General features: G+C 33.5%; 74 protein-coding genes, 1 tRNA gene, 1 other RNA gene and 1 pseudogene. 41 read left to right on the plus strand and 36 right to left on the minus strand.

Translation table 11 applies throughout. The features are described 5' to 3' along the window. The first annotated feature begins 58 nt into the window (after positions 1 to 58). Complete coding sequence (locus ISP73_04430) at positions 59 to 1246, plus strand: glycosyltransferase family 4 protein (protein MBL6657834.1); 1188 nt, start codon at positions 59 to 61, stop codon at positions 1244 to 1246. A 95-nt stretch (positions 1247 to 1341) separates the two neighbouring features. Here ISP73_04430 and ISP73_04435 read toward each other — a convergent pair whose 3' ends face one another. From ISP73_04435 to lpxK, 9 genes are all read right to left on the minus strand, one after another. Beyond that, entirely contained in the window at positions 1342 to 2811 is a 1470-nt protein-coding gene (locus ISP73_04435; GenBank protein ID MBL6657835.1) for a polysaccharide biosynthesis C-terminal domain-containing protein, read from the minus strand. 57 nt (positions 2812 to 2868) lie between these two features. Next, positions 2869 to 4158, minus strand: a complete 1290-nt coding sequence (locus ISP73_04440; GenBank protein MBL6657836.1) for a glycosyltransferase — start codon at positions 4156 to 4158, stop codon at positions 2869 to 2871. Further along, positions 4158 to 6545: a YfhO family protein gene (locus ISP73_04445; protein ID MBL6657837.1), complete on the minus strand. Its 2388-nt coding sequence runs from the start codon at positions 6543 to 6545 to the stop codon at positions 4158 to 4160. The genes ISP73_04440 and ISP73_04445 overlap by 1 nt, the downstream gene beginning before the upstream one ends. Before the next feature lie 12 nt (positions 6546 to 6557). Then, the gene (locus ISP73_04450) at positions 6558 to 6800 is read right to left on the minus strand and encodes a DUF4834 domain-containing protein (GenBank protein ID MBL6657838.1); all 243 of its coding nucleotides are present in this window, start codon (positions 6798 to 6800) and stop codon (positions 6558 to 6560) included. Between the two features lie 3 nt (positions 6801 to 6803). Then, positions 6804 to 9653, minus strand: coding sequence for a carbamoyl-phosphate synthase large subunit (gene carB / locus ISP73_04455; GenBank protein ID MBL6657839.1), 2850 nt, complete (start codon positions 9651 to 9653; stop codon positions 6804 to 6806). A gap of 153 nt (positions 9654 to 9806) precedes the next feature. After that, positions 9807 to 9965 carry a 50S ribosomal protein L34 gene (gene rpmH / locus ISP73_04460; protein ID MBL6657840.1) on the minus strand — a complete coding sequence of 53 codons (159 nt, stop codon included), beginning with the start codon at positions 9963 to 9965 and terminating at the stop codon, positions 9807 to 9809. Between the two features lie 71 nt (positions 9966 to 10036). Then, positions 10037 to 11371, minus strand: a complete 1335-nt coding sequence (locus ISP73_04465; protein ID MBL6657841.1) for a choice-of-anchor B family protein — start codon at positions 11369 to 11371, stop codon at positions 10037 to 10039. 1 nt (position 11372) lies between these two features. Next, positions 11373 to 12185 (minus strand): purine-nucleoside phosphorylase, encoded by an 813-nt coding sequence (locus tag ISP73_04470; protein MBL6657842.1) that lies wholly within the window; start codon positions 12183 to 12185, stop codon positions 11373 to 11375. After that, positions 12142 to 13167: a tetraacyldisaccharide 4'-kinase gene (gene lpxK, locus ISP73_04475; protein ID MBL6657843.1), complete on the minus strand. Its 1026-nt coding sequence runs from the start codon at positions 13165 to 13167 to the stop codon at positions 12142 to 12144. The genes ISP73_04470 and lpxK overlap by 44 nt, the downstream gene beginning before the upstream one ends. 99 nt (positions 13168 to 13266) lie before the next feature. On the opposite strand from lpxK, the gene ISP73_04480 reads away from it, so the two are divergent. Genes ISP73_04480 through ISP73_04490 form a run of 3 tightly spaced genes read left to right on the plus strand, consistent with a single transcriptional unit; the run spans position 13267 to position 16659 of the window. Beyond that, positions 13267 to 14364 (plus strand): Nif3-like dinuclear metal center hexameric protein, encoded by a 1098-nt coding sequence (locus ISP73_04480; GenBank protein MBL6657844.1) that lies wholly within the window; start codon positions 13267 to 13269, stop codon positions 14362 to 14364. After that, entirely contained in the window at positions 14364 to 15128 is a 765-nt protein-coding gene (locus tag ISP73_04485) for a hypothetical protein (GenBank protein ID MBL6657845.1), read from the plus strand. The genes ISP73_04480 and ISP73_04485 overlap by 1 nt, the downstream gene beginning before the upstream one ends. Before the next feature lie 55 nt (positions 15129 to 15183). Then, positions 15184 to 16659 (plus strand): tetratricopeptide repeat protein, encoded by a 1476-nt coding sequence (locus ISP73_04490; protein MBL6657846.1) that lies wholly within the window; start codon positions 15184 to 15186, stop codon positions 16657 to 16659. Here the strand turns inward: ISP73_04490 and ISP73_04495 are convergent. Both ISP73_04495 and ISP73_04500 read right to left on the minus strand, forming a co-directional pair. After that, entirely contained in the window at positions 16656 to 18131 is a 1476-nt protein-coding gene (locus ISP73_04495; GenBank protein MBL6657847.1) for an outer membrane protein transport protein, read from the minus strand. The two genes, ISP73_04490 and ISP73_04495, sit on opposite strands and share 4 nt — an antisense overlap. A 7-nt stretch (positions 18132 to 18138) precedes the next feature. Beyond that, positions 18139 to 19179, minus strand: coding sequence for a hypothetical protein (locus ISP73_04500; GenBank protein ID MBL6657848.1), 1041 nt, complete (start codon positions 19177 to 19179; stop codon positions 18139 to 18141). 118 nt (positions 19180 to 19297) lie between these two features. On the opposite strand from ISP73_04500, the gene ISP73_04505 reads away from it, so the two are divergent. From ISP73_04505 to ISP73_04520, 4 genes are all read left to right on the plus strand, one after another. Further along, positions 19298 to 20773, plus strand: a complete 1476-nt coding sequence (locus ISP73_04505) for a proline--tRNA ligase (GenBank protein ID MBL6657849.1) — start codon at positions 19298 to 19300, stop codon at positions 20771 to 20773. Next, entirely contained in the window at positions 20774 to 21445 is a 672-nt protein-coding gene (locus ISP73_04510) for a hypothetical protein (GenBank protein MBL6657850.1), read from the plus strand. A gap of 81 nt (positions 21446 to 21526) precedes the next feature. Further along, positions 21527 to 21598: transfer RNA gene (locus tag ISP73_04515), tRNA-Glu, on the plus strand. Between the two features lie 84 nt (positions 21599 to 21682). Continuing rightward, the gene (locus ISP73_04520; GenBank protein ID MBL6657851.1) at positions 21683 to 22492 is read left to right on the plus strand and encodes a hypothetical protein; all 810 of its coding nucleotides are present in this window, start codon (positions 21683 to 21685) and stop codon (positions 22490 to 22492) included. A gap of 2 nt (positions 22493 to 22494) precedes the next feature. Here ISP73_04520 and ISP73_04525 read toward each other — a convergent pair whose 3' ends face one another. Together ISP73_04525 and ISP73_04530 are read right to left on the minus strand one after the other, a co-directional pair. Beyond that, complete coding sequence (locus ISP73_04525) at positions 22495 to 25263, minus strand: PD-(D/E)XK nuclease family protein (GenBank protein ID MBL6657852.1); 2769 nt, start codon at positions 25261 to 25263, stop codon at positions 22495 to 22497. After that, complete coding sequence (locus ISP73_04530; protein ID MBL6657853.1) at positions 25257 to 28403, minus strand: UvrD-helicase domain-containing protein; 3147 nt, start codon at positions 28401 to 28403, stop codon at positions 25257 to 25259. Before ISP73_04530 ends, ISP73_04525 begins: the two co-directional genes overlap by 7 nt. Positions 28404 to 28544: 141 nt before the next feature. On the opposite strand from ISP73_04530, the gene ISP73_04535 reads away from it, so the two are divergent. The 5 genes from ISP73_04535 to mqnE are packed head-to-tail and all read left to right on the plus strand — an operon-like array spanning position 28545 to position 35271. Beyond that, entirely contained in the window at positions 28545 to 29321 is a 777-nt protein-coding gene (locus ISP73_04535) for a hypothetical protein (GenBank protein ID MBL6657854.1), read from the plus strand. Continuing rightward, a complete protein-coding gene (locus ISP73_04540) occupies positions 29302 to 30354 on the plus strand; it encodes a c-type cytochrome (GenBank protein MBL6657855.1) in 1053 nt (350 codons plus the stop codon). Before ISP73_04535 ends, ISP73_04540 begins: the two co-directional genes overlap by 20 nt. A 7-nt stretch (positions 30355 to 30361) precedes the next feature. Further along, the gene (locus ISP73_04545; protein ID MBL6657856.1) at positions 30362 to 32197 is read left to right on the plus strand and encodes a T9SS type A sorting domain-containing protein; all 1836 of its coding nucleotides are present in this window, start codon (positions 30362 to 30364) and stop codon (positions 32195 to 32197) included. Continuing rightward, complete coding sequence (locus tag ISP73_04550) at positions 32194 to 34110, plus strand: T9SS type A sorting domain-containing protein (protein MBL6657857.1); 1917 nt, start codon at positions 32194 to 32196, stop codon at positions 34108 to 34110. Before ISP73_04545 ends, ISP73_04550 begins: the two co-directional genes overlap by 4 nt. Next, on the plus strand, positions 34111 to 35271 hold the full coding sequence (gene mqnE, locus ISP73_04555) for an aminofutalosine synthase MqnE (GenBank protein MBL6657858.1): 1161 nt from the start codon (positions 34111 to 34113) through the stop codon (positions 35269 to 35271). On the opposite strand, the gene ISP73_04560 is transcribed toward mqnE, so the two are convergent. The 3 genes from ISP73_04560 to ISP73_04570 are packed head-to-tail and all read right to left on the minus strand — an operon-like array spanning position 35268 to position 38786. Continuing rightward, entirely contained in the window at positions 35268 to 36284 is a 1017-nt protein-coding gene (locus ISP73_04560; protein MBL6657859.1) for an RluA family pseudouridine synthase, read from the minus strand. The two genes, mqnE and ISP73_04560, sit on opposite strands and share 4 nt — an antisense overlap. Continuing rightward, a complete protein-coding gene (locus tag ISP73_04565) occupies positions 36281 to 38113 on the minus strand; it encodes a T9SS type A sorting domain-containing protein (protein MBL6657860.1) in 1833 nt (610 codons plus the stop codon). Before ISP73_04565 ends, ISP73_04560 begins: the two co-directional genes overlap by 4 nt. Further along, a complete protein-coding gene (locus tag ISP73_04570) occupies positions 38094 to 38786 on the minus strand; it encodes a PASTA domain-containing protein (protein MBL6657861.1) in 693 nt (230 codons plus the stop codon). Before ISP73_04570 ends, ISP73_04565 begins: the two co-directional genes overlap by 20 nt. Positions 38787 to 38971: 185 nt before the next feature. Between ISP73_04570 and ISP73_04575 the strand changes: the two genes are divergently transcribed. Further along, positions 38972 to 39949: a D-alanine--D-alanine ligase gene (locus ISP73_04575; protein ID MBL6657862.1), complete on the plus strand. Its 978-nt coding sequence runs from the start codon at positions 38972 to 38974 to the stop codon at positions 39947 to 39949. On the opposite strand, the gene aroQ is transcribed toward ISP73_04575, so the two are convergent. Beyond that, on the minus strand, positions 39943 to 40359 hold the full coding sequence (aroQ, locus tag ISP73_04580) for a type II 3-dehydroquinate dehydratase (protein MBL6657863.1): 417 nt from the start codon (positions 40357 to 40359) through the stop codon (positions 39943 to 39945). The two genes, ISP73_04575 and aroQ, sit on opposite strands and share 7 nt — an antisense overlap. A gap of 16 nt (positions 40360 to 40375) precedes the next feature. Here aroQ and xerD point away from each other — a divergent pair, with 16 nt between their 5' ends. Together xerD and ISP73_04590 are read left to right on the plus strand one after the other, a co-directional pair. Then, on the plus strand, positions 40376 to 41275 hold the full coding sequence (xerD, locus tag ISP73_04585; protein MBL6657864.1) for a site-specific tyrosine recombinase XerD: 900 nt from the start codon (positions 40376 to 40378) through the stop codon (positions 41273 to 41275). Between the two features lie 62 nt (positions 41276 to 41337). Beyond that, a complete protein-coding gene (locus tag ISP73_04590) occupies positions 41338 to 42444 on the plus strand; it encodes an MFS transporter (protein ID MBL6657865.1) in 1107 nt (368 codons plus the stop codon). On the opposite strand, the gene ISP73_04595 is transcribed toward ISP73_04590, so the two are convergent. Next, positions 42430 to 43872, minus strand: coding sequence for a T9SS type A sorting domain-containing protein (locus ISP73_04595; protein ID MBL6657866.1), 1443 nt, complete (start codon positions 43870 to 43872; stop codon positions 42430 to 42432). The two genes, ISP73_04590 and ISP73_04595, sit on opposite strands and share 15 nt — an antisense overlap. A 119-nt stretch (positions 43873 to 43991) precedes the next feature. Between ISP73_04595 and ISP73_04600 the strand changes: the two genes are divergently transcribed. Together ISP73_04600 and ISP73_04605 are read left to right on the plus strand one after the other, a co-directional pair. Continuing rightward, entirely contained in the window at positions 43992 to 45185 is a 1194-nt protein-coding gene (locus ISP73_04600; protein MBL6657867.1) for a pyridoxal phosphate-dependent aminotransferase, read from the plus strand. A gap of 72 nt (positions 45186 to 45257) precedes the next feature. Next, positions 45258 to 46157, plus strand: a complete 900-nt coding sequence (locus tag ISP73_04605) for a D-glycero-beta-D-manno-heptose-7-phosphate kinase (GenBank protein ID MBL6657868.1) — start codon at positions 45258 to 45260, stop codon at positions 46155 to 46157. Here the strand turns inward: ISP73_04605 and ISP73_04610 are convergent. Continuing rightward, positions 46141 to 46944, minus strand: coding sequence for an ion transporter (locus ISP73_04610; GenBank protein ID MBL6657869.1), 804 nt, complete (start codon positions 46942 to 46944; stop codon positions 46141 to 46143). The genes ISP73_04605 and ISP73_04610 overlap by 17 nt on opposite strands. Positions 46945 to 47029: 85 nt before the next feature. On the opposite strand from ISP73_04610, the gene ISP73_04615 reads away from it, so the two are divergent. Genes ISP73_04615 through ISP73_04630 form a run of 4 tightly spaced genes read left to right on the plus strand, consistent with a single transcriptional unit; the run spans position 47030 to position 52300 of the window. After that, positions 47030 to 49261 carry an amino acid permease gene (locus tag ISP73_04615; protein MBL6657870.1) on the plus strand — a complete coding sequence of 744 codons (2232 nt, stop codon included), beginning with the start codon at positions 47030 to 47032 and terminating at the stop codon, positions 49259 to 49261. Positions 49262 to 49300: 39 nt separating this feature from the next. Then, positions 49301 to 50029, plus strand: coding sequence for a bifunctional demethylmenaquinone methyltransferase/2-methoxy-6-polyprenyl-1,4-benzoquinol methylase UbiE (gene ubiE / locus ISP73_04620; GenBank protein MBL6657871.1), 729 nt, complete (start codon positions 49301 to 49303; stop codon positions 50027 to 50029). 26 nt (positions 50030 to 50055) lie between these two features. Beyond that, positions 50056 to 50751, plus strand: a complete 696-nt coding sequence (locus ISP73_04625) for a PorT family protein (GenBank protein MBL6657872.1) — start codon at positions 50056 to 50058, stop codon at positions 50749 to 50751. A 10-nt stretch (positions 50752 to 50761) separates the two neighbouring features. Beyond that, a complete protein-coding gene (locus ISP73_04630; protein ID MBL6657873.1) occupies positions 50762 to 52300 on the plus strand; it encodes an NAD(P)/FAD-dependent oxidoreductase in 1539 nt (512 codons plus the stop codon). Positions 52301 to 52615: 315 nt separating this feature from the next. On the opposite strand, the gene ISP73_04635 is transcribed toward ISP73_04630, so the two are convergent. After that, complete coding sequence (locus tag ISP73_04635) at positions 52616 to 53323, minus strand: RNA methyltransferase (protein MBL6657874.1); 708 nt, start codon at positions 53321 to 53323, stop codon at positions 52616 to 52618. A 103-nt stretch (positions 53324 to 53426) separates the two neighbouring features. Between ISP73_04635 and fbaA the strand changes: the two genes are divergently transcribed. The 6 genes from fbaA (at position 53427) to ISP73_04665 (ending at position 59531) form a co-directional block, all read left to right on the plus strand. After that, positions 53427 to 54488, plus strand: a complete 1062-nt coding sequence (fbaA, locus tag ISP73_04640) for a class II fructose-bisphosphate aldolase (GenBank protein ID MBL6657875.1) — start codon at positions 53427 to 53429, stop codon at positions 54486 to 54488. Between the two features lie 2 nt (positions 54489 to 54490). Further along, positions 54491 to 55348, plus strand: coding sequence for an acetyl-CoA carboxylase carboxyltransferase subunit beta (locus tag ISP73_04645; GenBank protein MBL6657876.1), 858 nt, complete (start codon positions 54491 to 54493; stop codon positions 55346 to 55348). Between the two features lie 70 nt (positions 55349 to 55418). After that, positions 55419 to 55688 carry a 30S ribosomal protein S15 gene (rpsO, locus tag ISP73_04650; protein ID MBL6657877.1) on the plus strand — a complete coding sequence of 90 codons (270 nt, stop codon included), beginning with the start codon at positions 55419 to 55421 and terminating at the stop codon, positions 55686 to 55688. 86 nt (positions 55689 to 55774) lie between these two features. After that, on the plus strand, positions 55775 to 57892 hold the full coding sequence (locus ISP73_04655; GenBank protein ID MBL6657878.1) for a polyribonucleotide nucleotidyltransferase: 2118 nt from the start codon (positions 55775 to 55777) through the stop codon (positions 57890 to 57892). 66 nt (positions 57893 to 57958) lie between these two features. Next, positions 57959 to 58822, plus strand: a complete 864-nt coding sequence (locus ISP73_04660) for a sigma-70 family RNA polymerase sigma factor (protein MBL6657879.1) — start codon at positions 57959 to 57961, stop codon at positions 58820 to 58822. A 58-nt stretch (positions 58823 to 58880) separates the two neighbouring features. Continuing rightward, a complete protein-coding gene (locus ISP73_04665; GenBank protein ID MBL6657880.1) occupies positions 58881 to 59531 on the plus strand; it encodes a ribulose-phosphate 3-epimerase in 651 nt (216 codons plus the stop codon). Here the strand turns inward: ISP73_04665 and ISP73_04670 are convergent. The 3 genes from ISP73_04670 to ISP73_04680 form a co-directional block, all read right to left on the minus strand. Then, complete coding sequence (locus ISP73_04670) at positions 59528 to 60739, minus strand: alanine dehydrogenase (protein MBL6657881.1); 1212 nt, start codon at positions 60737 to 60739, stop codon at positions 59528 to 59530. The genes ISP73_04665 and ISP73_04670 overlap by 4 nt on opposite strands. A 54-nt stretch (positions 60740 to 60793) precedes the next feature. After that, on the minus strand, positions 60794 to 61747 hold the full coding sequence (locus ISP73_04675; GenBank protein MBL6657882.1) for a Fic family protein: 954 nt from the start codon (positions 61745 to 61747) through the stop codon (positions 60794 to 60796). 133 nt (positions 61748 to 61880) lie between these two features. After that, positions 61881 to 65642, minus strand: a complete 3762-nt coding sequence (locus ISP73_04680; GenBank protein MBL6657883.1) for a tail fiber domain-containing protein — start codon at positions 65640 to 65642, stop codon at positions 61881 to 61883. Positions 65643 to 65898: 256 nt separating this feature from the next. On the opposite strand from ISP73_04680, the gene ssrA reads away from it, so the two are divergent. Both ssrA and ISP73_04690 read left to right on the plus strand, forming a co-directional pair. Beyond that, positions 65899 to 66270, plus strand: a transfer-messenger RNA (tmRNA) gene (ssrA, locus tag ISP73_04685). A 29-nt stretch (positions 66271 to 66299) separates the two neighbouring features. Beyond that, a pseudogene (locus tag ISP73_04690) lies at positions 66300 to 66440 on the plus strand (DUF2256 domain-containing protein). A gap of 8 nt (positions 66441 to 66448) precedes the next feature. Here ISP73_04690 and ISP73_04695 read toward each other — a convergent pair. The 3 genes from ISP73_04695 to ISP73_04705 are packed head-to-tail and all read right to left on the minus strand — an operon-like array spanning position 66449 to position 69545. Continuing rightward, complete coding sequence (locus ISP73_04695; protein ID MBL6657884.1) at positions 66449 to 67165, minus strand: thioredoxin fold domain-containing protein; 717 nt, start codon at positions 67163 to 67165, stop codon at positions 66449 to 66451. Further along, positions 67162 to 67926, minus strand: a complete 765-nt coding sequence (locus ISP73_04700) for an alpha/beta hydrolase (GenBank protein ID MBL6657885.1) — start codon at positions 67924 to 67926, stop codon at positions 67162 to 67164. Before ISP73_04700 ends, ISP73_04695 begins: the two co-directional genes overlap by 4 nt. Before the next feature lie 8 nt (positions 67927 to 67934). Further along, positions 67935 to 69545, minus strand: a complete 1611-nt coding sequence (locus tag ISP73_04705) for a hypothetical protein (GenBank protein ID MBL6657886.1) — start codon at positions 69543 to 69545, stop codon at positions 67935 to 67937. Positions 69546 to 69586: 41 nt separating this feature from the next. Between ISP73_04705 and ISP73_04710 the strand changes: the two genes are divergently transcribed. From ISP73_04710 to ISP73_04725, 4 genes are all read left to right on the plus strand, one after another. Beyond that, the gene (locus ISP73_04710) at positions 69587 to 69955 is read left to right on the plus strand and encodes a hypothetical protein (GenBank protein MBL6657887.1); all 369 of its coding nucleotides are present in this window, start codon (positions 69587 to 69589) and stop codon (positions 69953 to 69955) included. Between the two features lie 84 nt (positions 69956 to 70039). Further along, positions 70040 to 71131, plus strand: a complete 1092-nt coding sequence (locus tag ISP73_04715; GenBank protein MBL6657888.1) for a deoxyribodipyrimidine photolyase — start codon at positions 70040 to 70042, stop codon at positions 71129 to 71131. A gap of 3 nt (positions 71132 to 71134) precedes the next feature. Continuing rightward, the gene (locus tag ISP73_04720; protein ID MBL6657889.1) at positions 71135 to 72616 is read left to right on the plus strand and encodes a cryptochrome/photolyase family protein; all 1482 of its coding nucleotides are present in this window, start codon (positions 71135 to 71137) and stop codon (positions 72614 to 72616) included. Positions 72617 to 72684: 68 nt separating this feature from the next. After that, positions 72685 to 73185, plus strand: a complete 501-nt coding sequence (locus ISP73_04725) for a DUF2179 domain-containing protein (GenBank protein MBL6657890.1) — start codon at positions 72685 to 72687, stop codon at positions 73183 to 73185. Between the two features lie 4 nt (positions 73186 to 73189). On the opposite strand, the gene ISP73_04730 is transcribed toward ISP73_04725, so the two are convergent. Then, positions 73190 to 74758: a hypothetical protein gene (locus ISP73_04730; GenBank protein ID MBL6657891.1), complete on the minus strand. Its 1569-nt coding sequence runs from the start codon at positions 74756 to 74758 to the stop codon at positions 73190 to 73192. A 90-nt stretch (positions 74759 to 74848) separates the two neighbouring features. Here ISP73_04730 and ISP73_04735 point away from each other — a divergent pair, with 90 nt between their 5' ends. Next, positions 74849 to 75592, plus strand: a complete 744-nt coding sequence (locus ISP73_04735; protein ID MBL6657892.1) for a 1-acyl-sn-glycerol-3-phosphate acyltransferase — start codon at positions 74849 to 74851, stop codon at positions 75590 to 75592. A 16-nt stretch (positions 75593 to 75608) separates the two neighbouring features. Here ISP73_04735 and ISP73_04740 read toward each other — a convergent pair whose 3' ends face one another. From ISP73_04740 to ISP73_04750, 3 genes are all read right to left on the minus strand, one after another. Continuing rightward, positions 75609 to 76190 (minus strand): short-chain dehydrogenase, encoded by a 582-nt coding sequence (locus ISP73_04740; protein ID MBL6657893.1) that lies wholly within the window; start codon positions 76188 to 76190, stop codon positions 75609 to 75611. Positions 76191 to 76373: 183 nt separating this feature from the next. Beyond that, a complete protein-coding gene (locus ISP73_04745; GenBank protein MBL6657894.1) occupies positions 76374 to 76847 on the minus strand; it encodes a hypothetical protein in 474 nt (157 codons plus the stop codon). Further along, a complete protein-coding gene (locus tag ISP73_04750; GenBank protein MBL6657895.1) occupies positions 76808 to 77590 on the minus strand; it encodes a hypothetical protein in 783 nt (260 codons plus the stop codon). The genes ISP73_04745 and ISP73_04750 overlap by 40 nt, the downstream gene beginning before the upstream one ends. A 261-nt stretch (positions 77591 to 77851) precedes the next feature. Between ISP73_04750 and ISP73_04755 the strand changes: the two genes are divergently transcribed. The 3 genes from ISP73_04755 to ISP73_04765 all read left to right on the plus strand — a co-directional run bounded on the left by ISP73_04755 (position 77852) and on the right by ISP73_04765 (position 82053). Continuing rightward, complete coding sequence (locus ISP73_04755; GenBank protein MBL6657896.1) at positions 77852 to 80119, plus strand: fasciclin domain-containing protein; 2268 nt, start codon at positions 77852 to 77854, stop codon at positions 80117 to 80119. A 35-nt stretch (positions 80120 to 80154) separates the two neighbouring features. Beyond that, positions 80155 to 81036: a hypothetical protein gene (locus ISP73_04760; GenBank protein ID MBL6657897.1), complete on the plus strand. Its 882-nt coding sequence runs from the start codon at positions 80155 to 80157 to the stop codon at positions 81034 to 81036. Between the two features lie 309 nt (positions 81037 to 81345). Continuing rightward, a complete protein-coding gene (locus tag ISP73_04765; GenBank protein ID MBL6657898.1) occupies positions 81346 to 82053 on the plus strand; it encodes a nitroreductase family protein in 708 nt (235 codons plus the stop codon). 4 nt (positions 82054 to 82057) lie between these two features. On the opposite strand, the gene ISP73_04770 is transcribed toward ISP73_04765, so the two are convergent. Next, the gene (locus ISP73_04770) at positions 82058 to 82372 is read right to left on the minus strand and encodes a helix-turn-helix transcriptional regulator (GenBank protein ID MBL6657899.1); all 315 of its coding nucleotides are present in this window, start codon (positions 82370 to 82372) and stop codon (positions 82058 to 82060) included. 234 nt (positions 82373 to 82606) lie between these two features. Between ISP73_04770 and ISP73_04775 the strand changes: the two genes are divergently transcribed. After that, on the plus strand, positions 82607 to 83155 hold the full coding sequence (locus ISP73_04775) for a YceI family protein (GenBank protein MBL6657900.1): 549 nt from the start codon (positions 82607 to 82609) through the stop codon (positions 83153 to 83155). Between the two features lie 162 nt (positions 83156 to 83317). After that, positions 83318 to 84190 (plus strand): pirin family protein, encoded by an 873-nt coding sequence (locus tag ISP73_04780; protein ID MBL6657901.1) that lies wholly within the window; start codon positions 83318 to 83320, stop codon positions 84188 to 84190. A gap of 314 nt (positions 84191 to 84504) precedes the next feature. Here the strand turns inward: ISP73_04780 and ISP73_04785 are convergent, their stop codons facing one another. The 5 genes from ISP73_04785 to ISP73_04805 all read right to left on the minus strand — a co-directional run bounded on the left by ISP73_04785 (position 84505) and on the right by ISP73_04805 (position 91833). Beyond that, positions 84505 to 84939 carry a DUF3299 domain-containing protein gene (locus tag ISP73_04785; protein ID MBL6657902.1) on the minus strand — a complete coding sequence of 145 codons (435 nt, stop codon included), beginning with the start codon at positions 84937 to 84939 and terminating at the stop codon, positions 84505 to 84507. Continuing rightward, on the minus strand, positions 84932 to 86230 hold the full coding sequence (locus ISP73_04790) for an ABC transporter permease (GenBank protein ID MBL6657903.1): 1299 nt from the start codon (positions 86228 to 86230) through the stop codon (positions 84932 to 84934). Before ISP73_04790 ends, ISP73_04785 begins: the two co-directional genes overlap by 8 nt. After that, entirely contained in the window at positions 86227 to 86853 is a 627-nt protein-coding gene (locus ISP73_04795; GenBank protein ID MBL6657904.1) for an ATP-binding cassette domain-containing protein, read from the minus strand. Before ISP73_04795 ends, ISP73_04790 begins: the two co-directional genes overlap by 4 nt. 443 nt (positions 86854 to 87296) lie before the next feature. Further along, complete coding sequence (locus ISP73_04800; protein ID MBL6657905.1) at positions 87297 to 91235, minus strand: T9SS type A sorting domain-containing protein; 3939 nt, start codon at positions 91233 to 91235, stop codon at positions 87297 to 87299. Between the two features lie 28 nt (positions 91236 to 91263). Beyond that, a complete protein-coding gene (locus ISP73_04805; GenBank protein MBL6657906.1) occupies positions 91264 to 91833 on the minus strand; it encodes a histidine phosphatase family protein in 570 nt (189 codons plus the stop codon). A gap of 175 nt (positions 91834 to 92008) precedes the next feature. Between ISP73_04805 and msrA the strand changes: the two genes are divergently transcribed. Then, entirely contained in the window at positions 92009 to 92590 is a 582-nt protein-coding gene (msrA, locus tag ISP73_04810) for a peptide-methionine (S)-S-oxide reductase MsrA (protein MBL6657907.1), read from the plus strand. Positions 92591 to 92681: the final 91 nt, after the last annotated feature.

Here is a 92681-nt window from a genome sequence, read left to right on the forward strand (position 1 = left end):
ACTAGAAAACGCCATGAAAAGCGCATGGAAATGGGAACTTAAAAAGAGTTATTAAAATATGACAAATAAAAATGTCGGCATTATTTTAGATAAAGATTTTTATTCAGATATCAGAGTAAAAAAAGAAGCAGATATATTGATCAATAATGGTTTTAATGTATTTATACTATGCTATAATTTTACTGACTACGACTATAGTTCGTCTAAGCATATTAAAGTAACAGTCTTTAAACTGAGTAAAAAAATTAGAAATATTTTATTTTTTCTTTTTCAAAGACTACCTATTTACGAATATATTTGGACTAAGAAAATTCATAAATTTATACTGAAAAATTCGATAGATACTATTCATGCTCATGATTTGTATATGTCAAAATGTGCTCGAAAAGCAATTCAATCTTCAAATAAAAAAATTGATCTGATCCTTGATTTACATGAAAATTATCCAGTAGCTATTAACTCCTATAATTGGACAAAAGGTAGTATTAGAGCTTTTTTAGCAAAAACTACTAATTGGTATAAAAAAGAAAAAGAATATTTATCATATGCAGATAAAATTATAGTTTTATCAGACTTTTTTAAACAATCACTTGTAAGTAGATATCCAAGCATAAATCCGAAAACTATTTACTCATTCGATAATTCTATTGATTTAAAAAAATTTGAGTCCTTTACAATTAAAAAACTACCATCTAAAAAAAGAACTACACTCTTTTATTTTGGTGTTATTGGTCAAAGAAGAGGAGTTTTTACTTTATTATCAGTTTTTAAAAAAGCTATAGAGAAAGGTTTAATGGTTAATCTTCTGTTTATTGGCCCTGTAGATAAATCAGATAAAAAGAAATTCGAAGAATTGACATCAAACCCATCTATAAAAGAATTCATTGATTATATTCCTTGGATTGAATTATCTGAACTCCCATCATATCTAAATATAATTGATATTTGCGTATGTCCATTAATTAAAAATGCTCAACATGAATCAGGAATAGCCAATAAAATTTTTCAATATCTTTTTGGAGGTAAGGCTATAATAGCATCTAATTGTCTACCACAACAACAACTAATTCAGAGTTATAATTGTGGTCTAATTTTCTCTAATGAAAATGAATTTTTAACAAGTATAGAAAAGCTTGAAAATGATAAATCATTAAGGTATAAAATGGGGTCAAACGGAAAAAAAATGCTATATCATAATTACAATAATCAAAAACAAGAAGAAATTTTGATTGAAATTTTTAAATAACTTTTTAAAATAAATTCAAAAATTTTAAAATAATATATGCCTAAGTGAATGTTGAGTAATCATCACATTAAATAAAAACACTTTAAAAAAATATATTAACGAAATAGTTTATAAATTTTCAATATTAGATTCTTATAAAAATCATTAATATCATTAGAAATTTTCATGCTAATGACAAGCGGAATAAATATTGATAATACTAGTATAGTTTTAAGAATTACTGATAAAATACTATTGTCAATCATAGGCGTAAGCTGGATTATAAAATAAACTAAAACTGAAATTAAAAAGAGCTTAATTGACTGAAAATCAAAGGGCTGAATTTTTATTTTAACATAAATATAGATAAGCTTTATAATATTATGAATAATTATTGAAAGTAAACTAGCTAAGGCTGCTCCATCAATTCCCATCTTTGGTATAAGTAAGATATTGGTAATTACAACAAAAGTTAACAAAACAACATTAAATAGAAGATCTGCCTTAAAATATTTAGAATTTATAATTATTAATCCATTTAAACCGCAAGCGAGATTTACAACCTGAGAAAGCCCTATAAATAATACTACATATTTACCAGATTGAAATTTCTCAGGAAGAATATGTAAAATGTCATCAATATTTAACCATATAAGTAAAAACATAAGACTGCTAATTATCAATAGATTGATTGATGTTTTCTTATAGATTTCTAAAACCTTATCCAATCTATTTTCTTTGAATGCTGATGCAATCAAAGGTGAAGATATGGATGTAACTGACCTGGCAGGAACTTTTATCACACTGCCTATAAAAAAAGCTAGTCCATAAAAAGCAACATATTCTAAGTTTAGATAATACTCTATCATTATTATATCGACTCTTGAAACTAAGATTGCCGCTCCAGATCCTAAAATTACATATAGACCATATCTTAATAATTCTCTTACCTCATGCCAATTCCAGCTTATTAGAACAGGAATACGCTTTTCAACAATTTGTATAAAAAATAATATAATAAGCTTTAAACAGTAAGAAGCAACATATAGATAAATAAAAAGTTTGAAGTCAATTAGTTTAAAATGATAAACCAATAGTAGTAGAAAGGTAATTAGTCGAATCAAAACATCATTTAGAAAAATTGGAGTAGATGAATCCAAATGAGATCTTGAAATACTATTAAGTAAATCAAAAAATATTGTGCTAAAAACAAGAACAACTACTAGAAAAAAATATTCCAATAATAATGGATTATCACTTATATAGTCAATATATAAAGGTTTAAAACTAAAAAAGACTATTAAAAACAATAAAAAACCTATAAGTGTAAGAGTAAAAGAAAAAGAAATAAGCTTTGCTTTATCTTTAAAAATAGGAAAGTAACGAATTAAAATATGTGGGGTTCCTATATGAGAAAAAGATGATATAATAATAGAATAGGAAACTAATAATTGAAGTAAACCCCAATATTGAGGATTTTCAACAAACACAAAAGGAAAGACAAGAATAGTATTTATAGCTCCAATGATTATCCCAATGTAGAGATTTATTGAATTTTTAATACTTTGAGTTCTTATAATTCCCATTAAAGCAAATGTAAAAGATTTAATTTAGTCGAATAGAACAAAATTAAGGATAAGTGGTTAATCAGAAATACTATTTAATTGTTCTACTAATAATCCAGTGAGTGTCTTTCTACTAAAGGCGTTTATTTTATCATTTACTGAAACACTAGAGGTATTATCTTTCCAATGTGTATATGCACAAAGGATTTGGCGTTTCATTTCATCATAATCGCCATAATCAATCATTTTATTGTTTCCAGATTCTGAAATAACATCAGATGCATTACCAATTGGACCAATAGATAAGATAGGCTTAGATGTTGCCAAATATTCAAATAGTTTACCTGTAATTATAAGGTGATTTCTTACCGAATTAGGAATTATGAGTAAAAGTAAAGAGGAGTTTAATATTCTATCAATAGCATTATTGTGTGGAAGAAAAGCTTCAATTTTAAGTGAATTGGATAAACCGTATTCATTAAGACTACTTATAATTTGTTTATCAATATTTCCAACAAAATTTAGGATAAGGTGTTCTTTAAAACTTGAGTCTTCAGCACTTAAATCTTTTAAGCATTTCCATAGTGTTTCAGTGTTTTGACTTGGAAAAAAATTACCGGTATATGTAATGGTAAATTTGGAAGAACGACTTGACTCTTTGGTTTTAAAATCATCTTCATCAAAGCCATTGTAAATAGTACAAATATTATTGGCTCTATCTTTAAACTCATCATTCATTCCCTTACTTACTACAGTGATTAAATCGGCAGATTTTAGAACTAAATCTTCAAGGTACTTATCCTTTTTTTGTGTAGATTTTGTTCTAGGAAAAAACGTATTATAAAAAACAGTAGTCCATGGATCACGCATATCCGCTAGCCATGGTAAATGTGTTTTTTCTTTTAGGTACTGACCTATTAAATGAGTACTATGTGGTGGCCCTGTAGTTATAATAGTATCAATAGATTCCTTTTTAATTATTTCTTCTGCTTTTTTACAAGCAAATCTATACCACCCTTTTCTGGCATCTGGAATAAAGAAATTAGCTCGTATATATATCAATAATTTTTGTAGAAATGTATCTTCTTTTTGATGCCCTATTGAAGATGTTGGTATATCACCTTTTTTGCTAGAAAACATTGAATAAAACCTAAAAGGTTCAAATGTTTTAGTTTTAAAGACTTTGACCCCATTAGGTATATCATTTAATAATGATTCATCATATGCGGAATATGTTCCATTTTCTACTGTTAAAATAACAGGCTCCCAACCAAAATCTCTCAAATACTTACTAAACTTAAGAAAACGCTGAACACCAGAACCTGATGCTGGTGGCCAATAGTAAGTTATGATGAGAACTTTTTTCATTAAACTTTAAGTTCTCTGTAGAATACTCCAATTAAAAATAATAACAAAATTAGAGAAGATGCTAATGAAATATTCTCACCCAAATAATGAGTCTTAGGCTCAAATTTGAAATCAATAGTGTGCTTTCCTGCTGGAATTGTCATTGCTCTTAAAACATAATTTGCTCTTACATGAGAAACTATTTTACCATCAATATAAGCATTCCACCCTTTATCGTAAAAGATTTCAGAGAAAACAGCAAATTGCTCTTTTGTTGAAGAAGATTCGTAGCTTAGGTGGTTTGCTTTATAGCTAGTTAGATTAATACTTGCAGTACTGTCTATACTAATGTTTTGAGGTGTATCAAATCTATCGTCAACTATTACTTGATTAGCGGTATTAATCTGACCTAATGTTTCAATTTCTTTATCAGCATTTTCAACCTTAATGATGTCGTTTACAAACCATACATTTCCAAGCGCTCCAGAATTTAATTGAGCTACGGGTCCGTTTTGACCTTTAACGATAAAATACTTGGTGTTCAACATATTAAGCACCTGCATATTACCTTTTGAAATATGATTATCAATTAGCTCTTGATAACGTCTTAATTTTGCACCATGATAACCACCAATAGATTTATGAAAGTATGAAGTAGAAGCGTCGTTAAAAGGGCTAACAGTCGTATTATACACTCTAAAATTCGGATCAGTGTCTCTCAAAATTTGATTATCAGCGGTTGTTGGTGTATAAGGCTGAACGACCTTTCTTTTGGCTTTAAAATTATCATTGTTCAAGTAGCGTTTATTCACTACCCACATATCACCTAAAATCAAAATACCAATTATCAAAATTGTTGGTAATTTTTTGAGGGTATTTGACAAATAAAGCCATATAGACGTTCCAGCTAAAAGTATTAATATCAAAGAACGAAAAGCATCAGATTGAAATATTGATGCTCTATCCAATTGCAATGCATTACTTAAAGCATCTCCATATTGTTGATCATTTGGACCTGTGAAGTCAAAAAACATAGTTGGAGCAAGAGCAAATAATAAACATAAGCCTCCAGTGATAGCTAAAGAATATTTAAGTCCTTTTAAAACCTTCTTTGTTTTTCCCTCTTCAAGAATTTTATTCAATGCAAGGATTCCAAGGAAAGGCATTAAAAACTCAACAATCACTAATGTAGTTGAAACCGTTCTAAATTTATTGTAAGCTGGTATATAATCTAGAAAAAAGTCGGTTAGGGGCATAAAGTTCTTTCCCCAACCTAAGGTAAGCATCAGTAAAAATGAAATTACAATCCACCACCTTAAATAGCCATTAAATAGAAACAGACCCAAAACAAAAAGGAAACAAATTATCGCCCCAGCGTAAACAGGTCCAGAAGTAAAGGGTTGAGTTCCCCAATACAAGGGTAATTGCTTAATAATATTTTTAGCCTGACTTGATTGAGCACTATTCTTAAACAACTTATATGTTTCAGAGTCAGTGCCTAATTCACCTCCAGAAGCCCCACCATGAAAATTAGGAATTAAAAGCGTAAACGATTCCGCTTTACCATAACTCCATGCCATAGCGTAGTCTTTATCCAAACCTGAGGTTTTATTGTTTTGATTAGCAGTCAATTCAGATTTACCACGTATACTTTCTGCTCCATATTCCATTGTAGTCATCAACTTAGAAGAGCTCGTCAAAGCACCAATACCACCAGCTAATAGTAAAAAAGCAACTTGCTTAATAAATACAGGCATTGTTTTCTCCTTGAAAGCTTCTACGAGTTTTACTATACCAATTACAAATAAAAGCATAATAAGGTAGTATGTAATCTGAAAATGGTTTGCATTAACCATCAAAGCCGTAAAAAAGGCTGTTAATGCAGAACCCAATAGTAATCTTCCTCTAAATACCATTAGAACTGACGCAACAATGGGTGCCAAATAGCCAATTGCATGAGCCTTTGTGTTGTGACCTGCTTCAATAATGATAAAGAAATAGGAAGAAAAAGCAAATGCTATTGCTCCTAAAATTGCCAAACGATAATCAATTGATAATGTGACTAGAAGAAAATAAAAACCCAATAGATATAAAAAGACTATTCCAGCTGGTGCTGGAAGATATAACTTGAAAACATTTGAAAAATAACTTATTAAATTACTTTTGTGTAGTACAGAAATTTGATAAGCAGGCATTCCAGAAAACATTGAATTTGTCCATAATGGTTCCTCATCATATTCAGCTCTGTGCTGTACAATTTCTTCAGACATCCCTTTAAATTGTCGGATATCTTGTTGTTCAAGTTTTTTACCCTCTAGTACTGGAGAAAAATAGACTAAGGATATTAAGACAAAAACTGCAATAGCTGTAAAGTGTGGCAACAACTTTTTCCAATTCAATGCTTTCATAATAATAAGGATTTACTGATTGTCGTCAATTTCTTCAAAATCTACGTATTCACCAACTGATGAAGAAGATTTTTTACTTTTTGACTTTTTATCTTTCTTGATTGACACCTCACCTTCCTGTCGAGGTGGCTGATTAGGGTTCATATTTCGTTGAGCCCTATTAATCATGCTTTTCAAAAAAAGTGGTGCTAAAATTCGAGTCAGAAATCTAACTGAATAAAAGATAATTAGAATTAAAAAAATGGTTTTTAACATTTTTTATCGGCTTAAATAAAGACTTCTTTCAGAATATACTTTCTTGAAAAATGGGTCTTTCAAATCATCAATGAAATGTATCGCTTCTCCGGTAGACTTCATTTCAGGCCCCAACTCTTTATTCACATTAGGGAACTTATTGAACGAAAAGACTGGCACTTTAATTGCATACCCTTGCTTGAAAGGATTAAAATCAAAATCATTAACCTTTTTGTTACCTAGCATGACTTTTGTTGCGTAATTAACATATGGCTCTTTGTAGGCTTTAGCTATAAATGGAACCGTTCTTGATGCTCTAGGGTTGGCTTCGATAACGTAAACAACTTCATCTTTAATAGCAAATTGAATGTTAATCAGTCCAACTGTTTTCAGAGCAACTGCAATTTTGTTAGTGATATCAATCATTTGCTGACGTACATTATCACTTAAATCAAATGTAGGTAATACAGCATTGGAGTCGCCTGAATGTATACCACAAGGCTCAATATGCTCCATTATACCGATGATATAAACGTTTTCTCCATCACAGATGGCATCTGCCTCTGCTTCTATGGCATTATCTAAATAATGGTCTAAGAGTACTCTATTACCTGGAATATCTTTGAGTAAGTTTACGACATGGTGCTCTAATTCAGACTCATTAATGACAATCTTCATTCCTTGACCGCCTAGAACGTATGATGGTCTAACTAAGATTGGAAAGTTTAAATCTTTAGCTAATTCTAAAGCTTCTTCAGCAGTTTCTATAACTCCAAAATCTGGGAATGGAACATCATTATCTCTCAATAAGTTAGAGAATCGACCTCTGTCCTCAGCTAAATCGAGAGCCTCATAGCTAGTTCCCATTATTTTGATTCCATATCTTTCTAGTTTTTCAGCTAGTTTTAAAGCTGTCTGACCACCTAGCTGAACAATGACACCCTCGGGTTTTTCATGTTTGATGATATCATAAATGTGTTCCCAAAAAACAGGCTCAAAATAGAGCTTATCTGAAGTGTCAAAATCTGTTGAAACAGTCTCTGGATTACAGTTAATCATTATGGTTTCATAATCGCATTCTTTGGCTGCTAAAACACCATGAACACAACAATAATCAAACTCTATCCCCTGCCCTATCCTATTTGGACCAGAGCCCAGAACAATTATCTTTTTTCTGTCTGATGAAACACTTTCATTTTCGGAAAATGGCTTACCGCCTGCTAACTGCTTTTGGGATTCAAAAGTAGAGTAATAATAAGGGGTTTTAGCCTCAAACTCTGCAGCACAGGTATCAACCAGTTTATAGACTCTATTAATTCCAAAATCTGTACGCTTTTTGTAAACCTCACTTTCAAGACATCTTAGCAAATGTGCAATTTGTCTGTCAGCATAACCTTTCATTTTAGCTTGAAGCAGCAACTCTTCAGAAATGTTGTCAATGTGGTATTTCTCAATTTCCAACTCAAGCATTACAAGTTCTTCTAATTGTCTTAAGAACCAATAATCCATTTTGGTAATTTCATGAACAGTTTTTAAAGGAATACCTAGACGAATGGCGTCATATATTCTAAAAACCCTATCGCTACTTGCATGCTTCATAGCATGAAGGATATCGTCCTGATTAGTCCAGCTTTTACCGTCAGCGCCTAAACCATTTCGTTTAATTTCTAATGATTGACATGCTTTTTGTAGTGCTTCTTGAAATGAACGACCAATAGCCATTACCTCTCCAACAGATTTCATTTGTAAACCTAGCTCAGTATTAGCACCGTCAAATTTTTCGAAATTCCATCTTGGAATTTTAACTATAACATAATCCAAGGTTGGCTCAAAATAAGCTGATGTAGACTTAGTAATTTGATTATCTAATTCGTCGAGAGTATAACCAATTGCTAGTTTAGAAGCAATTTTTGCAATAGGATAACCTGTAGCTTTTGAAGCTAATGCTGATGAACGGGATACTCTTGGGTTAATTTCAATTGAAATAATATCTTCCTTTTCATCGGGTGATACAGCAAACTGAACGTTACAACCACCAGCAAAATCTCCAATAGCACGCATCATCTTGATGGCCATATCTCTCATCTTTTGATAAGTGGTATCAGATAAAGTCATTGCTGGAGCAACAGTAATCGAATCTCCAGTATGGATTCCCATTGGATCCATATTTTCTATTGAACAGATAATAATTACATTATCATTTTTATCTCTCAATAATTCAAGCTCATATTCTTTCCAGCCCAAAAGAGCTTTATCAATCATTACTTCATGAATTGGCGATGCAGCCATTCCTCTTTTTAGAAGATTATCGAAGTCTTTTGCCTCATGAACAAATGACGCTCCACTACCACCTAAGGTAAATGATGGCCTAATACATAGTGGGAAACCAAATTTTTGAGCAATTTCTTTTCCTTCTAGGTAAGAGGTAGCCGTTTGAGAAGGTGCACATGAAATCCCTATTGTTTCCATCAATTGCTTAAACTCTTCTCTGTCTTCGGTAATATTAATGGCATCAATGTCTACACCAATAATTCTAACTCCGTGTTTTTCCCAAATCCCTTTCTCATCAGCCTCAATACATAAATTCAGTGCCGTCTGACCACCCATTGTGGGAAGAACAGCGTCAATATCTCGCTCAGCGAGAATTTCTTCAATAGATTCAACTGTAAGTGGTTTTAAATACACATTGTCAGCAACTACTGGGTCTGTCATAATTGTTGCTGGATTGGAGTTTATAAGAGATACTTCTATTCCCTCCTCTTTTAAAGATCTGGCTGCCTGAGAGCCAGAATAATCAAATTCACAAGCTTGACCAATAACGATTGGACCACTTCCGATAATTAAAATGGATTTAATTGAATTGTCTTTGGGCATAATTTACAGTGTTTGTGCGAATGTAACCGATTTAAAAATAATGCTACAATTTTTGATTTCTAAACTATTAACAAAACTCTATGATTTTTTAACAGTAGGTTTAAAAAAAAGGTGTTGCAAATGCAACACCTTTAAACGTATCTTTATAAACGACTAGCGTTTATGTCTAGTTTCATCCGAAACTGTTAATTTTTTTCTTCCTTTTAATCTTCTACTAGCTAAAACTTTACGGCCATTAGCAGATTCCATTCTATCACGAAAACCGTGCTTGTTTCTTCTTTTTCTGTTAGAAGGCTGAAATGTTCTTTTCATTGTTAACTGTTTTTGAAATGGTCTGCAAATCTACAATCTTTTTTCTTTATTCAAAGAGAATTTTTAGAAGATTATTGGACTTGTATTTTATAAGTGGAGTATTTATTTTTGTTAGAAATCTTTAAAAGGTAAATTCCATTTGGTAATTCACTAGTGTTCAATATGAATTCATTTGACGAAAAACGTTCTGAAATAAGAATTTTACCAGTGTAATCTATTACTTCAAGATTTGCATCCATAGTATTATTAGACTGAATTCTAAGCATATCAGTACATGGGTTTGGAAAAACGGAGAACACTGAATCATTAAATTCAAAAGTATTAAGTGGGTTATCGTAATTTATATCAAAAATATATAAGCCCGTTTGCATATCAGAAATTAAAATTTTTCCTGAAGGCAAAAATGGATATACTCCCCAGGCACCCATATAGCTATCGTGATGGTCAGGCAAGAATGTATCGTAATACCCAATCAATATTGGATTAGAAGGATTTGAAATATCATGCACATACAAGCCGTCATGATAGTAAGCTGTATACAGATAATTACCATTGATTATCTGATTATGTGGAATGGAGTTTTCATCAACTTCAGAACCAAATAATGCTATGACTTCAATGTTCGAGAAATCAGTAATATCTAATATTTTCATTCTCATTCCCCATGTTTCATCTGCCATAGCGTAATACTTACCATCAGGGGTTAACCATCCAGAATGGTTATAACCTTGATCAGGATATGTTGGTAAACTTGCTAGCACTTCATGTTCTTGATTATCAATTGTAGTTTGTGAAAAATCGACTATTATAAATCCGCTATTTCCTCCATTAATGTATGCCGTATCGTTTAGCACATAGATATCATGACAACTTAAAAGTGAGGTATTGTACAAAAATTTAGGGTCTAAAGGGTCATCAAGGGTATAAATATCTCCATTAGTAGTATAAAGTTTTGCAGTAGCAGTATCAATGAAAATATTATGAGACCTTTCAAATAAATCTGAAGAGTCATAAACTAATGTAACTGAATCTGGCAAAGTGCTTAAATCGATAATCTGCAGAGAACTTGCCCCTTCGTCCGAAACAGCATAAAGAAAGTTATGAAAATCGTGATAATCTCTGTGTATAATTTCAGGTCCTTGAACTTTACCAGCTACAAAAGCAACTTCTGAAATAGTTTCAGTGGATGTTACATCAAAAATGTGCGTCCCAGCTGTAGAACCTATTATAGCATACTCTCTACTGTCTACTACTACACCCCATACTTCATTGTAAGTATTATCAAAAATTTCAGAGCCTACTAAAGAATCCACGTCCCAATGAAATAGGAGTTCAACATTTTCAGAAAGCTGTGAAAAAGAAAAACAAGGTATTAACACAAAAAATATTCTTAAAAGTAATTTCATTTTAGGAGATTGTTTTGATTAATTCTTCAATAATTAAAGTCAATTTTGGCTCAGCTACCTCTGCTACTTTTTGAATTTCTTCGTGGCTTACTTTTTTAATTTTACCTTCGATTCCTAGATCTGTAATTACGGATATTGCAAAGCAAGGAATCTGCATATGCCTTGCAACAATTACCTCAGGAACTGTAGACATACCTACGGTATCAGAGCCAATAATTCTAAGGTATTTATATTCGGCAGGCGTTTCAAGACATGGACCTGTTACTGCAGCATATACCCCTTCAAAAACTCTAATTCCGTTATCCTCACCAATTGATAAAGCTGTTTTTATCATTGTTTTATCATATGTATCGCTCATATCAGGAAAACGAACACCAAATTCATCAAGGTTTGGACCAATGAGTGGACTTGGAATTAAGTTAATATGATCATTAAGAATCATTAAATCTCCGACTTCATAATCTGGATTAACACCACCACTTGCATTAGAAATAATGAGATGTTCTATGCCAAGTTTTTTCATTACCCTAACTGGCATTGTTACTTCTTGAATGGAATAGCCTTCATAAAAATGAAAACGCCCTTGCATAGCTATAACATTAGTACCTGAAAGTTTTCCTAAAATTAATTTTCCTTTATGTCCTTCTACCGTTGAAAGGGGGAATTGTGGAATTTCATCATAAGGTATGGTCTGTTCTATGTCTATTTTCTTTACAAGACCTCCAAGTCCTGTACCTAAAATAATACCAACTTTTGGAGTAAAAGGAATTTTATTTTCTAGAAACTGTGTTATCGAGTCGATTCTGTTCAACATATTTTAAGATTAAGTCATCAAAATTAGTCTTTCCTTGAAATTTCACCTCAATTGGTAAAAAAGCAATGGGAAGACCTTCAAAGTAATTTTCAAAAATACCCAATCTAGCGGCATCTTTTTCTGTTGTCAAAATTAACTTTTCTTCTGATTCAATCTTTTTAAAACAGTCAATAATTTTTAAAATGTCTCTTTTTTTGTAATGATAATGGTCTCTATACTCAAAGTGTTCACACAGTTCGGCCTTTGAATTCACATAATCTAAAATCTTTTTCGATGATGCTATCCCCGTGAATAAAACAATTTTTTTGTTGTCAATCATTAATTCACCTTCTCCAAAGAGACGCTTTGGGGTTAAATACTCAATGTATGAGTAACATAATTTTTGATGAAAAAATGGTGCTATTTGTTCATTCAAACGGTATTCATCTAAAGGTAATAGTGGAAAAGGTGATTTTGTAACTACAATTATATCCGCCCTACTTGCACGTTTACTTGACTCTCTAAGATTTCCAAATGGAATTAAATGATCATTTATGAATAGGTTATCATAAGTAGTAAGTAATATATTTAGCCCTGGTTTTACCCATCGGTGTTGATACGCATCATCTAGAACTATTAACTCGCACTCTTCATGAATAATATTTTGAATACCAACATTTCTACTTTCAGAAACAGCTACTTTTACTTCAGGGAATTTTTTAAGCATTTGTAATGGCTCATCTCCTACATCTTTCACAAAAGAATCACTTTCCACCCATTTGAAGCCAGTAGTATCTCTTCCGTAACCTCTGCTTAATACGGCAACTTTTTTTCTGTTTTCCAATAACTTAATTATGTATTCAACATGTGGTGATTTACCACTTCCTCCCGTACACAAATTACCAACTGAAATAATTGGAACAGAATATTCTCTAGAAGAAAACAAGCCTAAATCAAAAAACAAATTTCGGAAGTATACAAAGATTCCATAAAAAAGAGTCATAGGAAGAAGGAACAATCTTAGAAATGGCATATTTATATAAGGAAATAAATTTTCAGTTTGAACAAATATATAAATTAATTATATGTTATTTTTGGTTTTATGAAAATATATGAGATTATCAATCATCTGGAATCAATTGCACCGCTCAGTATACAAGAAAATTACGATAATTCTGGCTTGATTGTTGGAGATAAAAGTAAGAATGTAAATACAGCTTTGATAAGTTTAGATTGTACCGAAAAAGTTGTTGAAGAAGCCATAAATAAAAATTGCGAACTTATAATTGCTCATCACCCTATTGTTTTTGAAGGCTTAAAAAAAATAACTGGCTCGAATTATATCGAACGTACTTTACTAAAAGCCATAAAAAACAATATTGCTATTTATGCTATCCACACCAATTTAGACAACATTAAGGACGGGGTTAATGGAGCTATAGCTAATAAATTAGGATTAGTTAACACAAAAATACTTAGGACTAAATCATCCTTCATAAAAAAACTTTCTGTCTATTGCCCAACAGAATCAGAACAAAGACTAAAGGAAAAATTGTGGGAATCTGGAGCTGGAAATATTGGAAATTATAGCCAATGTAGTTTCAGAAGTGAAGGGACTGGAACGTTTAAAGGAAATGATGACAGTAATCCATCAATTGGCACTAAAAATGCTCTGCACAAAGAGAACGAAGTTAAAATTGAAATGATTCTGCCTTCATATTTGGAACATAAAATCCTTTCAGCAATGTTCGAAAATCATCCTTATGAAGAAGTGTCATATGAAATTTTCACTCTAGAAAATAAAAATCAAAACATTGGTTCAGGCATATATGGTTCTCTACCAAAATCTATGAAAAGTGAAGCATTTTTGAAGTTTATAAAAAAAGTAATGAATACCGATTGCATCAGACACACTGAAGTGTGCAAAGAAAACATTCAAACAATAGCAATTTGTGGTGGTTCTGGCTCATTTTTACTAGAGGATGCAAAAAGAATTAGCGCAGATATTTTCATCAGTTCAGATTTTAAATATCATCAATTTTTTGATGCCGATAATGAAATAATTATAGCCGATATTGGACATTATGAAAGTGAACAATTCACCAAAGAGCTTATTAGTGATATTCTTAAGAAAAAATTTACTAAGTTTGCCACCCGTTTATCAAGTGTAAATACGAACCCTATCAATTATTTGAAATAATGGCAAAAAAGAAAGCTGTAACAACAGAATTTTCAGTTGAAGACAAACTACAAGCATTACATAAATTACAATCCATCGATTCAGAGATTGACAAGATAAGAACTGTCAGAGGTGAGTTGCCTCTTGAAGTTCAAGATTTAGAAGATGATTTAAAAGGTCTGGAGACAAGAATCGAAAAGATTGACGCAGACATAGCCGATAAAGAAAGCTTTATTTCTAAAAGAAAATTAGCTATCAAAGAAGCTGAAGAGCTTGTAAAAAAGTACAATAAGCAACTTGAAAGCATAAAAAATAATCGTGAGTACGATTCTTTAAGTAAGGAAATCGAATTTCAAAACTTAGAAATTGAACTTGCTAACAAAAAAATAAAAGATAATCTTTCTAAAATTGAGTTCTTAAACGAAACGAAAGCCAGTTCAACTGAGCAATACAACGAAAGAAAAGACATCTTTGAAGAAAAGAAGAAAGAGTTAGATACTATCGTTTCTGAAACAGAAAAAGACGAAAAAAGCTTATTGAAGCAATCTGATGCTGCCGAAAAAGTAGTAGACGAACGTTTATTATCAGCTTACAAAAGAATTAGAACTAATTCCAGAAATGGTTTGGCAGTAGTATCTGTTGATAGAGACGCTTGTGGTGGTTGTTTTAGTAAAATCCCTCCACAGAGACAGTTAGATATCAAAGCACATAAAAAAGTGATTGTGTGTGAACATTGTGGAAGAATCTTAATCGATTCTCAAATGTTTGAATCAGAAAAGGCATAATTTATTTTTTAAACTAAATTTGTAGGGATTCTAATTATAGAATCCCTTTTTTTTTATGCGATTTACTTTAATTACCATATTTCATATTCTAATATTCCAATCGGCTTACGCTAGTTTTGACTGGAATTCAAACTGTAAAGAAGCATACACCAACACTATTCAGCTAAAGTTTGATAAAGCACAGCGTATTTTAGATAACGAGCGAAAACTTAACACTAGTAATTCTTTAGTCTATCTTATTGAAAACTATGCTGACTATCTTAAAATTCAGATCAGTGAAGAAAAAAATGAATTTGATAAATTAAAATCTCTGAAAGACAGCCGTTTATCAAAAATTGAAGAGGACAAATCAGAATCTCCTTGGAAATTATATTCTGAAGCAGAAATTCATTTACAATGGGCAGCAAATCGACTCAAGTTTGCAGAATACTTTACGGCAGCTTATGAAATCAACAAAGCCTACCGAATTCTAATAGAAAATGACAAAAAATACCCTGACTTTTTACCCAATAAAAAAAGTCTAAGCATGTTGTATTCTCTCATAGGAAGTGTACCTAAGCATTACAATTGGATTTTGTCCATTATTGGTATGGAAGGGAATTTAGACAACGGTTTAAATCTTATGAGAAATACTATTAATGAAATGAAAAATGATCCATCATTTTCATCTATGGTTGAAGAAACATACTTTTTATACGCTTTTCTAAAAATGAATTTAGACAACAACCAAAATGATTTGAAAAGCCTTTTGAAAGAAATTGAAAACAGCGACTATATTCTTCTAAATTTCGCAGCTAGTCGAATTGCCACAAAGTTAGGTCAGAATGATTTATCCATCAGTATTCTTGAAAACAGAATAAAAGGATCAGACTACTATCCTTTTCATTATTTAGACTATTTAATCGCTGTTGGAAAACAAAATAAACTTGACTCAGACTGTATTAAATTCTTTGAAGACTACATTCAAAATTTTAGTGGTATGAATTATAAAAAATCTGCCTTGATGAAAATAAGTTGGCAGTATTTAATTGAGGGGGATGAAGTCAATTTCAAGAAATATAGAAATAAAATCAATGATGTTGGAGGACTGTATGTTGGGGCTGATAAAGAAGCACAAGATTTTTACAATAAAGAACTGATTCCTTATAAAGAACTGCTTAAAGCAAGGTTGTATTTTGATGGTGGATATTATGAAAACTCATTACAAGAGATGGGTGCCATTAACAAACAGCTATTACAACAAGATTTACAAAACACTTTAGAATTTCACTACCGAAAAGCTAGAGTTTACGAAAAGTTAGAAAATACTTTTGAAGCTATTCATTTTTATAAACAAACAATTGAAAAAGATAAAGGTGAAAACTTCTATTTCTCTGCTAAATCTGCTTTACAGTTGGGTTTAATCTATGAGAAAAAAGGAGATAAACAACTAGCTTCGAAATACTTTCAACGTTGTATTGAAATGAAAAATCATTTGTACGAACAAAGTCTAAATCAAAAAGCAAAAGCTGGACTTGAACGCCTCAACTAAAACTTCCAACCCATAGTAAAAATCAAACTGTAAGATGTGTTTGTGGTTTTATGAGCAGGTTCAAATACAGTACTATATAGTGATTGACCTTCTGAATATTCCGAAAATACATAGGCTAAATCTATATATCTGTACTTCCCACGCTTGCCAATACCAATGGTGTAAGATGTCTTTTCATTTCGAAATTCATCAATAGAGCCTACCATTTCATCACTGACTAGAGGATTTTGATAATATGAATACCCTCCTCTTATTAAAATAGGCGAAAGATTTAACTCTGCACCTAGTCTAGTATTTACCACATCTGTATAGTGATTTGAAATAATGTTTTCTTGATTGCTAAAATAGTCATAGGCATCGCCATTTAACTGCATTGTAGAATAATCAACAAACTCAACATCGGCACTCAATAAAAGCTTATCAAGAATCAATGCTGCACTACCTATGACTTTCATTGGTGTAACTATTTCATAATCGTAAATCCCATAAGGCGATGTATAAGAATAAGCATAATCACTGTCATTTAGACTGTGTTGAGTCCTCATAGTCATTTCCCACTCATCGTGCATATCATTAAGTGTTGGAGAATGCCAAGCTAATCCTATTCTGAAATTATCATTGGCTCTATATATTGCCCCTAGCTTTAAATTAATACCACTTCCAGTAGTCATTTGATTTTCATAAACATCAAAAGATTGGACAGTAGAGTTAGTATCGGCAAAATTACGCTCGTTGTATCTTGTCTTTTTTTGGTAATTAATATTTGTAAGTCCTATTGTACCTCCCAAATAAATCTTCTCTTGATATGAGCCAGCATAACTAATAGCAAACTCACCCATCGAGCCAGAAATACTTGTTTGATTGAACTGATCTTGACCCTTTTCAACCTCTCTAAAATAGTTTCCATCATCAATCCAACCATTAGAGTCCGTTTGCAAGTCGATTAAGTCTGTATCAAAAGCACCTAACTCAAAAAATGGATCTAAATCATCAAGCATGTAACCCATAGCTGAAGCTAAATACACATCTACTAAAGATGAATTTGAGTTGTAAGCACTTTGAATAGTATTAGAGCGAAATACCTTTGTAGTATTGTAAGCAAAGCCAAGATTTGTTCTTCTCCAATCTGAATCCTTATTGGCAGTAAGTGGAGCAACAAAACCAACAGACGGTAAATTAAAGTTGCCACTACTATTTATAATTTTATTACCCTTGTAATAAGATGTCATATCCCGACCAGAAAGGTTTAATGAATAAGCAAAATCATAGGATTGATAGACGCCTAAACCTGCTGGGTTAGTGCTCAAAACAGAAATATCTGCACCCAAAGCACCAAAGGCATTTGCCATTGCTGCAGTTCGAGCAGTTCCAATAACATCTGATTCAGAGAAAAACAAAGCATCTTGATGCGTTTGTGCGTTCACAGTTAAAGCTGCACTTATCAAAAATATACTGAGAATGTTTTTAGTCATAACTTAATTATCTTGGTCTTCTACCACTACTCCCACTTCTTGGTGAAGAGCTTCTAGGAGATGAATTAAAAGAGGGTTTTGAGTATGTTTTATTACTAGATGGTGTTTTTATTGAATTATCTTCAAAGGGTTTTTTAGTTTTTGAAGGTATGTTGTAAGCAGGTTTATTGTAAGAGGGCTTACTGTATGACGGCTTGGAATAGGTTGGCTTGTTATTTTGAGGTTGCTTGTTTGTATTTACAGATTGGTTAATAACAGGCTTAGAAAACGAATTGTTAACATTTGTATTGGTATTCACAGAATTGTTAATTTTATTTGACGTTGGTCTTCTATTTCCAAATTCTGTAGTTTGCTGGACGTTATAATTAGGTTTTTTATTCTCTTCAAAATTTTCTTTAGAAATCGTTTGAGGTTTTCTATTTTTAACTTCCTCCCTATATAGTGAAGCAAATCTCTCAGGCGTTTTATTTTTATTATTCTCTCTAGGACCATAATAAATACTATTATTATCATAAGAGTTATAATATGTTGGAGCATAAGCTAACAAACCACCATGATGTCCGTGATAACCGTGGTATCCATAATGAGCATAATGATGATGATGATAAAAAGGGTGGTAATAAAATGGACTGTAAGAATAACTGTGGTAAAATGGATCATAATAGAATGGATCCCAAAAGTTATAACCGTAGTAAATACTTACACCACAGTGCAATGGATTACTTGAGTACCAAAAAGAATTAGTGTAGTAATTGTTGTAATAGCTAAAACCAAAGCTTGGACCATGAAAACGTCTAATACGTGAGGAGTACTGATAATCGTAATAATCATCAGAAGCATACTCATCAACATAGTTCTCCTCTGAAAATTCTTCCTCAGCTACTTCTTCTTCAAGTCTAATTTCAGTAGTTTCTTGCTCGGCAACTTCAGCATAATTATCAGATGTATAATAAATTTCATCTTTAAAACCTGATGAAGTTGTTTCAATAGTAATGCAGGATGAAAAAATTAAGATGAGTGAAAATAAAATAAGGAATGGACTTTTCATAATGTATTTATTTAATGATAGCGAGTCTTTGAATGCTTATTCGCTAAAAAGTTTAATTTTGTCATACTTATAACGCACAATCAACTGTAAAATTACAAACAAACTTTCAATATAAAAAATGGCAAAAAATTTCACTAGTCGAGCTGAGGATTACTCGAAATGGTACAATGAGTTAGTAGTTAAAGCAGATTTGGCTGAAAATTCAGGTGTGAGAGGATGTATGGTTATCAAGCCTTATGGCTTCGCCATTTGGGAAAAAATGCAAAGTGAATTGGATAGAATGTTTAAAGAAACTGGACACTCCAATGCCTATTTCCCTTTATTCATTCCAAAGTCCTATTTAAGTAAAGAAGCCGAACACGTAGAAGGATTTGCTAAGGAATGTGCTGTTGTAACGCATTATAGATTAAAGAATAGTGAAGATGGTAAATCCGTTGTTGTAGACCCAGATGCAAAGCTGGATGAGGAGTTAATCGTTCGACCAACATCAGAAACAATCATTTGGGATACGTATAGAAAGTGGATACAATCTTACAGAGACCTCCCTATTTTGGTAAATCAATGGGCCAATGTAGTTCGTTGGGAAATGAGAACTCGCTTATTCTTAAGAACAGCTGAATTCTTATGGCAAGAAGGGCACACAGCACACGCTACAAAGCAAGAGGCTATTGAAGAAACAGAGCAAATGATTGAAGTCTATGCACGTTTTGCAGAAGACTTTATGTCAATGCCTGTTATTAAAGGCTTAAAAAGTGCTAATGAACGCTTTGCAGGTGCTTTGGAAACCTATTGTATAGAATCACTAATGCAAGATGGTAAAGCTCTACAAGCTGGAACATCACACTTCTTAGGGCAAAATTTTGCTAAAGCCTTCGAGGTAAAGTTTACGAGCAAGGAAGGAAAACAAGAATACGTTTGGGCAACCTCTTGGGGAGTTTCGACTCGATTAATGGGAGCACTTGTTATGACGCATTCTGATGACCATGGTCTGGTACTTCCTCCTAAACTCGCTCCTTTTCAAGTCGTTATTGTACCAATATACAAAGGAGAAGAGCAGTTAAGTACTATAAGCGAAAAAGCTAAAGCTATAAAAAAGGAATTAGAAAAAGTAGGTGTTAGCGTAAAATATGATGATAGAGACACTCACAAGCCAGGCTGGAAATTTTCTGAATATGAATTTAAAGGAGTACCACTACGAATTGCGATTGGACCTAGAGATTTAGAAAACAATACCGTTGAATTGGCAAGAAGAGATACTCTTGAAAAAGAGGTCGTTAGCATGGATGATTTAACTAACAAGGTAGAACATTTATTAGAAAAAATTCAAGAAACATTACTGTTGAAAGCTCAACAGTTTAGAGATGATAATACACATCATGCTCAAGATTGGGAACATTTTAAAGAATTGATGTCGAAAGATTCAGGCTTTGTATATGCCCATTGGGATGGTACTCCAGAAACCGAACAAAAAATTAAAGAGGAAACCAAAGCAACCATTCGTTGTATTCCATTAAATAATACTAAAGAGGAAGGAGAATGTATATATAGTAAAAACCCATCCTCTCAAAAGGTAATTTTTGCTAAAGCTTACTAAATGGATAGTTCAAAAAAAATTATCGATAAACTGAGTAAAAAAGCGGCTACTAAGCAGGAGGTGTATAGAGTAAGTAAGTCTGCTTTTAACTCATTGAAAGAAGTGGCAAAAGAACTTTCTGATGATTTGGAGAGTCAAATCTCTACTATTGACAAAAACGTTGAAGTCAAATATACAGACAAAGGCGAGTTTGAAATTGAAATAAAATTCTCTGGGGACACTCTCATTTTTCACATGCACACCAATACATTTTCCTTTGACAAAACCCATCAAATATGGAATTCAAATTATGTAAAAGAAGACAAATACCGTGCATATTGTGGGGTTATAAACGTTTATAATTTCTTAAGTGATAGTTTCAAATACCATAGAGAAAATGATTTAGGCTTTTTGCTAGGGCGTATTTTCATCAACAAAGAACAACACTTCTTTACGGATGGTACTAATAAAATGGGCTTCCTTTACAATGATTTTGAACATTCTGTCTTAAATAAAGACATCCTAAAAACCATAATTGAAGAATTAATGCTAACTTCTATGGATTTTGAGCTCCTCACTCCTCCTTTTAAAGATGTTCAGGTAGTAAGTGTTCATCAAGTAATAGAAATGAGCAAGAAAATGAAGCTAAAAACCTCCAAAAAATTAGGTTACAGGTTCAACAGTGAAAAATAATTTCATTTTTTTTCTTAACCTCTTTGTGAAATTGTAAAAGATATTATATTTGCACTCGCCTTTTTTAAGGACTAACACACTGGCCCCTTCGTCTAGTGGTTAGGACGCCAGGTTTTCATCCTGGAAACAGGAGTTCGATTCTCCTAGGGGCTGCAAAACCCACTCTGCATTAAGAGTGGGTTTTTTTTTGCCTAATAATGAGATTGATGTAACTTGCATTTTCCTTAACACGTTCAAATGAAGTTTGTTTATAAAAGCATTCTGTTGTTTTTTTGCTTGTCTTTGTTCTTCTTTTTACCTCAAAATAAAGAGCAAAGTATGCCCTCTCCTATTGATAATACTTTCTTTGCACACAGAGGACTACCGCATTTGGCAGAAAACAGTCAGGAAGGATTTGAACAATCCAAATCGTTTGGATTTACTGCACTAGAAATAGACATTAACTATACCAAAGACCATAAATTAGTATTGATATATGACAATAACCTTAAGAGGTTGTTGGGCATTAACAAAGAAATTAGTGACGTAAATTGGCAAGATATAGAAAGTCTAAATATTATTCACAAAGGAAGGATAAGCACAAATAATGTGTTAACATTGGAGGGCTTTGTTCGAAAAGACTACGATTTTCAAACGGTTTACCTTGATTTTAAAACCACTTCAAAAAGCATTGCAGACAGCCTATTGTATCTCATGGAAAAGCACAATACTTACGACCGTTTTTTAGTGGCAGACGCAAATATTCTATTTTTAAGTTATTTAAAGTTTAAGAATCCTAATGTTCAAACTGTTTTGGAAGGTTTTAATAAGGGAAAAGAATGGACCTACTCACTTATTCCACAAGCCGTTGAACCTAACTATATAGCAAGTTTCTATTCTGAAGTTGACGAATCGCATATTGATTTCCTAAAAAAAGAGAACTTATTAGAAAGAAAAATCGTTTATGGTATTGATAAGGGTAATTTCAAAGAAGCTATTGAAATGGGGTTACAACACCTTATTATTGATTTTGATGAAAGTATATCACCTTATATGTTTAAAAATTAAACCTACCACCTACCACACACTGTTTTAAAGTCACACCAAGTACAAGCAGACTCATCATCGGTAGGGTAAAAATCGCTTTTCTCATCTAATATAGAAGAAAGTAAGTCTTTTAAAACATCTTCGAATTCATCCAAGACCGAAGTATCCATTTTTAGAGGTGTTTTATCCATTTTAACATAAATCAAACCATCTTCTAAATTCCTAAAGGAATAGTTACCTGCTCTAAAAGGCGTATCGTCTTTCAACACACTTTTGGAGTAGAGGTAAGCATAGGTCATAAGCTGAAAGGCTTTAGACTTTTTAGGATTGGCAGTAAGCTCAGAAAATTCTTTGAATTTCAGTTCACTTTGATTCACTTTACCCGATTTATAATCGACTATTCGAATGGAATCTCCTACTTGATCTACCCTATCAACATTTCCAAATAGTTTGAAATTCACACCCTTAACGGTCAATTCATAGGGTAAAGAACGTTCGGTATCGGTTACCTTTAAAGGTGCTATACTATCATTTATAAATTGTTTTTCAATCTCAAAATAATTCTTAGTAAGTCGTTGTGCTACTTTCCAAATAAGGTGATTTTTACCCTGATACATGGCTTGACCTACTTCTTTTTTAAAACCCTCATCAATCAAAGTAAGGGTTAAATCTTTTATTTGATCTAAATTTTCAACGGTCAATGTAGCTTCTAAGTGAGTCTGATAAGCGTGGTGTAATGCTTCATGAATAATAGTGCCAAAAGAATGCGCTTCCATGAACTCTACCAAATCATCTTCAACATATATTTTAGCAATATATTTGAAGTAAAATTGCAGCTTACAGTTTATAAATGTATTAAGGGATGTTGGGGACACTTTGTGATTTGCCCACTCTAAAATACGTTCCTTCACAGCATCTGTTTTTCTAATACAAATGGGTTGAAATTCAGTAGAATGTGAAGCATTGGATTGTAAGACTTTTTCTTTAATGTTCAAATGTGAAAGCTCATTGCTTATCTGAGTGATGAAACGGCTTTTTTCGCCACTTCCAAAATCGTCGCTTTGGGTATTGTAGAGTAAAAAGACGTTTTCTGCACGTTGAAGCAATCGGTAAAAGTGATAAGCAAAAATAGCATCTCTCTCCTCATGCGTTGGCATTTTAAAATACTTCTTCAACACAAAAGGAATAAAGGAATTAACCGACTTACCAGCAGGTAATTTTTCTTCGTTTACACTAAGAACAATGAGGTTTTTGAAGTCCAATGTTCGCGTTTCTAAAACTCCCATCATCTGTAAACCATTGAGAGGTTCTCCCATAAATGAAATGGTCTCTTTACTTATGATTTGAAAAAAGATAGCTCTAAGCGTCTTTAAATCCATCTCAGACTCAAAGTCTTGCAGGTGATTCTCTAAAACTTGTAAAGATTTAAAGAATGAAAATAATACCTCTGATTCTACACTTGCTTTTTCAGAAATCAGTTGATTCTTCAGTGTATCCAATAACGTTTTAACACTGTGCAGACACATATCAGTTTCGCTCCAATCACCTAAAAGCAAAGACAGTACACCCCACTGACTATGTTGCTTAAATCGTTTTCTCAATGTTGAAGCACTAACAAAAAGAATCTTTTCTTTACTCAAATACTGATTTATATCCTTAAATAATGAAGGTTCAAATAGACGACTCATGTAGGGGTGTCTAAAGATTTTCTGTAAATCTTTGGTAAAAAATTTCTGTTGTTGATTGTTAGCTTTTTTAAGTTGAGATTTAAAGAGTAAATCAATCAAACTGTACAATGGAGTGGTACCAATAGGAGCACCCATGGTAATATTTACCGCTTGTATGCTTTCTGGTAAATTGTTTAAGACAGGAAACAGAAGGTTTTCATCGGCAAGAACTAAAGCGGTTTGACTGTTTTTTAAATCATCAGACGCTAAATCGTTCAAAAGGTTACCAGCTACTCTAGACTGTCCTACATTTTTAGCACAACCAATAATATTTATACTTTTATCCTGTTCAAAATAATTTGTCAGTTTACGACTGCCCCATTTCTGAAAATGTTGCCTCAGAAATAGACCGGCTTCATGTTTATCGTTTTCTACATAATGAGCATCCGCATCCCAAAATAAACGGGCATTATTATGGGTTACAAAATGATTTACAATCTGATTTTCTGCTGTAGTTAGGGCGTTAAGGCCGACAAACCACACCTCATCGAAATGATGTTTTATCGTTTGTATATTATCTGCTGCCTTTCTGTATGCCAATCCCTGATAGGCTAAATTTTCCTCAAGTAAGGAAGTTGTAAATGCTGTATACCATTGGAATAAATAGGCGAAAAACTGTACGTATTTCTCCTGAAAGGATGTGAGCTCAGCACTGTTTAGACTCCACTGCTCCAATTCTTTAATATCTCTTAGGTTGGTCAGTAAAGCCTTAGCGTCAACCAAATAGCGATCCATTTCATTAAAATCATACAATATGGTTTGACTCCATTTTAAGAATTGCTCAAAATTATCCTCATTTTCAGCTGGTCTGTTATTATTAAACACCTCATAGAGTTTAAACTGCAAACTCAAATTATCAAGTGTATTTAAGCCTGAGAGTTCAGTAATAAAATCTTCAATGGAATAGATGTTTGGTAACCAAATTGGCTCGTCTATTTTTTGAGATAAATGGTGTTTTAGAAAGACAATAGAACGCTTTGACGGCAAGACTATAGTCAATGCATCCATTCGCTTTCTGTTTGAAAGTATTTCTTGGGCAATATATTCTAAAAATGAGCCTACCACGATACTACTTTTTCCATGTTTTCAGTATAAATAATGTATTTAGATATTTTCTCAAAACCCATCATTTTCAATAAGTTAGAATAATTATCTACTTGGGATTTATGACTTTCCATTCTTGAGTCAGAACCTGTTTTATAATCAATGACTTTTACCTCATCGCCTTTTATTAAAAGACGGTCAGGGATGTAAGTGTCGCCACTATCTAACAGAATTTCTTGTTCTGTTTTTACCTCCCATTTATCCGAAAAGAATGGCTTTATTTCATCATCATTTAATAATTCATCAAGGCGATTTCTTAACTTAGCTTTATGGTCAGAAGTCAATAAACCGTTTCTCTCCAAATCATTTAGTACTTTGTCTTTATCTTCTAGATAATGAATTTTTGATAAAGCATCGTGCAATAGACTCCCCCATTGTTGACGGTCTAAATTCACATCCCACAATTGATTAGAATTGTTTTTTAACTGTATGACCTTTCTCCAATTTTTTATAGATTCATATGATAAGTGATAACCTTTGTCATTTTCTTCTTCATCTGCACTTTGTTTTGGCACCAATTGTCCTATTCGAACTGGAAAATCAACGGCATCATCTTTAAAGTAATGACCTATTAACTGACTCAGAGAATTAAATTTATCGCTTTTACCAAAGGATTCGGTGAAAATGTAAAGCTGTTCTTTGGGTCGCGTCATTGCCACATACAAAACATTTAAATCATCCATCAATGACTTATCGTTTTCTCCCTTGTGAAGCTGAGCATAATCAGATTTTTCCAACTCCTTAGTGTTATCCAATAAGGCCACTTTCATTTTCTTAATCTTTCCCTTAGCATCTACCCATAATTCCTCTGCTGGTTTTCCTATTTTCCAATTGAAAGGTATAAAGACAATGGGAAACTCTAAACCTTTAGATTTATGTACCGTCATGACCTTAACTGCTTCAGTATCTTCTGGAACAACGATAGCTTCTTTTTCATTGTTCTTTTCCCACCATTCTAAGAAAGCCGAAACATCATTACTATTCTTGATGGAGAATTTATGCACTGCGTCAAGAAAATACTGGAGATAAACATTAGTGGATGGCATAGCAAACAACTGAATCAGACGTTCAACCAAATCGTAAATAGGTAATTCCCATAGCGATTGTGGTACTAAATCAATACCTAAAGACTTTAAATAGGAATAAAACGGCTTTAAATCGCCCTCGCCAACGGATTGCAATAAAGAGTGTAAAGGCTGATTTTTATCCTCAGCTCGTTGATGAAGGTATGTCAGTATAAATGTTTGTGCTACTTTATTAGATTGGAGATGCAAAAAACTCAACAGAGATAATATAAAATGCACCTCTTTTGAAGCGTTTAAAAGAAGTGCCTCATCTGACAATACATTGATGCCAGCAGTATTTAGGCTTGAAGCTGCTTCAAAAGTTTCTTTTTTCGTGCGGCATAAAATAGCCATGTCTTTTAGGCTGTAATTCAAAGACCTCAACTCATGAATTTGTTGAATTATTTTCTGCATAACCTGAGCCTTAAAAAACTCCTTAGACTTAGGAGTTACATCGATATGTACATAGCCCCCATCTTTACCCATAGGGTTTTGCTCATTGGAGGTATATATCTTTTGCAGCTCAGGACTAATGACTGTTTTTAGTTTTGTGAAAAATGCATTATTGAAGTTAACGACTTCTTTATGGCTTCGCCAATTATCTGACAACACTTTTTCTTCAGTATTATTGAATAAGCTTTGCTTAAGTTCATCTGGGTTTGGTAACATTTCTGACTGAAGAATATCATTGGGAAGCAGAACAAATTGTTCCACCTCTCCACCTCTCCATCTGTAAATAGATTGCTTGGCATCACCTACAATGAGGTTTTGGTAACCTTCTGATAAGGAATTATGAACTAATGGCAATAGATTGTGCCATTGCATCACCGAAGTATCTTGAAATTCATCAATCAAAAAATGATGATAGCGTTCGCCTAACCTTTCATAAATAAATGGAGCAGGTTCTTTTCTTATAATTTCAGCAATGGCATTGTTAAACTCTGAAATATGCTTAACATTATTTTCTTCTTTGAATTGGTCTAACTCTTTGGACAGCTCATTAAGTACTGCTATTGAATAAATATTTTTAGAAAGCAATTTATTAAAGACATAGTTCTTGTATTCTTTATTAATGTGATTCTGGACTTGGTTAAACAATTCAATTAAGTAAACTGAATTGGCTTCTATTATCGACTTTTTATCTTCATCTACCGCTTTTGAACACCAGTGGTTATTTTCCACATTTTTTTTGACAGACGGATTTGGAAAAAATATAGAGGATGAACGTTTTTTAAAATTATCAAAATAGTTGTAAAAATAACTACTGGTAAAATCACTTGCTACTAAATTATGCCTTTTACAGAATCCCATAAATTCTGATCGTTTCTCTAATAGCACTTCTTCAAAAGCAAACATTTCAGCATTGAGTTCATCCTTCACTTCTAAGCAATCCGTAATACTCACATGTGAAAGAGTATCAATAAATTTTTCCGATTTTTCAGAAAATAAATGCTTTGAAAAGTCTTCCAAAGATTGTTCGAGGTTGTAGCTTTTACCTTCATCAGCCTTTGAAATTGCAAAAGAGATTAAGGCTTTAGAAAGTTCCTTATTGGTTCCTATTCTACTTATTAGAAACGATACGGTAGGTTGAATCAATTGATCTTGATCCATCTCAACCTCAAAGGATTGTGCCATTTGTAAATCGTGAGCAAATGTTCTTACAATTCTAAATACAAACTTATCTATGGTAGAAATTGACAAATCTGTATAGTTATGGAGTATAGCACTTAGAATTTTTTGAGAACGTTCTATTATATCTTCCTCTGAAAGTGAGGTGTCTTCCTGAATATTAGTAAAAAATGAGTTTTGCTTTCCTTTACCAACACCTTTTGATAAATCAGCAATAAAGGACAAGACCCTTTCTTTCATTTCAGAAGCGGCTTTGTTTGTAAATGTAATAGCTAGAATGTGTCTGAAATATCTTGGAAAAAAACTCTTTCCATCACCAATTAGAGCAATTCGAATATAGTTTCTTACCAAAGTGTACGTTTTTCCTGAGCCGGCTGAAGAGCGATATATCTGAAGATTTTTTTGCATGTATTACTTCGCAAAATAGGTAATTATGTATGATTTTTTATAAAATGATAGGCATACTTTATTCACAATTTTAAAGTTACAATTTATACAAATAGTAGCCGTTATTATTTTATCTTTTTATATAACCTTATATTTGTACCTATGAATTTAACAAAGTTATTTTTTACGTTTTTAGTAGTTTTTGCAATAGCCTTAACTTCCTGTAAAGAGCCAGGTTGTACTGACCCTACCGCATCCAATTATAATGCTGAAGCTGATAAAGAAGACAATTCGTGTATATACGGTAATCTTAACCTTAAATTCAACCTAAAAAATAACGATCAAGCATTTTCAAGGTATGATACCTTAAATTTCGATGTAGGTTCTTTTAGAGTAGAAAACATTACGTTTTACATGTGTAATATTACATTAAACAATGCATCAACTAGCGAAAAAATAAAAGATGTTCATCTTGTTCGTTTAGACGAACCAAACACCATGAATCTAGAAGTTACAGCTCCCAACGGCAACTATGAAAGTGTTTCCTTTGGACTGGGTTTAACTCCTGAAATTAATAGCACAGTGCCTTCTGACTACCCTACTGATCATCCATTAGGTCTTAATCAGAACACTTACTGGCCTATGTTATCAGCTTCTTATATTTTTGTGAAAATTGAAGGGAAAATGGATACTTCACAAACATCTAGCTTCTACCCATTAACCTACCATTTAGCTCATGAGGATTTATTCAGAGCGGTGGATTTTGAAAAAAGCATATCGCTGAATGAGAATAGTTCGTCTACTTTACAATTTAATATTAACCTTTCTGAATTGTTCACAAATGTTGACCTTTCGCAAGAATTAGCTCATGAACTTACATCAAGTCCTTTAGCGACTCAAATAATCACAAATTTCGCGAATGCAATTGAACTGGAGTAAAATAGTACTGTTTTTATGCTGTTTTGGTTTACTTTCTTGCGAAAGAGATATCCCTATTGTAGAAGCTATTGACTACAATCCAGCCTTTATACCCTTTGAAGTTCCTAGAAGATTTCCATCACCAAATTTACCGCCTGATAATCCTCTTTCCGAGGAAGGAATTGAATTAGGAAAAAAACTATTTTACGACCCAATACTTTCAGGAAACAATACCTTATCTTGTGCTGACTGTCATTTTCAATCGAAAGGATTTAGTGACCCTGCAACATTTAGCGTAGGTATTGAAGGTGTTTTAGGCACAAAAAATGCTTCCGCAATTATTAATGCTGCATGGAATACCTCTAATTTTTGGGATGGAAGAACTATTTCATTGGAAGAACAAGCCCTTGGACCAGTTACAAGTTTTATTGAACTCCACTCACCATCATGGGAACAAGTTTCTCAGGAACTAATGGATAACTTGGAATACAAAGTTTTGTTCAAACAAGCCTTCAATGCAGATATTATTGACTCTTCACATGTAGTTAAAGCCATTGCCCAATTTGAAAGAATATTAGTTTCGTCTGAATCTAAATTTGATAAGTTTTTAGATTACAGAGCTAGCTTAACTCCTTCTGAATTAAGAGGTAAAGAAATTTTTAACACTGAAAAAGGAGATTGTTTTCATTGCCACTCTTATCCTTTATTTACGAGTAATCTGTTTCATAACAACGGATTAGATCCTGAAGGCATAATGGATAATGGTAGATTTAATGTAACTAATGACCCTAATGATAAAGGTAAATTCAAAAGTCCAACACTTCGAAATGTAGAGTTAACAGCACCTTACATGCATGATGGAAGGTTCGCTACACTTGAAGAAGTAATTGAACACTACAACTTCGGAGGGCATAATTCCTCTACAATCGACCCACTAATGAAAAAGGTTGATGTTGGATTAGGTTTGACTCAACAAGATAAAACTGATCTTATTAACTTTTTGAAAACATTAACTGACACCGCTTTCATAAACAATCCTGATTTCCGACCTTAGCAATTCAATGTATTACTATCAAAACCGTACGTTACACTTAGTGCTTAGCCTATTTTTGCTAAGCCTTTCTTTTGTTTCTGAAGCTCAAGATTTAAGGTGTGGAACTATGGAGCGTCTTGAGTATGAATGCAAAGACAATCATAATTTATTACAAAAAAGAAACACCATTAATAAGGCTATCAAAGAATGGAAAAAAAATAGCTCAACACCAAATTCATACACTATACCAGTCGTCTTTCACGTGATTTATAAAAACCAAGATGAATACGTTTCGTTTGAACAGATTATGAGCCAATTAGATGTATTAAATCAAGATTTCAATAGGACCAATTCGGATGCTAATCAAACACCTAGTGAGTTTCTTGATGTTGCTGCTGATTGTAACATTAGCTTTTGTTTAGCACAGCGTACTGAAAATAACGACACAACTTCTGGCATCACATACACGCAAACAAGTGTAAGCTCATTTTCATTGTATGACAATCGTATTTTTCAAGATTCTTTGGGTGGAAAAACCATTTGGAATAGCTCAGACTATCTCAATATTTACGTCTGTGATTTAACTAATGCTTTAGGTTTTTCTTCATTTCCTGGGGGAAACCCAAACAGAGATGCCGTAGTTGTTGATTTCTCAAACTTTGGTACAATTGATATAGCTCCACCGTTTAATAAAGGCAGAACTGCTACGCACGAACTGGGCCATTGGCTAGACCTTTATCACATTTGGGGACCAGGAAATTGCGGCTCTGATGAAGTAGACGACACGCCTAGTCAAGAGACTGAAAATTACGGTTGCCCTTCACATCCTAGCCCTACATGTGATAATAATGGTGATATGTTTCAAAACTACATGGATTACACCAATGATGCTTGTATGAATTTGTTTACAAATGGACAAAAAGAACGCATGCATGCTACTCTCAATACGGAAAGATTAGGTATTGGTAATGCTGACTTCTGTCAACTTCCTTATGAGGATATTGGCATTAACAATAATGTTCAACCATCTGAAAATGAAATTTATTGCGGTGAAAACCTTGAACTTATTACTTCATTATTTAATTATTCTGAGAATACTATAACTAAGGCAAGCATTTTTTATCAAATTGATGATGATAATCCAATTGAATATGAATGGTCAGGAAATTTAAATCCTAATACCTCTCAAGAAATAAATTTAGGAAACATTACCTTTAGTACTGGTGAACATACTTTAAAGATTTATAGCTCCTCTCCTAATTCCTTTAGAGATATTAACCCAACAAATGACACAACCTTCCTTACTTTTACAATCACACAAGGAACTAATATAGATTTTGTCATTCAAACAGATAATTATGCTGAGGAAAATTATTGGGCAATTTTAAATAACCAAAACGATACGATTCTTTCTGAGAATGAATTAGTGAGTAATGAAATTAATTCATTTAACTACTGCCAAGATTTAGACAGTTGTTACACTCTAGTAATATACGATATTTACGAAGATGGAATGTGTTGTGATTTTGGTAATGGATATGTTTCAGTTAATGGTCAGAATTTTAGCGGTAATTTTGGCTCAGAACTTCAAATAGACTTATGCAATACCATTGATATTAATGAAGTAAAAGAAATAAATTCTGTACTGGTTTACCCTAATCCAACGAATGATTACATCACTGTTGAATCAAAAACATCCATTGAATTAATAAGAATTTATGATTTATATGGTAAAAATCTAGTTCAAAAAAATTGCCATAGCAATAAAGAACTCGTAAATTTGTATCCACTCAGTTCGGGCGCATACTTTTTGCAGCTAATTACTAACAAACAAACACACTCTGTTAAGATAATCAAAAAATGAAAAAATACTTTATTTTACTATCTATATCTCTAGTATCCCTTTTATCCATTGCTCAAATAAGCATAAATAAAACACCTATAAGTTCAACGGAAACTCTTTCAAGAGATGTACCTACTTTAGAAATTGCATCTCCTGATATGCTAATAATTGAAAATGAAGACCAAGATGCATCTTTAAAAGGTAAACCCTACCGTTACGCTAAACTTATTGATTGTGATATTGACCCTAGTACAAATGGATTGTGGGAAGAATTAGATAATGGTGTTCGTGTTTGGAGACTAAATATTCAATCAGAAAATGCAAAGGCACTTTCCCTTTATTTTGACGCATTTTGGATACCTTCTAATGGAGAGCTGTATATCTATAATGAAGATAAATCTAAAATATTAGGAGCTTACACAAATAGAAACAACCATGAAAGTGGTGTATTTGCTCATGAAATTATTGAAGGTGATAAATTATGTATAGAATATGTTCAAAGAGGTGCTGGAAATCCAATTTTACACATCGATAAGATATCCTACGCTTATCGTTCAATTAAAACTTCAATAGATCTGAAAAACTTTGGAGATTCAGAAGATTGTCATAATAATGTAAATTGTCCTGAAGGAGACGATTGGCAAGATGTTAAAACAGCCGTTTGTAGACTAAGTATAAGAATTGGTAATAATTCATACTGGTGCAGTGGATCTCTAGTCAATAATACTGCAGAAGACTGCACCCCTTATGTATTGACTGCCGAGCATTGTGCTTATGATGATGACAATAACAACTACGCCTCTAGCAATGACATGAACCAATGGGTGTTTTATTTTAATTATGAAGCTGATATTTGCGAAAACCCTAGTTCAAATCCTAGTTCAAATACAATGACTGGGTGCTCATTTGTATCTAGAAGTAGTAATAATGGAAACTGGGGAGGTACATCTGATTTTTATCTGGTAGAGCTCAATAATAGCTTACCTTTTGACTACGGTTTGTATGTAGCGGGCTGGAACAGAAGTAATACAGCTTCACCCGAAGGTGTAGGTATACACCACCCTGCCGGAGACATCAAGAAAATATCAACTTACACCCAATCTACTGTTTCTGTAAATAGCGGAAGAGATTGGAGAGTAAAATGGGTAAACACTGAAAGTGGACATGGTGTAACTGAAGGTGGTTCGTCAGGAAGTCCACTGTTTAATATGGACAAGCAAATTATTGGTGATTTATCAACAGGTAGTTCTGCATGTTCACCTTCACAGTTTTTAACTGGCCCTGATAATTATGGTAAATTTTCAGAAAGTTGGGACCAAAATGGTAATACTAATAATCTAAGGCTAAAACCTTGGTTAGACCCTACAAATTCTGGAGTAATTTCTATGAGTGGAAAACTTTGTGGCTCACCAACAGTTGCTAACTTTATTGCAGCCTACACTCATGTAAAAACAGGTTTACCAACTCAATTCTATTATACAGGAACAGGAAATCCTGCAACATATAACTGGACGTTTTATGGTAATGGAGTAACTCCTTCCAACTCAACAGATGCGTCCCCAGTTGTAGTGTATTCTAACGACGGAAACTATACAGTAAGGCTTGATGTTACAGATGCTGTAGATAACGATAGTTATGAAATTAAATCTGCTTATATAAAGGTTGATCAGTTCGGTGGAAGCATAGGAATTGAAGAAAATAGACTATCTGTTAATATTTTTCCAAATCAATCAACCGGAATAGTTTATCTCAGTCAAAATATATCCAATGACGCTGAAGTAAGAGTATTAACTCTATTAGGTAAAGAAATTTACTCCAATACTTTACTGGAAACTCTGAAGATAGACTTATCGGAATTTAATAATGGCGTTTACTTTATTGAAGTAAGAAATGAGAATTCTTTTATTAGCGAAAGATTGATTTTAAATAGATAAATGACAAACTCCTTATTTACTATACTAAATAGCAATTCCACTCTAGAAGATTTAAAAAGTATTGCTCAAAAAGTAGCTGACAACAAACGAATTACTATCGAAGAAGGTATCCGTTTATTTGATGCTGATTTACCGTTCTTAGGCGTTCTTGCAAATTATATTAGAGAATCTAAGCATCAAGACTTTACTTATTTCAACAGAAATATACATATTGAACCTACAAACATTTGTGTATTCGATTGTAAGTTTTGCTCTTATTCAAAACTGTTAAAACACAAAACAGAAGGTTGGGAACTCACTGAAGAGGAAATTCTCGATAAAATGAGAGAATACAAGGAGCAACCCATTACAGAAGTTCATATTGTAGGAGGTGTTCATCCTAAAATGGGACTAAACTATTTCGCAAGTCTCATCAAGAAAATCAAAGAAATTAGACCTGACATTCACGTTAAAGCCTTTACCGCTGTTGAACTCGATTATATGTGCAGAAAAGCCAAAGTAAGCTATGAGGAAGGCCTAAGTATCTTAAAGGAACACGGTCAAGATTCACTTCCTGGCGGTGGTGCAGAGATATTCGACGAATCTATTCGTGAACAAATCTGTAAAGACAAATGCTCTTCTGCGCAATGGTTAGAGATTCACGAAACGGCTCATAAATTAGGAATGCCGTCTAACGCCACAATGCTATATGGTCATATCGAAGAACCAAAACACCTTGTGGACCATATGAATCGCTTACGTACTTTACAAGATAAAACTGGTGGCTTCAATACGTTTATTCCATTAAAGTTTAGAAATGGAGAGAATCAAATGTCTCATATAGCTGAAGTTAGCGTAATTAATGACTTGAAAGTATATGCTATTTCAAGAATATTCATGGATAATTTTTCACACATCAAAGCCTATTGGCCTATGATCGGCAGAAATACAGCACAATTATCTCTTTCCTACGGCGTAAACGATATTGATGGTACAATAGACGATACTACCAAAATATATTCCATGGCTGGTGCTGAAGAGCAAACTCCAACACTTTCTACTCAACAGTTAGTTGAACTCATTAAAAACGTGAAAAGACACCCTATCGAAAGAGATACACTTTACAATGTTGTAAAAGACTATAAAGACGTTGAATTTAAGTCAGAGAAAAAAAGCTATTAAACTTTGTGTTTGGCATAATTTCGCCATTTCTCAATAACACTTTGCATATCTGCAGGAAGTTCTGATTCAAAAGACATCCACTTATTAGTTTTAGGATGAGTAAACCCTAAAGATTTGGCATGTAAAGACTGTCTAGGAATCATCTTAAAACAATTCTCCACAAATTGCTTATACTTAGTAAAAGTAGTTCCCTTAAGTATCTTATCTCCACCATATTCAAAATCGTTGAACAAAGGATGCTTAAAGTGTTGAAAATGAACTCTAATTTGATGAGTCCTTCCAGTCTCAAGTTTACATTCGACTAAAGAAACATAACCAAACCTTTCAAGCACTTTATAGTGGGTTTTAGCAAGCTTACCAAAGTCACCTTCAGGGAATACTGTCATTAACTTTCGGTTTTTAAGACTTCGCCCAATATTTCCTTCAATACTCCCTTCCTTTTCTTCAAAATCGCCCCAAACTAAGGCGTTGTACCTTCTATCTATAGTTCTTTCAAAAAACTGTTTAGAAAGTGAGGTCATGGTATTTTCATTTTTGGCGATTACCATTAAGCCAGTTGTGTTTTTATCAATTCGATGTACTAATCCTGGACGAGTAGAATCTCCATTATTAGATGGTAAATTCTTAAAGTGGAAAGAGAGAGCATTAACTAATGTTCCTTCATAATTACCATAACCCGGATGAACAACCATTCCTGCTTCTTTGTTTAGTACCACAACATCGTCATCTTCATAAACAATATTTAGAGGTATATCTTGTGGAATGAGTTCAATTTCTCTGGGTGGGTTAGTAAACATCACTGTTACGATATCGAAAGGCTTAACCTTATAATTTGGTTTTACAGCTTTATCATTTACCCTTATAAAACCGTCGGTAGCAGCTTGTTGAATTTTATTTCGTGAAGTACCTTCCAATCGGTTGAGCAAAAACTTATCAACCCTTAGAGGCTCTTGACCTTTATCCGCCTCTACCCTATGATGTTCATACAATTCATTTGAATCTTGCTCAATCATTGAATAATAAGTTTTTCAATTTGTGTAGTATTAGATATAGTAGTCATTTTTAAAATATAAACACCTTTAGAAAAAGCTGACACATCAATAGTCTGAGATGTAATAAAACCACTACTCAGCAACTGCTTACCACTTAAACTGTAAATATCTAATTTAAAAGACTCATCATTATCGATATATACAATATCCTTAGCAGGGTTTGGAAAGATAGAAAATGAAGTCATTTCGAATTCAGTGCTATTAGATGGTGTTGATAAACTTCCAAAAACAGGACGAATCATCCAAGTACCATCACAATCTGCACAATTGGACTGCTGCCAACCCCCTCCTAAATTGTAATACATTCTTTCGTTATTTACTCTATTTCTATCGAGACCAATATTAACTATGTTTTCTGAGTATTGTTCCCACCCTACAAAGACAGAGCCTGATACAACAATAGGATTTTCTAAAACATACTCGAAGAAACCATTCTTAGTACCTGTATATTCTGGATAAAAAATTTGACTCTCATATAATTCTGTTGATGGTTCTCCTGACTGACTGCTCCACAACTTAATTCGAAATGCTATCCCATAAGAGTCTTCGTAGTTCTTTTCAAAATGTAACTGCACAGCCTTTAAGGTGTCTTGCTCAGCAATATTAAAAAGCATAGCCACCTTTCCTTGTTCAGAGTTAATCCCATATGACGCTTCGGCAGTACCATCATCCAAAGCATAATAATTGTCAAAAACTTGAGTGAATCTTAGCGTATCGTTTTCTTGAAACAAACTATTATCATCAGTAGCTATTGACTGAATGATTGTATATGAATTAGTCTGTAAATCCTCAATAGCCGGCGGAAATGCACTTGTTTCTACTGTAATAGCAGTTGGTGAGTCATCTGAATACGAAAAATTAATATCAAGCGCAGGAATCTCATCGTTTCTTGTTGGACCTGTTGAAGGATAGTGAAAAATTAAATCATCATTATAATCATAGATATCGTAACGATAGTCTACACTCTGAGCTGTACTGTAATTGTTTCTTATCCATGTATCCATATTATTGGACATATAGGCTGCTCTATTTTTATCAAAATGAGACCAAGGGATGGTGTAATAAAAATTAATCATCTGTGAGGTTTCATAGATAAAGGCAACATCTTCAACATCATTCAGTAAATTTATATCATCAGTTAGTAAGACATTGTCGATATGCCAATGATCAAAATTACCAGAAAGGGTTGCCATATTATGAAACCTAAACTGAAAATCTGAATGAAGGTAAGCTAAATCAGAAATGGTATAATTTATTTTTGTGAAATCTGAAAGAGAGAAACCAACTGTGTCCCAAACAGTTTGCCAAACCAATGCAGTATCTAAAAATTGAACAGATAATTCATCATTATTTTCTGGCTCGTTACCATACCCCGTCGACTGAAGCAAAAATGAAAAGTACACATTATTATATGCTGATAAATCAATAGGATTAGATGTTAAGTAATCGGCATCTCCATGTGCTGTTTCTGATGCATTATTTATTGGGTTACCTAATGAATCTAAACCGTCAAATGTAGCTACTCCAATATTGACAGGATTAATTGGGTAAGTATTATTTACAAATACATCTTTGTCTTGCCATAGTTCAACTTTTGGGTATCCTTTATAATTTGAAAAATCGTCAAAGAAAGGTAGTGTAACAATAGATTGGACTGAACTGATAGATTTTTTGGAAATAGTAGATAATTGAGAATTATACTTCAAAGGACTAACTCTTTCCTGAGAAAAAAGAATAGTCGATAAAAGTATTGAAAGCAAAAGTGAGAAACTACTCTTCGTCATTATCATCTGGTGATTTTAGGTAAATATCTACATTCATTCCTAAGTTAATCATTTTATTTTCTGAAGCCGTTGGACGTTGACGATAAATAACTGCAGTACTACTATCTGTTACATTATCATTATATAGCACAAGTCCAAGATTTATTGAATTCATTTGCAATAAAATTTCAGCATCCTCCTTAGTAAGCCCATTCAAATTGGGTAAATTTACCATTACATCACTTAATCCATTGCCAATTACTAAATCTACTTTAGAACCCACTGTTAAGAGTGTTCCAGAATCAATCTCTTTACCATTTACTGACTGTCTAAGAACAACATTCTTTGCCATATCTGGCACAAACGATAGGTTGCCAGCAGATAAACCTATTGAGTTTAACTTAGAAATTGCTCTTCTTAAGGTTAAGTCTACTAGGTTGGGTAACTGAACCTCTTTCTTTTTCTTAGAGATAATGGTCAAATAAATTCTTCTATTTTCCTTTACAAAGGAACCCGCTTTGGGATTTTGATCAATTACACTTAAAGGAGGCATTTCCATATTAAAAACAGAATCCATTATGATATAATTCAATGATTTTGATTTTAAGATACTATCTGCCTCATATATATTCAAACTATGTAAATCCGGCAATTCAATGAGTTCATCGTGGCGAGTGTAAAACCTTAGAAAAATTAACATAGATAATACAAGGATGACAACAAAACCAATTGAATAAAAAAAGTTTTTGTAAAAAACTTTAGTCAATAAAAACTTCAGCCAAGTCGGATTATTGTTTTCCATAATTAGTAGTGATAACGAAAAACAAATATAATAATTATGAAAGGTGTGTCGTCTATATTTACTTTTAGTTTATTTTTGAAATTATGAAAGCTATTGCTGTAGTAATGGGCGGATATTCTGCTGAGAAAATTATTTCCATGAAAAGTGGTGAGGTAGTCATGACATTTCTAGATAAGTCATTATACAAACCTTACGCTATTGTCATAGATGAAAAAGAATGGAAAATGATTGAAAATGACACATCCTACCCAGTTAATGAATCTGATTTTTCTGTTGAATTAAATGGGCAAAAAGTTGTTTTCGATGGTGTTTTCATTGCTGTACATGGTCCTCCTGGCGAAAATGGTATTCTTCAAAATTATCTAGACGCATTAAACATACCATATACATCATCTGGTGCAAAAGCGTCAGAGTTAAGTTTTGATAAAGGCAAATGCAATGACTTTTTAAGGCAAAACAACATTCCTTGTGCCAAATCAGTTCTTTTAAAGAAAAATGAAACTATTCAGCAAGAAATTGTTATAAATATCCTAAGCTTACCCTGTTTTGTAAAACCAAATTCAAATGGAAGCAGTTTTGGAATCAGTAAAGTGTCACGTATTGATGAGCTAGTTCCTGCCATAGAAAAAGCATTTATTCATGACGATAATGTTTTGATAGAATCATTTTTATCAGGTACTGAGGTGACATGTGGAGTTCATAATTTTAATAGCGACATTCAAACCTTACCCATTACCGAAATAGTAAGTGAAAATGACTTCTTTGATTTTGAAGCCAAATACGAAGGTAAATCAAAAGAAATTACTCCAGCAAGAATAAGTGAAGATACTGCTAGAAAAGTATCTGAAAGAGCTATTGAAGTGTATAGACTTTTGAAGCTTAATGGAATAGCACGTATAGATTTCATCATAACTAATGGTGAACCCTTTGTAATAGAAGCAAATACAGTTCCTGGTTTATCCAAAGAAAGTATTATTCCTCAACAAGCTAAAGCGATGGGCATGAGCTTAACAGAGTTGTTCAACAAATCTGTTGACCATATGTTTAAAGGAAATTATTGAATTAGGCTTTCTAAAGCCAATCGGTAACTATCTAATCCAAAACCACAAATATTCCCCTTGCAAAAAGGAGCAATTAAAGATTTTCTTCTAAACTCTTCTCTTGCATAAATGTTCGAAATATGAACTTCTATCACAGCAGACTTTATGGATGATATAGCATCGGCAATAGCCACTGAAGTATGTGTATAGCCTCCTGCATTTAAAATGATAGCGTCTAATTCAAATCCCTTTTGGTGTAAAAAATTAATTAGCTCACCTTCAACATTACTCTGAAAATAAGTTAAATTTACAGTTGAGTAATCAGCCGATAATTTTGCGAAATAATCGTTAAATGAAAGTTCGCCATAAATATCCGTCTGCCTTACTCCTAATAAATTTAAATTTGGACCATTAACAATTGCTACATTCATAGTACAAAAGTAATCAATGAGTTGGAAAAATTACATAAATGGTTTTCGTTCTTTCCTTATGCTAGAACGTTCACTGTCTGAAAACTCTGTTGAAGCGTACATTAGAGACGTCAATAAACTGGTTGATTACCTTTCTATAAATAGCATTAAAAAATCTCCCAAAGAACTTACATCAAAAGATATTTCAACATTTATACAATGGATTGTAAAACTGGGAATAAGTGCCAATTCTCAGGCTAGACTTCTTTCAGGAATTAAAGCATTCTATAAATATTTAATCTTAGAAGAAATTATTGATAAAGACCCAACGCTTCTGATTGAAGGTCCAAAAAAAGGCTTAAAATTACCTGAAACTCTAAGCACTGATGAAATTGATAATCTAATCAAAAGCATTGATTTAAGTCATCCGCAAGGACAACGAAATAAGGCTATTATTGAAACTCTCTACGGATGTGGACTCAGAGTGTCTGAATTAATCAATCTAAAAATCACAAATTGGTTTAGAAAAGATGGTTTCATAAAGGTTGTTGGCAAAGGAGATAAAGAACGTCTTGTTCCAATTGGGAAACTTACAGAGGGTGTTCTTAAAATATATGTAGATGAAATTCGTGTCCATCAAAAAATTAATAAGGGTTGCGAAGATTTTGTTTTTCTAAACAGACGAGGAAATCAGCTTAGCAGAGTAATGGTATTTACTATTGTTAAAGATTTAGCCGAAAAAACTGGAATCAAAAAAAATATTAGTCCTCATACCTTCCGACATAGTTTTGCCACTGAACTCATCCAAAGAGGTGCAAACTTAAGGGCTGTTCAAGAAATGTTAGGACACGAATCTATAAATACGACCCAACTGTATACACACATTGATAGAGAGTTTTTACGTGAATCTATTATTACACATCATCCACGCTCTTGACAGTTTACTCTAACATATGGAAGCTTTATGTCATAAAAGGATTACGATGGTTTATGATAATTATGCCAATCATCGTTATTTTCTTTCAGGAAAATGGACTAAACCTCAAGGAAGTAATGATTCTACAAGGTGTATATTCTCTGATGGTTGCCTTAATGGAAATTCCCTCTGGTTACCTAGCAGATGTATTTGGAAGAAAACATACCCTCACATTAGGAGCAATATTAGCCTTTATTGGGTTTTTGATACTTAGTCTTTCATATACATTTTGGCCATTTTTTATTGGAGAAATTATATTGGGAGTTGGTGCAAGTTTTATCTCTGGTGCTGACTCCGCTTTATTGTACGATTCTCTTCTGGAAAGTGATAAAGAAAGTGATTACACAAAAGTTGAAGGAAGAGCATACGGAATTGGCAACTTTTCTGAAGCATTAGCAGGTATTTGTGGTGGTTTATTAGCCGATATATCATTACGCTACCCACTATACTTTCAAGTCTTTATTGCGGCTTTAATTATTCCACTGACATTCTCATTAATCGAGCCTAAATCTCATAAAGAAAATTTACTTCCTAAAAGCTTTAAGGCAGTATGGGAAGTCGTCAAACTCTCACTTTTTGAAAACAAGCTATTAAAGTGGTTGATTATTTTATCATCAATAATTGGTTTTGCTACACTGTCTTTAGCATGGTTTGCACAGCCCTATTTTAAAAGTATTGATTTACCCATTAAATATTTCGGCTTTGCTTGGGCAATACTTAATTTAAGTACTGGATTTTCCTCCATGAATGCTTACAGGTTTGATTCTATTTTTTCAAAAAAGAATCTAACTTTTTTTATTTCAATTGGCATAAGCATACCCATACTATTACTTTCAAGCTCGACCCCTACTATTGGATTATTCATGATATTTTTTATTTATATTATCAGAGGAATCGCAACACCAGTTCTTAGGAATTTTATAAATGAAATTACAGAGTCTAATGTAAGAGCTACAGTTTTATCTATTCGTAGTTTTTGTATTAGAATTACATTCTCAATATTCGCCCCCTTAATGGGATGGGTAGCTGATTTTTATTCTCTTCAAGAAAGTTTTATAATTTTAGGAATTCTAGTACTTTCAGTGAGTATAATTTCGTGCTTTAAGCTTATGAGATTATCTAATAATTAATTGCTGTGATAATTGATGTGACTTTATGTTAATAAAATAAATACCTTCATTTAAAGACGATACATCAATACTATTATCAAAAGTTGATAGACTCATGACCAAACGTCCACTTACATCTAAAATATCAATATCCTTTTCTCCATTAAGATTTATATAAAGGATATTCGAAGTAGGATTTGGAAATACAAAATCAACATTAGAGAAATTCTCTAATCCGCTAGTGTTACAATCAATTAAAAAATCAAAAGTGTTAAAAGAGTTATCCACTAACTCTGACATAATATTCACACTAAACTCAAGATTAGTTGGAACAGGGTTAACAAAAACGCCTTCCAATGATATACTTAAACTATTTCCAGAGGTGTAGGAATTATCATCACTTGGAGGTACTATTGATATTATAATTCCGGCATCACTAGAATTTTCAATATCAAAGTAGCCATCATTTATCTGGCTTTCAATGTTAAACAAAGCAATCTTAGCCTTATTATCATTAATAATATCATGAACTAACAATGAATATTGATTATTGATAAATCCATTAATGCCAGTTATTCCTACTGCTGAACCAACAAGCTGATCTTCACTCAAATTAGAAACATCAAAACGACCACTATTAGAAGTTACCATAGTAGATTGTATATCAGGCTCGTTAGTGTCTTGCTCAATATTTAGTGAAATATCCGACAATTCCTCACACTCTAAAGTGCTAATTTCTATTAAAATTTCTGGAGAAAAGGCCTGAGGAATAAATTCTCCGACATAAAAGGTATCCAATTCTGACCAATCAGAATAATAACTAGCGTTTTCTGAGCAATACGCTTGAACCCTCCACTCGTAATAATTATCTGGTGATAAATTACCCATCATATTAGAATTTACAGTACTATCCATATCTGCAAGTACTGTCCATTCAGTTTCAGAAAGAAGTTTGAAATTTAAGATGAAATGGTCTACCCCCATACCAAGCATTGAATCCCAATGACCAACAGCAAAACCGTTGTTTTGAAGAGCAATTATATCACTAACTATTAAACTAGTTGGAGACGGACAATCAATATATGCAGAAGTTGTAAAGGTATCCAAAACAGACCATTCTGCTTCATCTTGAAAATTTTCAGAACAAAATGCAACTACACTCCACACATAAGTTGTATTATAGTCAAGCGGCCCTATTGTTCTACTCACAGAAGTACTATCAAGATTAGATAAATTATTCCATACCAACGAATCTACTTGCTTATACTTAATCAAAAAATCTTCAACACCAGTTCCTAACATTGAATCCCAATGACCGTCTACAAAAGCTGCAGTAGAGTTAAAGACGTAGTTGTCAGTACTAAGACCAGTCGCTTGAGGACAATCCTGAGCAAATAAAAATGAATAAAATGATAGTGATAACGATATCGCCAGTAAAATATGCTTCATTATATGGTTAGGTAAAGTGTTATTAACAAAGATAGACATAAATGATAAAAAATCATAAATCTCATTCAATATTTAGACCTACATTTTATTACTTTTGTTGGCATAACTTTTACACAACAATGAAACAAGTATCAAACCGATTATTACAACTTTCAGAATCAGCCACATTAGCTATGGCAAGAATGAGCCGTGAGCTTAAAGCCCAGGGGCATGATGTTATTGCATTAAGCCTAGGAGAACCAGATTTTGACACGCCAGATTTTATAAAAGAATCGGCAAAAAATGCTATTGACAATAACTTTTCTCATTATACCCCTGTTCCAGGCTTAATTGAGTTAAGAGAAGCCATCTGCCACAAATTAAAACGTGATAATCAACTTGATTTCACCCCTAATCAAATTGTTGTCTCTACAGGTGCTAAGCAATCAATTGCTAATGTTTGTTTGAGTTTGCTTAACAATGGAGACGAAGTTCTATTACCTGCTCCTTATTGGGTAAGCTATTATGAGCTCGTTAAACTTGGAGAAGCTACACCAATTGTTATTGAAAGTGATATTGACAATGACTTCAAGATAAGTCCAGAGCAATTGGAAAAAGCCATTACTCCAAAAACTAAAATGATGATTTTTAGTTCACCGTGTAATCCTAGCGGAACGGTTTACACAAAATCAGAACTTGAATCACTTGCTGCAGTTCTTGCTAAACATCCAAATGTGTATGTAATTAGTGATGAGATATATGAACTCATCAATTTTGGAGTTGAACATTACAGTATGGCAAAAATTGAATCTATCAAAGACAGAGTCATTACCGTTAATGGTGTTTCAAAAGGATTTGCTATGACTGGCTGGAGAGTTGGCTACATAGCTGCCCCACAATGGATTGCAGATGCTTGTAACAAGATTCAAGGACAAGTCACTTCAGCAACATGTGCAATTGCTCAAAAAGCAACAGAAACCGCCATGCTTGCTGATCCGTCAGAAATTGAAAATATGAAATTGGCTTTTCATAAAAGAAGGGATTTGATGCTAAATATGCTGAATGATATTCAAGGTGTAAACACAAACACTCCGGATGGTGCATTTTATATTTTCCCTGACGTTTCTCACTATTTTGGAAAATCAGATGGAAGCAAAACTATCAATAATTCATCAGACTTTTGTATGTACCTATTAAATGATGCTCACGTGGCTCTAGTAGCTGGAGAAGCATTTGGATCGCCTAACTGTGTGAGAATATCATATGCTGCTTCAGAAGAAAACCTTATTGAAGCTGTAAGTAGAATAAAAAAATCATTAGAAAAACTAAACTAATTGGGAGTTTATAATTGGAAATCTATATTTGATGGATTTGAAAAATTCAAAGTATTAATTGTTGGTGATGCAATGATTGATGCATATATGTGGGGGGACATCAACCGTCAGTCCCCTGAAGCTCCGATACCAATTGTTGACATTTCAAAACATGAAAAACGTTTAGGTGGTGCTGCCAATGTAGCAATAAACATCAAAGCATTAGGAGCAGAACCCATCTTGTGTTCAGTTATTGGAAATGATAAAGACGCCTTTTTTCAGTTAATGAAAGATGAAAATCTTTCTACGAAAGGCATTCTCTCAACTAATCGCAAAACTACCATTAAAACTAGAGTAATTAGTGAAGGAAAACATCAACTTAGAATAGATGAAGAAGATGTATTCCCAATTGATAACGAAGAGGGTTTTATACAAAATACAATATCATTAATGAATGATGTTGATGTAATTATCTTTCAGGATTATAATAAAGGTGTTCTGACTAAAAAAGTAATTGATGCTCTACTTTCTGAAAGTAAAAAACTAAATAAATTAACGCTTGTTGACCCAAAAAAGGATAATTACTGGTGTTATAAAAACGTCGATTTATTTAAACCTAACTTAAACGAGTTAAACCAAATTAGCGATAATAGTATTGAGGCCACTCAAATTGAAGAACTAAGTCAGGAGGTATTAGTACAGCAACAAAAACTTAATGCTAAATACTTTATGCTAACACTCTCCCAATATGGTATTTTTATTAACGATGTAAATAATAACCATCAATTCCCTGCCTTTGATCGAAAAGTAATTGATGTTTCTGGAGCTGGTGATTGCGTTATTGCGACAGCATCATTAGCCTTAGTAAGTGGGTTATCCATTGATAAAATCGCTCAACTATCAAATTTAGCAGGTGGATTGTCTTGTGAAAAAGTTGGTGTGAACCCTATAGAAAAGGATAATTTAATTAAAGAAGCTAATCGTTTAATATAGCACCACAAAACTTACAGTGGATAGCATCTGGCTCATGCCCTTCTTTTGAACATTCTCTACAAGCTTGAGTACTCACGTTTTTTTGTGTGGCTTTTACCATAGAGGCTGATACTATACCGGTTGGAACAGCAATTATACCATAACCCAAAATCATGATTATTGAAGCTAAAATCTTCCCTAAAGATGTTAAGGGAACAACATCACCATAACCTACTGTTGTAAGGGTTACAACTGCCCAATAAATTGACTTTGGAATATTTTCAAAACCATTACTCTGCCCTTCAATAATATACATTAAACTTCCAAGAAAAACTACAATCAAAATTACCGACAAAAGAAATACAATGATTTTAGGTTGAGAAGACCTTAAAGCTATTTGCATAATATTTGCACCTCTTAAATATCTCGATAACTTAAATACTCTAAAAACACGTATCAATCGAATTATTCTGACATCCACTAAAACACGCATTGGAGGGTATAAAAAGACTAAATAGGTAGGAATAATTGACAATAAATCAATTATCCCCATAAATGAAAAAATGTATTTGAAAGGTTTGTTAATAGAATATATCCTTAAGAAATATTCGATAGTAAATAAAATTGTGAAAAACCACTCAACCCATCTAAGTAAATAGCCATACTTGAAAGAAATTGAGTCAACACTTGAAAGAATAGCTCCAAATACAGACAAAATAATAGCTATCAAAAGAGCTATATCAAAAAATTTTCCCTCTCTTGTATCAGCCTCAAAAATTATTTCATGAATCCTATTCCTATTGAACATCGTCTGCGAAGTTAAGACTATTTTAAAAATTACTTTTAAAATTTAGATTTTTATACATTTGAAAAAAATTACAGATTCTAAGTTTATGTCTAAAAGACTAAAAGAAAGTAGAGGACAATTTGGTACAACACCAGTGTTTATGGCATCCATAAGTACCATTTTAGGCGCAATTCTTTTCTTAAGATTCGGTTATGCAGTAGGAAATGTTGGTTTTTTTGGGGCTATTGCCATAATTATATTAGGACATGCGGTTACCATTCCAACAGCATTGGCTGTAGCCGAAATAGCTACAAATAGAAAAGTTGAAGGTGGGGGCGATTATTATGTTATTTCTAGGTCATTTGGACTAAATATTGGCGCTGCAATTGGATTAGCGTTATTTCTTTCTCAAGCCATTAGTGTATCGTTTTACATCATTGCATTTGCAGAGTCTTTTGTTCCCTTTGGCAAATATTTAATAGAAAAATACGCCTTAGGAGATTGGAGTCATTTCCTTTTAGAAAAGAAAAGTATTGGACTCATTTCAATGTCTTTATTAACGATGTTGTTTTTATACAAAGGAGCAAATATTGGGATTAAAGCATTATATCTAGTTGCTAGCATCATTTTCGTATCTCTTATCATGTTCTTTTTAGGCGATAGTCAAATAGCTTGGGATGAAGTGAGTTTCTTTTCTAAGGTAGATGATTCAGATAGTTTCTTTTATGTATTCACTATAATTTTCCCAGCATTTACAGGAATTTCTGCAGGACTAGGGCTTTCAGGAGACTTGAAAGAACCTAGAGTATCTATTCCTAGAGGTACAATTTTCGCAACAATATTAGGAGCCATCATTTATGTTTTTGTAGCTTTCAAACTTACCATTTCTACAAGTTTGGAAAACCTTGCTAACAATCAGTTAGTAATGAGTGATATAGCTATTTGGGGACCAATTATTCCAATAGGTTTAGCGTGTGCAGCCATTTCATCAGCCTTGGGTTCAATAATAGTAGCCCCAAGAACTCTTCAAGCTTTGGGAAAAGATAACATCTTCCCATCAGAAAAAATAGACAAGTGGCTTTCAAAAGGCAAAAAGGAAACAAACGAACCCACTAACGGCACAATAATAACCTGTGCTATTGCATTTTTCTTTGTTTATGTAGGAGATATAAATTTCGTAGCAAAAATTATATCGATGTTTTTTATGGTCACCTATGGCGCTATCTGTCTTATCTCATTTTTGGAACACTTCTCTGGTGACCCATCTTACAGACCAGTATTTAAATCAAGATGGTATATTTCTTTGTTAGGAGCTATACTGTCGATTTGGTTAATGTTCAAAATGGATACTCTTTTTGCTTTTATATCCATCATTATAATGATAATATTCTATCATTTTATAAATAAAAAGTCCTCTGACAAAAGAGAATTTGTTAATTTATTTAGAGATGTTCTTGAGCAAATAGCCAGACAAATTCAAGTATTTCTTCAAAGAAAAGACGAGAATTCAGAGGAAAGAGTACATTGGAGACCTTTTGTTGTATGTATTAGCGATGCTTCACTAAAGAGAACAAATGCTTTTGATGTTACAAGATGGATAGCCTACAAATATGGTTTTGGTACATACATTCACTTTATTCAAGGTTATTTGAGTCGTCAAACTTTCAACCTTTCTAAGGAAATAAAACACCAACTTATTGAGGGTGAAAAATCAAATGTATATGTAGATACAATGATTTCTCCTTCATACACTTCAGCATTGGCTCAAGTTGTTCAGTTATCCAGTATTTCAGGAAAAGATAACAATCTGATATTATTAGAGTATTGTGAATCAGAAAAAGAATCATTTGCAGATGTAATTAGCAACTTCAACTTGCTTCACACTACAGGCTATGACGTCTGTATTATGCGTTCCAGTGGTAAGGTTGTCAAAAAAGAAGAAATACACATTTGGATATCATCTAGAGACTACGAAAACTCCAATATGATGATTCTCTTAGGCTATATAATAATTGGTCATCCAGAGTGGAGAAATGCACAGATAAAAGTGTTTACCATTTACCCTAGGGATAAGTTTGAAGAATATAAAAATCAAATGTTCGACTTTATTGAATCTGGTCGATTACCAATATCTCCTCGAAATATGAAAATGGTACCCCATGATGAAAGTATAAGCATAAAAGAAATCATAAACGAACGATCTGTAGACTCTGACTTAACTATTATTGGATTTAGAGGCGAACTCGTAAAAAAACAAAAACTAGATATTTTTGAAGGTTACAATAATATTGGTAATATCTTATTTGTAAATAGCATTAATAAAAAAGATATTGAGTAATTCTAATTGGCTATCTTTGTAACCTTAAAATTACACGCATTGGGAACCAATATCAAACCTTACAACAAAGATAAATCTTCAAAGAAAGAGCAAATAGCTAAAATGTTTGATGCTATTGCCGAACGCTATGATTTTCTTAATCACTTTTTATCATTAGGTATTGATATTCTTTGGCGTAAAAGAGCCATCAAAGAAATAAGTAAAATAAACCCTAATTACATATTAGATATTGCTACAGGGACAGGAGATTTAGCTATAGAAGCATGCAAGCTCAATCCTAAAAAAGTTGTAGGTATTGATATTTCAAATAATATGCTTGATTTTGGAAGAGTAAAAATTAAAAAAAAGGGCTTAGAGAACATCATTGAAATGACTTATGGAGATTCTGAAGATCTTCAGCTTGAAGATAATTCCTTTGATGCTGTAACGGCAGGCTTTGGCGTAAGAAACTTTGAAAATTTAGGAAAAGGGCTTTCTGAAATGAACAGAGTCATGAAAAAAGATGGGATTGTGGCAATTATTGAACCTGCCGAACCCGTTGTTTTTCCATTTAAACAGTTATACAATCTATATTTCAAAGGCATATTACCTTTTGTCGGAAAATATTTTTCAAAAGACGATTCGGCATATACCTATCTTCCACAATCTGTAGAGGCTTTCCCCTCTAGAGAAAAATTTATTGAAGAATTAATTAAAGCTGGATTTAAAGACGCTAAATTCATTTCATTGACATTTGGTGTTGCAGCTTTATACATTGCTACGAAATAAATCTATTTTTTTTACGATATTGCAGTATGAAAAAAATTTACTCAATAGCCCTTATTTTATTTCTTGGTCAGCAAGTATTTGCACAACGGTATAACGTACCACTCAATCTACCCAATTACGACAATAAAGCCATGCACTTCGGTTTTTTAATTGGTATAAACACACTTGACTTTAAAATTACTCCTGTAACCGATACAGATGATGAATTATTTGTTATTGAGTCAGAAAGTCAAAAAGGATTTAATCTAGGAATTGTATCTAATTTTAGATTAGGGAGAAACTTAGATTTTAGAGCTATTCCCACCCTATCATTAGCAGAACGAAGAGTACTTTATACGCTTAATGACAATACAATATTAACAGATGAAAACAAAAAAATAGAATCCACTTTCATTGAATTCCCAATTGCACTTAAATACAAATCGGAGAGATATAACAATATGAGAAGTTATATTGTTACTGGCTTTAAAGCATCTATTGACCTTGCATCTCAACGAAATATTGATGACGAGGGTTTTGATATCGTTAAAATTAAAAAGAATGACTTTTCATATGAAATTGGACTAGGATTCGATTTTTACCTTCCATATTTTAAATTTTCTCCAGAACTCAAAGCTAATTTTGGACTACCTAATGTGTTGGTTGATGATGACAGCATCTATAGTAGTTCTATTAAAAGCATGAAAACAAGAGGCTTTACCATTTCATTCACATTTGAATAAACACATTATAATGTCAGAATTTATAAACTTAACCTTCACCCCTGAACAAGCCTCTGACATAGATACTGTGTCCAAAACAATTGAAAAAGAGAAAAAGAAACTATATATCTCACATGATTACTGGAAAATCGTAAAAAGATCTATTGATGCCAGAAGCAGAAATGTGAAAATTCGCATGCAAATTCAATTTATCGATTCTTCACAAAAGGATAAAAGTATTAAAAGAAACTACCAGAATGTAGAACACAAAGAGGAAGTAATTATCATTGGTTCAGGACCAGCAGGACTTTTTGCCGCCCTTAAATTAGTTGAACAAGGCAAAAAACCAATCATTCTGGAGAGAGGAAAAGATGTAAGACAACGAAGACGTGATATCGCTGCAATAAACAAAAATCACATTGTAAACACCGATTCAAACTATTGCTTTGGTGAAGGCGGTGCAGGAACGTATTCAGACGGAAAACTATATACCCGCTCTAAAAAAAGAGGCTCTGTTTTAGAGGTGCTAGAAACGTTAGTCTTTCACGGAGCAAAAGAAGATATTTTAATAGACGCACAACCACATATTGGCACTAATAAATTACCCAAAATAATAGCTAATATTAGAGAAACAATTGAAAGTAATGGCGGTCAAATTCATTTTAATACTAAAGTGATTGATTTCATCATCTCTAATTCAAAAATTGAGGGAGTAATTACAGAAAATGGTGATAAAATACTTGCAAAAAATACCATTCTAGCCACAGGTCATTCAGCTAGAGATATTTACACTTTATTAGACAATAATAAAATAGCTCTAAAGTATAAACCATTTTCAATGGGTGTAAGAATTGAACACCCACAAGAGTTAATAGACAGTATTCAATACTCATGCAAAGAGCGAAGTCCGTATCTACCGGCAGCATCTTACAAACTAGTTACTCAAGTAAAAGAAAGAGGAGTGTACTCATTCTGTATGTGTCCAGGTGGGTTTATTGTTCCAGCCGCCACAAATAGTGGTGAAATAGTTGTAAACGGAATGTCCCCTTCAAAAAGAAATTCAGTGTTTTCAAACTCAGGAATCGTTGTTGAAGTAAAAGAAGAAGACCTTTTACCGTTTGAAAAATATGGCGAGCTTAGAGGACTTTATTACCAAATGTCAGTTGAAAAAAGCATGTGTCAATTAACACCAGAACTTCAAGTTGCACCAGCTCAAAGAATGGTAGATTTTGTAAATAAAAAAACCTCTTCAAAGTTAAACACCACCTCTTACCAACCGGGAATGCATTCAGTGCCTCTTCATGATATCCTACCTGAATCTATTTCATCTCACCTTTCTGAAAGCTTTAAAGTATTCGGTAAAAAGATGAGAGGATATCTCACCAACGAAGCCAATATTATAGGTGTGGAAAGCCGAACCTCTTCACCAGTAAATATCCCTAGAAATAAAGAAACATTACAACATATTCAGATTAAAAACCTTTATCCATGCGGAGAAGGTGCAGGATATGCAGGCGGAATAGTATCAGCAGCAATTGACGGCATCAAGTGTGCTGAAAAAATTATATAATTTTTTTTGACTATTAGCTAGTGTTGCTTATTGTAAATAAGTACACATTTATGGATTTAGTACTAGTACTCTTAATTGTAATTTTGCTGTATCTCCTTATTTTGTTTATCCTAAGAAAAATTAATTTCAAAGCGAGACAAAGTAATAAGAAGTGCGGAAACTGTTGTCCAAATTGTTATGATGCACTTTCAAAAATAAGAAGAAAAACCATCGATAACTTAATAAATGGAATGACATTGAATATTTTTGAATTTAAACGATTTAATTGAAGCAGTGGCAATTGGGAAGATATTCTATCAAGCTTTATTGTAAAAATCAATAATTAGATAAAAAGATACCACAAGCTACAGCAATGTTTAAAGATTCAGCCTTAGAATCCTTAGCTCTTGGAATACTTATTTTTGTAGGCTCTAATTCTAGTATACACTCACTTACCCCCTTAGATTCATTTCCAAAGATTAAAATACGCTTTGACGATGGCTTAACTTCTTTAAAATCATCCCCATCCAAGACTGTTGCATATAAGCTATAATCAGAATATTTCTTCAAATCTATATTTAAATCAACATAATGTACTTTAACCCTAGTGATAGATCCCATTGATGACTGTACAACCTTAGGATTTAAATAATCAACAGAATTTTCTGAACACAAAATGTGCTCCACGCCGAACCAGTCTGCCAAACGAATGATAGTCCCCAAATTACCAGGGTCACTAATTCCATCCAAAGCCAAAACCGTCTCACCAGATAATTTCAAGTTCTCACTTGGAATATGCACAAGAGCTAAAACTTTGTTTGGTGTCTTTAAAAATGAAATCCGACTAAGTTCTTTTTCTGAAACAATGGTAGCTTCACCTCCTTCCCATTCAGAGGTTGCATAAATGGCCTCTATTTCAAAGTCTGAATTAATAAGTTCATCTACTATCTTTTCCCCTTCAGCAATAAAAAGCCCCTCTGTTTTTCTATTTTTCTTTAGCGATAAAGAGCGGATTTGCTTAATTTTATTTCTAGTTAACATTATCTGTTTAAAACTTTAAGCCGAAAGTAAAAAAATATCTTCGGTAAATATTCATTAAAAATAAGTATTTAATACATTTGCCGTTCTAACCTTTAATAATAACATAATGATAAAAGCTGGTGTAGCTACAGGAAACCAAGTACAAGAAATTTTTAATCACGCAAAAACGCATGAATATGCTCTACCAGCAATCAATGTTGTTAATACCAGTAGTGTGAATTCAGTATTAGAATCAGCAAGAGACAATAATTCCCCTGCTATAGTTCAATTTTCAGCAGGTGGATGCCAGTTTTTCGCCGGAAAAGGACTTTCCAATGATAATTTTCAAGCTGCAATTGCCGGAGGAGTTTCTGGAGCAATGCACACACATCAGCTAGCTGAATTATACGGAGCAACAGTTATCTTGCATACAGACCACTGTGCAAAGAAATTATTGCCTTGGATTGACGGCCTTTTAAGTGCTGGTGAAGATTTTTACAATGTACACGGAAAATCGCTATACAGTTCGCACATGATTGACCTTTCTGAGGAATCTTTAGAAGAAAATATTGATATCTGTAAAAGATACCTCGAAAGAATGAGTAAAATGGATATGACTCTAGAAATCGAACTTGGTATTACTGGTGGCGAGGAAGATGGTGTAGACAACTCAGATGTTGACAGCTCAAAACTATATACTCAACCAGAAGAAGTAGCCTATGCGTATGAAGAACTAATGAAAGTTAGTGATAAATTTACCGTAGCTGCAGCTTTTGGTAATGTACACGGGGTTTATAAGCCTGGAAATGTAGACTTACAACCTAAAATTCTTAAAAATTCACAAACATTTATTCAAGAGAAATTTGGCACAGATTACAATCCTGTTGATTTTGTTTTTCATGGAGGTTCGGGTTCTTCCGTAGAAGATATTCGTGAAGCTATCGGATACGGAGTAGTTAAAATGAACCTTGATACTGACTTCCAATACGCATTCAGTTCAGGCGTTAGAGATTATATGACCGATAAGAAAGATTTCATAGCTTCTCAAATTGGAAACCCAGATGGTAGTGATATTCCAAACAAAAAATATTACGACCCAAGAGTATGGTTAAGACATGGAGAAGAAGCATTTAAACAACGACTTAACAAGGCGTTTGAAGATTTAAATAATGTTAATCAATTGAGTTAAAAATGGGTTGGTTTAAAAGGATACAAGAAGGTATTACCACTTCCACAAATGAGAAAAAAGAAACTCCTGAAGGCTTATGGTATCAATGTCCAAAATGTAAACATATCACTTCCACCGAAGAACACGAAAAAAATTTACATGTTTGTGTAAAATGTAACTTCCATGAAAGAATAAATGCAAAAGAGTACTTTTCTATTTTATTTGATGAAGGCAAATTCAAAGAGTTAGACTCCAACATGATGGCTCTTGACCCTCTTTCTTTTGAAGACACTAAAAAGTACAAAGACCGACTCTCTCAAACCATAAAGAAAACAGGTCTTAAAGATGCTATTACAACAAGCTGTGGTAAGATTAATGGAAAACCAGTAGTTATTGCTTGTATGAACTTCAACTTTATTGGAGGTTCAATGGGATCTGTTGTAGGAGAAAAAATTAGCCGAGCAATACAACACGCAATAAAAAAGAAATGTGGATTTATTATGATTTCAAAATCAGGTGGAGCTAGAATGATGGAAGCCGCATTTTCACTTATGCAAATGGCAAAAACATCAGCTAATCTCTCCCTATTATCCGAAGCAAAATTACCATACATATCCTTTCTTACTGACCCAACTACTGGAGGTGTAACTGCTTCATTTGCTATGCTTGGAGATGTAAATATCGCAGAGCCTGGAGCTCTAATTGGTTTTGCCGGACCAAGAGTTGTAAAAGAAACCATAGGCAAGAGTTTACCAGAAGGTTTTCAAACCTCAGAATTTGTTCTTGAACATGGTTTTTTAGACTTCATTGTTGAACGAAAGAACTTAAAAAATAAACTCTCGCTCTTACTCGATATGTTCTTAGATTACAAAAAACAGTGATATATCTACTTTAATCTAAAACTTTTACTATCTTTGCCAACCATTTTGAAAATGAAAATTTAATAAGAAAATGCACGTAACTGCTAAAGAAAAAGTTGCCATCTTTAAAAAACATGGCGGAGACTCAAAAAATACAGGTTCAACAGAAGGACAAATTGCTTTGTTCTCTAAACGAATAAGCTACTTAACTGAGCACCTGAAACTCAATAGAAAAGATAAAAGTACTCAACGTTCTCTTCAACTACTAGTTGGTAAACGTAGAGGTCTTCTTGATTATCTTATGAAGAAAGATATCGAAAAGTACAGAATACTTATTAAAGAATTAGGAATAAGAAGATAAGGAATCTTCTTAGCGATAAAACGCAAAAGGCAATTTTTCAATTGCCTTTTTGTGTATTTATTAGCATGTATGTAAATTGAAATAAAATGAAAGAAATTGTAAAAAAGATTGAACAAAAAGACGGTAGAACCATTGAATTAAGAACAGGAAAACTGGCTAAACAAGCTGATGGAACTGTTGAAGTAAGAATGGGCAACTCCGTACTTTTAGCAACTGTTGTTTCCAGCAAAGAAGCTAAAGACGATGTTGACTTCCTACCACTTACAGTGGATTACAGAGAAAAATTTGCCGCTGACGGAAGATTTCCAGGCGGATTTTTAAAACGTGAAGCAAGACCAACTGACCATGAAATTTTAATCATGCGATTAGTTGACAGAATATTAAGACCCCTATTTCCTAGCGATTATCACGCAGAAACGCAGATTATGCTATCTCTTTTATCGCATGACGAAAACGTTTGTCCTGAAGCATTAGCTGGTTTAGGCGCTTCAGCAGCACTAGCCGTATCTGACATACCGTTCAACGGACCAATATCAGAAGTTAGAGTAGGTAGAATTAATGGCGAATTAATTGCTAACCCAACACCAGCTCAATTAGAAGAATCAGATATTGATATGGTTATCGGAGCTTCAGCAGATAGCGTGGCAATGGTTGAAGGTGAAATGGATGAAATTTCTGAAGCTGAAATGGTTGAAGCTATTAAATTTGCTCACGAAGAAATCAAAAACCATTGCGCTGTTCAATTAGAACTTACTAAAGCAGTAGGAAAAGAAGATAAAAGAGAATATTCTCACGAAAATCACGATAAAGAACTTGAAGACAAGGTGATGTCTTTTTGTTACGACAAGTTTTATGCCGTAGCCAAAAAAGCCTCAGACAAACACACAAGAAGTGAAGAATTTAAAGCAGTCAAAGATGCTTTCAAAGAAACACTATCAGAAGAAGAATTATCTGAAAAGAGCTTCATGTTAGGTGGATACTTCAAAAAAGCAGAAAAGAAAGCCGTTAGAGATATGGTTCTTAACGAAAATGTTCGTTTAGACGGTCGTACGCCTTCTGACATTCGTCCAATCTGGTGTGAAGTTGATTACCTACCAAGCCCACACGGCTCTGCATTGTTTACAAGAGGTGAAACACAATCACTAACAACTGTAACCTTAGGAACAAAAATGGATGAAAATAGAATTGATGGCGTTACAATGGTAGGCTCTGAAAGGTTCTATTTACATTATAACTTCCCTCCTTATTCTACAGGAGAAGCAAGACCAATTAGAGGTGTAAGTAGAAGAGAAATCGGACACGGTAATTTAGCTCAAAGAGCATTGTCAAGAATGATTGACAAAGACAATCCTTATACAGTAAGAGTTGTTTCTGATATTCTAGAATCTAACGGATCATCCTCAATGGCTACTGTATGTGCAGGAACTATGGCACTAATGGATGCTGGTGTGAAATTAAGAAAAGCAGTTTCTGGAATTGCAATGGGCCTTATTACTGATGGCACTAACTTCGCTGTGCTTTCAGATATTTTAGGAGATGAAGATTTCTTAGGAGATATGGACTTTAAAGTGTGTGGTACAAAAGACGGTATTACTGCTTGCCAGATGGATATTAAAATTGAAGGTTTATCTTATGAAATTCTTACCAAAGCACTTGAGCAATCAAATGCTGGAAGAATGCACATTTTAGGTAAATTAACCGATACTATTTCTGAACCTAGAGAGCAACTCAAACCACATGTACCAAAAATTCATGTGATGTATATTCCTAAAGAAACTATCGGTGCTGTTATTGGACCTGGTGGAAAAATCATTCAGCAGTTACAAGCTGATACGGATACAACTATTACTATTGAAGAAATCGATAATCAAGGTAAAGTTGAAATTTTAGGAACAGGGCAAGAATTACTTGACAATGCTATTTCGGAAATTAAAGCATTAACCTTTACTCCTGAAGTTGGAGATGTATTTACAGGGACAGTTCGTTCTATAATGCCTTATGGTGCATTTGTAAATATTGGTAAAGGAACTGATGGTTTACTTCATATTTCTGAAATTAATTGGGAAAGAGTAGAAAATGTTGAAGACGTACTGAAAGAAGGCGATAAAGTTGAAGTGAAATTAACTGAAATTGACCCTAAATCTGGAAAGCTTCGTCTATCAAGAAAAGTGCTTTTGCCAAAACCAGAAAAAAATAGTAATTAATTGAAACCTTTTCGATTTATTGCACGTATACAAAATATTAGTGCACTAAAACTATAAATTATACAGATGAGACAACTAAAAATTACCAAACAGGTTACCAATAGAGAAACAGCTTCTCTAGACAAATATTTACAAGAAATTGGTCGAGTTGACTTAATCACTGCTGAAGAAGAGGTAGAATTAGCACAACGAATCAAAGCTGGTGACGAAACCGCTTTAGAAAAGCTTACAAAAGCTAACTTAAGATTCGTTGTATCTGTTGCAAAACAATACCAAAATCAGGGTTTATCATTACCTGATTTAATTAACGAAGGGAATTTAGGTCTTATAAAAGCGGCTCGTCGTTTTGACGAAACACGAGGATTTAAATTTATCTCTTATGCAGTTTGGTGGATTCGTCAGTCAATTTTACAAGCTCTAGCTGAACAATCAAGAATTGTCCGTCTACCTTTAAACAAAATTGGCTCTATTAACAAAATCAACAAAGTATATGCTCTTTTAGAACAGCGTTTAGAAAGACCTCCTACTGCTGAAGAAGTGGCAAGAGAATTAGACTTATCGGAAGAGGAAGTGAAGCAGGCAATGAAAAATTCAGGTCGTCACGTATCTATGGATGCTCCACTTGTTGAAGGGGAAGACAGTAATATGTATAATGTGATTGGTAGTGAAGATAGTCCTAACCCTGATGAAGGCTTAATTGTTGACTCATTACGTCAAGAAATTGGTCGAGCATTAGCAACACTAACCCCTAGAGAAGGTGAAGTTATCAAAGCTTATTTTGGATTGAATGGTACTCATGCCATGACTCTTGAAGAAATCGGTGAAGCATTTGACCTTACTCGAGAAAGAGTTCGTCAGATTAAAGAAAAAGCAGTGAGGCGATTAAAACATACTTCTAGAAGTAAGATTTTAAAAACCTACTTAGGATAAATTATAGAGAGCTTCGGCTCTCTTTTTTTTTAACTTTGCCAAAACTAAATCATCATTTATGTCACATTTAATAGCCCCCTCAATACTATCCGCCGATTTTGCCAACCTTCAAAAAGATTGTGAAATGGTCAACAATAGCAATGCCGATTGGTTTCATATTGATGTTATGGATGGCATTTTTGTGCCAAACATCTCTTTTGGGATTCCTGTAATAAAGGCTATTAAAAAATACGCTAAAAAAACCATGGATGTGCACTTGATGATTATTGACCCTGACAGATACATCAAAACATTCAAAGGGGTGGGCGCTGATATTTTAACCGTGCATTACGAAGCCTGTACACATTTACACAGAACCTTACAAGCTATAAAAGCAGAAGGCATGCAAGCTGGTGTGGCACTTAACCCACACACATCAGTAGATTTATTAAAAGATACCATTCAAGAGATTGACCTCGTGTGTATTATGTCCGTTAACCCAGGATTTGGCGGACAATCCTTTATTGAAAACACCTATGACAAGGTAAAAGAATTAAAAACGCTAATCAATAGTAAAGGGGCAAATACTAAGATAGAAATTGACGGAGGTGTAAATTCACAAAATGCACCAAAACTTATTGAAGCTGGAGCCGATATTTTAGTAGCAGGTAGTTTTGTTTTCAAATCTGAAAACCCTAGCCAAACAATCAGTGATTTAAAAAACTGCTAATTACCGTTTAAGAAACCCCTTAAATACTCATAAGGAGAATTCAAATCACCATCTTTACAGATTGTAGCCCTGTCTATGATTTGTTCTGTATCTTCACCTAATAAAACTGGGAAAACATACTTTAATAATTCGTTTCCAAAATCTTCAGAAGCATCTTTAGGCAATTCACAAGGTAAATTATCCACTGCCATAACAGTTATCACATCCTCTTTATCAAAAACATCTTCAGATTCAGTACCAGGGTTATAGCCATAAATAGGCTCAGCAATAGTAGACGGACGAATGGTAGAAGCCACAGGACCATCAATATCGCAAGAAATATCTGCTATGGTACGAATTTTAAACTCTGAAGACTTAGCATCTTGTCTCGTAAAAAGATAAGGTGAACCCGCCCCATAATAATGCCCCGCAATGAAAATATCAGCACATTTGGCGTAGTCCATAAATGTAGACTCAAACAATTCAGGTGCAGTAAAAAACTCTTGCGTAGAAAATTCTGAACCATCAATCTTGGCATTATAATCAGGAAAGTCAACATGCACAAAAACAGCCTCGTCAAAAGACTGAGACTTAAACTCCTCTTTACTCACCTCTCTTATACCCAAAGCATGAATAATTTCTAAAGCCCCCTTTCCTACTCTGCCATTTCCAGAAACGATAATTTTGATAGTTGGTAAATCTACTTTTTTAAGTTCTTGATCAAGTTCCTTTCTATTATCGCAAAGATTAGCAGCTTTTAAATCAAATCGTTTCGTTCGCTTTCCGTAAGCCAAAAATCCATTATAGCAACCTACCACACCGGCATATCTACCAAACCCAATAATTCGTCTTCCGTTAGAATGCTTTAATGTTTCATAATCTACCATAGAGATGTTTTTCTCCACCATCTTCTGAAGCAAGCCCCTATTGTAAGGCTGTTCTTTTATAGTATGAGAAAAATAAAAATAGGTTTTACCAGCCAATAAATTGGGTTTTGGCACTTCCTTTACACCGAATAGAACATCGCAATCAGAAACATCATCAACTAGTGATATACCTAGCTTTAAATATTCATCATCAGAAAAACATCGAATTGGACTTTTCTGAACAACTAATTGGATGTTAGGATATTGAAGGGATAAATCGGCACATTGCTGAGGAGATAATGGAACTCTTTTATCGGGAGGTGATTTTTCTTCTCGTAAAACGCCAATCTTTAATATATCCATGCCTCAAAATTAGCAGAATTTATCCAATTTAAACCTCATAATACCAACAAAAAATTAACGTTTACGCTTTCTTTGGCTCATGTAGTTATGGATAGCATCTTTAGACGTTAGCCAATTTTTACCCTCTTTGTAGGCGTCTATTTTACCTTGACGGGCTAATAGACTAACATACTCCTGACAATAAGGCACATCATCCTCTTTCACAATATTAGCTATTTCGTCAAAACCATAATCAGCCCCTGGCAAAGCGGCTATGTATATGTTTAGAGTACGTTCAACAGCTTGAACCATAAGAAGCATCAATTTGTAATAGTTTCCATTATTGGCTGCATTTAAAGCAGTATAATATTTTTTTCTATCGTTTCTAAGGATGATAGCAGGTGGAAAACCATAAGTCATTAAAAGAAGGTTCATACACAAACGAGCAGTACGGCCATTACCATCAAAAAATGGGTGAATCCAAACCAGTTTGTGGTGAAAAACCGCAGCCAATTCAATAACATTTAGGTTCAATGGATTGTTTTCTGTAAAAGCCATCAATTCATCAAGCAAAAGAGATACTTTTTGAGCATTAGGCGGTATAAAATTTGCGCCAGAAATACGCACTCCTCCATTACGAATACGACCTGCCTGTTCATCTTCGATAGAACGAAGAATGAGAGCATGTAAAGCTAGAAGAGTATTGATAGAAAGAGGTGTTTTATTAGACACATATTCATCAAGTAAGTGAAGTGCTGTTTCGTGGTTTTTAGCTTCAAAATGTTCTCTAAGTGATTTTCCTTTTATCGTTATACCTTCTTGCAACACCATTTGAGTTTCTCTTAGACTAAGGGTATTACCTTCAATACTATTGGAATTATAGGTCCATTCTATAGCAAGACTTTCTTTTAATTTGAGAAGGGCACCACTAGGCAATGGACGGTTATTTTGAAGCTGTTTTTGCTTATCAAACAAGCGTTCAAATGTACTTTCTAGCTCTGCTCTATATGTTAAATCTATACTCCACACCCAACAAAGATACTTAATTATCGGTTATAATCAAAAACACATTAAACGATATTAGTATTTTTGAACAAAAACACTACATTCTACTAAATGATAAAAATTGAATTTAAAAAATAAGGTGAAATCCGCACAAGAATTATTCTTTCTCAAGATTTTCTAAACGTTGCAATACATCGTGAAGGGTTTCCTTTAGAGTTTGATTTTCTATTTCAAGTCTATCATTTTGAGATTTTAACTCCTTCACTGAATTAACCAAAGCTCCAATAATCGGACGATCAGCAAGGGTAAAATAACCTCTGTCGTCAGTACTTACAGCCTCAGGAATTACCGATTTAACATTTTGAGCTGAAAATCCAGTATAGCTATTTTCCGTTTCCATATTGGAGACATTATTCCATCGGAAATTAATTGGCTGCAGACCCATTACAGCATCTAAACCTTTAGTGAAGTTTCCTGAAATATTTTTTAAACGTTCGTCAGAAGAAACTGATAGATTACCATTAGCATCGGATTGAACATCACCAGCACCAAGACCATCAATCCGCATATTTCCTCTAAAATAGGCAAAACCATCGGAACCACGAAGACTAAACAAATTTTGGTCAGCAGCATTTTCAAAAATAAAACCTTGAGTTGTTGTATTATTTACTCTAAACCTGATGGCGTGTTGATTAAACCCAACTCCTGCTACAGCTGTACCTACATCTAAAGCACGCCCAGCACCCGAGCGAGACATATATATTCCCCAGTTGGAATCGTTGTCATTCCACATAAAAATACCACGTTTGATAGTACCCGTCATATTGCCATCGGCACCATTCATAACCGTAAACAATCCGTGACCAATATTCCTAAATGAGCCGTTTACATCTAAGTTATATGCCGGTGTATGACGTTCGTTTATACCCACTCTACCGTCTGCACGTATGGTCATTGGCGTTCTATCTACATGATTGGTATTCCCTAAGCCCATGGTAATATCTAATCTTGTTCTAGCCGAAATTACACCTTCGTAAGTTCCCAAACGAAATTCTGCGTTTGTTGTATATTTTGAACCGCCTGTTCCTTGACGTTGCAAACGCAAAATTGGACTAACACCCGTATATGTTCCGCTCATAGCGGATGTATTCAGAACATGTAATCTAGTTGTAGGATTTGTAACAGCTATACCCACATTACCGTTAGGTTTTATAATCATACGCGTATCGTTGGCGATGTTGTAGTCGTTATTATTGGCTTCATTGTTCAGAACGAAACGCATATCAGCTCGCTTCCAAGTGCCTAAACCATCTGAAATTATCGCATTTTTAACAGCATAATTTGCAGCTGTTGGATCTTGGCCAATTGATGTATTAAATTCTAAAATAGCATCTTGGTTTTCAGCACCGGCTGTAATTCGTAATTTCGTTTCTCCAGACGTAGAAACCTCTAACTTTGCATCGGGGTTTGTAGTTCCTATTCCAACTTGACCTAGATGGTAAATATCCTCGGTATTTGTTGTTGCAGCGGCATCGTCATCATCGCCAAACCAAGGCTCTTGAGATATAGCTGCTGCTGAGCGTTTTCTCAATACCCCATTAGCATCGGCTACCACTACTTCATCGGTAGCAGCGCCGGCTGTCAGTTCGTTAACACGCACTTGGTCGTTGAAGTAAGCATAGCCATCAGAACCACGAAGACTCATTAACAAATCTTCATTACTGTTTTCAAAAATAAAACCAACACCGGCATGGTCTTGCACTCTATGACGAATGGAATATGAATTAAAGCCCACTCCAGCAACTGCAGTACCTCCTGACATAGAACGACCAGCCCCCGGACGAGACATATACATTCCCCATTTGTCATCCGTATCATTCCACATAAAAATACCACGTTTGATAGTACCCGTCATGTTGCCATCGGCACCATTCATTACCGTAAACAAACCATGTCCTTGGTTTCTAAAACTTCCATTAACATCAAGGCTATACGTTGGATCTGTTCTTCTTACCCCCACATTACCGCCTTTTCGAATAAATAGCCCTGTTTCGCCATTGTAGGTAAGACCAAAATAGCGGTTACCAACAGTGCCATTATCCACATTTCGAATATCAAAACGAGATCTATTTCCGGCATTATTGGCATTAAACACCAAACCAGTTTCACCTGAGGGGGTACTATGGTCTATTCTGTGTACACCGTTAGCCCAAATAATATTTCCGCCGTTTACATATAACCTGCTAGTACCCGGGTCATTTATTCCTATTCCAACTTGCCCCATATGGTAAATATCCTCGGTATTGGTGGTGGCGGCGGCATCGTCATCATCGCCAAACCAAGGCTCTTGAGATATAGCTGCTGCAGAGCGTTTTCTCAATACCCCATTAGCATCGGCAACTACTACTTCATCCGCAGCAACGCCTGCATTTAGGGTTCTAACTCGTGCCTGACCATTAACGTCTAGTCGTTGTGTGGGTGCATTTGTTCCCATACCCACATTACCATCGTTTCGGACATACAACATTCCATCTTGACTAGAGTTTCTTACATCTAATGCATAGGTAGTTGTTGTATTTGTAACACCCGTATTGATATGCATTCCATATCCACTGCCATGAGACAAAAAAGTGTTTGAAGTACCATTTTGAAAACGTGCTTGCCAGTTATTCGTGAAGGGTTTCACTACATGAAATGGGTAAGAGGGAGAAACTGTTCCCAAACCTACATACCCCGTAGTCCCCTTAGGCATAAGATTAATGTGTTGACTAGCATTTGATCCGGCTCCATAAATAGAATTAAAGCCGAACCCTATACCTTGTGTCCCGTTGGTATGTCTAAATTCTATTCCAGTGTCATCGTCACCAATAGTGCCTGTAACATACAAAGGTCTATCAGAAGCATGTGTGCCTGAACGTCCATTATTTGATATGTCTAATCTATTTACAGGGTCAGCAATTCCAATGCCTATATCATCCGCCATATGGTAAATATCTTCTGTATTGGAAGTAGCAGCTGCGTCATCGTCTGTACCAAACCAAGGTTCTTGTACCACATCTGAAAGTGAACGTTTTTTGAGTACACCTGTGGCATCGGCAACTACTAACTCATCGGCAGCAACGCCTGCGTTAAGGGTGCGTACCCGTGCCTGACCGTCTACATCTAAGCGCTGTGAAGGAGTAATGTTTGCACCTATTCCAAAGTTCCCTGCACCCGTAAGCACGGCAGATGTTTGCTGGGTGCTTCCATCGGTGTTGGTCCATAGTTTTATAGCACCGTTGGTGCCACTAGCTGCATCGCCTGCCACCAAATCCAATACCCCAGAATTTGCCGTAGCATCATTTCCATGTAAATCTATACTGCCACCATTTTCTAAGTAAATGATATTTCCAACAAGAGTTAAGGTTTGATTATCATTTCCAGCAGAAGCTAAAAGAGAAGATAAATCAACTCCGCCTCCATTTTCAATAAGTAGTGAATCTCCTGAAAGGTATATTTTCTGATTATCTGGGTCTGGAATTCTATGTAAAGACAAGTAATCTAAATTTTCAAAATTGCTGCCATTGTCAAAATCAACTTCTACTTTTAACCATTTTTCTTTGCCATCCCAATCCATTTCATAGAAATCACTGAAAGTGTAAGTTCCCATCCCAACAATGAGGTTTATCATACCATATCCATCAACTACAACATCATTATGGATTTCTGAAAATTCAAGTCCATTTAAATCATGAATTGAAAAACGTATGGACACCAAAGTATTTCTTAGGGGATTAGCATAATCTGCATCATATCCTGGCAATTCTTGACCGCCTTCTTTATTAAGCAACACAGCCTGATATGGCATTCCTGGAGTTTGAGAATAAACCTCTGAAATACATATTAAAATTACTAATGTTAAAAATATAAGCTTTTTCATCCTCACACAAAATTAGACGCATTATCAACATCATTTGGGTAAAAATGGGCGAAATCAGATAGAAAAACCAACAAAAACAACGATCATTTATCAAACAAAAACCTCGTTTTATCTATAAAAATATGTTTTTAATCTGTCCATATATTCGGGTATATCTAAACTCTAAAAATCAGACATTAACTGAAAACATCCTGCTTAGAGTTACTAAGTTAATTCAAAAGTGTAATTTTGCATCTGATTATGTTCTTTTTTTATTGGGGCTGACTGGTTTTGACTACAAGTTTGAAGTTAACCGTAAGCATGTCGAGCATTGTTTGTTGGCTCGTAAATATCAATGTACACACTTTTAAATGGCGAGTATAACTACGCTATGGCTGCCTAATTATAGTAATTAGGACGCCTTTGCTTCCGAATGAAAGAAGGCTCGAAGCTTTCGTTCTTATGAAGCATCATAAAAAGATTGAGCTAGTTTTTTAGAGCTTCGACTAAAAAGCGAAATTAAAGAAGATAAGGTTGGAGTATGGTTGTGTTTTTCCTTACCCTTCCCGACAATTAAAAAACAATAAACATGTAGAAAGCGCTTGAGTTCCTTGTTTGGACGCGGGTTCGATTCCCGCCAGCTCCACTAATTTAACCCTAACTACAGCTTTTCATAATATGAAAAAGCCTTTACCTCAAAAAATATGTTTAGTCTGCGAAAAGCCATACAATTAGCAAAAAAAGTGGGAAAAGAATTGGGATGAGGTTAAATACTGTAGTGAAAGGTGCAGGCGAAACAAAAATAAAACTTCAAGTTAATCGTAATCTTATTGAAGTTTTTTATCCAAAACATTTACTAATTCTTCTTTAGGCATTAGACCAGTATTTCTCCAAATTTCCTTACCTTCTTCAAATAGTACTAGGGTGGGCACAGCCACTATGCTAAAATGGTTCGCCAAGTCCTCACTTTTGTCAATATCTACTCTTGAAATAAACACTTTATTTTCGTAATCTTTTTCTAAAGCATCTATCATTGGTGCCATTTTACGGCAAGGTGCACACCACAATGTATGAAAGTCTACCAATACTAAATTATTTTCTGATAGAATAGCTTCAAAAACAGAAAGGGAAAACTCTTGGATGTTAGTGTCATGAGCATCATCAAATGAAGACAATTCATAGCCAGCTCTTTTCCATGCCATTATACCACCATCTAGATTTACAACTTTTGATTGACCAGCATCGACTAATAATTGTGCCGCCTTTGAGCTTCTCCCTCCACTTTTGCAATAAACATAGACTGTTTTATTTTTTTGAATTTTAGAAATTTTATTCTTGAAAGCGTCGTCGTAAAAATCAATTGTACTAGCATTTTCTATTTGTCCAGCTGAGACCTCATTGGGTGTTCGGACATCTAAAATAATTCCCCCATTCTTGTCTATTTCAGCTTTGAAATCTGAAGGCTTTAAATTTAAATAACTTTGAGAGTTGCTAGAGCAAGAGAATAATAAAACAATTAACGTAAGATAGATAAGCTGTTTCATTTTAAAAAATTGACAGTAAATTGATTAAACTTCTGATGTTGGTCAATATTAACAATATGACCTGATTTTTTAATTTTTTTTAGAATACAATTCGATTTATTTTTGACAAATTCTTCAATTTGATTTACAAAAAGATAATCTTCATGACCGGATATAAAAAGTATAGGCCTGTTGATTTCGATATGTGATATGCTATCTATAGTGCGTTTTATCTCTGGTATTAATTTCAGCCATTTTTTAAAGGCATTTGCCTTAATTTTTTTGGCTTCATTGATAAAAATTTCTCTGGATTTCTGATGGCCTTTCCTAGGCATAATAATCCATGCAAAGAGCCTGTAAAGTACAATATTGGGAATTACTCCTTTGATAATTTGAACGGTGCGCAATAGGAATAATGTTCTGAAGCTAAAGCTAGTAATTGCTCCACTTAACACAATTTTATCGACCAACTGAGGGTATTTTTCTGAAAGCTTTGTAATAATTACTGAGCCTAAAGAAACTCCAATAAAATGTGATTTTTTTATACCTAAGTGTTGCTTTACTTCTATTATTTCTTCAACAACTAAGTCTAAAGAATATTCATTGTCAATAGTAAGCTTATTAGACATTCCGTGTCCACGCAAATCGATGAGCAAAAGGTTATAATGATTTTTTAAAAACTTTACTTGCTTGTACCAAATGGTGCTACTACCCCCCGCTCCATGAATGAATGTAACCCAGTCGGCATCGTCACTTTTTATAAAACTCTTAAACTTTAACACAAATGAATTTATCTAGGTGCAAAAATAACCTTCTTTTCATAACTTCCGTCGTCGTAAAAATAAATGTATGGCACATTGACTTTTGGTTTTAGTACCGTTTCTCCTAAAATATTCTTTATGAAAAGCAATGACTTTTCTGAAATATAAAAAGAAGTTAATGAAGATGTGGCATCGCATTCAACTGTTCCTAATTCATAAAAATCTTGGCAGTCTAAATCTTCATTATCTTGAACTACAAACTCATATTCTGTTTCACCATCAGCTAAAAGTGGTCCCAACATATAGTTTTCTTGTCCATATTCAAAACTGCCATATGTAGTGCCATTGCCAAATACAGAAAAAGTTGCTGCAATGGAATTGTTTACTCCAAAATCTAGCATGACCATAAAATAACCGTTACTGTCACATTCCTCAGCTTCTACTATCACATCGTAAATGCTACAAATGAAAAAATCTTCACAATCCACATAACCAAGTTCAAAGTAATCGTAACATTCTGAATCTTCAGTGTCAAGAACAGCAAACTCATAGTCTATTTCGCCATTTGCTAATAAGGGACCTATAGAATATGAATCTTGTCCATACTCAAAAGTACCGTAATTAGTGCCATTACCTTGTACCGTAAAAGTAGCAGCTGTTGGATTTTCATATTGAATTTCCATTGTAACCATAAACATACCATTGCTATCACATTCTTCTGCTTCTAGCGCCATGATTTCGATTGAACAATATCCACATTCTTCCCAAGCAGATGTATCAAAAGAAGTTGGCACCAATTCAATAGTAGTAATTTCATCATAGATAAATATGCTTTCATTAATTTCATAGGGAAACACTAGTTGTTCCTCATCTTCAATATTTGATAAAAACAATAAACTATCATTGGCAACATACTCAAACTCTATTATCTCATAACATTCTAAATCAGAATCATAAAATTCATAAATTGTCAATTCGGTTGACGTAAATTCAAAATAATTAATAAATTCAGGAGACATAAAATAATATTGACCTTCAAGGCTTACATTTTCTTCAAAAGAATAAGTAATTGGGTACGAACAAATTACAGATTCATTACCTGCAAAATAACCTTCTACTAATTGTATATCACCTTCGATAGGAAAATCCACAATATCTTCAAAGTATAAATACCTAACATCACTGTAAGTGCCGCCAAAACCATACACATTTGCTGCATCATCGGTTTCATAAGCTATCACCTCATTATTTTCATCTACCAATACAAAACCGCCATAGCCGACATTAAAATCATCAGGAAGAGTAGTTGAAATATTAATCACCAAAATTGTTTGTTCTTCGGAAATAGAATATGTCAGTCCTAATACATCAATTTGTATCGAATCACATACTGTGGACTGAAAAGCGTTGGCACAATCCATAATATTACCACTAGCATCAGTTGCAGAAATATAAGAGGATACTCCATAACATTGAGTAGCATAACAGGAATTGTCATAAATTTCTCCATCACACCCACAAACTGGATCATAAATCAAAAAACATAAACAGTCAGGGTTTATTGCAGATTCATCAATACAATCTTGAGCAATAGTAAAAAATGGAAGCACTATAAATGAAAGAATAAGATAAGGTTTCATAAAATAAAGTATATATCAAATATAACTAATAAACTGACATTTTGACTATTTCATCAAATTGGCACAGATTTTGCTTTATTACTCAAATAGAAATAGTATTTGTTATGAATGTTCCAAAAAAAACACCTCTTTTAAGTCAATTTGAAATTGAAAAATTATGTCACTTGTTACAATGCGATAAAGACGAATTATTCGATTTTGAAAAATTAGCTTACGAAATTTCTGAAGAAACAGATTCTACCTATGATGCAGTAATGAAACTCCTTCAAAAAGGGCATAATGTACGTGAGGCTGCCCTAATTGCATTATTTATTGGACGGACTAAAGGATATTTACAAGCAGAATCTGATATGGAAGAAGAAATAAAAGACAAACTTTATAAGGCCTTCCGAGGAAATAGAGACGAATAATCCATTAAAAAAGACTTCATTTACTTAGTTGAATATATATTTTAACTAGTTTTGTATAATTATTTTATTTAAAAGTTATACAAAATGAATGTTGACTTAACCTTCATCTACGACAGAATTAAGGCCATAGAGCCAGTTTCTTACGCTAAAAACAGAAACTACATTGACGGTGCGGTCAGTAAATTATCCCCCTATATTTCTAGAGGTGTAATTTCTACCAAAGAAATTCTAAACTCATTACTGAATCGAGGTTATAACCCAAAAAATATTGAGAAATTCATTCAAGAATTAGCTTGGAGAGATTATTGGCAACAGATTTGGGTTGAAAAACAAAATCTTATTAATAACGATTTAATAAATAATCAACTTAAGGTCGATAATCACCAAATTCCAAAAGCTATAGTAGAAGGCAGTTGTTCTATTGAAGCGATTGACAATGCAATTAAAGATTTTTACGATACTGGTTATATTCACAACCACATCCGTATGTATATTGCGGCTATTTGTTGCAACAACGCTAAATCGCATTGGAAAGCCCCAGCTCAATGGATGTACTATCATTTACTAGATGGTGATTGGGCAAGTAATGCTTTAAGTTGGCAGTGGGTTTGCGGAGCAAATAGCAATAAACTTTATTTTGCAAATCAAGATAACATAAACAAATACTGCTATACTCAACAGAAGAACACTTTCCTAGATGTTGATTATTCAGCCTTTTATTCAATGGAAATTCCTTCTGAATTAAAAGAAACTTTAGTCTTAGAGCTTACAACTCCCCTACCTGAAAGCGGTAATAGTTTACAGATTAATACTGAACTCCCTACTTTTATTTACAATTACTATAACCTTGACCCAAAATGGAGGAAAGAAGAAAAAGCTAATAGGATACTTTTACTAGAACCAGATGTATTTGAAAAATATCCTATCTCAAAAAAATCTGTGGACTTTATGCTCGATCTTTCCAAAAATATTGATGGAATACAGCTGTTTGTAGGCTCATTTGAAGAACTTCGAGCACTAAGCAAGACTAGTCAGCTTTATTTTAAAGAACACCCCTTAAACATACACTACAAGGGCATTGAAGATCAAAGAGAGTGGATGTTTTCAGTAAAAGGGTACTACCCATCGTTTTTTAAATTTTGGAATAAATGTAAAAAGGAACTCAAAAGCGTATAAAGCATGAAAACAGTCAATATTATATTTCCAAATCAATTATTTGAACTTAGTCCTTTACCATTTGAACAGTCTGTTTCTTATCTCATCGAAGATGATTTATTTTTCAAACAATATAATTTTCATAAACAAAAATTGGTATTGCACCGATCTAGCATGAAGTTTTATGAATCGTATTTGAATAGTAAAAACCAATCAACAGTATATGTTGATTGTAATAATAATTTAGCAACTATTGACAGCCTATTTAATCACTTCAAAAATGAAGAAATTGCATGTATTCATTTCATTGACCCTGTCGATAACTATCTATCTAAAAAAATTGAGAAAAATGCTAAAAAATATAATCTGGATTTAAAAAAGTACGACAATCCTAATTTCTTGACTAAAGATGAGGAATTAGGCACTTTTTTTAAAGCTGATAAGAAAAAGTTTTTTCAAACTTCTTTTTATATCAATCAGCGAAAGAAATTCAAAATTTTAATCGACAAAAACGAAACTCCTATCGGTGGCAAATGGAGTTTTGATACAGAAAATAGAAGAAAATACCCTAAAGGAAAAACACCTCCTGCAATTAAAAATCTTGAAAGTGATGCTTTTTATGAAGAGGCTGTTAATTATGTCAATAAAATTTTCTCAGAAAATATTGGAGAATTAAGTTCTATACCCCTTTACCCTACTACTTTTGAGTCTTCGAAAGAATGGTTTGACGACTTTTTACAAAATAGATTTTATGATTTTGGAATCTATGAAGATGCCATAGTCAAAGAAGAGTCATTCTTAAATCATAGCGTAATTACACCGATGATGAACATAGGTCTAATAACGCCTGATTACGTCCTAAAATCAACATTGAACTTCGCCGAAAAAAATGATATTCCATTAAATTCTGTTGAAGGTTTTATTCGCCAAATTATAGGATGGAGAGAGTTTATAAGAGGAATATATATTGTCAAAGGTTCTCAAGAAAGAACTACTAATTTTTTCAACTTCAAACGAAAAATACCGACCTCCTTTTATGATGGTACTACTGGTATTGAACCCATTGACAATACCATAAAAAAGATTCTTAAAACAGCCTATTCTCACCACATTGAACGACTCATGATTTTAGGGAACTTTATGCTTCTATGTGAGTTTGATCCAGATGATGTATACCAATGGTTCATGGAGGTATTTATTGACTCATACGATTGGGTTATGGTACCAAATGTATATGGAATGAGCCAATTTTCTGATGGTGGACTTATGTCAACAAAACCTTATTTCAGCAGTAGTAATTACATCAAAAAAATGAGTGATTACAAAAAATCAAATTGGGAAGAAATATGGGATGCTCTTTACTGGCGTTTCATTCACGAATATGAAGATGTATTCAAAAACAATATCCGAATGAAATTCATGGTAAACATGTACCACAATATGAGTGATGAAAAGAAAAATAATATCAAAACCATTTCAGAGTCTTACCTAAGCTCTTTGGATTAATAGAGTTCAAATTCATCTCCTGGAAATGAATTTTAAATTAGTACATTTGATATGTAAATATTTACTAAATGAGTGTTTTTTTAGCAGCATTAACAATTTTCCTTTTACGTTTATGTGACCAAAGTCTTGGTACTGTCCGAGCTTTATTAATTGCAAAGAATAAACCTTTGTATGCTGGATTAGTAGGATTAGTAGAATCTGTAATTTGGATTTTAGCAGTTTCAAAAGTCATTCAAGATATTGATGATTCTTTGCTTATTGCTGGATATGCATTAGGTTTTTCCGCCGGTACAATTTTAGGCTCATATATTGAAAGCATTCTAGGTTTTGGTGATGTTGTAGTTAGGGTATTTACCTCCATAGACTCTCTTAATGTTGCTGAACCCCTAAGGAAAGAGGGTTTTGGTGTTACCGTAATAAATGGTGAAGGTATTAAAGGTTCTGTTAGAATATACTGGTGCATCATTCCAAAAAGGAAACTCAAAAAGGTACTGAAAATTATTGAAGAAACAGCTCCCAATTCTTACGTCACCACAGAGTTTGCAAACCCCATGACACTCAAGAAATAAGTGATTAATCCACTACTAAAAACTTTCCAGAAGATACTGCACTTTTAGTACCGTTAATGGTGTAAAAGTATACTCCCGAAGTCAAAGCCCCTCTTTTAAAAGAAATATACCCTCTATTAAGGTGGTAGTCTATACTAACTTTTTTACCCTCAGTATTTACAACATCCAAAGTGTAATCTTCAAATGAATTATCGAAATGTGGAAAATATATACTTGAAACTTGATTAACAGGATTTGGAGCTACATAAGAATTGAATAGTTCTGTTGAACTGTATTCTGAAACTCCAGAAACCGTTAGAAGTGGATCATTACTTAAGATACTGTCAATATTTATAAACTCATCTCCTTCTTGATATTGTAAAAATTGAAAGCTATCAAATAGCATTTCATCATTTGAATTTGGACCAACAGTAATAAGTTGAGGAGGATTAAACGGATTGTGGTGATTACCTACTGTATTATCGTATAAGTGTTCAGAATAAAGGGTATATCCTTCAGGAATTTTTAACAAATTTTTAAAGTAATAATACTCTTGATGATTAAAATCCCAACGGTTAATTTTAATTAAAGGAATGGTATCATCTCCTAGAAAGGCGTAATTTAATATCTCAGTGCAAATTTTATGAGAATGTGGTAAGGCATTATACACAGAAAAATCAAACTCAACAGCTTCAGACTCTGTACTTATCAATTTCTCTTCATTAGGTAAAATATAAAAATCATCCTCCCAATATTGAAGAGGGGTCTGAGAAAAAACTTCTCTTACGCCTATCTCATCTTCTGGGTAAAAGAAGAGTCTTACTTGAATATTTACATCCATTCCATAACTCGCTCCTGAAGACACATAGTTAGGTGTGTGTACTTGAAAAATTAAGTCGGCTTGAGCAGGAAGAGATATTCCCATTTTAATTTCTGAGGAATTAGGAAAAATGATAGGATTTCCGCCTGGTGTATAAATCCCAACATAAATCTCTCCTTCAATATTTGCACTAAGTCCTGACATATCTTCGGAAACTACCCCCGCATTGTCGGCATTAAAAACAATATGATGAGTAAGTTCAGGATTTTCAGGTATAATCTCAATTGCCCTCAAATACCTCTGAGTCGTTAAACCACTCGGCACGACTAAAAGATTATACGCATCTTCATTGAAGGCATTACTTTCAAATGTTGGTGTATTGATGATTAAGTCAGGCTCACCGTTAAGGATTGTAGAAGAAAATTCTGGAACTTCTGGTAATAAAGAGGTATCTCCTTCTAATGCAAAAGCATCAACCCAGTCGAGAATAGCTTCTTTCTCACTTTCCGTTAAGGCTCTTTCGTTGACAAAATGCATATAAGATGTATCAGGAGCCCATGGCGGCATATATCCTTCTGAAACTTGGTGGTAAATAGAATTACGGTAAAAATACGTTTCATCGTAGTTTAAAACCGAAAAGGGTGCCCCTCCACCATCTCTATGGCATTGTGCACATTTTTCAAATAATATTGGAGCAATATCAGAATAGGTGTTTTGAGATAGAGCTGTGAAAGAAAATAAGAGTAAAAATAAACTTGTTGATAGAGTCCTCATGATGTCAAACTTACAATTTTTTAATAAGTTATTAAATATTTACTAATTTTATCAAAGACATAAAAACCAATTTGTCTTTAACACGTTAATATGTTTCTAACAAAGAAAAATAACTTTGGGCACAATCTGTTTTTAAAAAAATGGCTAGTAAGAATACTCGGAATCTTATCCCATTCACGTTTTAGAGGAACGAACAAGATGCATATTAGTGGAACCCATTTCCTTGAGGATTTACCTGATAAAAATGTCTTATTTATTTCCAATCATCAAACCTATTTTGCTGATGTGGCAGCTATGATTCATGTTATAAACGCTAGCCTAAAAGGGAGAAGAAATAGCATTAAAAACATAAGCTACTTGTGGAAACCCAAGATGAATCTCTATTTTGTAGCTGCCAAAGAAACTATGAAATCTGGGCTTATACCTAAATTAATGGCACATGCTGGTTCTATTAGTATTGATAGAACATGGAGGTGTAAAGGGGAAAGTGTCCAAAGAGATGTTAAGTCAGAAGATGTTTCGAACATTGACAAAGCATTGAATGAAGGCTGGGTTATTACATTCCCTCAGGGCACTACAAAAGCATGGATGCCAGTAAGAAAAGGAACGGCTCATATTATCAAGAAAAACAAACCTGAAGTTATACCAATTGTTATTGATGGTTTCAGGCGTTCGTTTGACAAAAAAGGACTGTTCGTCATAAAGAAAGGGGTATTAAAGTCTTTTGAAATAAAATCTCCGTTGGAAATAAATTATGAAAGTGATTCTATAGATGAGATTGTAAATAAAATCGAATTCGCCATTGAGCAACACCAATCCCAAAAACTGGTATAAACAGCCTATTGTAGTTCTAAAAAACTTGAAAAATAATTAAAGCGTAAACCAGAAAACGAATATACCTAAACAAAGACCATAAGAGGTAATGCTTAAAATTGTATTTAATTATTCCACAAGCCATACTTACCATAGAGTGAGGAAGTGGCGAAATTGCTCCTAAAACTACAAATACTCCACCCCACTTTCGTAAGTTGACTATATGCTTTGCAATTTTAACTTCTACATAATTTTTTACTGCAGGAATTAAAAATAGACGTCCTCCTATGAAGTAAGAAATTACACCTCCTAAATAAGAAATAGACGCTAGAGTAAATAAATATAAATAGGAAAAAGACGATTTAGATGCCCAAGCAATGAATACTTCTGGTGGTAGCAAACCTAAAATAGACTCTGATATTAGAAAAATTGAAAATATAGCTAGTGGAGAAAAAGACTCAACTAAGTTGCTAAGCAATAGATTGATATCAACAACAAAAGTATCTAGAAGAAAAACTACAGCAACAAAAAGAGCAATAAGATAACCCCCTTTGAAAGCGGTATCCTTTAAAAAGGAATAAAAACGTGTAATCTTAAAGTACCGATTGAGTAAACCCAATCGTTTTGACACACTGTTTTTAGCTGTATTACCACCGTTCATTTTTAACCTATTAATTTATCTTAAAATTATGGAGGGGCAAAAATAAGGTTAATTTTTCGATTACAAACTCAAGATTTGAATTGAAAAAAAACCCTCTTATTTTAAGAGGGTTTTTTGCACACTAGAGGGAAAAAAAGAATTTTACTCGATTATGATTTTTTTCTCTATATCACCATTGTCATAAATATAGAACAACAATCTATTGTCAGCATCCTTATCGGCAATTCTACCTAAAGCGTCAATTACTCTAATAAGGTTTTTATTTTGTACAAAAGACTCATTAATAGAGGTTGGTGCAGAGATTGATCTTGCCCAAGCTTCACCATACCACACCCATTCGTCACAAATCTCTTGATTCATATTACACATTTCACTCCAACCTTGTGGAAAAGCATTCAATCCATCAGCATATATGGAAGCACTCCAACAAACCGTCAGTGTATCATCTAATGATAATGATAAGGCAAACTCAGGTGTCCATGTGTGAGGATAAGAACCCACACTACCATATTGAGACATAAATTCATTTGAAGGGGTAATTACAAAACCATGCACTACGGTATCTGTAATATCATTTAAAGATTCAGTAATATATCCAGAAAAATAACTTCCCAAAGGCCATCAACTTCTGTAAAATTAGCATCGTACCATGTTGAATCACAAAAATCAAAATTGAAATAAGTGAATGTAGCCGAATAGTCACATCCATCAGCATCAACAATGTAACAAGTATATACTCCATTAGCGGAAGGCGTGATAGTTTGTGATTTTTCTAAATTACTCCATTCATAAGACACAGGTAAATTCACACCATAGGCATTTGCTGTAAGTTGACCATTCTCTTCTGTAATTTCAACAGAACCGTTACAGTCTACAGAAGAATCGCATGAAGCTATACAGCTTTCTTCTGTTGCAAATTCTCCACTTCCATCCATTAATTCAGAACAACCAAAAGCGTTTTGTGAACATGTCCAAGTAGATATAACATCTCCACCTACAGGTACCCATGCTTCACCGTTCCAATATTGAGTTAAGCAACACATTAAAGTATCAACGTACCCTGAATCGGAAAGGGTGTAAGCTATACAAGTTGTAATTGTATCCTCACCATACTCATTATATACGGTATGTGTGCAAGGACCACCAAAACAACTATCTTCCCATGTATCTAGTATTGTATTAGTATAAGCATACAATGGAGCCATGGTTGGCAAACCATTTCCTGTAGTTGGAATCGCTACCTCAAACACATAATAATTACCTACTGTATAAGTTTGTTCACACAATGTTGTAGGAATGTTTTGTGCCTTTGTTAATAGTCCGAGAGAGACTAAAATTAATAATATAAGATTTTTCATAAATATTTTTTTTATTTAAATAATGGTTCAAATGTATTTTTAAATCTACTGAGCAACAAATATTTATCGCTCTCTACTTATAACTTCAATTTATATAATAATACCTTTTAATCATAAAAACACTTATGTATTCAATCATTTTAACTGTCACGTTTAAACATACATAATTGTTAAAAATATAAGTCTTTGTATAGCTTTTTTAAAAAATAGTTATACAAAATGATATATATTCATATATTTGTTAAACAATTTACATGAAAAATGAAAGATTTAATATTAGCCTTAGCAATTTCTTTTAGTGTTTTCAGCGCAAAGTCTTATGCCCAATGTGAAGCAGACTATACTGTTATTTTAAACAATTTTGAGTTTGTTCCTTCAGAACTTACCATAGCGCCTGGCGAAACAGTTGCCTTTATTAATATTGAAGGAGAACATACTGTGAATGGCATCTCAAATAGTATTACTGGTGAGTCATTCAATAATGCTATTGATTACTTCTTAGAGCAAACTACTGGAAACTCTGAAGGTGTATGCATGGGGGTTATTGAATTTGATACTGCCGGTATTTTTAATTTTGATTGTAGTGTGGGTTACAATGCTGAAGCTGGCATGTCTCTAAACATTAATGTAGATGCATTTGATTTGTACGACTTATTAAGTACTGTATATAATGCTGATAACCCAAATCCACAAGATGTATTTAGTTCCTTCTATGCTTTCAACTCATTCACTAATGAATATTTAACACAAGGTGGACCATGGACCATTTTTGTTCCCAATGACGATGCTGTTAATGAAATACTTGAATACATGAATTTGAACCAATTTGATGCTCTAAATATTCCTGATTTCACAGAAATACTTCAGTATCACATTGCACCTGGAAGATTGTTAGCTGAGGATTTATTTAATGGTTTACAGATACTGTCTGCACAAGGTCAAATGTTGAATATTACCGAAAATAATGGTTCATTCTTTGTGAACAATGCAGAAATAGTAACAACTGATTTAGAGGCATACAATGGAGTGGTACACGTAATTGATTATTGCCTAGCCCCAAGTGGCTTGCCAGAAGCAACAGTCATGGAAATAATTGCTAGAAGTGAAGTACACCAAACTTTTGAAGAAGCAATTATATTAGTCAGTTACGATGATAACCTTTCAACACAAGCTTCCATTGACAATAGTATTGAAGGTCCTGGACCCTTTACGGTCTATGCCCCTACTGACGATGCCTTTGCGTTTTTTGCTCAAGAGCTTGATATGACAGTTGATGAACTCTTAGAATCCCAATACATTTATGACTTAGTGTTCAATCATATTTTTGAAAATGAAATACCAAGTTCTGAAATGTACTCTGGTAACACTGCCTTCAATGTAGATGGCATTAGTGTTGAATTCGATTACACAGACAGCACCTTCTTTGTTATTGGTGATGAAAATACTGCAGAAGTTACAATTACAGATTTAATGGCATATAACGGTATTGTACATGTCATTGATGCCGTAATTAGGCCTAATATTCCTGTTTTAGAGGGAAGTTGTGGAATATGGCGACTAAATTTACTATCAAACAATGACGGATGGGAAGGCGATATATTATATTTATACATTAATGATGAATTCATAGAAGATTTAACTATTTACGAAGGTTCAAATTCAAGGAACTTCAATTTTGGAGTTGATGAAGGTGATATCATTGATTTATTTGTTGGTAACGATGGAAGCGGATATGGTGGATATAATCACAGCTACAAACTCTACAACGGTGATGGACAATTAGTTACTAGCATTAATGACTCTCCAAACTATAAGCTCCCAAATATTACAAATATTGTAGCCTGTGAAGTGTTTGGTGAAGACCATTGTGGGAAAATAAAAATTGAGTTATTTCATGATATTGGATACGGTTGGTACGGACCTCTTCAAGTATATATAAACGGAGAATTAGAACAATCAATAGATATGCCAGTAGGATATAAGCAAATAACAGAAATTAATGCTAACTACAACGATACTTTTGATTTTATAGTTAACAATCCTGTATATCCTGAAGAAACTGGTTATAAAGTGTTTGACACTAATGGCCAAGTTATCATAAATGATAATATTATTAACGTGGCACCTGAGGATGCTTTCGATATTCCTTTTTGCACAACGATTGCAGAAAGCTGGAATTGCATAAATGATGCTTGTATTGACCCAATGGATGGCTCTGGTGCTTTCTCATCTTTGAACGATTGTCAATTTACATGTGAAGGGATTATTTCTTCAATCAAAGAAAACAGTCTAGATGTTTCTATATATCCAAATCCATCATCAAATGTATTTAATATCAATTTGAATGGATATGATAAATATGAACTATCGGTTACAAATATAATTGGAGAAAAAATATACACTGAAGAACTTAGTCTAAATGGAAACTATGTTAATCAGATTGATTTATCAAACTTCCATAAAGGAATATATAATTTAACTGTTAGCTCTAGAATTGGAGCAAGCAACTACAAGCTTATACTTCAGTAGACAAGTTTGTATGTAGTTTTTTAAAAACTAATATTATGTCAGGATTTGAGGTTAAAATTTTTAACACTTTTATAGGTATAAAAACAAAGCAAAAAGTAGAGCGGTTTATTTTATTCATCTCAGTAATAAGCTTTTTCATTCATCTTGCTTTGATTTACTTAACAAAGCTTAATCTAATAGAGATTGACGACCAACACGGTTTACTTTCAAGCCCAATTGCTGCTATTTACACTCCATTTTCATTTATACTAGCCTACGAAATATATCTACTAATATATTATCTCCCCCGTTCAATAACTACCTATATATCCAAACAGTACGAAATTATAACATTGATAATCATCAGGAGAATATTTAAAGATATCTCTAACCTTGATTTAAACCAAAGGCTGTTTAGCAATGAATCAAACATCCAAATATTCCTTGATTTAGGCACTTCTTTGGTTCTCTTTCTACTAATCTATTTTTTTAGACGTAATTCGATGAAATTCAAGTCTACAGCTAGTGAAGATGTGTTAAATCGATTTATAAAAATTAAGACATGGATGTCTACCCTATTAGTACCAATTATCATCCTACTGGCAAGCTTTCATTTTATATCGTGGATTAGTGGCGTCTATGATTCACAAATGGTAAACACACAAATGATATCAATCAATAATATTTTCTTTGATGAACTCTTTCAGTTACTCATTATCGTTGATGTCTTACTACTATTGTTCTCCTTCTTTAACTCAGAATTATTTCATAAAATCATGAGAAATTCTGGCTTTATCATCTCTACAATCCTCATAAGAATTTCCTTTTTTACAGATGGAATATCAAATATAATACTCATAATTTCATCTTTACTATTTGGGCTTTTGATACTTATCATTTACAATGAATGTGAGAAAAGAGAACTGTTCAAAAGCTAGTGAATAGAATATTTATTTTTATTATGATTGGTAATTAATAAAGGTCTAATTTTAGCATTTATTATGCATTACTTTAACCTTAAATATGGACACTCAAATAATATTGACAATAATTCTATTGATTATAGAACTAATTGCTTTTGCATGGCTTATTAATGACCTTAATAAATCTAAAAAAAAGCAAAATAAAATTATAGAATTAGAGAATCAAATACTAAAGCTCGAAGGTTCAATTCTAGAGCAAGAACAGAATATAATTTTTGAAATAAAAGAACTGAAATCAATACTAAAAACAATACAAAATAAATAATGGATTTTTTTGAAGCAGTAAATAAAAGAAGATCAGTAAGGCGATTTACTGACACAGCTGTACCAGAATCTGTAATGAGGAAATGTCTCAAAACATCAGTGCTAGCAGCAAACTCCTCCAACCTTCAACCCTGGGAGTTTTATTGGATTAGGGATGAGGAAAAGAAAAAAAAGGTTGTTGAAGCGTGTTTCTCTCAGAATGCAGCAAAAACTGCCAAAGAAATTGTTGTATCTCTATCTAGAATTGACACTTGGAAGAGAAACCGTGATTTTATTATTGAAGAGTACCTAAAAAAAGGAGAACTGCATCCATTAGTCAACAAGTATTACAATACCTTAATACCATTAGCTTACACCCACGATCGCTTTGGTATTTTTGGTATACTGAAACGTATTTTTTATGTCTTTTTTGGTATTTTAGGATTTTTCAAACCCATTCAAAGAGGACCTATCTACAAGCATCAATTATTTGAGTCCGTTACAAAAACTACAGCCCTAGCTTGTCAGAATTTTATGATGGCATTAGTTGCCGAAGGGTTTGATTCCTGCCCTATGGAAGGCTTTGATGAAAAAAGAGTTAAGAAAATACTCAATCTCAATTGGCAAAGCCACGTTGTAATGATTTTTGGAATTGGAGAAGCCGAAGAAGGAGGAGTTTATACAGAACGATTTAGAATCCACGACGACTTAGTTATTAAAGAAGTATAGGCAATTACTTCGAATAATGCTTTGAAACCCAACTGTCAATTTTTTGAAAAAGCGGTAATAAGTCTTTACCAGCATCAGTAAGTCTATACTCAACTTTAGGAGGTATTTCTTTATACACTTTTCTAGTGATAAGATTATCGGCTTCCATCTGTTTAAGGTGTTCTGTAAGTACTTTTCTAGAAATACCATGAACAAGTGTTACTAACTGACCAAATCGCAAATGTCTGTTTCTAAGATTGTAAATTATTGCTAATTTCCATTTACCACCAAGTTTATCAGTGAATATACTTGTAGGGCAAAATTGTTCGATATTATCCATTTCTGTACTATTTGTTACTTATAGGTTACCAGTATTTGATTGTTACTTTTAAGTAACCGTTACTTTTTGTTACTAATATTAGTTACCTTGCGAAACTATAACAAAAAATTTAATTAACAAAATATTATGAAAAATTTAAGATCACCAAAATGTAAATGTGGATAAACAAAAAATCCAAACGGGAATTGCGATGGATCACATGCAAACTTAAGAAGTAATTTCATCAAAACAACTATGGCAATTATGCTTTTAGCATTAAGTGTGGGTTTACAAAGTTTTACACCTAACGATACCATAAAAGTAAAAACTAGTACAGTTGAATGGAAAGGAGAAAAAGTAGTAGGTTCACACGAAGGTACGATCTCATTAAAATCTGCTGACTTAATATATGATAACAAAAAACTCAAAGGTGGGAACTTTGTAATGGATATGTCAACAATTGTTTGTACAGATTTATCTGGTGAATATAAAAATAAATTAGAAGGCCACCTTAAGTCTGATGACTTCTTTAGTGTACAAAAATTTCCTACCTCAAGTCTAACTATTAAAAAGGTTTCTAAAGTACAAGATAACCGTTATAACATTAGTGCTGAGCTTACTATCAAAGGCATAAGTAAAGCTATTGATTTTACTGCTGAAGAGGTTGAGAATAGATTAAATGCTACTATTAAGATTGACAGAACTGATTTCGATATTAGATACGGTTCTGGTAGCTTTTTTGAAAACCTTGGAGACAACATGATTTACGATGAATTTGAAATCAAATTAAGTTTAGAGATATAATATGCCTCGATCAAAAAAACGACTCACTCTTAAAGAAATTGATGAAAGTGAATGTAAAATTATCTTCATATCAAAAAATATTAAAGTAACTTTACGTTCCCAAAAGAGTTTATCCACTTGGCTTGAAAAATATCCCTCAGGAAAATTTATATTTAAGTAAAGATGAAAAGATTAGATTTTATAAAAAAGACTATCATTTCCGGAGCTGCTGCGATGGCAGCTCCATTTGCTCTCAAGTCAAACACTAAGACCGAGTCAACATATGATAAATTAAGTGAACAAGTTGGTTTTAATCACATGCCTAATACTGAAATTATGACAGAACGTACAGTATTACACAAAGGCAATACACGAGGCAGTGCCAATCACGGTTGGCTAAAGGTTAATCACACCTTTAGTTTTGCAAACTATCACAACCCAAATCGTATGAACTTTGGCGTCTTAAGAGTGCTTAATGACGACACTATTGCAGGTGGACGAGGGTTTAACACCCATCCACATGACAACATGGAGATTATTACCATTCCATTAGAAGGTGACCTAGAGCATAAAGATAATATGGGTAATGGTACTGTAATCAAAAATGGTGATATTCAAGTAATGAGTGCTGGAAAAGGAATAACGCACAGTGAATTTAATGCTAATAAAGAGTTGCCCGTAAAGCTTCTACAAATATGGCTATTCCCCAACAAAAGAAATGTTACACCTCGATACGACCAGCTGTCTCTAAAGTCTATCAGCAAACAAAATACTTTTAATCAAATCCTCTCCCCTAGCTCTATGGATCAAGGTGTATGGATACACCAAAATGCTTGGTTTAGTTTAGGAGAGTTCACTAAAGATATGGATATTGATTATAAGTTGAATTCCGACACCAATGGCGTATATGCTTTTATTATTGAAGGCGGTGCCGTTATTCAAAAACAAAAGCTCGAAAAACGTGACGGATTCGGCATCTGGAATAGTAAGCAAATAAATATTACTGCTAAGAAAGACTCTAAGATTCTTCTTATGGAAGTCCCAATGAAAATATAATTATAAAAGTAGTTCAATTAATAGTTTGCCTTTGGTAACTATGCGTCAAGTTCTATTTTTTTTCTTTTTAAGTACGGGTCTGTGCTATGCCTCTTTTCCTGTTAGTGATAGCCAAAATGCTTACGAATTAGAAAACATAAAGCCAGAGCAAAGTTCTGAAAGATACATTTATGCCGAATTAAGCTTTATTGGTGGAATATTATGTAGATATCTTAGTACTTACTATAAGTGTTTAAATGCTCTCTTATTGAGTTCAAATCAAAAGAGAATTGAACTTTACTCCAAGCAGAACACATCTTCTTTCAAAAATCCGTTTACCTCAAGTAAACTTCAGCGTTTTGCAGAATGTAATTGCACTGGTAAATATCGTCTGAGTTGAGCTTAAGTGTCCCTTTCATAGTTGCTACTTCATCCATTATAAAAACATCTTTTTTCGACTTCATCTCTAGTTCTATAATGGTTTCAGGACCACCAACACCACAGAAAAAACACGAAGAAAATGGCCCTTTTGAAAGGATATAATAATTGTCAGTGGGGTCAATTGCCAAAACAAAGCCTCGAATTACCACTTCTTTACCCGCTAATTCTTGCACATTCATCCCAAAATGAGGATATAAAAAGTATTCATCTTCTTCTTCCATATAAACATCGGTAAACTCAACATCAGCAAGTGTACTCCAGTCTATTTCGATTTGAGAATAACTGATTTTTACAAAAAAGCAAAGAGTAAGAATAAGTAGTCTATGCATCTGAAAGTGTTTTAGGGATATTAATATTATAGGTTTGAATAGTAGGTATTAGTGATGCAGCTAAGCCGATAAGTAGCGCTATTGGGAACAACCACAGTTCCTCACTTATTAGATTGAATTGAAAGGAATTTACCGCATATTTTTGCTCAACCAAAAAAGACATGAAGAACAGGGTCAATCGACTGATTAATAATCCAAAAATAGCTCCTAATAATGATAGTGTCATTCCTTCTTGTAATACAAGTTTAACCAATTGCCATTTGCTAGCTCCGTGTACACGCATAAGCGCTAACTCATAACGTCTTTTTTTCAATGAATTATATAGACTGATAAAAATACTTAATCCAGAAACTATAATAATTATGTAGGCAATACCATTTATAGTCTTCACACCAAAACCCAGCAAATTAGTTAATCGACTTATTTCAAGTGCTGGAACAGCAGCTTGTAGGCTTGTTGTTTCATTGACTTTTCTAGGTAATTGAATAAAACCTACTGGACTTTTAAATTTCACTAATAGAGCGGTTATCATAGCATCATCGGGGATGCCTAGGTCTTCGGAAATACTCAACTCCACCTCTTCACCATGGTTGTGGTCACAATTAGCATGGTCATGGTGGTCATGCTCGTGATCGTGGTCACAATTGGCGTGGTCGTGACTGTCTTCAATAGCTTCATGATTATGCACCTTCCAAACGCTTTTTGAATTGGTCAAAATTAGCTGATCAACTGTAGAATAGGAAGGGTTTAGTATTCCCACAACTTCATAAGCATAATCGTCATGAACTTGCCCCCCTTCTACTAAGCCATGTGTGCCATAAAAGGTATCCCCAATTTCTAATTGATGAACATCGGCAACCGTACTTCCAAGTACCACCTCTAAACTACGGTTCCATAATCGCCCTTCCTTCAGGCTCACTTCATAGAGTTCAGGGTATTGGTGTGTTGTTCCAACTATTCTAAATCCGTTAAAAGAATCGCCAAAAGAAAGCGGAATGGTAAAATCAACCAATGCGTTTTTACTAAGCTTTTTTGCTTCCTTATATGAAATATTTCCTGTTGGGTTATCTATGTGATATATACTGGAAAGAATTAACTGTAATGGACTACCTTTTGCTCCAACAACCATATCAATACCCTTGAGGTTAGCTTTGAGTTGTTGTTCTATTTGGTTGTTCAGTAATAAAAGCAATGAAATGACACCTACTCCAAAGGTCATTAACAATAAGCTAAGAGTAGTATTCAAAGGGTTACTTACAAGATTTCGCCAACCTAATTGTCTAATATTCATAATGTTATAGATTTTTTAAATTGACTTTTTAATCTGCTATCGTGCGTGATGATTATTAGTTGGGCATTTGTGCTTGATGCCTGCTCTTTGAGGAGTTTAATAATCTTATCGCAATTAGTATCGTCCAAACTGGAAGTGGGCTCATCTGCTAAAATTATATCTGGATTTTTGACAACTGCTAAGGCTATAGCTGCTCTTTGTTGCTCACCTTGACTTAATTCATCTGGCTTACAGTCCAATTTATCTGCTAAGCCTATCTGCTCTAACAAATGAATAGCACGTTCTCTGTCTTGATTGTTATGTGACAAATACAGCGAAAGAAGCAGATTATCCAAAACACTGATATTTCGCACAAAATGTGGACGTTGAAAAACCATCCCTATGTGCTTTCCTCTGAATTGGTCTAACTCTTTAGAGGGTAAATTATGATAGTTAAGACCATTAAAATCTAATGTTCCAGACAAGGGTTTTAATAATCCAGCTAGAATTTGAATTAAGGTTGTTTTGCCTACCCCTGACTCACCAAGTATCAATAAATCTTCTTCGTTTTCTAATTTAATATCAGGAAACGAAAATTGATTTACATCATCGTAAGCAAAAGTTATAGATTCTGAATGCAACATATACTCTAAAAATTTTTATCTATGACAAATCATCAATAAAAGCCATTAAATATCCTATTTAATTTTGATAAAAAAACATTTAACAAAATATTTTTTTACATGATTTAACAATTTTATAAAGACAAAAATAACACAATTATTGCAACACTGTTGCATTGAAAATATAATTAAATATTTGACAAATCATTTTTGATTGATTTTATGAAATTAGTTTCAAGGCTTGGAATTAAATCACACATAACAGAATTAGACTCTATACAGTTGGGGTAAGTATCTGAATAAAGTGTTTAAGTAAGTGGAAAGGAAGCAAATTCGTATTAGAAAAAGAAAATATAATAAATATTAGAATTGATTTTTTTCATAATCTGCAACAAGTTTTGGTTAAGCTTGTTTTTCAAATTTAAAAATACTTCTAATCAACTTTAAACGTTAATGACACCTATCTATTTTATCTTAACAACTTTAAAGTAATTATTAAACGATTTGTTATAACACTTCAAGTGATATATTCCTGATTCTAATTCGCCTAATGATATCATTGTTTTAGCATTGTTTTTAGTCAACAATGAGCCAGAGCTAATGAGCCTAGATGAGTTATCATAGACTTCTATGTAGACCTCTTCTGACATCTCTGAATTTGAATTGAACTCAACATAAATCTGATCTTTTGTAGGGTTAGGATGGATTAGTATATCGTTTGAATTAATACTATTTTCTATTACATCATTACTTTCATCTACCTCAACGGGAACGTTCACTTCGTATTCGCAAACACCTGAGGCGTCTTGAACGACTACATTATAATTACCCACAGCCAAGTTATAGAACTCATTGTCTTCTTCGAAATTCTGACCACCATCAACACTAAATAGATATGGACTTAAGCCAGAAGTTGGAGTAATTATAATTGCTCCATTTGCTACTACCACAGAAGAAACATTGGTTGACTCCACATCAATAGAGGTTAAAGTACATTCATTTACATATACCATTTCTTCATAAGAACATATTCCATCTTCATCCTGAACTATAACAAAATATTCGCCAGGAGTTAATTCTGAAAATATATTATCGGTTGTAAAATTCATACCACCATCAATACTGTAATTATATTGTTGGGACGAAGGCGTGAAAATGGAAATGACACCATCATCATTAAAAGAATGGGTAATTACTACATCCGCATTAATTTCACAACTGGATCCACCGGGGCAGAGCAATTCAATAGCTTGACTTCCAAAGGTACCATCGTTAAATACAATTGTTTCTCCTGAAGAATTGAGCACAGAGAAGTTGCCAGGGGAAAAAATCCCATCTCCATACGAATCATAAACAATAAGTGAATAACACGAGGCATAGTCCAAACAAATTTGCTCAGTAATAGTATCGTAATTACCATTATCACTAAGATCACCACTTGCAATAATATTATCATTAAAATCAAAAATTGACCATGATGTTTCATATGGATATTGATCACTATTTAAAATAAATGTTACAAAATCATAGGTTGACAGAACATCTAAAAATGCTGTAGCGAAGTTGTTAATTGGAACCTCATCGGCTTGCCCGTTCACACTAAAAACATTTATTGTCACTTCATTATTTAACGTTTGGAAATTCCCATCAACAATAACAGATATATCATCTTGATTCAAAGAAGAAATATCAACTTCCTCATTAAAAATCCCTGCACTTTCTCCATTAATAAATATTTCAAATTGAACATTATTTATGGTATTACCTCCATTATTTTCAATAGTAATTGTTGCTTCAATTTCATTGTTACATTTTTCCTTAAGTGTTCCTAAATAAACTGTAGCATCTAATTGATGAATCTTAGTTAAAGTGTAATTCAATGTATCATTGTTTCCGTATTCATCGTCTACATCGCTTACAATACCTCTAAGATTATAATCCCCCTCGTTTGAAAAATCTTGTAAGCTTTGGAATTCAAATTCTGCATTAGAAAATGGCTCTAAAGTTTCTGTTATGGTTAGGGTTTCTATTTCCTGGTCATCGACTAAAAGAGTCAGTGTAAAATCACTCATTGGGTTTAGTCCCGTATTAGAAATAACCACCTTTATAGCTTCGCTATTTCCTAAGTCTGAAGAAGATACTGGAGATATAAACTCTGTAAATTCTAAATCATTATCGGCTTTTATATCTGCCCAAAATGAAACCCATGGTCTCGCTTGTTTAATTGCAAGCTGATCTTGTGCAGTGACTTTGTATTCTATATCCATACCAAAGCCTTCAACGCCTTCTACATTGTATAATATGGCGAATTCATCATGAATGATAGAGAGGTAATCCCTCATTTGATCTAAATAACTCTGCCCCATTACGAGTTGATTTTGCTCTACTAGGTTAGATAATTGAAGTACTAAATAACCACCTGCATTTTCAGGGTCTTCATATAACAGGATTTCTTCAGGTACAGAATTTGGATCAGGATTAGTAATTAATGACTCCCCTACTTGAGTATTCAAATAGAACGTATTTTCTGTTTCATAAATAGGGTCTAAACTAATTCCAACACCGTTAGATTTTTCTTCTTCGAAGTTGGGGTGACACAATACTCCCATTGCTGCCATAAAATGATCGACTCTGTAAAAATCCCTTTCCTCATAAGCTCTAAAGTTCCACATACTAGCATAGACTTGCTTTATAGATTTAGAAATATGTCCTTCATCTAAGTGCTGCGTTTTGGAGGTGTATAAACCTGCACCACTAAAGCCAGGCAAATCTTCATTATTAGTACTTGATCTACACCTTACCTTCGTACCCACAGGAAAATCATCGTGCATGGCCTGAAGTTGATCCATCATCCATGAAGGCATCGGAGCATCTTTGATATCGTCTCTGAACATTTTAAGGCGATCTACACGGAAATTGATGTCATTTTGAAATGCTGGATTATCTATCATTACCTGTGCTTCTAAATAGAAGTTATTGTATTGCATGAACTCATCGTAGAAGTAAAATGGAATACCAAAACCATCTGGAATAGTACCATCAGGCAATCCAAACGATCTCATTGTAGCAACATTCGAGCATTTTGCTCCAAAGGCTGTTGACATTTCAAATTCTATGTCGTCTAGCGGCAAAATTTCTGTAATGCTTAGGTCTCTGACTGGAATTTGGGGTTCAGTGGGTCTTATTGCTTCATACCATTCATTTACCTCATCCAAAGTTGCTTCTCTAAATTGAAAGGTTTCGTTTTCTACTTTGTAGTACACATAGTTATTCAACAGATTTGAAATAGAGTCAATAGATAATGGATCCTGGATGTAGGCATTAGGAACGTTATCTTGTATCGCCCTTAGGTTCACGTGAGATAGAGGTGTTTGTATTACGGAAGTAATAATACCTCCTACTCTTGGTAAGGAGTTTGGAAGTGCATCATAAAGTACAATATCTCTGGAGCCAGGAGTTTCATCAACTTCCATATGTTTAAAATACCCATAGCCTTCGGCTTCATGAAAGGGTATGTAATTTATATCCCCAAAGACATCGGATTCCAAAACAACATTTATTCGTGTGCCTTCAAAGTCTTCAACATAGTTGTTCATGTAATTGTTTTCATTTCCCTCGCTGATAAAGTGATTCAAATTATTCTGTAAAAATGGCATATTAGCGACGAGCAATTCATATGTTCTTTGGGTAGCCTCAAAATCATAGGTGTTACCAAATGAGAAATTGAAAGAGTAGCTACCAATCACACCTCCTGGGAGTATGGTATTTGGATTAAAAACAATCTCCCCTGAACCATCGTCCCCTGTAACAGTAGCTCCTATACCTGCAAAGAAAGCTCCATGAATGGTATACGTATTACTATTAATAAAATATACTTTTGGCTCAGGGGTATCTCTATCTAAAATTCCAAATTTCACATATAGCTGACCATCCAAGAAAGGAGCCCAACCTACATTATTAATCGTAGCTAAACCCATAAAGGTTTCAGCATCAGGTATTGAAGTTGCACCGTCCTCAAAATCAATAGCTTGCGCAAAATTAATTGGTGCATCAGTGGGCATATTGTTAAACTCTGTTACGTCATCAATTTCATCTCCATCTATATCGCCCGGATTTGAAATGTCATATTCAGTAACGGTATAGTTTTCTATCGGATAGGCACCCCCTGGATCAGAAATTATCATAGTTCCGTTTACTCCCATATTTACCGTTGTAGCCCACTCAAAGGTAGGACTGTGTTGAGAAGTAAGGACATAGTACTTCCCCTCTTCTGCTTCAATTGAAAGAAGTGCTTGTCCACTGTTATTTACAGAGTAATTTATTATTGGCACAACTGCTTGAGCAAATGAAAAATTGTATGTAAAAAGTAAGCTAAATTGAAATAAAATTAATTTTTTGAACATATAAGGTTAAGTTAAGTTTTGATTGATTTTATTCGATACACTTAAAGGTTGAGTGAAATAAATTAAGTGTCCGAGAGTCTCCACTTACGACAATTTGATAGATGTGATCATAAATGTGTAACTCAATATCTTGAATCTCTTTGTTTATCAGCAAGCCTGCTAATACTACTGTAGTATTACTATGTCCTACCACTAAAACATCTTGTTTGTTTTCTATAAGATGATTTGAAAACGACTGAATATTTTGTTCGTCATACAACGTAATATCTATTTCTTTTTTATCCGCAGTGGGTAAGGCTGTGTTTCTTGTTCTTGTGAAATCCGTACTGTATACTTTATCTAGATTCACCTCATCTAGAAAGTTACTAAGCGACATCGCTCTTTGTTCACCGCACTTAGACAATGGCAAATCAGAAGTTTTATCAGAGGTATGGTCTTTTTCAGAATGCCTTACCAAATAAATTGTAAAAACATCATCACTTTGAGCAAATACATCGAAATTCCATACTTGCGTTAGTAAGCAAAATATTAAAACTCTTCTAAATGTTTTGTTAAGTGGATTCAAACTACTCAAATTTAATCTACTAATGTACGTCATTTAAGCCTTTTATGAAAAGTCTAAAGAATAAAACCTTATGCCTTCATCTTAGAAATAACCGTTCACATTCTAGTTTTTCAAAAAAAATATACTAATTATTTTAAACTATTAAAAATCGAAATCCATCTCATTTATAGACAATATTTCGCCATTTTTGATTATATTAACCTTTCATATGAAACGACTTTTATTTTTATTCATAATAATTTATAACCTGTGTATGGCACAAAACACAACAAAACAAATAACCTTAGGTGGAGGTTGTTTTTGGTGTATTGAAGCAGCTTTTGAAGATGCAAAAGGTGTAGAATTGGTTGTTAGCGGATTTTCTGGCGGTAAAATTAAAAACCCAGCTTACAGAGAAGTTGTAAATGGAAAAACAAATCATGCCGAAGTATGTCAGATAAGCTACAATCCAGAAATAATTAACTTAAATAATATTCTAGAAATATTTTTTCTTGTACATGACCCCACAACACTTAATCGTCAGGGAAATGATGTTGGAAGACACTATCGTTCAATAATATTATATCACAATGACAATGAATTAGACCTTATTAAAAGAGAAGTAGAAAAATACAACAAAGAATATTTTAACAATAAAATTGTTACAGAAATACAAAAGTACGAGGCTTTTTATCCTGCTGAAGAATATCATCAAGAGTATTATAAAAATAATAGCGAACAACCTTATTGTAAAATTGTAATTGAACCTAAATTACAAAAAGCAAGAAAATTGCTAAACAAATATTATTAGTGATTTAAAAAGGGATATATAATCAAATCCCTAGAAAAATAGTAGAAAAAGTAGTCGGGATGAGAGCAGATGAACCTTTTGCTCCCCTACT

This window comes from Flavobacteriales bacterium, from assembly GCA_016779935.1.
In the GTDB taxonomy this organism is placed as follows: Bacteria; Bacteroidota; Bacteroidia; order Flavobacteriales; family UBA7312.

Excerpts from the sequence above, each read along its gene's own strand:
- ISP73_04565 (MBL6657860.1), bottom strand. The coding sequence starts at position 38,113 with ATGATAATGACGAAGAGTAGTTTCTCACTTTTGCTTTCAATACTTTTA.
- ISP73_04645 (MBL6657876.1), top strand. The coding sequence starts at position 54,491 with ATGGGTTGGTTTAAAAGGATACAAGAAGGTATTACCACTTCCACAAAT.
- ISP73_04445 (MBL6657837.1), bottom strand. The coding sequence starts at position 6,545 with ATGAAAGCATTGAATTGGAAAAAGTTGTTGCCACACTTTACAGCTATT.
- ISP73_04495 (MBL6657847.1), bottom strand. The coding sequence starts at position 18,131 with ATGACTAAAAACATTCTCAGTATATTTTTGATAAGTGCAGCTTTAACT.
- ISP73_04790 (MBL6657903.1), bottom strand. The coding sequence starts at position 86,230 with ATGAATATTAGACAATTAGGTTGGCGAAATCTTGTAAGTAACCCTTTG.
- ISP73_04490 (MBL6657846.1), top strand. The coding sequence starts at position 15,184 with ATGCGATTTACTTTAATTACCATATTTCATATTCTAATATTCCAATCG.
- ISP73_04720 (MBL6657889.1), top strand. The coding sequence starts at position 71,135 with ATGAAAACAGTCAATATTATATTTCCAAATCAATTATTTGAACTTAGT.
- ISP73_04665 (MBL6657880.1), top strand. The coding sequence starts at position 58,881 with ATGTCACATTTAATAGCCCCCTCAATACTATCCGCCGATTTTGCCAAC.
- mqnE (MBL6657858.1), top strand. The coding sequence starts at position 34,111 with ATGACAAACTCCTTATTTACTATACTAAATAGCAATTCCACTCTAGAA.
- ISP73_04680 (MBL6657883.1), bottom strand. The coding sequence starts at position 65,642 with ATGAAAAAGCTTATATTTTTAACATTAGTAATTTTAATATGTATTTCA.
- ISP73_04770 (MBL6657899.1), bottom strand. The coding sequence starts at position 82,372 with ATGGATAATATCGAACAATTTTGCCCTACAAGTATATTCACTGATAAA.
- ISP73_04750 (MBL6657895.1), bottom strand. The coding sequence starts at position 77,590 with ATGAAAAATCTTATATTATTAATTTTAGTCTCTCTCGGACTATTAACA.
- xerD (MBL6657864.1), top strand. The coding sequence starts at position 40,376 with ATGAGTTGGAAAAATTACATAAATGGTTTTCGTTCTTTCCTTATGCTA.
- ISP73_04435 (MBL6657835.1), bottom strand. The coding sequence starts at position 2,811 with ATGGGAATTATAAGAACTCAAAGTATTAAAAATTCAATAAATCTCTAC.
- ISP73_04510 (MBL6657850.1), top strand. The coding sequence starts at position 20,774 with ATGGATAGTTCAAAAAAAATTATCGATAAACTGAGTAAAAAAGCGGCT.
- ISP73_04605 (MBL6657868.1), top strand. The coding sequence starts at position 45,258 with ATGATTGATGCATATATGTGGGGGGACATCAACCGTCAGTCCCCTGAA.
- ISP73_04805 (MBL6657906.1), bottom strand. The coding sequence starts at position 91,833 with ATGACGTACATTAGTAGATTAAATTTGAGTAGTTTGAATCCACTTAAC.
- ISP73_04440 (MBL6657836.1), bottom strand. The coding sequence starts at position 4,158 with ATGAAAAAAGTTCTCATCATAACTTACTATTGGCCACCAGCATCAGGT.
- ISP73_04615 (MBL6657870.1), top strand. The coding sequence starts at position 47,030 with ATGTCTAAAAGACTAAAAGAAAGTAGAGGACAATTTGGTACAACACCA.
- ISP73_04595 (MBL6657866.1), bottom strand. The coding sequence starts at position 43,872 with ATGAAGCATATTTTACTGGCGATATCGTTATCACTATCATTTTATTCA.
- ISP73_04560 (MBL6657859.1), bottom strand. The coding sequence starts at position 36,284 with ATGATTGAGCAAGATTCAAATGAATTGTATGAACATCATAGGGTAGAG.
- ISP73_04480 (MBL6657844.1), top strand. The coding sequence starts at position 13,267 with ATGAAAATATATGAGATTATCAATCATCTGGAATCAATTGCACCGCTC.
- ISP73_04780 (MBL6657901.1), top strand. The coding sequence starts at position 83,318 with ATGAAAAGATTAGATTTTATAAAAAAGACTATCATTTCCGGAGCTGCT.
- ISP73_04535 (MBL6657854.1), top strand. The coding sequence starts at position 28,545 with ATGAATTTAACAAAGTTATTTTTTACGTTTTTAGTAGTTTTTGCAATA.
- lpxK (MBL6657843.1), bottom strand. The coding sequence starts at position 13,167 with ATGACTCTTTTTTATGGAATCTTTGTATACTTCCGAAATTTGTTTTTT.
- ISP73_04625 (MBL6657872.1), top strand. The coding sequence starts at position 50,056 with ATGAAAAAAATTTACTCAATAGCCCTTATTTTATTTCTTGGTCAGCAA.
- aroQ (MBL6657863.1), bottom strand. The coding sequence starts at position 40,359 with ATGAATGTAGCAATTGTTAATGGTCCAAATTTAAATTTATTAGGAGTA.
- ISP73_04470 (MBL6657842.1), bottom strand. The coding sequence starts at position 12,185 with ATGTTGAACAGAATCGACTCGATAACACAGTTTCTAGAAAATAAAATT.
- ISP73_04520 (MBL6657851.1), top strand. The coding sequence starts at position 21,683 with ATGAAGTTTGTTTATAAAAGCATTCTGTTGTTTTTTTGCTTGTCTTTG.
- ISP73_04530 (MBL6657853.1), bottom strand. The coding sequence starts at position 28,403 with ATGCAAAAAAATCTTCAGATATATCGCTCTTCAGCCGGCTCAGGAAAA.
- ISP73_04775 (MBL6657900.1), top strand. The coding sequence starts at position 82,607 with ATGGCAATTATGCTTTTAGCATTAAGTGTGGGTTTACAAAGTTTTACA.
- ISP73_04760 (MBL6657897.1), top strand. The coding sequence starts at position 80,155 with ATGTCAGGATTTGAGGTTAAAATTTTTAACACTTTTATAGGTATAAAA.
- ISP73_04795 (MBL6657904.1), bottom strand. The coding sequence starts at position 86,853 with ATGTTGCATTCAGAATCTATAACTTTTGCTTACGATGATGTAAATCAA.
- rpsO (MBL6657877.1), top strand. The coding sequence starts at position 55,419 with ATGCACGTAACTGCTAAAGAAAAAGTTGCCATCTTTAAAAAACATGGC.
- ISP73_04705 (MBL6657886.1), bottom strand. The coding sequence starts at position 69,545 with ATGAAACCTTATCTTATTCTTTCATTTATAGTGCTTCCATTTTTTACT.
- ISP73_04735 (MBL6657892.1), top strand. The coding sequence starts at position 74,849 with ATGTTTCTAACAAAGAAAAATAACTTTGGGCACAATCTGTTTTTAAAA.
- ISP73_04540 (MBL6657855.1), top strand. The coding sequence starts at position 29,302 with ATGCAATTGAACTGGAGTAAAATAGTACTGTTTTTATGCTGTTTTGGT.
- ISP73_04465 (MBL6657841.1), bottom strand. The coding sequence starts at position 11,371 with ATGAAATTACTTTTAAGAATATTTTTTGTGTTAATACCTTGTTTTTCT.
- ISP73_04695 (MBL6657884.1), bottom strand. The coding sequence starts at position 67,165 with ATGAAACAGCTTATCTATCTTACGTTAATTGTTTTATTATTCTCTTGC.
- carB (MBL6657839.1), bottom strand. The coding sequence starts at position 9,653 with ATGCCCAAAGACAATTCAATTAAATCCATTTTAATTATCGGAAGTGGT.
- msrA (MBL6657907.1), top strand. The coding sequence starts at position 92,009 with ATGAAACGACTTTTATTTTTATTCATAATAATTTATAACCTGTGTATG.
- ISP73_04785 (MBL6657902.1), bottom strand. The coding sequence starts at position 84,939 with ATGCATAGACTACTTATTCTTACTCTTTGCTTTTTTGTAAAAATCAGT.
- ISP73_04610 (MBL6657869.1), bottom strand. The coding sequence starts at position 46,944 with ATGTTCAATAGGAATAGGATTCATGAAATAATTTTTGAGGCTGATACA.
- ISP73_04550 (MBL6657857.1), top strand. The coding sequence starts at position 32,194 with ATGAAAAAATACTTTATTTTACTATCTATATCTCTAGTATCCCTTTTA.
- ISP73_04800 (MBL6657905.1), bottom strand. The coding sequence starts at position 91,235 with ATGTTCAAAAAATTAATTTTATTTCAATTTAGCTTACTTTTTACATAC.
- ISP73_04575 (MBL6657862.1), top strand. The coding sequence starts at position 38,972 with ATGAAAGCTATTGCTGTAGTAATGGGCGGATATTCTGCTGAGAAAATT.
- ISP73_04670 (MBL6657881.1), bottom strand. The coding sequence starts at position 60,739 with ATGGATATATTAAAGATTGGCGTTTTACGAGAAGAAAAATCACCTCCC.
- ISP73_04545 (MBL6657856.1), top strand. The coding sequence starts at position 30,362 with ATGTATTACTATCAAAACCGTACGTTACACTTAGTGCTTAGCCTATTT.
- rpmH (MBL6657840.1), bottom strand. The coding sequence starts at position 9,965 with ATGAAAAGAACATTTCAGCCTTCTAACAGAAAAAGAAGAAACAAGCAC.
- ISP73_04500 (MBL6657848.1), bottom strand. The coding sequence starts at position 19,179 with ATGAAAAGTCCATTCCTTATTTTATTTTCACTCATCTTAATTTTTTCA.
- ISP73_04655 (MBL6657878.1), top strand. The coding sequence starts at position 55,775 with ATGAAAGAAATTGTAAAAAAGATTGAACAAAAAGACGGTAGAACCATT.
- ISP73_04590 (MBL6657865.1), top strand. The coding sequence starts at position 41,338 with ATGCCAATCATCGTTATTTTCTTTCAGGAAAATGGACTAAACCTCAAG.
- ISP73_04450 (MBL6657838.1), bottom strand. The coding sequence starts at position 6,800 with ATGTTAAAAACCATTTTTTTAATTCTAATTATCTTTTATTCAGTTAGA.
- ISP73_04725 (MBL6657890.1), top strand. The coding sequence starts at position 72,685 with ATGAGTGTTTTTTTAGCAGCATTAACAATTTTCCTTTTACGTTTATGT.
- ISP73_04730 (MBL6657891.1), bottom strand. The coding sequence starts at position 74,758 with ATGAGGACTCTATCAACAAGTTTATTTTTACTCTTATTTTCTTTCACA.
- ISP73_04430 (MBL6657834.1), top strand. The coding sequence starts at position 59 with ATGACAAATAAAAATGTCGGCATTATTTTAGATAAAGATTTTTATTCA.
- ISP73_04505 (MBL6657849.1), top strand. The coding sequence starts at position 19,298 with ATGGCAAAAAATTTCACTAGTCGAGCTGAGGATTACTCGAAATGGTAC.
- ISP73_04660 (MBL6657879.1), top strand. The coding sequence starts at position 57,959 with ATGAGACAACTAAAAATTACCAAACAGGTTACCAATAGAGAAACAGCT.
- ISP73_04600 (MBL6657867.1), top strand. The coding sequence starts at position 43,992 with ATGAAACAAGTATCAAACCGATTATTACAACTTTCAGAATCAGCCACA.
- ISP73_04570 (MBL6657861.1), bottom strand. The coding sequence starts at position 38,786 with ATGTTAATTTTTCTAAGGTTTTACACTCGCCACGATGAACTCATTGAA.
- ISP73_04485 (MBL6657845.1), top strand. The coding sequence starts at position 14,364 with ATGGCAAAAAAGAAAGCTGTAACAACAGAATTTTCAGTTGAAGACAAA.
- ISP73_04765 (MBL6657898.1), top strand. The coding sequence starts at position 81,346 with ATGGATTTTTTTGAAGCAGTAAATAAAAGAAGATCAGTAAGGCGATTT.
- ISP73_04715 (MBL6657888.1), top strand. The coding sequence starts at position 70,040 with ATGAATGTTGACTTAACCTTCATCTACGACAGAATTAAGGCCATAGAG.
- fbaA (MBL6657875.1), top strand. The coding sequence starts at position 53,427 with ATGATAAAAGCTGGTGTAGCTACAGGAAACCAAGTACAAGAAATTTTT.
- ISP73_04630 (MBL6657873.1), top strand. The coding sequence starts at position 50,762 with ATGTCAGAATTTATAAACTTAACCTTCACCCCTGAACAAGCCTCTGAC.
- ISP73_04755 (MBL6657896.1), top strand. The coding sequence starts at position 77,852 with ATGAAAGATTTAATATTAGCCTTAGCAATTTCTTTTAGTGTTTTCAGC.